Annotated in this window: 94 protein-coding genes, 7 tRNA genes, 1 other RNA gene and 1 pseudogene (2 of these 103 only partly in view); 27 read left to right on the top strand and 76 right to left on the bottom strand. The window is 72.3% G+C overall.

Annotated elements, in window-relative coordinates:
- Window positions 1-1,717: the 3' portion of an ABC transporter ATP-binding protein gene (locus ACH0A8_RS02865; RefSeq protein ID WP_406906432.1), read on the top strand. The gene continues 158 nt to the left of window position 1, outside the view; 1,717 of the gene's 1,875 nt are visible here — the last part of the coding sequence; its start codon lies off the left edge, out of view; the stop codon is at window positions 1,715-1,717.
- Between the two features lie 91 nt (window positions 1,718-1,808).
- Here ACH0A8_RS02865 and ACH0A8_RS02860 read toward each other — a convergent pair whose 3' ends face one another.
- The 4 genes from ACH0A8_RS02860 to ACH0A8_RS02845 form a co-directional block, all read right to left on the bottom strand.
- Window positions 1,809-3,230 carry an NAD-dependent succinate-semialdehyde dehydrogenase gene (locus ACH0A8_RS02860; RefSeq protein WP_066658430.1) on the bottom strand — a complete coding sequence of 474 codons (1,422 nt, stop codon included), beginning with the start codon at window positions 3,228-3,230 and terminating at the stop codon, window positions 1,809-1,811.
- Window positions 3,231-3,331: 101 nt separating this feature from the next.
- Window positions 3,332-3,952 (bottom strand): isochorismatase family protein, encoded by a 621-nt coding sequence (locus tag ACH0A8_RS02855; protein WP_066655131.1) that lies wholly within the window; start codon window positions 3,950-3,952, stop codon window positions 3,332-3,334.
- Window positions 3,953-3,992: 40 nt separating this feature from the next.
- On the bottom strand, window positions 3,993-5,489 hold the full coding sequence (gene dacB / locus ACH0A8_RS02850) for a D-alanyl-D-alanine carboxypeptidase/D-alanyl-D-alanine-endopeptidase (RefSeq protein WP_406906430.1): 1,497 nt from the start codon (window positions 5,487-5,489) through the stop codon (window positions 3,993-3,995).
- Between the two features lie 73 nt (window positions 5,490-5,562).
- Window positions 5,563-6,570, bottom strand: a complete 1,008-nt coding sequence (locus ACH0A8_RS02845; protein WP_251159552.1) for a Gfo/Idh/MocA family protein — start codon at window positions 6,568-6,570, stop codon at window positions 5,563-5,565.
- A 144-nt stretch (window positions 6,571-6,714) separates the two neighbouring features.
- On the opposite strand from ACH0A8_RS02845, the gene ACH0A8_RS02840 reads away from it, so the two are divergent.
- Window positions 6,715-8,373, top strand: a complete 1,659-nt coding sequence (locus ACH0A8_RS02840) for an HAD family acid phosphatase (protein WP_406906427.1) — start codon at window positions 6,715-6,717, stop codon at window positions 8,371-8,373.
- A 64-nt stretch (window positions 8,374-8,437) separates the two neighbouring features.
- Here the strand turns inward: ACH0A8_RS02840 and ACH0A8_RS02835 are convergent.
- From ACH0A8_RS02835 to ACH0A8_RS02795, 9 genes are all read right to left on the bottom strand, one after another.
- Window positions 8,438-8,510: transfer RNA gene (locus ACH0A8_RS02835), tRNA-Thr, on the bottom strand.
- Window positions 8,511-8,554: 44 nt separating this feature from the next.
- Window positions 8,555-9,190 (bottom strand): TetR/AcrR family transcriptional regulator, encoded by a 636-nt coding sequence (locus tag ACH0A8_RS02830; protein WP_066655137.1) that lies wholly within the window; start codon window positions 9,188-9,190, stop codon window positions 8,555-8,557.
- A 234-nt stretch (window positions 9,191-9,424) separates the two neighbouring features.
- Window positions 9,425-10,567, bottom strand: coding sequence for a DNA polymerase III subunit delta' (locus ACH0A8_RS02825; protein ID WP_066655138.1), 1,143 nt, complete (start codon window positions 10,565-10,567; stop codon window positions 9,425-9,427).
- A 25-nt stretch (window positions 10,568-10,592) separates the two neighbouring features.
- A complete protein-coding gene (gene tmk / locus ACH0A8_RS02820; protein WP_066655139.1) occupies window positions 10,593-11,240 on the bottom strand; it encodes a dTMP kinase in 648 nt (215 codons plus the stop codon).
- A complete protein-coding gene (topA, locus tag ACH0A8_RS02815) occupies window positions 11,237-14,014 on the bottom strand; it encodes a type I DNA topoisomerase (protein ID WP_209685275.1) in 2,778 nt (925 codons plus the stop codon). Before topA ends, tmk begins: the two co-directional genes overlap by 4 nt.
- A 503-nt stretch (window positions 14,015-14,517) precedes the next feature.
- Window positions 14,518-14,859 (bottom strand): hypothetical protein, encoded by a 342-nt coding sequence (locus ACH0A8_RS02810; RefSeq protein WP_406906425.1) that lies wholly within the window; start codon window positions 14,857-14,859, stop codon window positions 14,518-14,520.
- A complete protein-coding gene (locus ACH0A8_RS02805; protein WP_251154663.1) occupies window positions 14,856-15,050 on the bottom strand; it encodes a DUF4244 domain-containing protein in 195 nt (64 codons plus the stop codon). The genes ACH0A8_RS02810 and ACH0A8_RS02805 overlap by 4 nt, the downstream gene beginning before the upstream one ends.
- A gap of 176 nt (window positions 15,051-15,226) precedes the next feature.
- Window positions 15,227-16,069: a hypothetical protein gene (locus tag ACH0A8_RS02800; protein ID WP_406906423.1), complete on the bottom strand. Its 843-nt coding sequence runs from the start codon at window positions 16,067-16,069 to the stop codon at window positions 15,227-15,229.
- Window positions 16,066-17,124, bottom strand: a complete 1,059-nt coding sequence (locus ACH0A8_RS02795) for a CpaF family protein (protein ID WP_209685102.1) — start codon at window positions 17,122-17,124, stop codon at window positions 16,066-16,068. The genes ACH0A8_RS02800 and ACH0A8_RS02795 overlap by 4 nt, the downstream gene beginning before the upstream one ends.
- A 543-nt stretch (window positions 17,125-17,667) precedes the next feature.
- Here ACH0A8_RS02795 and acs point away from each other — a divergent pair.
- Window positions 17,668-19,620: an acetate--CoA ligase gene (gene acs / locus ACH0A8_RS02790; protein ID WP_406906421.1), complete on the top strand. Its 1,953-nt coding sequence runs from the start codon at window positions 17,668-17,670 to the stop codon at window positions 19,618-19,620.
- A gap of 74 nt (window positions 19,621-19,694) precedes the next feature.
- On the opposite strand, the gene ACH0A8_RS02785 is transcribed toward acs, so the two are convergent.
- Both ACH0A8_RS02785 and ACH0A8_RS02780 read right to left on the bottom strand, forming a co-directional pair.
- Window positions 19,695-20,156 carry a RidA family protein gene (locus ACH0A8_RS02785; RefSeq protein ID WP_406906419.1) on the bottom strand — a complete coding sequence of 154 codons (462 nt, stop codon included), beginning with the start codon at window positions 20,154-20,156 and terminating at the stop codon, window positions 19,695-19,697.
- Window positions 20,153-20,311, bottom strand: a complete 159-nt coding sequence (locus tag ACH0A8_RS02780; protein WP_251159557.1) for a DUF4177 domain-containing protein — start codon at window positions 20,309-20,311, stop codon at window positions 20,153-20,155. The genes ACH0A8_RS02785 and ACH0A8_RS02780 overlap by 4 nt, the downstream gene beginning before the upstream one ends.
- A gap of 50 nt (window positions 20,312-20,361) precedes the next feature.
- Between ACH0A8_RS02780 and ACH0A8_RS02775 the strand changes: the two genes are divergently transcribed.
- From ACH0A8_RS02775 to ACH0A8_RS02755, 5 genes are all read left to right on the top strand, one after another.
- Complete coding sequence (locus ACH0A8_RS02775; RefSeq protein ID WP_406906417.1) at window positions 20,362-22,923, top strand: transglycosylase domain-containing protein; 2,562 nt, start codon at window positions 20,362-20,364, stop codon at window positions 22,921-22,923.
- On the top strand, window positions 22,920-23,876 hold the full coding sequence (locus tag ACH0A8_RS02770; RefSeq protein WP_406906415.1) for a metallophosphoesterase: 957 nt from the start codon (window positions 22,920-22,922) through the stop codon (window positions 23,874-23,876). The genes ACH0A8_RS02775 and ACH0A8_RS02770 overlap by 4 nt, the downstream gene beginning before the upstream one ends.
- 103 nt (window positions 23,877-23,979) lie before the next feature.
- Window positions 23,980-24,053, top strand: a tRNA-Pro gene (locus tag ACH0A8_RS02765).
- 155 nt (window positions 24,054-24,208) lie between these two features.
- The gene (locus tag ACH0A8_RS02760) at window positions 24,209-25,237 is read left to right on the top strand and encodes a sensor histidine kinase (protein ID WP_251154642.1); all 1,029 of its coding nucleotides are present in this window, start codon (window positions 24,209-24,211) and stop codon (window positions 25,235-25,237) included.
- Complete coding sequence (locus ACH0A8_RS02755; RefSeq protein ID WP_209685095.1) at window positions 25,234-25,854, top strand: response regulator transcription factor; 621 nt, start codon at window positions 25,234-25,236, stop codon at window positions 25,852-25,854. The genes ACH0A8_RS02760 and ACH0A8_RS02755 overlap by 4 nt, the downstream gene beginning before the upstream one ends.
- Window positions 25,855-25,894: 40 nt before the next feature.
- Here ACH0A8_RS02755 and ACH0A8_RS02750 read toward each other — a convergent pair whose 3' ends face one another.
- From ACH0A8_RS02750 to ACH0A8_RS02720, 7 genes and pseudogenes are all read right to left on the bottom strand, one after another.
- Window positions 25,895-26,932, bottom strand: a complete 1,038-nt coding sequence (locus tag ACH0A8_RS02750; RefSeq protein ID WP_066655165.1) for an LLM class flavin-dependent oxidoreductase — start codon at window positions 26,930-26,932, stop codon at window positions 25,895-25,897.
- Window positions 26,933-27,053: 121 nt separating this feature from the next.
- The gene (locus tag ACH0A8_RS02745; RefSeq protein WP_066655166.1) at window positions 27,054-27,689 is read right to left on the bottom strand and encodes a thymidine kinase; all 636 of its coding nucleotides are present in this window, start codon (window positions 27,687-27,689) and stop codon (window positions 27,054-27,056) included.
- The gene (locus ACH0A8_RS02740) at window positions 27,689-28,390 is read right to left on the bottom strand and encodes a response regulator transcription factor (RefSeq protein WP_235426346.1); all 702 of its coding nucleotides are present in this window, start codon (window positions 28,388-28,390) and stop codon (window positions 27,689-27,691) included. The genes ACH0A8_RS02745 and ACH0A8_RS02740 overlap by 1 nt, the downstream gene beginning before the upstream one ends.
- A complete protein-coding gene (locus tag ACH0A8_RS02735) occupies window positions 28,377-29,555 on the bottom strand; it encodes a hypothetical protein (RefSeq protein WP_311206492.1) in 1,179 nt (392 codons plus the stop codon). The genes ACH0A8_RS02740 and ACH0A8_RS02735 overlap by 14 nt, the downstream gene beginning before the upstream one ends.
- Entirely contained in the window at window positions 29,552-30,844 is a 1,293-nt protein-coding gene (locus tag ACH0A8_RS02730) for a sensor histidine kinase (protein ID WP_406906411.1), read from the bottom strand. The genes ACH0A8_RS02735 and ACH0A8_RS02730 overlap by 4 nt, the downstream gene beginning before the upstream one ends.
- A 350-nt stretch (window positions 30,845-31,194) precedes the next feature.
- Window positions 31,195-32,266, bottom strand: a pseudogene (locus ACH0A8_RS02725) (Rv2578c family radical SAM protein); the annotation flags it as partial.
- A gap of 54 nt (window positions 32,267-32,320) precedes the next feature.
- A complete protein-coding gene (locus ACH0A8_RS02720) occupies window positions 32,321-33,808 on the bottom strand; it encodes a malate:quinone oxidoreductase (protein WP_209685089.1) in 1,488 nt (495 codons plus the stop codon).
- Window positions 33,809-33,963: 155 nt separating this feature from the next.
- On the opposite strand from ACH0A8_RS02720, the gene ACH0A8_RS02715 reads away from it, so the two are divergent.
- Entirely contained in the window at window positions 33,964-35,088 is a 1,125-nt protein-coding gene (locus ACH0A8_RS02715; protein WP_406906408.1) for a hypothetical protein, read from the top strand.
- 84 nt (window positions 35,089-35,172) lie between these two features.
- Here the strand turns inward: ACH0A8_RS02715 and ACH0A8_RS02710 are convergent, their stop codons facing one another.
- The 6 genes from ACH0A8_RS02710 to ffs form a co-directional block, all read right to left on the bottom strand.
- Window positions 35,173-36,222: an aspartate-semialdehyde dehydrogenase gene (locus tag ACH0A8_RS02710; protein ID WP_251154635.1), complete on the bottom strand. Its 1,050-nt coding sequence runs from the start codon at window positions 36,220-36,222 to the stop codon at window positions 35,173-35,175.
- 37 nt (window positions 36,223-36,259) lie between these two features.
- Window positions 36,260-37,525: an aspartate kinase gene (locus ACH0A8_RS02705; protein ID WP_066655175.1), complete on the bottom strand. Its 1,266-nt coding sequence runs from the start codon at window positions 37,523-37,525 to the stop codon at window positions 36,260-36,262.
- A gap of 121 nt (window positions 37,526-37,646) precedes the next feature.
- The gene (gene recR / locus ACH0A8_RS02700; protein ID WP_066655176.1) at window positions 37,647-38,246 is read right to left on the bottom strand and encodes a recombination mediator RecR; all 600 of its coding nucleotides are present in this window, start codon (window positions 38,244-38,246) and stop codon (window positions 37,647-37,649) included.
- On the bottom strand, window positions 38,246-41,227 hold the full coding sequence (locus tag ACH0A8_RS02695) for a DNA polymerase III subunit gamma and tau (protein ID WP_406906406.1): 2,982 nt from the start codon (window positions 41,225-41,227) through the stop codon (window positions 38,246-38,248). Before ACH0A8_RS02695 ends, recR begins: the two co-directional genes overlap by 1 nt.
- A gap of 145 nt (window positions 41,228-41,372) precedes the next feature.
- Window positions 41,373-49,247 (bottom strand): choice-of-anchor G family protein, encoded by a 7,875-nt coding sequence (locus tag ACH0A8_RS02690; RefSeq protein ID WP_406906404.1) that lies wholly within the window; start codon window positions 49,245-49,247, stop codon window positions 41,373-41,375.
- Between the two features lie 401 nt (window positions 49,248-49,648).
- An RNA gene (ffs, locus tag ACH0A8_RS02685) (signal recognition particle sRNA small type) lies at window positions 49,649-49,745 on the bottom strand.
- 36 nt (window positions 49,746-49,781) lie between these two features.
- On the opposite strand from ffs, the gene ACH0A8_RS02680 reads away from it, so the two are divergent.
- Window positions 49,782-50,456 carry an SDR family oxidoreductase gene (locus ACH0A8_RS02680; protein ID WP_066655180.1) on the top strand — a complete coding sequence of 225 codons (675 nt, stop codon included), beginning with the start codon at window positions 49,782-49,784 and terminating at the stop codon, window positions 50,454-50,456.
- 213 nt (window positions 50,457-50,669) lie between these two features.
- Here the strand turns inward: ACH0A8_RS02680 and ACH0A8_RS02675 are convergent, their stop codons facing one another.
- Both ACH0A8_RS02675 and pta read right to left on the bottom strand, forming a co-directional pair.
- Entirely contained in the window at window positions 50,670-51,866 is a 1,197-nt protein-coding gene (locus ACH0A8_RS02675) for an acetate/propionate family kinase (protein ID WP_406906402.1), read from the bottom strand.
- 75 nt (window positions 51,867-51,941) lie between these two features.
- Complete coding sequence (gene pta, locus ACH0A8_RS02670; protein WP_209685079.1) at window positions 51,942-54,050, bottom strand: phosphate acetyltransferase; 2,109 nt, start codon at window positions 54,048-54,050, stop codon at window positions 51,942-51,944.
- 122 nt (window positions 54,051-54,172) lie between these two features.
- Here pta and ACH0A8_RS02665 point away from each other — a divergent pair.
- Together ACH0A8_RS02665 and ACH0A8_RS02660 are read left to right on the top strand one after the other, a co-directional pair.
- Window positions 54,173-54,260: transfer RNA gene (locus tag ACH0A8_RS02665), tRNA-Ser, on the top strand.
- Between the two features lie 346 nt (window positions 54,261-54,606).
- Window positions 54,607-55,251, top strand: a complete 645-nt coding sequence (locus ACH0A8_RS02660) for a hypothetical protein (RefSeq protein ID WP_066655187.1) — start codon at window positions 54,607-54,609, stop codon at window positions 55,249-55,251.
- A 40-nt stretch (window positions 55,252-55,291) separates the two neighbouring features.
- Here the strand turns inward: ACH0A8_RS02660 and ACH0A8_RS02655 are convergent, their stop codons facing one another.
- On the bottom strand, window positions 55,292-57,283 hold the full coding sequence (locus tag ACH0A8_RS02655) for a helicase HerA-like domain-containing protein (protein WP_406906400.1): 1,992 nt from the start codon (window positions 57,281-57,283) through the stop codon (window positions 55,292-55,294).
- A gap of 68 nt (window positions 57,284-57,351) precedes the next feature.
- Window positions 57,352-58,608 carry a multidrug effflux MFS transporter gene (locus tag ACH0A8_RS02650; protein ID WP_200884101.1) on the bottom strand — a complete coding sequence of 419 codons (1,257 nt, stop codon included), beginning with the start codon at window positions 58,606-58,608 and terminating at the stop codon, window positions 57,352-57,354.
- A gap of 283 nt (window positions 58,609-58,891) precedes the next feature.
- Between ACH0A8_RS02650 and ACH0A8_RS02645 the strand changes: the two genes are divergently transcribed.
- On the top strand, window positions 58,892-59,473 hold the full coding sequence (locus ACH0A8_RS02645) for a TetR/AcrR family transcriptional regulator (protein WP_251154626.1): 582 nt from the start codon (window positions 58,892-58,894) through the stop codon (window positions 59,471-59,473).
- Between the two features lie 87 nt (window positions 59,474-59,560).
- On the opposite strand, the gene ACH0A8_RS02640 is transcribed toward ACH0A8_RS02645, so the two are convergent.
- The 5 genes from ACH0A8_RS02640 to ACH0A8_RS02620 form a co-directional block, all read right to left on the bottom strand.
- Complete coding sequence (locus ACH0A8_RS02640; RefSeq protein ID WP_311206189.1) at window positions 59,561-60,130, bottom strand: substrate-binding domain-containing protein; 570 nt, start codon at window positions 60,128-60,130, stop codon at window positions 59,561-59,563.
- A gap of 47 nt (window positions 60,131-60,177) precedes the next feature.
- Entirely contained in the window at window positions 60,178-61,563 is a 1,386-nt protein-coding gene (locus ACH0A8_RS02635) for an MFS transporter (RefSeq protein WP_406906398.1), read from the bottom strand.
- A gap of 117 nt (window positions 61,564-61,680) precedes the next feature.
- A complete protein-coding gene (locus tag ACH0A8_RS02630; protein WP_066655198.1) occupies window positions 61,681-62,826 on the bottom strand; it encodes a cystathionine gamma-synthase in 1,146 nt (381 codons plus the stop codon).
- Between the two features lie 95 nt (window positions 62,827-62,921).
- Window positions 62,922-64,286 carry a cystathionine beta-synthase gene (locus tag ACH0A8_RS02625; protein WP_209685071.1) on the bottom strand — a complete coding sequence of 455 codons (1,365 nt, stop codon included), beginning with the start codon at window positions 64,284-64,286 and terminating at the stop codon, window positions 62,922-62,924.
- 10 nt (window positions 64,287-64,296) lie between these two features.
- The gene (locus ACH0A8_RS02620; protein ID WP_406906520.1) at window positions 64,297-66,198 is read right to left on the bottom strand and encodes an ABC transporter ATP-binding protein; all 1,902 of its coding nucleotides are present in this window, start codon (window positions 66,196-66,198) and stop codon (window positions 64,297-64,299) included.
- Window positions 66,199-66,325: 127 nt separating this feature from the next.
- Here ACH0A8_RS02620 and ACH0A8_RS02615 point away from each other — a divergent pair, with 127 nt between their 5' ends.
- Entirely contained in the window at window positions 66,326-67,750 is a 1,425-nt protein-coding gene (locus tag ACH0A8_RS02615) for an APC family permease (RefSeq protein WP_209685069.1), read from the top strand.
- Between the two features lie 216 nt (window positions 67,751-67,966).
- Entirely contained in the window at window positions 67,967-68,890 is a 924-nt protein-coding gene (locus tag ACH0A8_RS02610) for a hypothetical protein (protein WP_406906395.1), read from the top strand.
- Window positions 68,891-69,084: 194 nt separating this feature from the next.
- Here ACH0A8_RS02610 and rplL read toward each other — a convergent pair whose 3' ends face one another.
- The 4 genes from rplL to ACH0A8_RS02590 all read right to left on the bottom strand — a co-directional run bounded on the left by rplL (window position 69,085) and on the right by ACH0A8_RS02590 (window position 72,487).
- Complete coding sequence (gene rplL, locus ACH0A8_RS02605; protein WP_066655204.1) at window positions 69,085-69,468, bottom strand: 50S ribosomal protein L7/L12; 384 nt, start codon at window positions 69,466-69,468, stop codon at window positions 69,085-69,087.
- A 51-nt stretch (window positions 69,469-69,519) separates the two neighbouring features.
- Window positions 69,520-70,035 (bottom strand): 50S ribosomal protein L10, encoded by a 516-nt coding sequence (gene rplJ, locus ACH0A8_RS02600; protein ID WP_058727460.1) that lies wholly within the window; start codon window positions 70,033-70,035, stop codon window positions 69,520-69,522.
- Window positions 70,036-70,301: 266 nt separating this feature from the next.
- On the bottom strand, window positions 70,302-71,750 hold the full coding sequence (locus ACH0A8_RS02595; RefSeq protein ID WP_066655205.1) for a cell wall metabolism sensor histidine kinase WalK: 1,449 nt from the start codon (window positions 71,748-71,750) through the stop codon (window positions 70,302-70,304).
- Entirely contained in the window at window positions 71,747-72,487 is a 741-nt protein-coding gene (locus tag ACH0A8_RS02590; RefSeq protein ID WP_406906392.1) for a response regulator transcription factor, read from the bottom strand. Before ACH0A8_RS02590 ends, ACH0A8_RS02595 begins: the two co-directional genes overlap by 4 nt.
- 167 nt (window positions 72,488-72,654) lie before the next feature.
- Between ACH0A8_RS02590 and ACH0A8_RS02585 the strand changes: the two genes are divergently transcribed.
- The 3 genes from ACH0A8_RS02585 to ACH0A8_RS02575 are packed head-to-tail and all read left to right on the top strand — an operon-like array spanning window position 72,655 to window position 75,739.
- Complete coding sequence (locus tag ACH0A8_RS02585; RefSeq protein WP_406906390.1) at window positions 72,655-73,665, top strand: acyl-CoA dehydrogenase; 1,011 nt, start codon at window positions 72,655-72,657, stop codon at window positions 73,663-73,665.
- Complete coding sequence (locus ACH0A8_RS02580; protein WP_406906389.1) at window positions 73,659-75,011, top strand: PIG-L family deacetylase; 1,353 nt, start codon at window positions 73,659-73,661, stop codon at window positions 75,009-75,011. Before ACH0A8_RS02585 ends, ACH0A8_RS02580 begins: the two co-directional genes overlap by 7 nt.
- Window positions 75,008-75,739 (top strand): glycosyltransferase family 2 protein, encoded by a 732-nt coding sequence (locus ACH0A8_RS02575; RefSeq protein WP_271825259.1) that lies wholly within the window; start codon window positions 75,008-75,010, stop codon window positions 75,737-75,739. The genes ACH0A8_RS02580 and ACH0A8_RS02575 overlap by 4 nt, the downstream gene beginning before the upstream one ends.
- A gap of 145 nt (window positions 75,740-75,884) precedes the next feature.
- On the opposite strand, the gene ACH0A8_RS02570 is transcribed toward ACH0A8_RS02575, so the two are convergent.
- From ACH0A8_RS02570 to ACH0A8_RS02545, 6 genes are all read right to left on the bottom strand, one after another.
- Complete coding sequence (locus tag ACH0A8_RS02570) at window positions 75,885-76,901, bottom strand: biopolymer transporter Tol (protein ID WP_406906387.1); 1,017 nt, start codon at window positions 76,899-76,901, stop codon at window positions 75,885-75,887.
- Window positions 76,902-77,010: 109 nt separating this feature from the next.
- On the bottom strand, window positions 77,011-77,838 hold the full coding sequence (locus tag ACH0A8_RS02565; RefSeq protein WP_235426348.1) for a carbohydrate ABC transporter permease: 828 nt from the start codon (window positions 77,836-77,838) through the stop codon (window positions 77,011-77,013).
- Between the two features lie 4 nt (window positions 77,839-77,842).
- Entirely contained in the window at window positions 77,843-78,838 is a 996-nt protein-coding gene (locus tag ACH0A8_RS02560; RefSeq protein ID WP_200884102.1) for a carbohydrate ABC transporter permease, read from the bottom strand.
- Between the two features lie 170 nt (window positions 78,839-79,008).
- Window positions 79,009-80,310, bottom strand: a complete 1,302-nt coding sequence (locus ACH0A8_RS02555) for a sugar ABC transporter substrate-binding protein (protein ID WP_209685059.1) — start codon at window positions 80,308-80,310, stop codon at window positions 79,009-79,011.
- 159 nt (window positions 80,311-80,469) lie between these two features.
- A complete protein-coding gene (locus ACH0A8_RS02550; protein ID WP_066655228.1) occupies window positions 80,470-81,627 on the bottom strand; it encodes a Gfo/Idh/MocA family protein in 1,158 nt (385 codons plus the stop codon).
- Entirely contained in the window at window positions 81,624-82,370 is a 747-nt protein-coding gene (locus tag ACH0A8_RS02545; protein WP_066655229.1) for a sugar phosphate isomerase/epimerase, read from the bottom strand. The genes ACH0A8_RS02550 and ACH0A8_RS02545 overlap by 4 nt, the downstream gene beginning before the upstream one ends.
- A gap of 143 nt (window positions 82,371-82,513) precedes the next feature.
- Here ACH0A8_RS02545 and ACH0A8_RS02540 point away from each other — a divergent pair, with 143 nt between their 5' ends.
- Complete coding sequence (locus tag ACH0A8_RS02540; protein ID WP_066655230.1) at window positions 82,514-83,725, top strand: ROK family transcriptional regulator; 1,212 nt, start codon at window positions 82,514-82,516, stop codon at window positions 83,723-83,725.
- A 59-nt stretch (window positions 83,726-83,784) separates the two neighbouring features.
- On the top strand, window positions 83,785-84,540 hold the full coding sequence (locus ACH0A8_RS02535) for a YqaJ viral recombinase family protein (protein WP_066655232.1): 756 nt from the start codon (window positions 83,785-83,787) through the stop codon (window positions 84,538-84,540).
- Here ACH0A8_RS02535 and ACH0A8_RS02530 read toward each other — a convergent pair.
- From ACH0A8_RS02530 to ACH0A8_RS02505, 6 genes are all read right to left on the bottom strand, one after another.
- Window positions 84,537-85,145, bottom strand: a complete 609-nt coding sequence (locus tag ACH0A8_RS02530; protein ID WP_066655235.1) for a Pr6Pr family membrane protein — start codon at window positions 85,143-85,145, stop codon at window positions 84,537-84,539. The genes ACH0A8_RS02535 and ACH0A8_RS02530 overlap by 4 nt on opposite strands.
- An 84-nt stretch (window positions 85,146-85,229) precedes the next feature.
- Window positions 85,230-85,919, bottom strand: a complete 690-nt coding sequence (gene rplA, locus ACH0A8_RS02525; protein ID WP_066655236.1) for a 50S ribosomal protein L1 — start codon at window positions 85,917-85,919, stop codon at window positions 85,230-85,232.
- A gap of 84 nt (window positions 85,920-86,003) precedes the next feature.
- Entirely contained in the window at window positions 86,004-86,435 is a 432-nt protein-coding gene (gene rplK / locus ACH0A8_RS02520; RefSeq protein ID WP_017888638.1) for a 50S ribosomal protein L11, read from the bottom strand.
- 122 nt (window positions 86,436-86,557) lie between these two features.
- The gene (gene nusG / locus ACH0A8_RS02515) at window positions 86,558-87,610 is read right to left on the bottom strand and encodes a transcription termination/antitermination protein NusG (protein ID WP_209685055.1); all 1,053 of its coding nucleotides are present in this window, start codon (window positions 87,608-87,610) and stop codon (window positions 86,558-86,560) included.
- A gap of 146 nt (window positions 87,611-87,756) precedes the next feature.
- On the bottom strand, window positions 87,757-88,035 hold the full coding sequence (secE, locus tag ACH0A8_RS02510) for a preprotein translocase subunit SecE (RefSeq protein ID WP_066658449.1): 279 nt from the start codon (window positions 88,033-88,035) through the stop codon (window positions 87,757-87,759).
- A 20-nt stretch (window positions 88,036-88,055) separates the two neighbouring features.
- Window positions 88,056-88,128 (bottom strand) — tRNA-Trp (locus ACH0A8_RS02505).
- 215 nt (window positions 88,129-88,343) lie between these two features.
- Between ACH0A8_RS02505 and ACH0A8_RS02500 the strand changes: the two genes are divergently transcribed.
- Complete coding sequence (locus ACH0A8_RS02500) at window positions 88,344-89,528, top strand: pyridoxal phosphate-dependent aminotransferase (RefSeq protein WP_066658451.1); 1,185 nt, start codon at window positions 88,344-88,346, stop codon at window positions 89,526-89,528.
- 118 nt (window positions 89,529-89,646) lie between these two features.
- Here ACH0A8_RS02500 and ACH0A8_RS02495 read toward each other — a convergent pair whose 3' ends face one another.
- Genes ACH0A8_RS02495 through ACH0A8_RS02485 form a run of 3 tightly spaced genes read right to left on the bottom strand, consistent with a single transcriptional unit; the run spans window position 89,647 to window position 91,552 of the window.
- Window positions 89,647-90,684, bottom strand: a complete 1,038-nt coding sequence (locus ACH0A8_RS02495) for a UDP-N-acetylmuramate dehydrogenase (RefSeq protein ID WP_066658454.1) — start codon at window positions 90,682-90,684, stop codon at window positions 89,647-89,649.
- Window positions 90,681-91,106, bottom strand: coding sequence for a MaoC/PaaZ C-terminal domain-containing protein (locus ACH0A8_RS02490; RefSeq protein WP_066655238.1), 426 nt, complete (start codon window positions 91,104-91,106; stop codon window positions 90,681-90,683). The genes ACH0A8_RS02495 and ACH0A8_RS02490 overlap by 4 nt, the downstream gene beginning before the upstream one ends.
- Window positions 91,103-91,552, bottom strand: coding sequence for a MaoC family dehydratase N-terminal domain-containing protein (locus ACH0A8_RS02485; RefSeq protein ID WP_081984962.1), 450 nt, complete (start codon window positions 91,550-91,552; stop codon window positions 91,103-91,105). Before ACH0A8_RS02485 ends, ACH0A8_RS02490 begins: the two co-directional genes overlap by 4 nt.
- A 119-nt stretch (window positions 91,553-91,671) precedes the next feature.
- Here ACH0A8_RS02485 and ACH0A8_RS02480 point away from each other — a divergent pair, with 119 nt between their 5' ends.
- Entirely contained in the window at window positions 91,672-92,049 is a 378-nt protein-coding gene (locus ACH0A8_RS02480; protein ID WP_251159577.1) for a hypothetical protein, read from the top strand.
- A 307-nt stretch (window positions 92,050-92,356) separates the two neighbouring features.
- Here the strand turns inward: ACH0A8_RS02480 and ACH0A8_RS02475 are convergent.
- The 5 genes from ACH0A8_RS02475 to ACH0A8_RS02455 form a co-directional block, all read right to left on the bottom strand.
- Window positions 92,357-92,433, bottom strand: a tRNA-Met gene (locus tag ACH0A8_RS02475).
- A gap of 32 nt (window positions 92,434-92,465) precedes the next feature.
- A tRNA-Thr gene (locus ACH0A8_RS02470) sits at window positions 92,466-92,537 on the bottom strand.
- Between the two features lie 92 nt (window positions 92,538-92,629).
- Complete coding sequence (locus tag ACH0A8_RS02465; RefSeq protein WP_406906382.1) at window positions 92,630-93,841, bottom strand: peptidoglycan DD-metalloendopeptidase family protein; 1,212 nt, start codon at window positions 93,839-93,841, stop codon at window positions 92,630-92,632.
- Window positions 93,842-94,020: 179 nt separating this feature from the next.
- Complete coding sequence (locus ACH0A8_RS02460; protein WP_406906381.1) at window positions 94,021-94,842, bottom strand: inositol monophosphatase family protein; 822 nt, start codon at window positions 94,840-94,842, stop codon at window positions 94,021-94,023.
- An 87-nt stretch (window positions 94,843-94,929) separates the two neighbouring features.
- Window positions 94,930-95,011, bottom strand: a tRNA-Tyr gene (locus ACH0A8_RS02455).
- A 118-nt stretch (window positions 95,012-95,129) separates the two neighbouring features.
- Between ACH0A8_RS02455 and ACH0A8_RS02450 the strand changes: the two genes are divergently transcribed.
- Window positions 95,130-95,618 (top strand): YajQ family cyclic di-GMP-binding protein, encoded by a 489-nt coding sequence (locus tag ACH0A8_RS02450; RefSeq protein ID WP_066655250.1) that lies wholly within the window; start codon window positions 95,130-95,132, stop codon window positions 95,616-95,618.
- Between the two features lie 11 nt (window positions 95,619-95,629).
- The gene (cls, locus tag ACH0A8_RS02445; protein ID WP_406906379.1) at window positions 95,630-97,090 is read left to right on the top strand and encodes a cardiolipin synthase; all 1,461 of its coding nucleotides are present in this window, start codon (window positions 95,630-95,632) and stop codon (window positions 97,088-97,090) included.
- Between the two features lie 42 nt (window positions 97,091-97,132).
- On the opposite strand, the gene ACH0A8_RS02440 is transcribed toward cls, so the two are convergent.
- Genes ACH0A8_RS02440 through ACH0A8_RS02425 form a run of 4 tightly spaced genes read right to left on the bottom strand, consistent with a single transcriptional unit; the run spans window position 97,133 to window position 101,593 of the window.
- A complete protein-coding gene (locus ACH0A8_RS02440) occupies window positions 97,133-98,254 on the bottom strand; it encodes a heparan-alpha-glucosaminide N-acetyltransferase domain-containing protein (protein ID WP_406906377.1) in 1,122 nt (373 codons plus the stop codon).
- 10 nt (window positions 98,255-98,264) lie between these two features.
- Window positions 98,265-99,635: an FAD-dependent oxidoreductase gene (locus ACH0A8_RS02435; RefSeq protein WP_406906375.1), complete on the bottom strand. Its 1,371-nt coding sequence runs from the start codon at window positions 99,633-99,635 to the stop codon at window positions 98,265-98,267.
- A 57-nt stretch (window positions 99,636-99,692) separates the two neighbouring features.
- Window positions 99,693-100,769, bottom strand: coding sequence for a polyprenyl synthetase family protein (locus tag ACH0A8_RS02430; protein WP_066655261.1), 1,077 nt, complete (start codon window positions 100,767-100,769; stop codon window positions 99,693-99,695).
- A gap of 32 nt (window positions 100,770-100,801) precedes the next feature.
- On the bottom strand, window positions 100,802-101,593 hold the full coding sequence (locus tag ACH0A8_RS02425) for a demethylmenaquinone methyltransferase (protein WP_066655267.1): 792 nt from the start codon (window positions 101,591-101,593) through the stop codon (window positions 100,802-100,804).
- Window positions 101,594-101,677: 84 nt separating this feature from the next.
- On the opposite strand from ACH0A8_RS02425, the gene ACH0A8_RS02420 reads away from it, so the two are divergent.
- A complete protein-coding gene (locus ACH0A8_RS02420; protein ID WP_406906372.1) occupies window positions 101,678-102,937 on the top strand; it encodes an isochorismate synthase MenF in 1,260 nt (419 codons plus the stop codon).
- Between the two features lie 37 nt (window positions 102,938-102,974).
- On the opposite strand, the gene menD is transcribed toward ACH0A8_RS02420, so the two are convergent.
- Together menD and ACH0A8_RS02410 are read right to left on the bottom strand one after the other, a co-directional pair.
- Window positions 102,975-104,762 carry a 2-succinyl-5-enolpyruvyl-6-hydroxy-3-cyclohexene-1-carboxylic-acid synthase gene (gene menD / locus ACH0A8_RS02415; RefSeq protein WP_406906370.1) on the bottom strand — a complete coding sequence of 596 codons (1,788 nt, stop codon included), beginning with the start codon at window positions 104,760-104,762 and terminating at the stop codon, window positions 102,975-102,977.
- A complete protein-coding gene (locus ACH0A8_RS02410; protein WP_251154611.1) occupies window positions 104,710-105,087 on the bottom strand; it encodes a PLDc N-terminal domain-containing protein in 378 nt (125 codons plus the stop codon). The genes menD and ACH0A8_RS02410 overlap by 53 nt, the downstream gene beginning before the upstream one ends.
- 78 nt (window positions 105,088-105,165) lie before the next feature.
- Between ACH0A8_RS02410 and ACH0A8_RS02405 the strand changes: the two genes are divergently transcribed.
- Window positions 105,166-105,507 (top strand): DUF4229 domain-containing protein, encoded by a 342-nt coding sequence (locus ACH0A8_RS02405; protein ID WP_406906368.1) that lies wholly within the window; start codon window positions 105,166-105,168, stop codon window positions 105,505-105,507.
- A 64-nt stretch (window positions 105,508-105,571) separates the two neighbouring features.
- Here ACH0A8_RS02405 and ACH0A8_RS02400 read toward each other — a convergent pair whose 3' ends face one another.
- From ACH0A8_RS02400 to ACH0A8_RS02385, 4 genes are all read right to left on the bottom strand, one after another.
- Entirely contained in the window at window positions 105,572-106,567 is a 996-nt protein-coding gene (locus ACH0A8_RS02400) for a 1,4-dihydroxy-2-naphthoate polyprenyltransferase (protein ID WP_235426349.1), read from the bottom strand.
- 24 nt (window positions 106,568-106,591) lie between these two features.
- The gene (locus ACH0A8_RS02395) at window positions 106,592-107,743 is read right to left on the bottom strand and encodes an AMP-binding protein (protein ID WP_406906366.1); all 1,152 of its coding nucleotides are present in this window, start codon (window positions 107,741-107,743) and stop codon (window positions 106,592-106,594) included.
- A gap of 16 nt (window positions 107,744-107,759) precedes the next feature.
- On the bottom strand, window positions 107,760-108,689 hold the full coding sequence (locus ACH0A8_RS02390; protein ID WP_066655279.1) for a 1,4-dihydroxy-2-naphthoyl-CoA synthase: 930 nt from the start codon (window positions 108,687-108,689) through the stop codon (window positions 107,760-107,762).
- Between the two features lie 79 nt (window positions 108,690-108,768).
- Window positions 108,769-109,353, bottom strand: a complete 585-nt coding sequence (locus ACH0A8_RS02385; protein WP_406906365.1) for a hypothetical protein — start codon at window positions 109,351-109,353, stop codon at window positions 108,769-108,771.
- A 198-nt stretch (window positions 109,354-109,551) separates the two neighbouring features.
- Here ACH0A8_RS02385 and ACH0A8_RS02380 point away from each other — a divergent pair, with 198 nt between their 5' ends.
- Window positions 109,552-110,532 (top strand): o-succinylbenzoate synthase, encoded by a 981-nt coding sequence (locus ACH0A8_RS02380; protein WP_406906364.1) that lies wholly within the window; start codon window positions 109,552-109,554, stop codon window positions 110,530-110,532.
- 253 nt (window positions 110,533-110,785) lie between these two features.
- On the opposite strand, the gene ccsB is transcribed toward ACH0A8_RS02380, so the two are convergent.
- From ccsB to ACH0A8_RS02355, 5 genes are all read right to left on the bottom strand, one after another.
- Window positions 110,786-111,766, bottom strand: a complete 981-nt coding sequence (gene ccsB, locus ACH0A8_RS02375) for a c-type cytochrome biogenesis protein CcsB (RefSeq protein ID WP_144411449.1) — start codon at window positions 111,764-111,766, stop codon at window positions 110,786-110,788.
- A gap of 8 nt (window positions 111,767-111,774) precedes the next feature.
- Window positions 111,775-113,403, bottom strand: coding sequence for a cytochrome c biogenesis protein ResB (locus ACH0A8_RS02370; RefSeq protein ID WP_066658460.1), 1,629 nt, complete (start codon window positions 113,401-113,403; stop codon window positions 111,775-111,777).
- Between the two features lie 73 nt (window positions 113,404-113,476).
- Window positions 113,477-114,175 carry a cytochrome c biogenesis CcdA family protein gene (locus tag ACH0A8_RS02365; protein WP_251159651.1) on the bottom strand — a complete coding sequence of 233 codons (699 nt, stop codon included), beginning with the start codon at window positions 114,173-114,175 and terminating at the stop codon, window positions 113,477-113,479.
- 45 nt (window positions 114,176-114,220) lie between these two features.
- Window positions 114,221-114,832: a TlpA disulfide reductase family protein gene (locus ACH0A8_RS02360; RefSeq protein ID WP_066655286.1), complete on the bottom strand. Its 612-nt coding sequence runs from the start codon at window positions 114,830-114,832 to the stop codon at window positions 114,221-114,223.
- On the bottom strand, window positions 114,832-115,343 hold the 3' portion of the coding sequence (locus ACH0A8_RS02355; protein WP_066655287.1) for a histidine phosphatase family protein. It continues 145 nt past the right edge of the window; the window shows 512 of its 657 coding nt (coding positions 146-657); the start codon falls outside the window, past its right edge; the stop codon is at window positions 114,832-114,834. Before ACH0A8_RS02355 ends, ACH0A8_RS02360 begins: the two co-directional genes overlap by 1 nt.

The raw sequence follows: 115,343 nt of genomic DNA, 5'->3' as shown, positions 1-115,343 counted from the left end.
CAACCAGGTCGTCACCGCCGTGCAGCACGGCGAGACGCTCTCGATCCTGGTCTGGGCGCTCGTCGCCCTCGTGCTCGTCTCGGGCGTGCTGAACGGCGTGCAGCACTTCCTGCTCCAGCGCGCCGGCGAGGGCGTGGTGCTCTCCACCCGCCGCAAGCTCATCGCGCGGATCCTCAACCTGCCGATCTCGGAGTTCGACACCCGCCGCACCGGCGACCTCGTGTCCCGCGTCGGCAGCGACACGACGCTCCTGCGCGCCGTGCTCACGCAGGGACTCATCGAGTCGATCGGTGGCGCCCTGACGTTCGTCGGCGCGATCATCGCGATGGCGGTCATCGACCCCGTGCTCCTCGGCATCACCGTCGTCATCGTCCTCGTCGCGATCGTCGTCGTCGGCGGGCTCAGCCGACGCATCCGCCTCGCGTCGAAGCGTGCCCAGGAGAAGGTCGGCGACCTGACCGCGGCGGTCGAGCGGGGCATCGGTGCCGTCCGCACGATCCGTGCCGCCGGGGCCACCGGCCGCGAGGTCGCCGAGGTCGACGGCCACGCCACCGAGGCCTACCGCCGCGGCCTGGACATCGCGAAGATGTCGGCGTTCGTGGTGCCGGTCGCGAGCATCGTGATGCAGGTCGCGTTCATCGCCGTCCTCGGGGTCGGGGGTGCACAGGTCGCCGCGGGGCAGATCACCATCGCCACGCTGATCACCTTCATCCTGCTGCTCTTCATGATGGTCATGCCGCTCGGGCAGGCCCTCGGCGCAGCCGTCGCGGTCGCGCAGGCACTCGGCGCCCTCGGCCGCATCGAGGAGATCCTGCACCTGCCGACGGAGGACCAGGACGACGGTGCCGTCCGGGTCGCCGCGGCGACGGAGACCGACGACGCGATCGCGTTCGAGCACGTGACGTTCCGGTACGCGCGGGCTGCGGATGCGTCGGGCGCGGACGGCGCGTCGGGCGCGGGCGGCGCGTCGGGCGCGAGGGGCGCGACGGACCGGTCGGGAGGCTCGGGTGCGGCCGACGCCGCGCCCTCCGCCGAGGACGTGGTGCTGGACGACGTGTCGTTCCGCGTGCCCCGCGGCGCGCGGGTGGCGCTGGTCGGCCCCTCCGGGGCCGGCAAGTCCACGACGCTCGCGCTCATCGAGCGCTTCTACGACCCGACCTCGGGCGTGATCCGGCTCGGCGGCGTCGACGTCCGCGGGCTCGACCGCGCCGAGCTCCGCGCGCAGATCGGGTACGTCGAGCAGGACGCCCCCGTGCTCGCCGGCACCATCCGGGCGAACCTGCTGCTCGGCTCCCCCGACGCGTCCGAGGCCGAGTGCGTCCGGGTGCTCGAGGCCGTCAACCTCGGCGACGTGCTGCACCGCGACCCCCGCGGGCTCGACGCCCAGGTCGGTGAGGACGGCGTCATGCTGTCCGGCGGTGAGCGGCAACGGCTCGCGATCGCCCGGGCGCTGCTCGCCGCGCCCCCGATCCTGCTGCTCGACGAGTCGACGTCCTCGCTCGACGGGGTGAACGAGCAGAAGATGCGGCTCGCGATCGACGCCGTCGCGGCCGACCGGACGCTGCTCGTCATCGCGCACCGGCTGTCGACCGTCGTCGACTCCGACGTCATCGTCGTGCTCGAGCACGGCCGTGTCGTCGGTACAGGCACGCACTCGGAGCTCGTGCGGTCCACCCCGCTCTACCGCGACCTCGCGAAGCACCAGCTGCTCGTCTGACGTCGATCCCGCGGAACGCAACGTCGGCGGTTCCTCGCAGGGCTGTACCGCTGCGGGGAACCGCCGACGTTGCGTCGTGCGGAGGGGGGGGTCAGGCGGCGAAGGGGTCCGGCGTGAGGACGTAGACCGACTCCAGGTACTCCTCGAGGCCCTCGTGCGAACCCTCGCGGCCGAGCCCCGAGGACTTGACCCCGCCGAACGGGAACGCCGCGTTCGACACGACGCCCGTGTTCAGCCCGAGCATGCCCGTCTCGAGACGCTCGGCGAGCCGCTGACCGCGCCGGAGGTCGGTCGTGAACGCGTACGCGACGAGCCCGTACTCGGTGTCGTTCGCGAGGCGGATGCCCTCCTCCTCGGTGGCGAAGCGCGTGATCGACACGACCGGCCCGAAGATCTCTGTGGTGAGGATGTCCGACCCCGGCGGGACCTCGTCGAGCACCGTCGGTGCGTAGAACGTGCCCGGACGGTCGACCCGCTCCCCGCCGGTCACGAGTCGGGCACCCCGCTGCACGGCGTCGTCGACGAGCCCGGCGGCCTTGTCCACGGCACGGTCGTCGATGAGCGGACCGATGGTGGTCCCGTCCTCGGTGCCCCGGCCGATCCGCAGTCCGTCGACCTTCGCGGTGAGCGCCGCGGTGAAGGCCTCGGCGATGCCCTCCTGCACGAAGAAGCGGTTCGCCGCCGTGCAGGCCTCGCCGACGTTGCGGAACTTCGCCTGCATCGCCGCCGTGACCGCCTCGTCGAGGTCGGCGTCGTCGAAGACGAGGAGCGGAGCGTTGCCGCCGAGCTCCATGCTCGTCTTGAGGACGTTGTCGGCGGCCTGCTTGAGGAGTGCCGACCCGACCGGCGTCGAACCGGTGAAGGTGAGCTTGCGCAGTCGGCGGTCGGCGATGATCGGCTCCGACAGCGCCTTCGCATCGCGCGAGGGCACCACGTTGAGCACCCCGTCGGGCAGCCCGGCGCGGCGGAACAACTCGACCAGGAAGAGCGTCGTGAGCGGCGTGAGGTCCGCCGGCTTCAGCACGACCGTGCAGCCGGCCGCGAGCGCCGGGCCGATCTTCCGCGTCGCCATCGCGAGGGGGAAGTTCCACGGCGTGATCGCGTAGACGGGACCGACGGGGCGTCGGAGCACGATGCCGCGTCCGGTGCCCTCCGGGTTGGTGCGGTAGTCACCCGAGATGCGGACGGCCTCCTCCGAGAACCACCGGAGGAACTCGCTGCCGTAGGCGACCTCGCCCCGGGACTCGGCGAGGGGCTTGCCCATCTCGAGCGTCATCAGGGCGGCGAGGTCGTCCTCGTGCTCGTGGGCCAGGTCGAACGCCCGGCGGAGGATGTCCGACCGTCGCCGCGGCGCGGTCGAGGCCCAGGCCTCCTGCGCGGCCACGGCGGCGTCGAGGGCGGCGATGCCGTCCTCGGGCGTCGCGTCGGCGACCTCGGCGAGGACCTCGCCCGTGCTGGGGTCGCGGACGGGGAAGGTCGCGCCGCCGCTCGCGGCGCGCCAGGAGCCGCCGATGAGGAGTCCGGTGGGGACGTCGGCGACGGTGACGTGGTCGTCCGAGACGGTGGTGGTCGGGCCGGCCGGGGTGGGTCCGCTGGTCGTGGTGGTGGGTGCGGTCACAGTACTGCTCCTCCGGGGTTCGCGAGCCCCTCGTCCATGTCGCTGTGGTCGACGTGCCCGCCGACCGCGCTGATCTCGTCCAGGGCCCGTGCGCTGCGGTCCGGGTCCACCCCGGCCACGAGGTCGTCGTAGACGGCGACGTCGTACCCGGCGGCCCGCGCGTCGAGCGCCGTGGCGCGCACGCAGTGGTCGGTGGCGATGCCGACGATGTCCACCGTCGTCACCCGACGGTCGGCGAGGAGGTCCGGCAGCGCGGTGCCGTCGTCCGTGCTCGCCTGGAACGCCGAGTAGTCCGGCCGGCCCCGCCCCTTGAACACGTCGACGTCGATGACGCTCGTGTCGAGGTCCGGGTGGTACGCCGCACCGGGCGTGCCACCGACGCAGTGCACCGGCCACGTGTCCACGAAGTCCGGCCCCTCGGGTCCGGCGAAGTGTCCGCCGTTGTCGTCGTCGCCGTGGTGCCAGTCGCGGGAGCCGACGATGAGGTCGTACTCGTCCGCGTGCCGACGGAGGAACGCGCTGATGCGCTCCGCGACGGCCGCGCCCCCGGTCACACCGAGCGCGCCGCCCTCCGTGAAGTCGTTCTGGACGTCGACGACGAGCAGTGCCCTGGCCATGTACCCATCCTGCACCCGGCACCCTGCGGCTGCGTGGACGTCAGGACGAGGTCAGGCTCCCACCGCACCGGTACGTCGCCGCGGTGACGGCGTCGAGCGCCGGCAGTGCCGCGGCACGCGGAGACCCGATCGCGTAGAACGCGAAGGTGAGGCGTCGGCCGTCCGCCGCGTCGATGTACCCGCCGAGCGTGTTCGCGCTGTCGATCCACCCGGTCTTCGCGTGCACCTTGCCGCGCGCCACCGCGTTCTCCCCCGTGAACCGGCTCGACAGGGTGCCGGACACGCCGGCGACGGGGAGCGCCCCGGACAGCACGCCGAGGCCCTTATCCCCCGCGGCGACCGCGACCATGAGGTGGGCGACGAAGGACGGCGACACCGCGTTCGCCGCGCTCTCCCCCGAGCCGTCCTTGATCGTGATGCCCGCGGGATCGACGCCGTAGCCGGCGAGTGCCTCCTGGTAGACGCCGGTCAGCGACGCCGCCGACCCGCCTGCACCGGACTCCTTCGACGAGACGCGCGCCAGCATCTCGGCCAGGGTGTTGTCGGAGTTCGGGATCATCTGCCCGATCAACGTCGACACCGGCTGCGAGGAGACCGAGGCGATCTGGTCCGTGCTCGTGGTCGCGCGCTGCACCACCTGCGCGTTCCCGGCTCCTGCGACGCCCGCGTTCGCCAGTGCCGTGCGGAAGGCTGCTCCGGCGCGACCGACCGGGTCGGTGGAGCGGGGCGAGGTCGCAGCGGCCGGGTTCGCCCGGTCGCCGTCGACCATGAGCGCGGTGACCCGGGGCTGGTACCCGATGGTGCGCTCGCTCTCCGGCCAGGTCGGGTCCCACGCGTCGGCGTCGTCCCAGTAGCTGTCGTCGGCGACGATCGTCGTCACCGGGGCGTCACCGAGGGCCGCCTTCACCTGCTGTGCGAGCTGCGCGAGGGTCGGCGCGCCCGGGTACACCGTGCCGTTGCCGGCCGAGAGCGTCGCATCGCCGTGACCGACGAGCGCGACGGTGCCGTCGGCCTCCTTCGTCACCGTGGTCGGGATGCGGTGGTCGCCGCCGAGGACCGCGAGGGCCGTGGCGCTCGTCAGCGTCTTCATCACGCTGCCGGTCTGTGCCGCCTCCTCCCCGTTCCGCGAGAACAGCGTCTCCCCGGACTCCGCGTCCATGACGAAGCCCTCGAAGGACCCGAGGCCGGCTGCCGAGGCCGCGGCGTCGATCGTGCAGGTCCGCAGGGCCGACGGGCCGGCGGCGTCGTCCGGCACCGAGCGGGACTCGTCCGTGGGCGTCGCACTCGGCGTCGCGGAGCTCCGGGGCGTGTCCGACGGCGCGGTCGTCGCGGCGGCCGACCGGGGCGCCGCGGACGGGCGGGACGACATCGTCGCGGCAGCCACGGCGACCGAGGCGCCCGAGCCCAGCAGGAGGACACCGACGAGACCACCGGCGATCCACGGGACCGGTCGGCGAGCCGCGGAGCGGCGCAGGGACCCGACGGCGCCGCGGAGGCGTGCCGGGACGGACTTCGACGTGGGCTGCTGGTCGGACATCGCGACCGATCCTACGGAACCGCGGGAGGAGCCTCCAGACCGGATCGGTCACCGGCGCACCCGCCGGCGGACGTCAGTCGGCCGACGGCGCGTCCGATCCGTCGTCGTCGGCCGCGTAGCGGACGCCCACCTGCCGGCGGGCCTCGTCCATGACGGCCGTGATCGCGATCGTCTCCTCGGGGTCCATCGGGCCGCCCTCGTGCGTCCCGGAGGTGACCATCGCCTCGAACGCACGCGCCTCGTGGGCGTAGCCGGCGAGCTCCTCGCGCGAGTCGAACTCCTCGAGGACCGTGCCGTCGCGGTCACGGAGCCGCCACGTGGTGGGCGTGTACCAGGTGTCGTCGAGGTCGATGCGCCCGTCCTCGCCGATGATCGACGCGGTGTTCGGGCTCCGCAGGTCCAGGCTGAAGTGGATCATCGACTGGGCACCGCCCTCGTGGGTGAGCACCAGGCCCATCTGGGTGTCGACGCCCTGGTCGCTCAGCGTGCCCGCGGCCGTGACCGCGGTCGGCACACCGAGCACGTCCACCGCGAACGAGATCGGGTACACGCCGAGGTCGAGGATCGCGCCGCCGCCGAGCGCCGGGTCGTTCAGCCGGTGGCGGGGATCGCTGGGCAGGGCCTGGTGGTGGGTGGCCTCGACCAGGCGCGGGCGTCCGATGCGCCCCTCGGCCACGAGCTCGCGGATCATCCGCATCTGCGGCAGGAAGCGGGTCCACATCGCCTCGGTCACGGCGACGTCGGCGCGGCGGGCGGCGTCGACCACCCGACGCGCCTCGGCCGCGGTGATGGTGAACGCCTTCTCGACCAGGACGTGCTTGCCGGCGTCGATCGCGAGCAGGGCGTCCTCGGCGTGACGCGAGTGCGGTGTGGCGACGTAGACGGCGTCGACGTCCGGGTCGGCGACCAGGTCCGCGTAGGAGCCGTGCGCGCGGGCGATGCCGTGCTCGGCGGCGAAGGCCTCGGCGGACTCGCGGGTGCGGCTCCCCACCGCGACGAAGTCGATCCCTGCGGCGGTGCAGTCCGCCACGAACGAGTGGGCGATGCCGCCCGTGCCGATGACTCCCCAGCGAACCGTCATGCCACCTGTCTACCAGCCGGTCGCCGGGCGTCGACGCGGCGCGCACCTGAACGGACCCACATGGACCACTCGGCTGATCGACAACTAGCGTGCTGCTGTCCCCCGATCGGGGGCGGTCCCCGACTCGAAGGTCACCAGGTCTCCATGCGCCGATCCCTCCGCACCGCCGTCGCCACGAGCGCGGCACTCCTCGTCGTGTCCACCGTCCTCACCGCGGCGCCGGCCGACGCGCACGGCTGGACGCCGCCCGCTCACGGCCCCGACTCCTCGCTCGCCCCGAGGACGCACTTCACGATGGCCGCGGACGGCTCCTCCGGCGCCACCGAGGGCGGCGAGGGCATCCCGAACATCGACTCCGTCAAGAAGACCATCGCCACCTACTACGGCGACCCCGGCACCGGACTCGCGAACCGAACCGACTCCCCCTACGTCCGCGAGGTGCGGTCGATCGTCGACCGCGAGACGCGCCAGCTCCGCCGCATCCACGACCGCGCCGTCCGGCACGGGCAGCGCCCGGCGATCGTCCTCGACGCCGACGACACCACGCTGTGGACCTACGACATGGAGGTCGCGGACATGCACTTCGTCTTCGACCCCGCGCGCCAGGACGAGTGGGTGCAGGACCAACGCTTCCCCGCGACCCCGTCCATGGTCGGCTTCGTGAACCGCGCGCAGGCGATGGGCTTCACCGTGTTCGGCCTGACCGGCCGCAACGACGACCAGAAGACGGCGACCGTGCAGAACCTGGCGAAGGTCGGCTACACGGCCTTCTCCGAGGACCACTTCTTCACCAAGTGGACCGGGACCGGCGCGTCCCAGCAGCCGTCCTGGATCACCTGCGCAGCCGCGAAGTGCACCACCGTCGAGTACAAGGCACTCACCCGGAAGCACATCGAGCAGGACCTCGGCTACGACATCGCACTGAACGTCGGCGACCAGTGGAGCGACCTGCAGGGCGGGTACGCCGACCGCACGCTGAAGCTGCCGAACCCCACGTACTCCCTGCCCTCGGCGGATCTGCCCGGCGTGCGCGAACCGCGCCTCGCCCCGAGGACCCACTTCACGATGGCCGCCGACGGCTCCTCCGGCGCCACGCAGGGCGGCGAGGGCATCCCGAACATCGACTCCGTCAAGAAGACCATCGCCACCTACTACGGCGACCCCGGCACCGGACTCGCGAACCGCACCGACTCCCCCTACGTCCGCGAGACGGCCCGGCTCGTGGCACGGCAGGCCCCCGCGATCGCCCGGCAGTGCTCCGTCGCCCGGCAGCAGCACCGCAACCCGGCGATCGTCCTGGACGCCGACGACACGACGCTGTGGACCTACGACATGGAGGTCGCCGCGATGCACTTCGTGTTCGATCCAGCACTGCAGGACGAGTGGGTGCAGGACCAGCGCTTCCCCGCGACGCCGGGCATGCCGACGCTCGTCGCCGCAGCGCAGCAGGCGGGCTGCACCGTCATCGGCGTGACCGGTCGGAACGAGGCGCAGCAGGACGCCACCATCGCGAACCTGCACGCCGTCGGCTACCCGCAGTTCGCCGCGACCACCGACAGGAACCGGACCTACTACACGAAGTGGACCGGCGCCGGCAGCTCCCAGCAGCCGTCGTACGTCACCTGCGCCGCCGCGAAGTGCACGACGGTCGAGTACAAGGCGCAGACCCGGGCGCACATCGAGTCCCCCGCCGGCGGCGGGTACGACGTGGTCGCGAACCTCGGCGACCAGTACAGCGACCTGCTCGGCGGGTCGTCGGACCGGAGCATCAAGCTGCCGAACCCGACCTACTACCTGCCCTAGCCGGACCGCTCGGCAACGACGGAACCCCCGGTCGGACACTGTCCGACCGGGGGTTCCGGTGTCGAGCCGCCTGTCGGAATCGAACCGACGACCTATTCATTACGAGTGAATCGCTCTGCCGACTGAGCTAAGGCGGCGGACGCTCCGTTCCCGGAGCGGCACGAGCAATGACTATACAGGTTCAGACGAGCGAACGCGAAACGAGCGCGCCGAGCTCGTCGAACGACCGCTGGAGCTCCTCGGTCAGCTGCGTCTCGGTGGCCCCGTCGGACCACTCCCACCAGGCGTGTCGGAGCGCTGCCAGCGCCACCACCGAGGCGAGCCGGGCGCGTCGCCGCAGCGCGTCCGGGTCCGACGCCAGGTCCGGCTCCGTGTCCGCGAGCCGCCCCGCCACGGCCTCCTCGATCTCGGCCTGGAACTCCTTCATCGAGGCCATCCGCCGCGTGAACAGCTCCGGAGCGGCGCGGAGCACCTGCTGCCGTTCCGCGAGCAGCCCGCGTTCCTCCACCAGCTCGCCCGTCGCGTGCACGAGCAGGGTGCCGAGGTCGGACAGGAGCTCGCCGCTCGGTCCCCCGGCGCGGAAGGTGTCGAGCGCCGGTCCCGTCGGCAGCGTCGGGTCGTCCCCGAGGAGCGCCTGTTCCTTGCTCGGGAAGTAGTTGAAGAACGTCCGCGGGGACACGTCCGCTCGTCGGGCGATCTCGTCGACGGTGACGGCGGGCCAGCCGGAGTCGAGTGCGATCCGCAGGGCGGCCTGCTGGATCGCGAGACGGGTGGCGCGGCGCTTGCGCTCACGCAGTCCGGGTGCGGCTTCGGGCATGTCGCGATCTTCTCACGGTGGTCGGGGCGATCGGCTGCGGGGTCGCGCAGGGTCCGGTGGGTGGAGGCTGACCGGCCGGGAGGCACGGCGCACGCCCGCCCCGCGACCCTGGTCGCCAGGGGTCCGGTGTCACGGCGGTCCGGGCCACGCGGGTCAGGGTGGCGCGGGCCGCACGGGTCAGGGTGGCGCGGGCCAGCGGGTCGCGCAGGTCAGCGGGTCAGCGGCCGACGCGGGTCAGCGGGTCGCGCGCGCCACGGTCACGAGCAGCGCCTCGAGCGCGAGCAGTGCCGCGACGTTCGCCGCGATCCGCGAGCGGGCGAGCGACACCGCGTCGAGCACCTCGAGCGCCGCGGACGGCGGCACCACCTCGAGCGCCCGGTCCAGCTGGTCGCGCATCGACAGGTTCACCGGCTCTGCCGGCGCACCGAGGCCGAGCAGGAGCAGGTCGCGGTACAGCGACGAGACGTCGACGAGGATCCGGTCGAGTCCGTCGCGCAGGCTGCGGGTCGCCCGGCGCTTCTGGTCCTCCTCCAGCGCCCGCAGCTGCGACCGCAGTGCCGGTGGCACCGTGCCGCCCGGCTCCACGCCGAGCGATCGCAGGGCTGCGTCACGCTCCTCGCCGTCCCGCTGCTGCGTGATCGCCTTGGCGTCCTCGTCGGCGACCGCCAGGAGCTCGGCGGCGGCCATCACGGCGTCGCCGACCGAGCGCACCCCGAGCACGGTCTCGAGTGTCCGGCGTCGGCGTGCGCGGGCGTCCTCGCTCGTCGCCAGTCGCTGCGCCATCCCGATGTGGCTCTGCGCCTGCCGCGCGGCATCGGTCGCGAGGGCCCGGTCGACCCCGGTCCGGGCCACGATGAGCTCCGCGACGGACGCGACGTCGGGCACCCGGAGCCGCACCGAGCGCACGCGGGACCGGATCGTCGGCAGCAGGTCCGCCTCGCTCGGCGCGCACAGGATCCACACCGTCCGCTCCGGCGGCTCCTCGAGTGCCTTGAGCAGCAGGTTGGAGGTGCGCTCCGTCATGCGGTCGGCGTCCTCGATGATCACCACGCGGTACCGACCGACCGAGGGCGAGTAGTACGACGACGTCACCAGCTGACGGATCTCGTCGATCGTGATGATGACGCGTTGTGTGGTGAGCACCGACACGTCGGGGTGCGTGCGCGCGGTGATCTGCCGCAGGGCGTGGTCGTCGTCCGCTCCGGCACCGACGAGGGCGGCAGCGAAGGCGGTGGCGACGTTCGACCGGCCGGACCCGGGCGGCCCGGTGATCAACCACGAGTGGGTCATGCCACCGGTCCCGTCGGGAGCCTCGGCCGCACTGCGCAGGGCCGCGACGGCGTCGTCCTGTCCGGTCAGGCCGTCCCACACGCTCACGAGGACATCCTGTCAGCAGCCACCGTCACGCCGGACCGTCCTCGTCCGCGATCCCGACGACGGCACCGACCGCGGCGCGGACCGCGCGGTGGACCGTGTCGGCAGGCTGCCCGGCGTCCACGACGAGGAAGCGTTCCGGCTCCGCATCGGCAGCGTCCAGGAAGGCCCGTCGGACGGTCTCGTGGAACGACGCCGCCTCGGACTCCAGGCGGTCGAAGACGTCGCCCCGAGCTGCCGCGACCCGGCTCCGCCCGACCGTGACGTCGAGGTCGAGCAGCACCGTCAGGTCCGGGAGCAGGCCGTCGGCCGCCCAGTCGGACACCGAGCGGATGCGCTCGGCACCCAGACCCCGTGCAACGCCCTGGTACGCCACCGACGAGTCGATGTACCGGTCCTGCAGGACGACCTCCCCCCGGGCGAGCGCGGGGCGGACGACCGTCTCGACGTGGTGCGCCCGGTCCGCGGCGTAGAGGAGGGCCTCGGCGCGCGCCGAGACGTGCCCGCGCTCGTGCAGCACCATCTCGCGGATGCGCTGCCCGAGCTCCGTGCCGCCGGGTTCACGCGTGCGGACGACCGTCCGACCGTGCTCCTCGAGCCATCTGCTGAGGAGCTCGGCCTGGGTGGTCTTGCCCGCGCCGTCGCCGCCCTCGAGCGTGATGAAGCGCCCGGTCACTTCTTCTTGGCCGCGGTCTTCCGCGCCGGCGCCTTCTTCTTCACCGGCCCCTTGGCACGCTTGTCCGCGAGCAGCTGCACGGCACGGGCGTGGTCGACGGTCTCGACGTCCTCGCCGCGCGGGATCGTCGCGTTCGTCTCACCGTCGGTGACGTACGGACCGAAGCGGCCGTCCTTCACCTTGATGGGCTTCCCGGACACGGGGTCCGCCTCGAACTCCTTGAGCGCGGCCGTGGCAGCGCGTCGGCCGCCGTACTTGGGCTGCGCGAAGAGCTCCACCGCACCGGGCAGGTCGATCTCGAAGATCGCGTCCTCGCTCGGCAGCGTGCGGGTGTCCGTGCCCTTCTTGATGTACGGGCCGTAACGACCGTTCTGCGCCGTGATGTCGTCGCCGGACTCCGGGTCCTTGCCGACGACGCGGGGCAGGTCGAGGAGCTTGAGCGCGGTCTCGAGGTCCACGGTCTGCGGGTCCATCGACTTGAAGAGCGACGCGGTGCGTTCCTTCGGCGCCGCGGCCTTCTTCGTCGTCTTCTTCGCGGGGGCCTTCGCGCCCTTCGCGGTGGTGGTCGCCTGGTCCGCGGCTGCGGGTGCTGCATCGGCGGCCGGCTCGGTGACCTCGCCCGTCGACGGGTCGACGGTCGGTTCGGGCTCCGGGGTGCGCTCGGTGACGTACGGCCCGAAGCGACCGTCCTTCGCCAGGACCTCCTTGCCCGTCTCGGGGTTGATGCCCACCACGCGGTCGCCCACGACGGGTGCCTCGACGAGCTCGCGGGCCTTGTCGGTCGTCAGCTCGTCGGGCGCCAGGTCCTCGGGCACGTTGACGCGACGGGGCTTCTCGGGGTCGTCGCTCGGCACCTCGATGTAGGGGCCGTACCGCCCGATCCGCAGGGTCAGACCCGGCGCGAGCTCGACGGAGTTGATGTCGCGCGCGTCGATCTCGCCCAGGTTGTCGATGACGGTCCGGAGCCCGCGGTGGTCATCGCCGCCGAAGTAGAAGCCCTTGAGCCAGTCGGTGCGGTCGGCGTCGCCGCTCGCGATGCGGTCGAGGTCCTCTTCCATGCCGGCGGTGAAGTCGTACTGCACGAGGTCGCCGAAGTGGTCCTCGAGGAGCCGGACCACGCTGAACGCGATCCAGTTCGGGACGAGGGCACTCCCGCGCTGCGTGACGTACCCGCGGTCCATGATCGTCGAGATGATGGCGGCGTAGGTCGACGGACGACCGATGCCGAGTTCCTCGAGCGTCTTCACCAGGCTCGCCTCGGTGTAACGCGGCGGAGCCGACGTGTCGTGGCCCTTGGCCTCGACCTCGGTGACGCCGAGGTGGTCGCCCTCGGCCATCTGTGGGAGCTTGGCATCGCCGTTCTCGCCCCCGCCGTGGCGCTCCTCGTCGCGGCCTTCCTCGTAGGCGTTGAGGAAGCCGCGGAAGGTGATCACGGTGCCCGACGCGGTGAACTCGGCGTCCGTCCCGTTCGCCGTCGAGGCGACCCCTGCGACGCTGTCGGTCGACGTGATGCCGAGGACGACCGACGCGGTCGAACCCTTGGCGTCGGCCATCTGCGAGGCGACCGTCCGCTTCCAGATGAGGTCGTAGAGCTTCCAGTCGTTGCCCCGCAGCACGCCGTTCATCTCGGACGGGGTGCGGAACGTGTCGCCGGCGGGGCGGATGGCCTCGTGGGCCTCCTGCGCGTTCTTGCTCTTGCCGGCGTAGCTGCGTGGCTTGTCGGGGATCGTCTCCGGCCCGTACAGCGCCGAGGCCTGCTTGCGCGCGGCGGTGATCGCCTGCTGCGACAGCGACGAGGAGTCCGTACGCATGTAGGTGATGTGGCCGTTCTCGTACAGCGACTGCGCGACGCTCATCGTCTGCCGAGCGGAGAAGCGGAGCTTGCGAGCCGCCTCCTGCTGCAGGGTCGACGTCGTGAACGGTGCGGCGGGCCGACGGGTGTACGGCTTCGACTCGACGCTGCGGACGACGGCGTCGCCGGCCCGCTCGAGCACGGTGGTGAGCGCCGCGGCCGAGGCCTCGTCCAGGCGGACGGCCTCGCCCTTGAGCGCGCCGCGGTCGTCGAAGTCGCGACCCGAGGCGACACGGGTGCCCTGCAGTCGGGCGAGGCGCGCCGTGAAGGCGGTGTCGCCGACCTTCTCGAACCGAGCCGTCAGGTCCCAGTAGTTCGCCGACACGAACGCCAGGCGCTCGCGCTCCCGGTCGACGACGAGTCGCGTCGCCGCCGACTGCACACGACCGGCGGACAGCCCGGGGCCGACCTTGCGCCACAGCACCGGCGAGACCTCGTACCCGTAGAGACGGTCGAGGATGCGGCGGGTCTCCTGCGCGTCGACCAGGGCGGTGTCGAGCTCACGGGTGGCCTCCTTCGCACGCTGGATGGCCTCCTTGGTGATCTCGTGGAACACCATGCGCTTGACCGGCACCTTCGGCTTGAGCACCTGCAGGAGGTGCCACGCGATCGCCTCGCCCTCGCGGTCCTCATCTGTTGCGAGGAAGAGCTCGTCGGCGTCCTTCAGGGCGCGCTTCAACTCGGTGACGGTCTTCTTCTTCGCGTCGGAGACGACGTAGTAGGGCTCGAAGCCGTTGTCGACGTCGACCGAGAACTTCCCGAGGGAGCCCTTCTTGAGCTCAGCCGGCAGGTTCTTGGGCTCGACGAGGTCGCGGATGTGTCCGACGGACGCCTGGACCTCGTATCCGTCGCCGAGGTATTGCGCGATCGTCTTCGCCTTCGCAGGGCTCTCGACGATCACGAGCTTCTTCGTGCCTGGCACGTGACTCCTTGATCGATGGTGCGCGCCGGCCCAGGACCGCAACGGTGTCCGGGTCGACCGGGACAACGGTGACCGGGGGCCGACGTGCACACCATACACACACTGGTCGGGCAGCCCGCGTGGCGGCCCGGCGACGGCCACTGCGCTCACGGCGAACGGTCCGGAGCCCGCCACCGTCCGGACCCGGGCGGCGGCGCCCGCGGTGGCGCAGGCATCCAGTGCGGCACCGTTGGCGCGTGCCACGCGTCCGGCGACGGCGCAGGGGACGCCGGGGAGACGGTGCACGAGCACCGCAGCGGCGGCGAGCGCTGCGGCGTCGGCGGCGGTGCGCGTCCGTTCGAGCAGCACGCGCGTCCGAGCACCGGCGAGCGCCGCGGAGCCGACGAGCAGGGCGAGCGCCAGCACGGCGACGAGGGCGACGGTCACCGAACCGCGGTCCTGCGCCCTGCGGACCGCGACGGTCCCGGTCGGCCGCACGCGCCGGTCAGGTCCCGACGGCCGCGTCATCCGCCCCCTCCCGCCGCGCAGCCGGTCGCGCGGAGCGGCAGGACCGCGAAGGGACCGGCCGGGGGCCCCTGCACGTCCACGCACACCAGACCGTCCTCGCGGCGGACCCGTGAGGTGGCACCGGGCACGGCGGCGAGTGCCGCGGCGGCCGTCCGCTCGTCGTCGCGCCCGAGCGCCCGTGCCGCCGTGCCGGCGACCGACCCGAGCCGCCCGGCACGGTCGACCAGGACCACGCCGGCGACCAGGGAGACCAGGACGAGGGCGACGACCGGGAGCCCGACGGCGAACTCCACGGTCACACTGCCGCGGTCGGACACGGGCGGACGGAGCCCGGTCACGGGACCAGTGCCCCGCGGACGAGGTCGGTCAGGATCTGCTGGACCTCGCCCGAGCGCATCACGGCGACGAGCACACCGGCGAACGCCACCGCGGCAAGGATGACGACGGCGTACTCGGCGGTGGCCGACCCGTGGTCGTCCCCGGGGCGGCACCGACGACGTCCGGCACCGGGACGAGCGGGGACGTGCACGCTCGCGGCCCACCCCCGGGCCACGCCCGACGCGTGTCCCGGTGACGGCGCCGGTACCCGTGTCGGCTGCGGAGGTGTCGAGTCGGTCATGGGGTTCCCCTCTCTCTCTGTGGTGGTCCCACGTTCGCCCACCGGGGGGCACCGTCCGACGCTCGGCGGGTCGGTCTGTGGACGGTTCAGCGGAGACCACCGACGGTGGAGGAGAGGACCCCGACCACGACCGGCACGACGCCCACCAGGACGAACGCCGGCAGGACGCACACGCCGAGCGGCAGCACGAGCCGGACGGCCAGTCGCTCCGCCGCAGCGAGGCCCGCCGCAGCGGCGTCGTCCCGGGCGTCCTCGGCAGCGGCGCGCAGCAGCTCCGCGGCGGGCACCCCGGCGCGACGACTCAGGACCAGCACCTCGTGCAGCCGCGCCGCCTCGACCCCGTCACCGGCGGTTGCTCCGAGGGCTCCGCGCACGGCTGCTTCCGCCGACTGCCACGACCCACCACCGGTCAGCGCCACCGCCCACGCGTCGAGCAGGACGCCCGGCACGTGCCCGTCCGGCGTCACGGCGTCGACCAGCCGTCGGGTCCAGCGCTGCCCGACGAGCACGAGTCCGGCCGCCGCTGCGCAGCAGATCCACCCGACCGGCCGGGTGAGGAGCACGACGAACGCGTCCGCGCCCCACACCGAACCGAGTCCGAGCCCGAGGAGCGGCAGCGCCAGCACGACCCGAGCACTCGTGCGCGGTCCCGACAGGGCGACCCGGACGGCACGGTCGGACGCGGCCGTCCGGCGCATCGCCGCGGCCAGGGCGCGCAGGGCACCGGCAGAGGGCGCCCCGGTTCGCTCCGCCACCTGCAGGACGAGGCGGACGTCCTGCCAGGCGGGAGCGTCGGCCTCGGGCACGCCACCCACGAGGGCCCAGGCCCGCGGTGGTGGCACCCCCGCACCGACGAGCACCGCGACCCGGTCCAGCACGCGCGCAGCTCCGGCAGCGTCCGGACCGACCCGACCGCGGCGGCGACTCACGGGCCGGCGCGTCCGACCGGGCGGACCTCGAGCCGCCCGTCGCGGTCGATCCCGCACGTCCCGACCGCCGTGATCCCCCGCCACGACGACCGCCGCTCGACGTGCACGACGAGGTCGACCGCGCTGACGACCTGTCGCGCGAGCGCCTGCGGGCCGAGACCGGCCAGTGCCCCGAGGGCCTCGAGCCGCGCTCCGACGTCGGCGAGACCGTTCGCGTGCAGGGTGCCGGCCCCGCCGTCGTGCCCGGTGTTCAGGGCCCCGAGGAGCTCACGGACCTCGGCACCCCGGCACTCCCCCACCACCAACCGGTCCGGGCGCATCCGGAGTGCCTCGCGCACGAGCCGGTCGAGCCCGAGCGCACCGGTGCCCTCGGCGGTCGCCTGTCTCGCCTCGAGCGTGACGACGTGCGGGTGCTCGACCCGGAGCTCCGCGGTGTCCTCGACCGTGACGATCCGCTCGTCGTGCGGCACCGCGCCGAGCATCGCCGCGAGCACGGTCGTCTTCCCGCTGCCGGTGGCGCCCGTGACCAGGACGTTGCGCCTCCGGGCGACCGCGTCCTCGAGCACGGCCCGGGGCACGACCCGGAAGGCACCGAGGCGTTCCAGGCCGGCGAGCGTCGGGCGCTCCGGTCGCGGCAGCCGGACGGACAGCGCGGTGCCGCCGACGGACACCGGCGCGAGGACGACGTGCACGCGCACCCCGTCGCCGTGCCGCACGTCGGCGCACGGCGTGGTCTCGTCGACGTGGCGGCCGCCGAGGGCGACGAGCTCGGCGGCGAGCGCGCGCGCACGCCGCTCCGGGAGCTCGGGGCGGACGCGTTCGAGGCCGCGACCCCGGTCGATCCAGGTGCCCTGCCCGCCGACGACGAGCACGTCGGTCGTCTCCGCGTCCGCGACCAGGGCCGCGAGCTCCTCGAACACCGACGGATCGAGGGTCCGGCGCCGCCGAGCACGCGCGGCGCCCGGCAGGAACGGCACGCCGCCCGGCTCAGCAGGGACGCCGGGACCGGTGGCGTCGTGATCGGCCCCGGGGGCGTCGGCTCGGTGGCGGTGCATGCGGTCGACGCTAGGTCGGTCGGCGGCGGCCACGGCAGGAATCGGTATGTCGTGTGGACGGCTCCCGCTCGACACCCTCGAGGTGCCGTGTTGTACCCCGTTACGCAAAGCCGTACCCCGTTCGGTGTCCGCAGGCGACCGTGCGGAACCGACGGCACCGGGCCGGGCGGCCGGTCGCCCGGGCACCCTCCGAGCGGACGCCGTCGCGAGCGGCCCTGCAACGAGGACGTGGACAAGTCTGTCCACTCTTCGGCACCAGGACGCCGATCGAGCCGTGCCACCCGGACACGCTGCGCAACAGGCGTCGGGGAAAAAGAAGAGGCGGCACCTGTTGGGGGGAACCGGTGCCGCCTTGACATCGGTGGATTGGGGGGAATCCGGCCCGGTGCCACCGGAAACGAGTCCGGCAGGAACCACTGTACCCCATGACGACCCGTGCTCGGCAACCCCTCGGCCGGAATGTCCGCGGGGCCCCGCAGCACGGTCCCGCACCGGGGGTAGTCTCCGACTGCACCCCAGCCGCAACGATGCGAGAGGACACCGATGTCCACACCGACCCAGGCCGACGAACGCCACGAGGACGGCCCGACCTTCGCTCCGCCGGCGGACTTCGTCGCGGACGCCGTCGCGCGGGAGGACCTGCACGAGGCGGCCGCCGCTGATCGCGAGGCGTTCTGGGCGGACCAGGCCCGGACCCTGCTCGACTGGCGCACACCGTTCACCCGGACACTCGACTGGTCGGGCGCGCCGTTCGCGAAGTGGTTCGACGACGGCACCCTCAACGTGGCCGAGAACTGTCTCGACCGGCACGTCCGCGCGGGCAACGGCGACCGGGTCGCGATCCACTTCGAGGGTGCACCCGGCGACACGCGCCGGATCACCTACGCGGAACTCACCGCCGAGGTGCAACGCGCCGCGAACATGCTCACCGACCTCGGCGTCGCGCAGGGCGACCGCGTGGTCGTCTACATGCCGCTGATCCCGGAGGCGGTCGTCACGATGCTCGCCGTCGCCCGGATCGGCGCCGTCCACTCGGTCGTCTTCGGCGGCTTCAGCGCCGAGAGCCTGCGCGCCCGCATCGAGGACGCCGGCGCGAAGCTCGTCGTCACCGCCGACGGCGGCTGGCGGCGCGGCGCGGTCTCCCCGCTGAAGCCCGCGGTGGACGAGGCACTGGCCGGCGAGGGCACCGACTCCGTCGAGCACGTGCTCGTGGTCAGGCGCGGCGGCAACGACATCGCCTGGAACGACCGCGACCTGTGGTGGCACGACGAGCTCGCGAAGGCAGCCCCCGAGCACGAGGCGCGGGCGTTCCCCGCCGAGACGCCCCTGTTCGTCCTCTACACCTCGGGCACCACCGGGAAGCCGAAGGGGATCGTGCACACCTCCGGCGGCTACCTGACACAGGCCGCCTACACGCACCGGAACGTCTTCGACATGCACCCGGAGAAGGACGTCTACTGGTGCACCGCCGACATCGGCTGGATCACCGGGCACTCCTACGTCGTCTACGGCCCGCTCGCGAACGGCGTCACGCAGGTGCTCTACGAGGGCACCCCGGACGAGCCGCAGCCCGGCCGCTGGTGGGACATCGTCGACAGCTACGGCGTCACCGTCCTCTACACCGCGCCGACCGCCGTCCGCGCCGCGATGAAGGCCGGCCGGCAGATCCCCGAGGCGCGGAGCCTCGAGTCCCTCCGCCTGCTCGGCAGCGTCGGGGAGCCGATCAACCCCGAGGCGTGGCAGTGGTACCGGCAGGTCATCGGCCACGACCGGACGCCGATCGTCGACACCTGGTGGCAGACCGAGACCGGCGCGATCATGATCTCGGCGCTGCCCGGCGTGACGAAGCTGAAGCCCGGAGCCGCACAGACCCCGCTGCCGGGCATCGTCGCCGAGATCGTCGACGAGGAGGGCCACCGCACCGACCCCGGCGAGAGCGGCTACCTGACGATCACGGAGCCGTGGCCGTCGATGGCCCGTGGCATCTGGAACGACCCCGACCGCTTCGTCGAGACCTACTGGAGCCGCTTCCCCGGCCGCTACTTCGCCGGCGACGGCGCGCGGCTGGACGGGCAGGGCGACATCTGGGTGCAGGGTCGCGTCGACGACGTCATGAACGTCTCCGGCCACCGGCTCTCCACCGCCGAGATCGAGTCGGCCCTGGTCGGGCACGAGGGCGTCGCCGAGGCCGCCGTCGTCGGTGCCGCGGACGAGACGACCGGCCAGGCCGTCGTCGCGTTCGTCATCCTGACCGCCGAGGCGGCCGAGGGTGCCGACCGCGACGCGGTCGCGAAGGAACTCCGCGACTGGGTCGGCAAGCGCATCGGTGCGATCGCGAAGCCCCGGCAGGTCGTCGTGGTCCCGGAGCTGCCGAAGACCCGCTCGGGCAAGATCATGCGTCGCCTGCTGCGCGACGCGGCCGAGGGCCGTCGCATCGGCGACACGACGACGCTCGCCGACCCGACGATCATGGCGACCATCGCAGAGCTCATGTAGCCGGAACGACGCGAGCCGCGCCTCCCGACCGGTCTGGAGGCGCGGCTCGCGTCAGCTGCGTCGCTGACGGTCCGTCAGCCGGTGAGCTCCACCACCAGCTCGACCTCGACCGGTGCGTCCAGCGGGAGCACGGCCACGCCCACCGCGCTGCGCGCGTGGACGCCGGCGTCCCCGAACACCTCGCCGACGAGCGTCGACGCGCCGTTGGCGACCGCGGGCTGCCCGGTGAAGGACGGGTCCGACGCGACGAACACCGTCACCTTGACGACCCGGGCGACCCGGTCCAGCGAGCCCGCGACCGACTGCACCGCGGCGAGGGCGTTGAGCGCGGCCACGCGCGCCTGGGCGGTGGCGGTGTCCGCGTCGACCGCGGCACCGACCTTGCCCGTCACCGACAGCGCCCCGTCGACGAAGGGCAGCTGCCCGGCCGTGTACACGTACTGCCCGGTGAGGACGGCCGGCACGTAGGCGGCGACGGGCGCAGCCACCTCCGGGATCGTCAGGCCGAGTTCCGCCAGGCGGTCGGCGGTGCTCACGCGCCGGCCTTCGGGCGCTTCAGGTAGGCGACGAGCCCGCCCTCGGGGCCGCTGACGACCTGGACCAGCTCCCACCCCTCGGAACCGAAGTTGTTGAGGATCGCGGCCGTGTTGTGGATGAACAACGGAGCGGTGAAGTACTCCCACTGAGTCATGCGGTTCCTTGCCAGCCTTTCAGTCGTGGGCGTCGTTTAGGCTGCATCCTATGTCTGCCCAGAAGTCTGCCTCGCGGACCAAGCCCGTCTCCGCGATCGGCGCCTTCGTCGGTTTCGTCGGTTTCAGTGCGCTCGCTGGTCTGCTGGTCACGATCGGGGTCACCCCGGCGATCGCCGTCGCCGGCGTCACGACGACCTCGACCATCGGCGTGTTCGAGTCCCTGCCGGAGTACATCGAGATCGGTGACCTCCCGCAGCGCAACGAGATCTACGCCTACGCGAACGGGCAACCGGTCAAGCTCGCGACGGTCTACGACCAGAACCGCGAGGAGCTCAAGTACGACCAGATCAGCGACCAGCTGAAGAACGCCGCGATCGACGGCGAGGACAAGCGCTTCTGGGACCACGGTGGCGTCGACATGACCTCGCTCGTCCGCGCCGGCGTCGGCAGCATCGCCGGCGGCCTCGGCGAGTCCGGCGGTGGCTCGACCCTGACGATGCAGCTCGTCCGCAACATCAAGATGCAGCAGGCCCTCGAGCTCCCGTCCGAGGAAGAGCGCCAGAAGGCGTACAACGACGCCGTCGAGCAGACCATCCCCCGCAAGCTCGAGGAGATGAAGCTCGCCATCGGCCTGGCGAAGAAGTACTCGCACAAGGAGATCCTGACCGGGTACCTCAACATCGCCTACTTCGGCGACCAGACGTACGGCGTGCAGGCCGCCGCACAGCACTACTTCAACAAGTCGGCGACCGACCTCACGCCGGCCGAGGCGGCCTCGATCCTCGCGATCGTGCAGTCCCCGAACACGCGCAACCTGGCGAACGAGAAGAACTACGAGGCGAACAAGGCTCGCCGCGACGTCATCCTCAAGTCGATGTACGCGCAGAAGCACCTGACCAAGGACGAGTTCGACCAGGCGATCGCCTCGAACCCCGCGGACTACGTGCACCTGACCGAGCCGAACCAGGGCTGCCAGTCGGCGGCCGGCAACGGCGCGCAGTTCTTCTGCGACTACGCGGTCAAGGTCGTCAAGCAGATGTCGCAGCTGGGCGGGACCCAGAAGGAGCGCGACCAGGCGTGGCGCAACGGCGGGTACAAGATCCAGACGTCGCTCGACATCAACCTGAACGGGCAGCAGAAGGACCTGCTGAACACCTACGACCCGAACACCGAGTCGCGGCTGCAGCTCGGCAGCGCGCTCAACTCGGTCGAGGCATCGACGGGCCGCATCCTCACGATGGCGCAGAACAAGGACTACGACCAGTCCCTGCAGTCCCCGCCGACGGCGACGTCGATCAACTACAGCGTCGACAAGGAGTACGGCGGTTCGATCGGCTTCCAGGTCGGCTCGACCTACAAGGTGTTCACGCTGCTCGACTGGCTCAAGGCCGGGCACGGCCTGAACGAGAGCGTCAACGGCACCCCGCACAACACGTCCCAGTGGACGCAGTGCGGCTCGACGATCACGTCCCCGTGGGCTCCGAAGAACGACTCGGCGGGTGAGCGGGGCCAGTTCACCGTCGCCCGTGCGACCGCCCTGTCCGTGAACGCCGCGTTCGCGTCGATGGCCGCGAAGCTCGACCTGTGCGACATCCGGCAGACGGCTCAGGACCTCGGTGTGCACTCCGCCGACGAGAAGACGGAGCTGAACGCGTACCCGTCGTCCATCCTCGGGACCAACAACATCGCCCCGCTGACGATGGCTTCGGCCTACGCGACCATCGCCAACGGCGGGACCTACTGCGCCCCGATCGCGATCGACCAGGTCACCGACGCCTCCGGCGAGGAGCTCGGCGGCCAGCCGAAGCAGTGCAAGCAGGTGCTCGACCCGAGCGTCGCCGCGACCGCTGCGTTCGCGATGCGTGGCACGATCCAGTACGGCACAGCCCAGGGCGCCCAGACCCCGGACGGCACGCAGCTGTTCGCGAAGACGGGTACCACCGACGACGCCGACCAGATCTGGCTCGTCGGCGCGAGCTCGAAGGTCGCGACCGCCTACTGGCAGGGCAACACCGACGGCGCGAAGAACAACCTGCGTCACTACTACAGCCCGGGTGGCTACGGCTCGTACGCGTCGCAGCGTGCGCACGTGTGGCAGCAGGCGATGATGCCGATCAACCAGCTGCACCCGGCCGACCCGTTCCCGACGCCGTCGCAGACGGCGCTGCGTGGGAACAGCGTCAACGTGCCGGACGTCCGTGGCAAGACCGCGGACGCGGCCCGCGCGACGCTCGCCGGGGCCGGCTTCACCTACGTGGACGGCGGCGCGCAGCCGGGCGGTGGCACGCCGGGCACGGTCTCGTCGACCTCTCCGGGTCCGGGGTCGCTCCTGTCGACCGGATCCAGCGTGACCGTGTACACGACCGACGGCAGCCAGACGACGGTGCCCCAGGTCACCGGCAAGAGCGTCGGGGATGCCCGCAACGTCCTGCAGGAGTCCGGCTTCACGAAGGTCGCCCTGTCCGGCGAGTACGCGAAGGGCGACGACGGCAACAAGTGCACCGTCGCGGCGGTCGACCCGGGCGAGGGCACCGCGGTCGGGAAGGACGCGACCGTCACCCTGCAGCTGTTCGGCAACAAGGACGGCAAGGCACCGAAGGACTGCAAGTGAGTCGCGGTCGCGCCGCGCTGGGAGTGATCGCAGCGGGCGCGGCCGTCGGAGCGGCGACGGCGGCGTGGGGTTCCCTCGTCGAACGTCGCCGCTTCGGCATCCGCTGGGAGACGGTCCCGGTGCTGCCGCCGGGGTCCCGGGACGTCACCGTCCTGCACCTCTCCGACATCCACATGGCGCCCTGGCAGGCCGACAAGCAGCAGTGGCTCCGCGACCTGAGCCTGGTCGAGCCCGACTTCGTCGTGAACACGGGCGACAACCTCGGGCACCCCACGGCCAACACCGCGGTCGAGTACGCACTCGAACCGTTCCGCGGTGTCCCGGGCGCCTTCGCGCACGGCTCGAACGACTTCTACGGCCCCTCGCCGCGGAACCCGTTCAAGTACTTCACCGGCCCGAGCAGCCACCCCACCGGTCGCCGTCCGGTCGAGCTCGACATCGATCGGCAGACCGCGTTCTTCGAGTCGCTCGGGTGGCTCGACGTCAACGACCAGGCCCACGCGATCGAGCTCCGCGGGTCGCGCTTCGAACTGTTCGGCACCTCGGACGCCCACCGCGACTGGGACCGTCTCGACCTGCTGCCGACCAACGTCGACGAGATGCGCAGCGCCGTGCCGTGGACCGAGGACGAGGACGGCCCCTCCCCCGTCGCGATCGGCATCACCCACGCCCCGTACCGGCGCGTCCTCGACGCCTTCGTCGACCAGGGTGCGGACATCGTCTTCGCCGGGCACACGCACGGTGGTCAGGTGCAGGCGCCCGGGGTCGGTGCACTCGTCACGAACTCCGACCTGCCCCGGCAGTACGTCAGCGGTCTGCACCGGTGGCAGCACCGTGGGCACTGGTCGTGGCTCGAGGTCTCGGCGGGCATCGGCACGTCGATCTACGCTCCGGTGCGGTTCTCCTGCCGCCCCGAGGCCGTGGTCGTGACCCTCACCGCGAAGACCTCCTGACCCGAGCGGCCGCGACGCGCCCGGGTGTACCGCGAATGGTCGTGAGCACCCTCGAACGTCCGGTAGACTTTCCTGGTCGCTCCGGTTCGGAGCAACCACACCGCGGGGTGTGGCGCAGCTTGGTAGCGCGCCTCGTTCGGGACGAGGAGGTCGCAGGTTCAAATCCTGTCACCCCGACACTGTGTTGAGACAGTAGAACAGCAGGGCCCTGATCCACTCGGATCGGGGCCCTGTTGCTTTCCCGGGACGCTCCTCCCCGCCTGTGTCCGACGACACAACGCCCGGCCGTCGAGCACGTCGACGAGACCGGGGCCGCTACGCTCGCAACCGTCATGACGATCCCCGCCCCGCTCGCCACCGTCCTCGCGGAGATCGGCGCGCACTTCCCCGAGCTCGCCGACGACCCGGTCCTCGCGCAGAGCCTCCTGGACAACGTGACGTCCATGATCAGCGAGGCCCACGAGCGTTACGCGACCGGCGACGGGGCCGCGAGCGTCGTGAGCGACCGGTACCTCGACCCCGAGCACCTCGCGACCGGCGTCCTGCACGCCGAGCGTGCACAGCACCCCGCCGGGGCCATGCTGGCGGCCGAGATGCTGTTCGACGCCTACCTGCCGGTCTTCGTCGACGAGGTCGGAGCACGCACCACGGACGAGGTCCTCCGCGCCACCCGGGCACTGCACGCGGGCGTCTGGAGTCGGTTCCCCGCAGGGGCGATCGCGTACACGGAGGCACTCCGGCAACGGGTGACCTCGACGAACCTCGACTCGCGGGAGCAGATCGCCCGCGACCTGCACGACCGTGTCGCACACGGGGTGCTCGCGGGACTGCAGCGCCTCGACCTGGTGCTGCTCACCGACCCCGCGGAGGCAGAGCGGACCGCGCAGCTCGAGTCCGCGGCGCGGCTGCTCCGAGGAGCACTGACCGACGTGCAGGACCTCGCGCTCTCCCTGCACGCCAGGGTCGGCCAGGACCGGCTGGACGACGCCCTGCGGCGGCACGTGGACGACCTGTTCCCGGGGGACGACCGCCTGGTGATCACGACGACGGGCGTCGCCGGCACCCTGCCGAACTGGAAGGCCGAGGAGGCGCTGACGATCCTCCTCGAAGCGCTGACCAACCGACGGAAGCACGCGCCCGGTTCCGCGGCGTCCGTCGAGTTCGCGTGGTCGCCGGGGACGGTGGTCGTGACGGTGCGGGACGACGGCCCCGGGTTCGCTCCCGACGCCGTCGCCGAGGGCCGCCTCGGGCAGCGCACCATGCGTGAGCGGGCCGGTGTGCTCGGCGCCCGACTGGACGTCGAGAGCGCCCCGGGCTCGGGCACCGTCGTCCGGCTGACCGTCCCGAGGGGAGCCATGTGACCGCCGTCACCCACGTCGCGATCGTCGACGACCACCGACTCTTCCGCGAGGGGCTCGCCACGATCCTGGCAGCGGTCCCGACGATCCGGGTCGTCGCGCACGGGGAGCGCCCGTCCGACGTGCTGGACTCCCCCGAGGCGGCCGCGATCGACGTGCTCCTGCTCGACGTCGAGCTCGACGGGCCACCGGCGCGGACCACCATCGCCACCGTCCGCCGCCGACACCCGCACATCAGCGTCGTCGTCCTGACGATGCACCGTGACGCCGTCCTCCGGCGCGCGCTGCTCGACGCCGGAGCCGTGGACTTCGTGACGAAGGACACCCCGAGCCGGGAGCTCGTCGGCCGGATCGTCCGAGCGACCCGCAGGGGTGCAGGTCCCGTGACGTTCCCGGTCGACCTGGTCACCGACGCCCGCGCCGGGTCACCGCTCAGCGACCGCGAGCTCGAGGTGCTCCGTCTCGTCGCAGATGCGCGGTCCAACGCCGAGATCGCCACCGAACTCGGGCTCGCCGTCGGCACGGTGAAGCGGCACGTCTACAACGTCTACCGGAAGCTCGACGTCGGGACGCGCGTCGCCGCGATCACCGCCGCGACGCGCCTCGGGCTGCTGGCCTGACGGCTCCCACGGCCGGACGGCCGCAGCGGGCGTCCGTCCGCTAGACCGTCGCCCCCGCCGGCACCAGGCGGCCCTCGGCCTGCAGGGACGCCACCACGTCGAGCGCCTGGTGCCGGTAGCGCGCCTGGGCAGCACCGGGCGCGACGATCACCCCGTCGGCACCGGTGGACGCGACGAGCTCGTTGATCTTCGTGGCGACGTGCTCGCGGTCGCCGTAGGCCTGCCGCTCCGTCCGCGCGGCGATGAACCGGCGCTCGAGGTCCGAGAACTCGTACGCGCGGGCCTCGTCCATGGACACCGGCTCGGGCTTGGCACCCTGTCGCATCCGGATGAACGAGATCATCCCCGGAGCGCTCTGCTCCTCGACGATCGCAGGGTCCTCGTCGGTGACGACCTGCACACCGATGAGGGCGTTCGGGGTCTGCCGGAAGCGCGACGGGCGGAACGAGTCGCGGTACAGCGCGAGCGCCGCCTCCGTGTTGTCCGACGCGAAGTGGTGCGCGAAGGCGAACGACACCCCGAGCGCGCCGGCGACCTGGGCGCTGTAGCCCGAGGAGCCGAGCAGCCAGAACTCCGGCACGTCGCCGTAGCCCGGGACCGCGCGGATCCGCGACAGCGGGTTCGACGCGTCCATGCCGGTGAAGAACCCGATCAGGTCGGCGAGCTGCTGGGGGAAGTCGTCGACGTCGAGCCGGTCGGTGCGGCGCAGCGCCATCGCCGTCGCGCCGTCGGTCCCCGGGGCGCGCCCGATGCCGAGGTCGACGCGGTCGCCGTACAGTGCGCGCAACGTGCCGAACTGCTCGGCGATCACGAGCGGCGCGTGGTTCGGGAGCATCACCCCGCCGGAACCGATCCGGATGCGTGACGTCGCGGCGCCGACGGCACTGAGCAGCACGGCGGGCGCGGACGAGGTGATGCCCGGCATGCCGTGGTGCTCGGCGACCCAGACACGCTCGTAGCCGAGCTGCTCGGCGTGCACGGCCATGTCGATCGACCCCTGCAGGGCCTCGGTGTTCGACTGGCCGTACTCGCGGGTGGCCAGGTCGAGGACGGACAGGTGCACGGTGGCGTCGCTCATGGGGACGACAACCGTCGCCGGCGTGCGCGCATTCCGCGCCGCGGGCCGCCCTGGAGGCGCGTGGCCGCGCCGCACCGTGCCTCCCGTCCGTCGGTGGCCCATCTGGCGGACGTGGGTCGGATCAGTGGGCGAGCTCGCCGTCGAGCCGCCCGCCCGACTCGCTGAGGTAGCAGTTCGCGCAGAGCGACTCGTAGGTGACGTCGACCCCGTCGATCGCGACCTGGGACCCGTCGAAGACGAAGCGGCCGTCGACCTTGCGCGCGTTGAACACGGCCTTGCGACCGCACCGGCAGATGGTCTTGAGCTCCTCGAGCGAGTGCGCGACCTCGAGCAGTCGCGCGCTGCCGGGGAACGCCTCGGTGCGGAAGTCCGTGCGGATGCCGTAGGCGAGCACGGGGACCTCGTCGAGCACGGCGACGCGGAGCAGGTCGTCGACCTGGCGCGGGGTGAGGAACTGCGCCTCGTCGACGAGCACGCAGCTCACCGGACGCACCATGCCGTCGAGCCGGTCCGACTCGGGGTCGGTGGCACCGGCGTCGGCGACCGCGTGCCGGACGTCGTCGTGGGGCGCGAAGACGACGTCCACGGAGCGTGTGACGCCGAGTCGGGACACGATCTCACGGTCGCCCTTGGTGTCCACCGACGGCTTCGCCAGCAGCACGCGTTGCCCGCGTTCCTCGTAGTTGTACGCGGCCTGCAGCAGCCCGGTGCTCTTGCCGCTGTTCATCGCGCCGTACCGGAAGTAGAGCTTCGCCACTACGCGAGGAACCCGTCCTCGGCGGCACGACGGATGAGGTCCGACTTCTTCGACGCGGGACGGCCGACCTTGCTGTACTTCTCGCGGACGCGGCGGAGGTAGGTCTTGGCGGTCTCGTACTGCACGTTCATCTGCGCGGCGACCTCGTTCGTCGAGTAGCCGGACACGTACAGGCGCAGTGCCTCTTCCTCGCCCGCGCTGAGCTTCGGGCGCTGGTGCGCGCTCGCGCCGGTCGGCAGCGGGCGCCAGTCGCGCTGCGCCGGGGTCTCCCGCGAGACACCCATGACCTCGCGCGCGACGTCCATGACCTCGCGCATCGGCAGCGACTTCGACAGGAACGCGGCCGCACCGGCAGCCAGGGCACGGTCGCGGGACTCGCGGCTGTCGACGCTCGAGAGCACGATGACCTTCGCCCCGGCAGCACGACAGGTGCGCACGCGGGCCTCGATCGACACCGGCTCCTTGAGCTGGAAGTCGAGGAAGACGAGGTCCGTCGGGAAGTTCTCGCTGTGCACCATCTCGAGCCACGTGTGGGCGGTGAGGGCGAGGTCGAAGTCGAAGGCGTTCACGGCGATCCAGCTCGACAGGCTGTCGAGCAGCACCTCGTGGTCGTCGAGGATCGCCAGCCGCACGCGTCGGGTTCCGGGCTGCGGGAGCGGTGGCACGCCCTCCGTGGTCCGGTTCGGGTCAGTGCTGGTCATAGGAGAACCTTAGTGCGAGGGACGATGGTCGGACGGCGACGTCGAGGTCGGGGAAGGTCACGCGGAGCACCGCGAAGTAGGGGTCGAACGTGCGGTGGATGCCGACGTCCGAGTCGTCGACCGCGAGCTCCGTGCGGACCTCGACGCGGTCGGGTGGAGCACCGGGCTCGCGCGAACGGCGGACCGTGGCACGGAACCGCGCGGGGTCCACCGTCGCTGCGCCGAGCGCCGCACGGAGGAACGTCCGGACCACGGTCCGCTGGTCGGTGTCGAGCGTCGCGATGAGGCCGTCCGGGTCGTCCACCGACTCGGCGGACCCGCCCTCGACGGCGACCGCGTACTCGAGCCACGTCCGGTCGGCGTCCGCGACCATGGCCTGCCGGATGCCGTCCGCGATGGAACGGGCGCGTGCGCGGTCGGCGTCGGTGATCACCTCACGCGTCCGGAGTTCGGCGAAGAACGGGGCGACGTCGCGCGCGAGGATGACGGAGCGGTCCTGCTGCACGCGCGCGGCGATGCCGTCCCGCTCGGCGCGCGCCACCGAGTACGAACCCGCGCGGATCTGCACGCGCTCCGCCAGGCCGCCGAAGGTCCACGCGAACACGACGGACGCCGCGGTGAGGACCAGCGTCGGCGCGGCGGCGAGGAAGGCGGCGACGGTCACCGGCACCTGGTGCGGGAACACCGCGGCGGCGGCACCCCACGCGGCTGCGTCGACCGCCGCCAGGACGAGCCCGCCGACCGCCAGGTCCCGCCACGGCCGGTAGGGCGCGACCGTCACGATCCCGGTGGCGGTGAGCAGGCACATGAAGTCGTTGAGCGCGTTGCGGTCCGGCCCCCACTGCGCCGCGACGCTCGCGGCCGACGCTGCGCCGAGCAGCACGACGTGGAGCACGTACGCCCAGCGCGGGAACGGCGCCCGGAAGGGCGACGACGACGCGATCACGACCGCGCCCGACGCGCCCAGGAGCAGCACCGTGAGGGCGCTGAGCGTCGGGCTGCCGACCACGTCGCGGTCGAACACCGACACGAGCAGCGCCCACAGCACGCCGGCCGCACCGAGCAGGACGGCGAGGGGGCGGGAACCCATCGCGCCGAGCGGGTCCCACTGCTGTGCGGTCCGAGCGCCCCGGACGGCGGCCCGCACCGCGTCGACGCGACTCACCGGGCGGCTCCGCGGTCGGACTCACCCGTGACGGCGTACGACGCCGCGCCGCCGGTCCGTGCGCCACCGGTGTGCGCGCCGCCGGTGTGTGCTCCGTCGACGCGGGCCGCGTCCTCGCTCGTGTAGGGCACGGTCATCATGACGCTCGTCCCGGATCCCGGCGACGACCACACCTGGACGTCACCGCCGACCCGGCCGATGCGTTCCCGGACCGAGCCGCGCAGCCCCATCCGGTCGCTGCCGGTCTCCTGCTCGTCGAACCCGCGGCCGTCGTCGACCACCATCACCGTGCACGACGAGCCGTCGTCGAAGACGCTGACCTCGGCCTCGTCGGTCCCCGCGTGCTTGCGGACGTTCGCCAGGCACTGCCCGACGGCCCGGAGCAGTGCCGTCGCCGCCGACGGGTCGAGCCGCGCCAGGGCAGCCGGATCACCGGTGACCGCGACCGCGAGCCCCTCCGCCCGGTGCTCGTCCACCATCGCGTCGAACGCGGCACCGGCGAGGGCCGGGTCCGGCTCGGACGTCGGGTCGGACGACGCGAGCCACTGCTTCCCGGTCAGCATCGCGACGTCGGCTTCGACCGTGCGCGCCAGCTGCGGGTCCATGGGGCCGTCGGGAGCGAGCGCGATGGCACCGAGGTGGTTGAGCACCGTGTCGTGCAGGATCGCCGCGGCCTCGGCCTCGACCCCGGCCCGGTAGGCGGACACGTGCTCCTCGCGAGCGGACCGGAGCAGCTCGGGCTGGACGCGCTCGGACCGCGCGGTGTTCCGGCTGGTGAAGAGCACGAGGGCGACCACGAAGCCCAGGGTGACCCAGGCGAGGAGGAGCGGTCGGGGCGGCCCGTCCGCCTGCAGCACCGCGATCCCGGTCGCGAGCCGACCGACCAGGAACCCGCCGAACGACCAGACGACGACGCGACTCGCGACCGCACCGGCCCCGCCCACGAGCACGAGCGGGATCACCGCGAGCGACACCAGGTAGCTCGTCACCCAGCCGGCGGGCACCTCGCGCTGCACGATCGTGGTGAACCACCACGTGCAGACCCCGCCGGTGACGAGGAAGGCCACGGCCGAGCGCCAGGTGCCGAACTGCACGTGCACGCCGATCATCGCGAGCATGGGGAGGAGCGCGAGCACGGCCCCGGCGACCCGCACGTCGGGCTCGGCCAGTCGGTACAGCAGCAGGGTCACGGCGGCGGCGACGACCGATCCGATCGCCGCTGCGTGGAAGGCGCGCACGGTCGACCACGCGTTCACTCGCGGAGCGAGGTGCGTGGGGATGCCGAGCACGGGTCGATGGTCCTTCCGAGAGTCGTCCGGTCGCCGTGTGACGCGACCGTCCCGGGGGCCGGTCGTGTACCCCGAAACGAGCACGATCCGGCGACCCGCTCGATGCTACCGCCGATCACCGACACAGGGTGTCCCCCGAACGCGGAAGGTGGACGCTCCTCAGAACAGGGTCGGTCCGGACGGGCCTCCGATCACGGTCGTCCCGGCACCGCGTCGGTCGAAGTCGGGGTCGGCACGCTTGAGCGGCGACGAGGTCGGGCGGGACTGCTCGTCGAGCGACACCGGGACGCGGTACCCGTTCGTGATGCCCCCGTTCGTGATGACCGACCCGACGAGGGCGCGCGGTCCGGTGTCGCCCGACCCCGGACGCGGTGCACGCGGAGCGGTCGCCGCCGCGGCCCGCTCGCCGGGTACGAGGTGCGCCTGCCGGTCGCTGAACCCCATCGAACCGGTCGCCGGGTCCATTCTGCCGAGTCCGAGACCGTATGCGGCCAGGATCGGACGCACCCGGTCCGCGAGCCACCGGCGGTAGTCCGCGGGCGCGTAGGTGTTGTCGAGGTACATCGAGCGGTAGCGCGCGACGAGGTCTGGACGGGTCCGCTGCAGCCAGGCCGCCCACCACGGCTTCACGCCAGGACGCAGGTGCAGTGCGGAGTACATGACGCTCGAGGCACCGGCCTCGGCCGCGCGACCGATCGCTTCGTCGAGGTGCGCGCGCGTGTCCGTGATGAACGGGAGCACCGGCATGAGGAACACCGAGCACTCGAGCCCCGCGTCGCGGATCGCCCGGACGGTCGCCAGCCGGGCGGCGGTCGTCGGGGTCCCGGGCTCGACCTGCTGCTGCAGCTCGTCGTCGTACACGGCGATCGACATCGCCAGGTCGACCGGGACGCTCCGTGCCGCCTCGACCAACGTGGGCAGGTCACGCCGCAGCAGCGTCCCCTTCGTCAGGATGCTGAACGGGGTGCCCGACTCGGCCAGCGCGCGGATGACCCCGGGCATCAACCGGTAGCGCCCCTCGGCACGCTGGTACGGGTCGGTGTTGGTGCCGAGCGCGACGGGGTGCCGGTCCCACGTCGGCTTCCGGAGCTCACGGCGCAGGACGTCCGCGACGTTGGTCTTCACGACGATCTGCTGGTCGAAGTCGGCGCCCCCGTCGAACTCCAGGTACGTGTGCGTGGGCCGCGCGAAGCAGTAGACGCACGCGTGACTGCAGCCGCGGTACGGGTTGATCGTCCACCCGTAGGTGCCGCTGCCGTCGGCAGCCGGCACACGGTTCAGGGCACTCTTCGCCAGGACCTCGTGGAAGGTGACCCCGGCGAACTCCGGCGTGGTGACGCTGCGCACCAACCCGCTGTTCGACTCGAGCCCCGGCAGGGCGTCACCGCGCTCCGCTCCGATCGACTGCCCGCTCCACCGCATGCCCTCATTCGAACACACGTTCGAACCAGGGGCAAGTCGCCCGAGCGGCGGGGCTCAGTGGTGCAGACCGAGGACCTTCGCGGTGTGCTCGAGGGTCTCGTCGGCGAGCTGCGGGTCGGCGCCGAGGTCCTTGCCGTACGTGGGCACCATCGTCCGCACCATCGGGGCCCAGGCGTCCCACCGGTCCGGGAAGCACCGCTGCAGCATCGTCAGCATGATCGGCACCGCGGTGGACGCACCGGGGCTCGCGCCGAGCAGGCCGGCGATCGAGCCGTCGGCCGAGGTGATGACCTCGGTGCCGAACTGCAGCACCCCGCCCTTCTCCGGGTCCGGCTTGATGACCTGCACGCGCTGCCCGGCCGTGATGCGGTGCCAGTTCTCCGGTTCGGCGGTCGGCATGAAGTCGCGGAGGGCGTCGAACTTCGTCTGCTTCGACGCCAGGAGCTGCCCGACCAGGTAGCGGACCAGGTCGAAGTTCGAGAACGCCACGCTCAGCATCGGTCGCAGGTTGTGCGGTCGGATCGACCGGAACAGGTCGAGCAGCGAGCCCTGCTTGAGGAACTTCGGGCTGAACCCGGCGTAGGGGCCGAACATCAGCGACGCCCTGCCCTCGACGATCCGGGTGTCGAGGTGCGGCACCGACATCGGCGGAGCGCCGACGCTCGCCTTGCCGTACACCTTCGCCGCGTGCTTCTGCACGACCTCGGGGTCGTCGGTGCGCAGGAACTCGCCGGACACGGGGAACCCGCCGTACCCGCGGATCTCCGGGATGCCCGACTTCTGCAGCAGGCGCAGGGCCCCGCCGCCGGCGCCGACGAAGACGAACTTCGCCGCGATGCGCTGCGTCGACCGACCGATCTCGTTGCGGACGTCGAGCGCCCACCCCTCGGAGACCTTCGACCGCGTGATCTTCTGCACCTGGTGCGACGGCTCGAACTCGACACCGGCGATCTCGAGCTCGTCGAAGAGCTGCTGCGTCAACGAACCGAAGTCGACGTCCGAGCCGGCGGCCGAGTACGTCGCAGCGACCGGCTGGTCCTTCTTGCGCCCCGGGATGAGCGCGGGCGCCCACCTGCGGATCTGCGCCGGGTCGTCCGAGTACTCGATGCCCGCGAAGAGCGGGTGGCCCTTGAGCGCCTCGTACCGCTTGCGCATGTACTCGACGTTGTCCTCGCCCCACACGAAGGAGATGTGCGGGGTCGGGTTGATGAAGTTGGACGGCTGCGGGAGCGCGCCGGTCTCGACCAGGTGCGCCCAGAACTGCCGCGAGACCTGGAACTGCTCGTTGACGGTCACGGCCTTGGCGATGTCGACGTGTCCGTCCGGCATCTCCGGCGTGTAGTTCAGCTCGCACAGCGCGGAGTGACCGGTCCCGGCGTTGTTCCACGGGTTCGAGGACTCCTGCGCGACCGAGCCGAGCCGCTCGTACACGCGGATCTTCCACGTGGGTTCGAGGCGGTGGATGATGGCGCCGAGCGTGGCGCTCATGATCCCTCCCCCGATCAGGACGACGTCGATCGGGTCCACCTGCTTCACTGCCACACGACGATCCTACCCACTGCCGCTGGGTCGCCCGGGGGCATCGTCCGGGTGCGGGGCGCTGGTCGTACCCATCGCACTTGCTAGTGAAGTACGACATTCCGAATGTGGCACCATTTCACGGTCCCGATCGACCGTCCCCTCCCGGAGGCCCCACCGTGAACCACCCCCTGCGCGCCCGTCTCGCGCTCCCGCTCCTGCCCGCGGCCGCGATCGCCCCGCTCCTGCTCGGCCCTGCCGCCATGGCCGACACGCTCCCCTCGCCGCAGCCCGAGCCACGGGCTGCGCCCGCTGCGACGCTGGAGGGCACCTTCCACGTCGTCGGCACCACCGGCTTCGTCGCCGTCGCCGACCGCGACGGCCAGCCCGTGCTCGACACCCGCCCGGTCGCCGCCGACACCGCGCACTACCCCGCGCCCGGCACCACCGGTCCGCTCGTCGTCGGGTCGATGTGCCTGTCCGCCCTCAACGGCCCCGGGCTGCCCTTCGCCGTGCTGGCCGACGCCGCCGTCCCCTCCGGCTGCCTCCAGGTCCGCACCACGAGCCCCGCGCCCCACGTCGTCCGGTTCACCGCCGACGACCCGTCCTCACCGGCGAACGGCCTCGAGCTCGGCCTGCAGGCGGACGGCGCGCTCCTGGCGCTCGGCACCGCGGGGTCCGACATCGAACTCGTCACCGAGGGCCCCGTCGTCGCACCGACGCTCGACCACACCGACCTGGCACCCGGTTCCGCCCTCTCGGGCACCGCCACGCCCGGCGCGCACGTCGTCGTCGTCCGTGACGGGACGGTGGTCTGTGAGACCGATGCCGCCGATCGAGGTGCGGACGACGCCGGACACTGGTCCTGTTCGCCGATCGATGCGCTCACCGAGGGCACGTACACCCTCGAACTGTTCGCCTCGACCCCCGCCGGGCAGCTCGCGCCGCCGGTCCCCGTCGAGGTCGTCGTGTCCGCAGGGACCGGCGCCGGCGACGGTCCGGACCCCGACCCCGGTGACGGCGAGGGCACCGATCCGGGTGACGCACCGTCCCCGGGGGACGGTGCCGGAGGCACGGGCGGCACCGGGACCCCCGGTGAGGCCGACCAGACCGGCGAGCCCGGCGCGGACGGACCGTCGCCAGGACCGGCGACGACCGCCCGGACCGTCGACGCCGCGCCGCAGGGGCGCCTCGCCTGGACCGGCACCGAGGTGACCGGACCCCTCGCCGTCGCGCTCGCGCTCCTCACCGCCGGGACCGGCGCGCTGCTGCACCGACGACGTCGCGCTCGGTCCCGTTCCTGACGGTCGGGACGACGGACGGGAGGCCCGTGGCGGTGTCGCCACGGGCCTCCCGTCCGTCACGTGTCGCGTCGGCGACGGTGCTCGCTAGGCGGCGACCGCGCGCCGTTCGAGGATCGTCTCGGCGATCTGCACCGCGTTGAGCGCAGCGCCCTTCCGCAGGTTGTCGTTGCTGACGAAGAGGACCAGGCCGTGGCCGTCGGGCGCGGACTGGTCCGCGCGGATGCGGCCGACGAAGGACGGGTCCTGACCGGCTGCCTGCAGCGGAGTCGGGACGTCCGCGAGCTCGACGCCCGGGGCCGTGGCGAGGAGCTCCGTCGCCCGCTCGGGCGAGAGCGGCTGCGCGAACTCGGCGTGCACGGAGATCGAGTGCCCGGTGAACACGGGGACGCGCACGCAGGTCCCGGCGACGAGCAGGTCGGGCAGCTCGAGGATCTTGCGGCTCTCGTTGCGGAGCTTCTGCTCCTCGTCGGTCTCCCCCATGCCGTCCTCGACGATGCTGCCCGCGAGCGGGACGACGTCGAAGGCGATCGGTCGGACGTACTTGACCGGCTCCGGGAAGGTCACCGCCGAGCCGTCGTGGGTGAGCGCCGCGGTGTCCTGCTCGAGCGCCGCGCGCGCCTGGCCGAGGAGCTCCTCGACTCCGGCGAGGCCCGACCCGGACACGGCCTGGTAGGTGGTCGCGACGAGACGGCGCAGCCCGGCTTCGGTGTCCAGCACCTTGAGGACCGGCATGATCGCCATCGTCGTGCAGTTCGGGTTGGCGACGATGCCCTTCGGGGCGTCGTCGATGGCGTGCGGGTTGACCTCGCTCACGACCAACGGCACCTCGGGGTCCATCCGCCAGGCACTCGAGTTGTCGACGACCACCGCACCCGCCGCCGCGAACTTCGGCGCGAGGGCGCGTGACGCCGTGGCACCGGCCGAGAACAGCGCGATGTCGATGCCCGACGGATCGGCGGTCTCGGAGTCCTCGACGACGATCTCCTCGCCCCGGAACGACAGCGTCGAACCGGCGGACCGGGCACTCGCGAAGAACCGGACGTGGTCGGCCGGGAACGCGCGCTCCTCGAGGAGGCGACGCATCACGGCGCCGACCTGGCCGGTGGCGCCGACGACGGCGACGGTGGTGCTCATGTGGTGCTCCTGCTCGTGGGTCGTGTCGGCGCGGGGCTCAGCGCCCGGTGCCGGCGTAGACGACGGCTTCCTGGTCCGCGTCCAGCCCGAAGGCCTGGTGCACGACGCGCATGGCCTCGTTCAGGGTGTCGGCGCGCGTGACGACCGAGATGCGGATCTCCGAGGTGGAGATCATCTCGATGTTGATGGACGCCTCGTGCAGGGCGCGGAAGAGCGCCGCCGAGACACCGGCGTTGGTCCGCATGCCGGCACCGACCAGGGCGAGCTTGCCGATCTGGTCGTCGTACTGGATGCCCGAGTAGCCGATGTCGGCCTTGGCGACCTCGAGCGCGGTCAGGACGCCCTGGCCCTGGTCCTTCGGCAGCGTGAACGAGATGTCCGTGCGACCCGTGACCGCCTCGGACACGTTCTGCACGATCATGTCGATGTTGGCGCCGGCGCGGGCCACGATCGTGAAGATCTCGGCGGCCTTGCCGGGGGTGTCGGGCACGCCGACGACGGTGATCTTCCCCTCGGAGAGGTCTCCGGCGATGCCGGTGATGATCGGTTCTTCCACGGTTTCCCCCTCTGCAGGGTTGTAGACGATGGTGCCCTCGGCGTTGCTGAACGAGGAGCGGACGTGCAGGGTGACGCCGTGCCGACGGGCGTACTCGACGGCACGGATGTACAGGACCTTGGCGCCGGAGGCGGCGAGCTCGAGCATCTCCTCGCTCGTGATCCGGTCGACCTTCTTGGCCTTCGGCACCACGCGGGGGTCCGCGGTGAAGATGCCGTCGACGTCGGTGTAGATCTCGCAGACGTCGGCGTCGAGCGCGGCGGCGAGCGCGACGGCGGTGGTGTCCGACCCACCGCGACCGAGCGTGGTGATCTCGCCCGTCGTGCGGTTGAACCCCTGGAACCCGGCCACGATCGCGACGTGCCCGGCGTCGAGCGCCTCGCGCACGCGCTTCGGGGTGACGTCGACGATGCGGGCCTTGCCGTGCTGGGCGTCCGTGAGCATGCCGGCCTGGCTGCCCGTGTACGACGATGCCTCGACCCCGAGGCTCTTGATCGCCATCGCGAGCAGCGCCATCGAGATGCGCTCCCCCGCGGTGAGCAGCATGTCGAGCTCACGACCGGCGGGGATCGGCGTCACGGAGTGCGCGAGGTCGACGAGCTCGTCGGTGGTGTCGCCCATCGCCGAGACGGCCACGACGACGTCGTTGCCCGCCTTCTTCGTCTGGACGATCCGCTTCGCCACGCGCTTGATGCTCTCGGCGTCCGCGACGGACGATCCACCGAACTTCTGCACGATCAGGGCCACTGGCTGGTACTCCCGGGGACGACGGTTCCGCGACGGTCGCGCGGTCTGTCAATCGTAGAGGGTGTTCCGCGGATGTTGCGTGCGAGGCGGGCTCGACGCAACGATCCTGCGCGCACGTCCGTCAGTGACCGACCACGCGTCGGCCCTCGAAGGCGCGGCCGAGGGTCACCTCGTCGGCGTACTCGAGGTCACCACCCACCGGCAGCCCGGACGCGAGTCGCGTGGTGCGGATGCCCATCGGGACGAGCAGTCGGCTGAGGTAGGTCGCCGTCGCCTCGCCCTCGAGGTTCGGGTCGGTGGCGATGATGACCTCGTCCACGGTGCCGTCGGCCAGCCGCGTCATCAGCTGCTGGATCCGCAGGTCGTCCGGACCGACACCGTCGATCGGGCTGATCGCTCCGCCGAGCACGTGGTAGAGCCCACGGAACTCGCGGGTGCGCTCGATGGCGGCGACGTCCTTCGCCTCCTCCACGACGCAGATCACCGACGGCGACCGACGGGGGTCACGGCAGATGCTGCACCGCACGTTCTCGGTGACGTTGCCGCAGACCTCGCAGAAGCGCACCTTCTCCTTGACCTCGGCCAGGAGCTCGGACAGTCGCGCCGGGTCGAACGACTCGGTCTGCAGGATGTGGAACGCGATGCGCTGTGCCGACTTCGGGCCGATGCCCGGCAGCCGACCGAACTCGTCGATCAGGTCCTGGACGATCCCGTCGTACATCAGGCGCCTTCCTCGTGCAGGGCGGTCTCCTCGATGAACTGCGCGCCGAGGATCTCACGGACGACCGCCTCGCCGTACCGACCAGCGACCGGCGTCCGACGGACCTGGGGTGCAGCGGTCCGTGCCGGAGTTGGCTGCGCAGCCGCCTCCTGGGTCGGTGCTGCCTGCGCAGGTGCTGCCTGCTCGGGTGCTGCCTGCTCGGGCGCGGCCTGTGCTGAGCCGGTTTGCGCCGGTGCTGCCTGCGGTGCTGGTGCCCGCGTCGGTCGCTGGCTCGGAACACCCGAGGACGCGTGCGCTCCCGGATCGGGGAAGGGAGCACCGTCGTCGTAGGGCTCGTCGTCGAGCGGGTAGTCGTCGACCGGGACGTCCGGCCCACCGGAGGGTGCGGCGGCCGCGGTACCCGGCGCAGCGGGCGCTGCCGGTGCGGGCGCTACGGCTGCGGCTGGTGCGGGCGCTGCGGCTGCGGCCGGTGCCGGTGCCGGCGCTCCCGCTGCGTCGGGTGTCGGGTCGCTCGGTGCAGCAGCACGGGCCGGCGCTGTTCCGGCACCGCCGAGCGCGGAGGCCGGACGGAGCTGTGCAGCGAGGGCCGCGTCGGCGGCGGGGTCGGAGACCGGTGCGACGGGCACGACCGGTTCCCCGGTGTCGGTCGTCCCGAACGGTGCCGACCAGCCCGGCTCGAGGTGCTCGGGCACGGCGCCGGCGGTCGGGTCGGTCGCCGGGATCGTGGCGACGGCCCAGTCGGTCACCGGAGCGCTGGGCGTGGCCGGCTGCTGCCGTGTGGTCGGCTGCTGAGATACGCCCTGCTGTTGGTTCGCCTGCTGCGGGCTCGCCTGCTGCGGGCTTGCCTGCTGCTGCTGGCTCGCCTGCTGCTGCTGGCTCGGCTGCTGCTGCTGCGTCGGCCCTTCGGCAGTCGTTGGCTGCGGCGGTGCGGACTGCTGGCGCGCGGCCTGCTGCTGGCTGGTGTCCTCCGACGTCACGTGCGGTCGCGTCGGCTGCTGCTGCGACGTCTGCCGACCCGGCTCCGACGCGGGAGCACCGGCCGAGCGCTGCTGTCCCGGCCCACGGGCGACGAACTTCACCCGCAGGCCGAGGACGTCGATGATCGCCGAGCGGAGCAGTTCGCTGACGCTCGTCGCGGGGTCGGACATCTCCTTGAACGACGCCACGTCCTGCTGGCTGGGGAAGGTGAGCGTCAGCACGTCCTCGCGCAGGGCCGTCACCTGGGCCGTGACCACCACGGACCAGGCCGAACGCCGAGCGCGCTGGACGTGCTCGACGACCTGGGGCCAGGCGTCGCGGAGCTGCTGGAAGCCGACGGCGGCGACCGGTCGGACGACCGCCTCGTCGCCGACGGCCGTCCCCTGCCCGGTGGACGACGCGTTCGCGGTGCCCGACGGATCGTGCTGGTGCTGCTCGGTCGGGTGTGCCGTCGTCGTCGCACTCGACGCGCTCTGCTCCGCCGGTCGGCCCGCAGACCGATCGGTCGGGCCGCCGGCCGGACCTTGGCTCGGGGGCGTCGCCACGGCCGCCCAGGAGGCAGCGGCATCGCGCACGGTCGCGCCGGGGTCCCGCGGCTCGGCGTCACGCGCGGTCGTCGGAGCCTGATCGGCGGGCTCCTGGTCCGGTCGGGTCGGCGCCGCTGCTCGGGTCGGGGTCGCGGTCGACGCAGCGGGCTGCGCAGCCGGGGTCGCCGGCGAGGAGCCGGCCTGCGCCGGGGCGCTGCCCGCTCCCGTGCGCGGAACCGGAGCGCCCGCGGAGGACTGCTGTGCAGCCTGCGGTCGTTCGACCGCGGCGGGAGCCTGGTGTCCGCCGGCGTCGCCGACACCGACGCGACGCTCCAGCCGCTCGACGCGGGCGAGTGCACCGCGCTGGGTGTCGTCGACCTCGGGCACGAGCATGCGCGCCGTCATCAGCTCGAGGTGCAGTCGGGGGGACGTCGCACCGGTCATCTCGGTGAGCGCGCGGTTGGCGATGTCGGCGGACCGCGACAGCGCCGTCGCGCCGAAGACGCCGGCCTGCCGGGTCATGGTGTCGAGTTCCTCGGGAGAGATCCCGCGCAGCACGGCTGCGGCGCTCTCGTTCGTCGCCGCGACGACGATCAGGTCGCGGAGCCGCTCGAGCAGGTCCTCGACGAAGCGACGCGGGTCCTGCCCGGTCTGCACCACGCGGTCGACCGCGGCGAAGGCCGAGGCGGGGTCGGCCACCGCCAGCGCGTCCACGACGTCGTCGAGCAACGCAGCGTCGGTGTAGCCGAGCAGGGCGACCGCGCGTTCGTAGGCGATCGCGCCGTCCTCGCTGCCGGCCATGAGCTGGTCGAGCAGGGACAGCGTGTCTCGCACCGACCCCCCACCGGCACGGACGACGAGCGGGAGGACACCCGGTGCGACGGAGACCGACTCCTGCTCGCACAGCTGCTCGACGTACTCGAGCATCGTGGCCGGCGGGACGAGCCGGAACGGGTAGTGGTGGGTCCGGGAGCGGATGGTGCCGATGACCTTCTCCGGCTCGGTGGTCGCGAAGATGAACTTCACGTGCTCCGGCGGTTCCTCGACCAGCTTGAGCAGGGCGTTGAAGCCCTGCGGCGTCACCATGTGTGCTTCGTCGAGGATGAAGATCTTGTAGCGGTCGCGCGCCGGTGCGAACACGGCGCGGTCGCGCAGGTCGCGCGCGTCGTCGACGCCGTTGTGGCTCGCTGCGTCGATCTCGATGACGTCGAGCGATCCCCCGCCACCCCGGGCGAGCTCCACGCAGCTCGGGCAGACGCCGCACGGTGTGTCCGTCGGGCCCTGCTCGCAGTTCAGGCACCGGGCGAGGATGCGCGCCGAGGTCGTCTTGCCGCACCCGCGCGGCCCGCTGAACAGGTAGGCGTGGTTCACACGGTTCGTCCGCAGGGCGGTCCGCAGCGGGTCGGTGACCTGCGACTGACCGATCAGCTCGGCGAAGTTCTCGGGCCGGTAACGGCGATACAGGGCGGTGACCACGGACCAAGGGTAGCCGGGACGGCCGACACCGCGACGCCCTCGGCGACCACCGGTGGAGGGGGCGAGGAGAGGCGGGACGACACCGCGCCTCCCGGCCGTCGTGACGACGGACGAGAGGCGCGGTGCGGTCGGTGTGGGCGGACGGTCAGGCGCGCCCGCGGCGGATGCGGCGTGCCAGTCGGGAGAGACCGAGCAGCAGGAACCCGAGGACCACCAGGCCGCCGGCGGCACCCGCGAGCGGGGCGACGTCCGCGCCGGTGAAGGCGAGGTCGCGACCGGAACCGTTGCCGGATCCGGATCCCGTGCCGGTGCCGGTGCCGGTGCCGGTGCCGTTGCCGTTGCCGGATCCGTTGCCGAGGGAACCGTTGCCGGCAGCGAGACCCGATCCGTTGCCGGCAGCGAGACCCGATCCGTTGCCGGTACCGATCACTCCGGTACCGGTGCCGGCTCCGTTCCCGGAGCCACCCGGCAGGCCCGGCTGGCCCGGTTCACCGGGCTGACCCGGCTCTCCAGGCTCCCCGGGCTGACCAGGCTGACCAGGCTCTCCAGGCTCCCCGGGCTGACCAGGCTCCCCGGGCTCACCGGGCTCCCCGGGCTGACCAGGCTGACCAGGCTCACCGGGCTCACCGGGCTCACCGGGCTCACCGGGCTCACCAGGCTCACCAGGCTGACCAGGCTCTCCAGGCTCTCCGGGCTCACCAGGTTCACCGGGCTGCCCAGGCTCACCCGGCTCACCGGGCCGACCCGGCTCCCCAGGCTCTCCAGGCTCACCAGGCTGACCAGGCTGACCCGGCTCTCCAGGCTCACCGGGCTGCCCCGGCTCTCCAGGCTCACCGGGCTGCCCCGGCTCCCCAGGCTCCCCCGGCTGCCCGGGCTCACCGGGCTCACCGGGCTGCCCCGGCTCACCCGGCTGCCCCGGCTCACCCGGCTGGGCGGCGACCACCACCACGGGCACGGTCTGGGCGGCGGACGTGGCACCCTCGACGGTCTGGGTCACCGTGAAGGTGTGCGAGCCGACCCCGAGCTCCACGGACACCGACCAGGAGCCGTCGGCAGCCGCAGTCGTCACGACGGGGTCTCCCGCGTCGCTGCGGACCGTGACGGTCGCACCCGGGTCCGCCGTCCCGGTGACCTGCCAGGTGGCGGTGCCGTCGGCACCGGCCGTCTGCCGGGCCCCGGGCAGGGGCGAGGTGACCGTCAGGGGGTCCGCGACCCGGACGACGATCGGCACGACCTGCGAGTCGGAGGTGCCCCCGTCCACGGTCTGCGTCGCCTGCAGCGTCCAGTCACCGGCCGGGACCTCCTCGAAGGTGACGCTCCAGCGACCGTCGCCGCCGGCCGTCGTCGTCCGGACCTGCCCGGTCGAGAGCCGGACCTCGACCGCGGCGTCGGCTGCGGCAGTCCCGGAGACGGGCACGGTGGTCGTGCTGTCGAGCCCGGGGGCCTCGAAGAGGCGACCCGGGGTCGGGTCCGTGATGACGACGTCGTCCTCCTGCGCGGCGACCACGCTGATGCCGCTGGTCACCGGGGCCGAGGTGGCCCCGCCGACCGTCTGCGTCGCCGACACGGTGTGGTCGCCGACCGGGACGTCCGGCACGGTCACCGTCCAGGAGCCGTCGGCACCGGCCGTCGTCGACACCGTGGTGCCGTCGATGTCGACCGTCACGGTGGCGCCCGGCTCGGCGGTCCCGCTGACCGGCACGGAGACCGTGTCCTGGTCCGTCGGGAACACCTGGCCGTCCACGGGGGCGGTCACCTGCAGCGGGGCCACGGCGGCGACGGTGAAGGCGACGTCGGGTGCTGCAGTGGTCCGGCCGTCCACGGTCTGCGTGGCGGAGGCGGTGTGGCCGCCGAGCGCGACGTCCGGCACGGTGACCGTCCAGTCGCCCTCGTCGTCGGCCGTGGTCGCGACGGCGGTGCCGTCGTCGATCGTGACCGACACCGTTGCGCCGGGCGCTGCCGTGCCCACGACCCGGACCGGCGTGGTGTCACCGACGATCCGGACGGTGCTGCCGGCCGCCGGCGTCGTGATGACGACGGCGTCCTCGTCGGCGACGTCCACGGTCACGTCCACCACGACGGGGTCGGAGGTGGTGCCACCGACCTCCTGGCCGACGGTCACCGTGTGGTCGCCGGGACCGACGCCCGGTACGACCGTGTCCCAGGTGCCGTCGTCACGGACGGGCACCTCGATCGGGTCGCCGTCGTCGACCACCACGGTGACCGTGCCACCGGGCTCGCCGGTGCCCGCCACGGGCAGGTCGAGCGTCGGGTCGGACGCCGGCACCGTGACGACCTGGTCGTCGGTCGGCGTGGTGACCGTCAGGGGCGCACCGGCCTCGACCGTGAAGGTGTTCGCGACCTGACCCGAGGTGGACCCGTCGACCGTCTGCGTCGCCCGGACGGTGTGCTCGCCCGTCGCGACGCCGTCGAACCGGACGCTCCAGGTGCCGGCGTCGGTCGCCGTCACGGTCTGCTCGTCGCCGTCGTCCAGGGTCACGCGGACCTCGGCACCGGGCTCGGCCGCCCCGTTCGCGACGATCGTCGCGAGGGAGTCGTCCTGTGCGACCGTGACGGTGGATCCGTCGGCCGGGGTGGCGATCGTCAGCGGTGCCGCGACCACGACCTCGATGGCCACCGTGACCGGCTGCGACGTGGTGCCGCCGACCTGCTGGGTGACGCTGACGGTCGTGGTGCCCGCGGGGACCCCGGGGACGTCGACCGCCCAGTCGCCGTCCTCGTCGGCCTCGGTCGTGGCATCACGCCCGCCGCCGAGGTCGACCACCACGGTGGCGCCGGGCTCCGCGGTGCCGCGCACCGTGACCGTCGTCGTGGCGTCCTCGTCGGCGACCCGCACCTCGTCCCCGTCCGCGGGGTCGGTGATGACGACCGGCGCTGCCGCGACGACCTCGAAGGGACGCTCGACCGGCGTGGTCGAGGTCGAGCCGGCGACGGTCTGCGTCGCCGACACGACGTGCTCGCCGACCGCGACGTCGTCGACGTCGACGCTCCACGTGCCGTCGTCGCCCACCGTCACGTCGACCGGGTCTCGGTCGTCGACGGTCACCGTCACGGTGGCGCCGGGCTCGGCGTCACCGGCGACCGTGACGGTCGTCGTGGCGGCGACGTCCGCGACGGTGACGGTGCCCTCCGGCTGCCGGACGACGAGCTCCGCCGCGGCGACGACCGAGACCGGTCGCGTGACGGGGGCGCTCGTGGTGCCGTTCACCGACTGCGTGACCGCCGCCGTCCAGGACCCCACCGGGACGTCCTCGACGGTGGTCGCCCAGGTGCCGTCGTCGCCGACGACCGTCTCGGCGGTGCCGCCGTCACCGAGGTCGACGGTGACCGTCGCCCCCGGCGCGCCGGTGCCGGCGAAGTCCACGTCGGTGGTGGCGTCGTCGTCCGCGACCGTGACGGCCGTGGCGCCGGCCGGCGTGGTGACGGTCAGCGGCGCCCCGGCGCGCACCGACACTCCGGCGCTGACGGGTGCCGAGGTGATCCCGCCGACGACCTGCGTCGCCCGGACGGTGTGGTCACCGGTCGGCACGTCGGTGAACGTGTGGGTCCACCGTCCGTCGTCGTCCGCCTCGACGGTCGCCTGTTCCCCGGTGGAGAGCGTGACGGTCACCGGAGCGCCCGGCTCGGCCGTACCGGCCGCCACGACGTCGGCCGTACCGGTCGCGTCGGCGACCGTGATGACGTCACCGTCGTCGGGGCTGGTGAGCGCGAGCGGTCGGCCTGCGCGCACCGTGAGCGTCTGCTCCGCACTGGAGGCGGTGGTGCCGCCGACCGTCTGCGTCGCCGTGACCGTCTGCTCGCCCACGCCGACGCCGCCGACGGTGACCGTCCAGTCGCCGTCGTCGTCCGCGGTCGTGGAGGCCTCGGCGTCGCCGACACGGACCGTCACCGGTGCGTTCGGCTCTGCCGTGCCGGACACCGTCACGTCGCGTGTGGTGTCCTCGTCCGGGACGAGCAGGACCGCGCCGTCCTCGGGCGACGTGATGAGCACGTCGTCCGCGGCGACGAGCGTGACGTCGCGGGTCACGGGGTCGGACGTCGCCGGGCTGGAGACCCCGCCGGGCAGCGTCTGCGTGACCGACACCGGGTGCGTCCCGACGCCGACGTCCTCGAAGGTGACGGACCAGCTCCCGTCGGCGGCGACCGTGGTCGTCGCTCCGGGCTCCTCGCCGTCGATCGTCGCGACGATCGTCGCGCCGGGCTGCCCGGTGCCGGTGACCGTCACGTCACGGGTCACGTCGTCGCCGGCGACCGTCATCGCCGCCGTGCCTGGAGCCGTGATGGTGAGGGGCGCCGCAGCGTCGACCAGGAAGCCCACGGGCAGGGCGTCCGTGCTCGCGCCGTTCAGCGACTGTGCCGCGTCGATCGTGTAGTCACCGGGGGCGAGCCCGGCTGCGTCGACCGACCAGGTGCCGTCGTCGTCGGCTGCGGTGGTCGAGAGCTCGAGGTCACCGACCGTCACCGTCACGGCTGCGCCGGGTTCGGCGACACCGCTGATCGTCACCGTGGCGGTGGCGTCCCCGTCGACCACGACGAAGCGCGAGCCGGCGGCCGGGCTGTCGATGGTGACGGCGGTGCCCGGGACGACGGTGAAGTCCCGCGTCTCGGTGGGACCGGTCGTGCCGTTCACGGTCTGCACGGCCTCGACGGTGTGCTGGCCGGTCCCGAGCTGCACCGGGTCGAGGACCCAGTTGCCCGCGGGGCCGGTCACGACGGCGACGGGTGCTGCCCCGTCGATGCTGACGGAGACGGTCGCACCCGGCTCCGCGGTCCCGCGGACCACGACCGACGCGTCGCCGGTGCTCGTGGCGGGGATCTCCTGCCCCTCGGTGGGAGCGGTGATCTCGAGGTCGTCGCCGACCTCGATCGAGATGTCCCGCTCGATCGCCGGCGAGGTCTGTCCACCGACGGTCTGGGTGACCGTCACGGTGTGACCGCCGGTCCCGACGTCCGGCAGGGCCACCGACCAGGTGCCGTCGTCGTCCACCGTGGTCGTGACGGGTGCTCGCTCGTCGAGCACGACGTCGATCTCGGCACCGGGCTGCGCCGTCCCGGTCACGTCGACGTCGACCGTGTCGTCGTCGTTCGCGACCACGGTCGTCGCGCCCTGCACCGGTGCGGTCACCTGCAGCGCTGCCGCGGGGACGACCGAGACGATCCGCTGCTGGGCCGGCGACGTCGTGCCGTTCACGGTCTGCGTCGCGGTCAGGGTGTACCGACCGACGGGCACGTCCTCGACCGTCGTCCTCCAGTCACCGTCTCCGTCGGCCGTCGTCGTGGCCGTGAGGCCGCCGCCGAGCGACACCGACACCCGGGCCCGGGGCTCGGCGGTCCCGGTGACGTCGAGGTCGGCGGTCGAGTCGGCGTCGAGGACGGGCACGGTGGCGCCGTCCGCAGGGGTCGCGATCGTCAGCGGGGCACCGACGGCGATCTCGAAGGCCGAGGTGACGGGCGCCGAGGTGGTGCCGGCGACCGTCTGCGTCGCGGTGATCGTGCGCTCACCGACCGGGACCCCCGGGAAGGTGGCGGTCCAGTCGCCGTCGTCGTCCGCCTCGGTGATCGCCGTGAAGGAGCCGCCGAGGTCGACCGCGACGGACGCGTTCGGCGCAGCGGTGCCGGTCACCGTGACCGGGGTGGTCGACGTGGCGTCGGCGACCGTCAGGACGGCTCCGTCGGTCGGCTCCTCGATGGTGATGCCGGGAACGGCGGTGACCGAGAAGTCACGGGTCACCGGAGCGCTCGTCGTGCCGTCGACGGTCTGGGTCGCCGTGGCCGTGTAGTCGCCCGCGGGGACGTCCTCGACCGTGGCGGTCCAGGTGCCGTTCGTGTTCGCCGTGGTGGTGGCGGTCAGACCGTCGCCGAGCGTCACGTCGACGCGGGCACCGCCCTCGGCAGCACCGGTGAGCACGACGGCGCGGGTGTCCCCGACGAGCGGCAGGACCGCATCGGGGGCCGGAGTGTCGATGGTCAGCGTCCGAGCGGCGACGACCTCGAAGTCCCGCGTCACCGCGGCCGAGGTGGTGTCGCCGACGGTCTGCGTCACGCTGGCCGTCTGCAGCCCGACCGGGACCGCGTCGACAGGGACGCTCCAGACGCCGTTGCCGTCCGCCGTGCCGCTCGCCGTGACGTCGTCGCCGATCGTCACGTCGATCCGCGCGTTCGCGGTGGACGTGCCGGTGAGGGTCACCGGGGTCATGGTCCCGGTCGTGGTGAACTGCTGCCCGGCAGTGGGCGTGTCGATGACCAGCGGACGCTGCGCGACGACCGAGAAGGCCTGCGTCGCGGTGCCCGCGGCGGCGCCGCCGACCGTCTGCGTCGCGGTGACGGTCCGGTCCCCGACCGGGACGTCCGCGAGTGTGGCGGTCCAGGTGCCGTCGGGGGCGACCGTCGCGGGGGCGGTCAGGCCACCGCCCGCGGCGAGCGCGATGCCGGCACCGGGTTCACCGGTCCCGCGCACCGTCACCGAGCGGGTGGAGGTGTCGGTCGGGACGCTGAACTGCTGCCCTGCCGTGGGTGCGGTGATCGTCGGGGCCAGGAACGCCGTGGCGCGCACCGTGGAGGTGGCGAGGTCGACCGTCGCGGCGTTCAGTCCCGGCAGCACCGTGAGGCGCAGGGCGGTCACGCTCTGCGCCCCTGGGTCGTACCCGCGAGGGTCGCGGAAGCGGGGGTCGTCCTGCGCGTTCACCGTCAGGTCGACCACCTGACGGAGCAGGAGCACGACGGGCGAGAGCGCCGTCGCGACGGCGGTCGTGGTGGTGGTGAGCGTGGTGCTGAGCTGGGTGAGGGCGGCGGAGTTCGCCAGCGGCCGCACCGCGGTCTGGAGGGCCGGGACGACGGTGCCGCTGACGAGCGTCCCGAGCACGGGGGCGACGTTGATCCCGAGGATCGTTCCCGTCGACACGGAGACCTGCGGCGTGGCCGCGCCCGACACGGCGAGCGCACCGATGGTCGAGTCGACGGTCACGTTGATCGGCAGGTTGACCGCCCCGGCCGCGCGGAGCGTGGCACTGACCTGGACGCGCACCCGTGCGGCGTCGACCGCGTTCGTGACGGCGGTGCTCAGGGTGGCAGGGAGCCGTGTCCCGAGGATGTTCGTGATGCTGCTGTTGATCGCGGCGACCGCCGCATCGGTGAGCACGGGGGTGTTCGCCGGCTGGTCGTTGAGCCGCGTCAACGTGTCGAGGTCGACGGTGATCGAACCGGTCGACGGGGTGATGGTCACCGCACCGTCCGTGATCGGCTGCGCGAGGACCCCGTCGATGGTCGGCCCGAGATCGAGGTTCGCGGTCGTCTGGACGCTCGTGTTCCGAACGGACACCAGCGGCGAGAGCAGCGATCCCAACGCCCCCGTGACCGCGTCGGTCGTCACCGCTCCGCTCAGCGCGGTGTTCACCGAGGCGGACAGCGGCGCGACGTTCGCCCGCAGGGTCGTCGCGAGTCGGGACACCGCGGGGCTGGTGAGCTGCAGGTTCGCGCCGGCGATGCGGTAGTCGCTCGCGGTGCTCACCGTCGCACCACGTGTGGCGCTGATCGTCGAGGCGAGCGCGCCCACCTGCAGCTGCGCGTTCGACAGCACGGTCGAGTCCGCGCGGACCCGGGTCAGCAGCGGGTTCAGGTTCAGCGTCGACGCACCGGCCCCGGTGCCGCTCCCGACGCCGATCGCCCCGTCGTTGCCGACGAGGCCGGAGGAACCGCGGGCGCCCGTCTGCGAGGTCGTCGCGAACTGCCCGTCGACACCGAGCGTCAGGATGCCGTTCGCGCCGAGCAGGTCGACGTTGTTCGACAGTCGGACGCCCAAGCTGTTCAGCGCGGTGAGGTCGAGCGGCTGGTTCGTCGTCCCGCCGACCGTGCTCGCGCTGCTCGCGGAGTAGGCACCGCGGAGCTGGGCGAGCGCGTCGACGTCGACGATGCCGGAACCGCTGAGCAGGAAGCCCTCGGCCTCGGCGACGTCCGTCTGCGCCGCTGCAGCCGGTTGGATCGCCACGGTGGCGGCGAGCAATGCCGTCACCGTGGCGACGACACCGCCGCGCAGGAGGAGGCTCCGGTCACCGGGAGCTCGTCGTCGAGCCCGGTTCCCGTCGCCGGTGATCCATCGTGTCCAGTTGACCGCTCCTGCGGGCACAGGGGTACCCCGGAGCGACACGTGCCTGCGCATGCGTGTCCCGTTTCCTGGCAGGCTCGCCTGCCACCTGATCCTCGGACTCCCCCGCTGGTGAGACGGGAGAGGGTCGGAACCCTGGTTGGGGGTTCCTGAAGGTGATCTTTACACATGAACAGGAACCGCGCACGAGGTTGCGCGAGATTCCGTCGGCGAGTCCGCTCGGCACAACGGATCCCGATCGCGGGTCCGCCGGAGAACGAAGAAGACTGCTCACGCACGGGACGGCACAGCCCCGGAACGAAGAAGACTCCTCACGCACCCGCCAGAGCCCGGTTACCCTTGCTGCGTTTCCGCCCTGGGGGAGTTGGCCTGGATGGCGTCACGTGAGGAGCCTCCGGAAGTCTACCGGATGCTCCGGGCAGTATCGGACACATGAAGATCGCCATCGCCGGAGGACACGGCCAGATCGCACTGCTCCTCGCCCGCCTGATCACCGACGCGGGCCACGACGCCGTCGCGATCATCCGCAACCCTGCCCACGTGACCGACGTCGAGCAGCAGGGCGCGACGGCCCTGGTCGTCGACCTGGAGCAGGTGGACGACGACGAGCTGGCGCTGCGCCTCCGTGGCGTCGACGCCGTGGTCTTCGCCGCGGGTGCCGGGCCGAACAGCGGCGCCGACCGCAAGGAATCCGTCGACCGCGACGCGGCGATCACCCTGGCGGACGCGGCGGAGCGGATCGGGATCCAGCGGTACGTGATGGTGTCGGCGATGGGTGCCGACGCCTACGACCGCGAGCGTGCCGTGGTCCCTGCCCGGACGGAGGCGGACGTCTTCCAGGTGTACCTCCGGGCGAAGTCGGAGGCCGATGCGAACATCCGGATGCGGAACCTGGCCTGGACGATCATCCGGCCTGGAGCACTGCTCGACACCCCGCCGCAGGGCACGGTGCACGTCGGCCGGACGGTCCCCCGCGGGTCGATCCCCCGTGCGGACGTCGCCGCCCTCGTCCTGCACGCACTGCTCGACGACACCGCCGTCGGGGTGCAGTTCGAGGTGACGAGCGGCAACACCCCGATCCCGGCCGCCCTCCACGCCCTGAGCTGACGCGGGCGGGACGCTGGCGTCAGCTCGAGACGCCGGCGTCAGCGCGAGACGCCGTCCACCGAGCGAGACGCCGTCGGAAGTGGCGGCGTCTCGACGAAGTGGCGGCGTCTCGAGTGGCTGGCGGCGCCTCGACGACGGCGCAGCACCAGGCGCAGGCCCAGGCACCGCGGCACGCCGCACCAGGCGCCCCGCCGCGCCACCAGCCCGACGGCCCTACAGCGCGACCGCCGCCGACTGCCGGGCGATCTCGAGCTCCTCGTTCGTCGGCACGACGAGCACCGCGACCCGCGACGCGTCGGTCGAGATCAGCCGGGCCTCCTTCGAGTGCAGCTCGTTCCGGTCGGCGTCGACCTCGATGCCCAGGTGCTCGAGCCCGGCGAGCACGCGCCGCCGCAGCAGCGCGTTGTTCTCCCCCACCCCGGCGGTGAACACGACGGCGTCCAGCCCGCCGAGCTGCGCCGTGTAGGCCCCGACGTAGCGGCGGATCCGGTGCCGGTACACGGCGAGCGCCGCCTCGGCCTCGTCGTCGCCACCGAGCGCCGCGTCCTGCACGTCGCGCATGTCGCCGTTGCCGGTGAGGCCGAGCAGCCCGGACTGCTTGTTGAGCATCGTGTCGAGGTCGTCGAAGGACATGCCGGCCTCGCGGTGCAGGTGGATGAGCACCGCCGGGTCGAGGTCGCCGGAGCGTGTGCCCATCACGAGGCCCTCGAGCGGCGTGAGCCCCATCGACGTCTCGATCGACCGCCCGCCGTCGATCGCCGCGACCGACGCCCCGTTGCCGAGGTGCAGCACGATCGTCTTCAGCGCGGCCAGCGGGCGGCCGAGGAACTCCGCGGTCTGCTCGGACACGTACTTGTGGCTCGTCCCGTGCATGCCGTACCGGCGGATCCGGTACCGCTCGGCGAGGTCGGCCGGGATCGCGTACGTGTAGGCGTGCGGCGGCATGGTCTGGTGGAACGCGGTGTCGAAGACGGCGACGTGCGGCACGTCCGAGAACACCTGCTTCGCCGCGCGGATGCCCTCGAGGTTCGCGGGGTTGTGCAGCGGCGCGAGGCTGTTCAGGTCCTCGATCTGCTGCTCGACCTCGTCGGTGACGACGCTGGCCGCGTCGAAGGTGGTCCCCCCGTGCACGACGCGGTGTCCGACGACCGCCGGCGGGTGCTCGTCGAACGACGGCCCGACCTTGGCGAAGGCGTCGATCATCGCCTGGAAGCCGGCCGCGTGGTCGGGCACGGACGCCGCGTCGTTCGACGACGACTCCCCCGTCAGCGCGTTGGTGTGCTTCCACGCCCCCGACGACTCCCCGATGCGCTCGACGAGCCCGGAGGCGAGCGTGCGCTCGCCCTCGAGCTCGATGAGCTGGTACTTGAACGAACTCGATCCGGAGTTGACGACGAGGGCTGCGGTCACGGTGGGGTGCCTTTCTCGGGACGGTCTGGAGGCGCGGTGCGGGCGGGTGGGCTGGTCGCGGTCGGCGATGGTCGGTCAGGCCGCGTCGGTCGCGGTGCCGGCCTGGATGGCCGTGATGGCGACCGTGTTCACGATGTCGCTGACGAGCGCACCGCGGGACAGGTCGTTGATCGGCTTGCGCAGGCCCTGGAGGACGGGTCCGATCGCGACCGCACCAGCCGAGCGCTGCACGGCCTTGTAGGTGTTGTTGCCGGTGTTGAGGTCGGGGAAGATGAACACCGTCGCCCGGCCCGCCACGGGCGAGTCCGGCATCTTCGTGCGGGCGACCGTCGGATCGGCGGCGGCGTCGTACTGGATGGGTCCCTCGACGAGCAGGTCCGGGCGGCGCTCCCGGACGAAGGCCGTCCCGGCGCGCACCTTGTCGACGTCCGCACCGGTGCCGCTGTCGCCGGTCGAGTAGCTCAGCATCGCGACGCGCGGGTCGATGCCGAACTGCGTGGCCGTCTCCGCCGACGAGATCGCGATGTCGGCGAGCTGCTCGCTGCTCGGGTCGGGGATGACCGCGCAGTCACCGTAGACGAGCACGCGGTCGGCGAGCGCCATGAGGAACACGCTCGAGACGATCGAGGTGTCCGGCCGGGTCTTGATGATTTCGAAGGACGGTCGGATGGTGTGCGCGGTGGTGTGCTTCGCCCCGGACACCATGCCGTCGGCGAGTCCGAGCTGCACCATGAGCGTGCCGAAGTAGGACACGTCGGTGACGGTGTCGCGCGCGAGCTCCATCGACATGCCCTTGTGCGCTCGGAGCCGCGTGTACTCCTCGGCGAAGCGCTCGCGCAGCTCGGGGTCGAACGGGCTGACGAGCTGCGCACCGTCGAGGTCGAGGCCGAGCTCGGTGGCGCGTGCCCGGATCGACGTCGGCTCGCCGAGGATCGTGAGCTCGCACACCTGTCGCGCGAGCAGCGTCGACGCCGCGTGCAGGATGCGGTCGTCGTCGCCCTCGGGCAGCACGATCCGCTTGCCGTACCCACGCGCGCGGTCGAGCAGCCCGTGCTCGAACATGAGCGGCGTGACGACCCCGGACGGGGTGAGCTGCAGGCGGTCGCGCAGTGCGTCGGCGTCGACGTGCTGCTCGAAGAGCGCCAGTGCCAGGTCGGCCTTGCGGGGTGAGTCCGCGGCGAGGCGCCCCCGGGTGTGGGTGATGCGGAGCGCGGTGTCGTACGTGCCGAGGTCGTTCCGGGCGATCGGCAGCGAGCTCGACAGGCCCTCGAGCAGCCGGGTGATCTGCGGCGAGGTCTCGAACCCGCCGTTGAGGATCACGCCCGCCAGGCTCGGGAAGGTCTCGGACTGGTTCGCGAGCACGGTCGCGAGGAGCACGTCACTGCGGTCCCCCGGCACGACGACGATCCCGCCCTCGATGAGCCGCGGCAGCACGTTCTCCATGCTCATGCCGGCGACCACCGTGCCGAGGGCCTCCCGGTCGAGCAGCGCCTCGTCACCGCGGACGAGCGTGGCGCCCGTCGCCTCGAGCAGGGCGCGCACCGTCGGCGCCACGAGCACCCGGTCCTCCGGGATGGCCCACACGGGGGTGTCCGGGTGGTCGTCGCGCACGGCGTGCTCCACGCTCTGGACGATCGCGGCCAGGGCGTCCGGGTCCGCACGGTTCACGACGACGCCGAGCAGCTGGGCGTGCGCCGCCCGGAGTTCGCTCGTGGTGACGTCCGCGACCTGCGCCATCGCCTCGGGCGTGCGGACGCCACGCTCCGAGGAGTCCCGACCGCCGAGCACGAGCAGCACGGGCGCGCCGAGGTTCGCCGCGACCTTGGCGTTGAACGACAGCTCGGTCGGGCTGCCGACGTCGGTGTAGTCGGACCCGAGCACCACGACGGCGTCGCACTGCCGCTCGACCTGGGCGAACCGGTTCAGGATCGTGCCGAGGGCGGCGTCCGGGTCGGCGTGCACGTCGTCGTACGTCACGCCGACGGCCTCGTCGTAGGAGAGCCCCACCGCGCTGTGCTGCAGCAGGAGCTCGAGCACGTAGTCCGGCTCGGCCACCGACCGTGCGACAGGTCGGAACACGCCGACGCGTCCGACGGAGCGTGCGAGGGTCTCGAGGACACCGAGCGCGACGGTGCTCTTGCCCGTGTGTCCTTCTGCTGACGTGATGTAGATGCGGGTCGACACCCCTCCAGGCTAGTCGCGGGCACACCGTGCGCTCTGGGAGCCGACGGGGCCGTGGACGGACGTGGTCGTGACCACCCCCGCGAACCTGTACCATGGGGTGTCGTCACCGCGAGGTGGCACGAGGAGAATTCGCCTAGTGGCCTATGGCGCACGCTTGGAAAGCGTGTTGGGTGCAAGCCCTCGGGGGTTCGAATCCCCCATTCTCCGCCAGCAGTACCGAAGGGCGCGTCCAGCAGGACGCGCCCTTCGTCGTTCCCGGGTGGCGCACGTCCCCGTCGGCACGGCTCCCGACCGGCACGGCTCCCGACCGGCGCGGCCCCGGCTGCGGCCCGTGGAGTCCCCCACTCGCGGGACACGATCGCACCCCGCTCGGCCCGTCCTGGCCGGGAAACGCCCAACGGGGGTGGAACGGGCTGTCCTCCGCCCCCGCTTCGCCCTATCCTGTGCAGACGGACGACCCCGGGACGGGTCGGACACGGTGCAGCGGGCGGCAGGGGCGTCGCCCGCGGGGTGGCAGATCGGCCTGCCCGTGCGCCCGAGGGGTGAGGAGACCCAGGTGGGGGAAGCGACGGTGTCAGCTGCCGGGCGTCTGCGGACGCCGGTCCACGACGTGGTCCTCCGCCCGCGGCGCTCCCTCGTCCGGTCGACCGTCCTCAGCGTGGTCTGCTCCGCCGTCCCCCTCGCCGTCGCGCTCGTCTGGGCCTCGCTGCCGGAGCGCTGGTGGGTCCTCGTCGCCGGGCTCGTCGTCGCCGTCGCCGTGCTGGTCGTGGTCCTCTTCGTCCGACTCGGTCAGGCCTTCCTCGGCATCGACGCCGACGTCGTCGCCCTGAACGCGGTCCTCACCCCGAACCGTCGCATCGCCCGCGAGCGGATCGACCGGCTGGTCGTCACCCCGACGTACGGCGCGTCGCCCGACCGCACCACGCGTGAGCTCCTCGCGTTCGACGCCGACGGCACGCACCTCTTCCGGCTGCGCGGCGACGTCTGGGGCGACGACGCCCTCGACCGCGTGGTCGAGGTGCTGGGCGTGCCGGTCGAGCACGAGCGCCGACCGGTCCACGTCCGCGAGGCCACCCGCCGCTGGCCCACGAGCCGCACCTGGTACGAGCGCCGCGGGGGCGTGCTCGCGGTGGGCGCGGCGACCGCGTGCATCGTCGCCGGCCTGCTCGCCGTCGAGACCGTCGGCCTCCTGACCCGCTGAGACCGGCCGGGGCGACGCGCGGCACCGCGCCGGCAGCAGTTCAGCGGCGGCGGCGGAGCGTCGAGAAGATGCCCCGGACGACCTCCTTCGCGATGGTCTGCCCGAGGCCGTTCCCGAGCAGTCCGCCGAGCGGGTCGTCCGCAGTGCGCCCGGCCGAGCGCGACGTCCGTGTCGACGTCGATCGCGACCGGCGACCCGCCGCTGCCCGCTCCGCGCGTTCGAACTCGCGTTGCGTCCGCTCGTACTCCGCCTGTGCGGCCTTCTGCTCGCGCTCGTCCCGCGCAGCCTGCGCGGCCGCCTCCTTCGCCGCCGCGGTGGCGGCGCGGGCAGCCTCCTGCTCGGCGTCCGCCTGCGCCTGCGCTGCGGCGGCGTCCGCGGCGGCGGACTCCATGCGGGCGGCCAGGAGCTCACGCGCCGACTCGGGGTCGACGGTGGTGCCGTACCGGGCGAGGAGCGGGGACGAGGCGACCAGCGCCTCCAGGACGTCCGACGGCAGCGCGTCCATCGATCCCTGCGGCGCGCGCAGACGGGTCCACGCCACCGGCGTGGGTGCGCCGTCCTCGTTCATCACCGTCACGACCGCCTCGCCGGTCGCCAGCGAGGTCAGGACCTCCCCCAGGTCGTAGTCACTCGTCGGGTACGTCGACACGGTCGCCCGCAGTGCCTTCGCGTCGTCCGGCGTGTGGGCACGGAGCTGGTGCTGCACCCGCGAGCCGAGCTGTGCGAGCACGTCGTCGGGCAGGTCCTTCGGCGTCTGCGTGACGAACACGATGCCGACACCCTTCGAACGGATGAGCCGCACGGAGCGGACGACCTGCTCGCGGAAGTCCTTCGACGACCCCGAGAAGAGCAGGTGTGCCTCGTCGAAGAAGAACACGAGCGCCGGCCGGTCGGTGTCGCCGACCTCGGGGAGTTCGTTGAACAGGTCGGCGAGCAGCCACATCAGGAACGTCGAGAACACCTCGGGCCGGTCCTGCACGCCCGGCACCTCGAGCAGGCTCACGATCCCGCGGCCGTCCGGGGCGGTGCGCAGGAACGCACGGGTGTCGATCTCGGGTGCCCCGAAGAAGCGGTCCGCACCCTGGTCGGCGAAGGTCACCAGCTCGCGCAGGATCACACCGGCGGTCTGCTTCGACAACCCGCCGAGCTCCGCGAGCTCCGCCTTGCCCTGGTCGCTCACCAGGTGGGTCAGCACGGCGCGCAGGTCCGACAGGTCGACGAGCGGCAGTCCGGCGCGTTCGGCGTGGTGGAACACCAGCCCGAGCGAGGACTCCTGCGTCGCGTTGAGGCCGAGCACCTTGGCCAGCAGGAGCGGGCCGAACCCGGAGACGGTCGCCCGGATCGGCACACCGGTGCCCTGCCCGCCGAGGGAGTAGAACTCCACCGCACTCGCGACGCCGCGCCAGTCCTGACCGATCGCCTCGGTGCGGGCGAGGAGCTTCTCGTCCGGCTGCCCGGCCACGGCGAGTCCGGACAGGTCGCCCTTGACGTCGGCCGCGAACACCGGGACGCCGTTCGCGGCGATCTGCTCCGCGAGCAACTGGAGCGTGCGGGTCTTGCCCGTGCCGGTGGCACCGGCCACGAGGCCGTGCCGGTTGAGCATGCCGAGCGGGATCCGGACCTGGACGTCGGGCAGCGGGCGGCCGTTGACGAGGGCACCGAGCTCCAGGGCGGTGCCCTCGACGGCGTACCCGGTGCGGATCGCGTCGACGGCCTCCGGCCCGAGGGGGCCGGACTGCGGTGCGCTCGGCGGTGTGGTCGACGCGATCGTCGCCTCCGGCGTGGTGGTCGCGTCGAGCGGCGCGCGGCCGGGAGGCTCGGTGGCCGTCCCCGGCGTCGTCCCGCGTGCGGCCGTGCTCGCGTCGGGCGCCCCGGTCGCCTCCGGTACCGCGCTCGCGTCGGCCGCGCGGCTGAGCGCCGCCGCGAGCTCCTCGGCCCGACGAGCCGCCTCGTCCGCCAGCCGCCGTGCCTCCTCGGCCGCCGCCTGCGCCGCTGCTGCCGCTGCCCGTGCCTGCTCCACCGCGTCGGTCATGTCCGCAGCCTACGGACGCGTCGACCCTCCGGTCCGCTCGTCGTGACGACGTCCGGCTGTGCGACGTGTCAGTGCGAGAGCGCCGGCACGGTCCGCGGCCGGACGACCACCCAGAGCACGACGACGGCGACCGCCGCCGTGCATGCCATCACGCTCGCCATGGGTGTCGCCGCGGTGATGCCGAGCCACCCGACGATCGGCGAGACGAGCCCGGCGACCCCGAAGTTCAGTGCGCCGAGGAGCGACGCGGCGGTGCCGGCCTCCTTCCCGTGCGCGGCGAGACCGATCACCTGGACGAGCGGGAACGTGAACCCGCAGGCCGCGATGAAGAACCACAGCGGTACGAGGACCCCGACCAGGCCCGCACCGAGCTGGTCGAGCACGACGATCGCGACGGCGGACACGAACAGCGTCGCCGTCGAGCAGGCGAGGATCCACTGCGGGCCGACCCGCTGCGCCAGGCGCGAGGACACCTGCACGCCGACGACGACGCCGATCGAGTTCACGGCGAAGAGCAGGCCGTACTGCTGCGCGTCGAGGCCGTAGACCGTCTGGAACAGGAACGGCGACGCCGACAGGTACGAGAAGAGCCCGCTGAAGACCATCGCCCCGATGAGCGCGACGCCGACGAAGATCCGGTCGGAGAGCAGGGCCTTGTAGCGCTGCCCGATCGTCGAGTGGCCGGCCTCCTTCCGCCGAGCCGGCGGCAGGGTCTCGACGATGAGCAGGGACGACGCGATGACGACGGCCGCGCCGTAGCACGCGAGGAACACGAAGACGCCGCGCCAGCTGACGAACTGCAGCATCTGCGAGCCGATCAGCGGCGCGAGGATCGGTGCGAGGCCGTTCACCATCGCCAGGCGCGAGAGCATCCGGACGAGGGGCTTGCCGCCGAACAGGTCGCGCACGGTGGCCATCGCGACGACACCGCCGGCCGCGGCCCCCATGCCCTGCAGGACGCGGAAGAGCGCGAGCACCTCGACGTTCGGCGCGAGCGCTGCGCCGACCGACGCCGCGACGTGCACCGAGGTGGCGATGATGAGCGGCAGACGCCGGCCGACCTTGTCGCTCCAGGGCCCGACGAGCAGCTGCCCGACCGCGAACCCGAGCGTGGTCGCGGTGAGCGTGAGCTGCACCGCACCCTCGCTGATGCCGAACTCGCGCTCGAGCGACGGGAACGCCGGCAGGTACAGGTCGATGGTGAACGGCCCGAGCGCGGTGAGCGCGCCGAGCACGAAGACGTAGACGAGGCGCTGCCGCCGGGTGAGCGAGTCACCGGGGTGCAGCACGACGCGGAGCGAACCGGTGGTTGCGGGCGCGGTCACGAGCGGTCCTTCACAGGGGGTCGGGTGCAGGAGAGACGGGATCGGGGCCGGTCGCCGTCGACGTGGTGGACGTCAGGACCGACCGAGCAGGACCGGGGCGGATCGACTCGAATCGATTCGGCCCCGGAACCATCCTACGGGCTGCGTGAGCGCTCTCGCGACGCCCCGACCGCAACGCGCCCGTCACACTGCGCTCCTCGTCCAGTCCGCGCGGTCGCCGTGCGGTAACGTCGGACTGCTCGACAGCCGCCTCGTGCGGACGGAACGAAGAGGGGGTGGTGTCGTGGTCGACGCCCGGATCGTGCACACCACGGCAGCACTGCGCGAGGCGGTCCTCCGACTCGCAGCCGACCGCCCGGTCTCCGCCATCACGGTCGCCGACGTCACGCGCGCAGCCGGCATCAACCGCGCCACGTTCTACTCGCACGCCGTCTCCCCCGGATCGCTCCTGGCCGACGTGCTGACGCCCGAGCTCGACCGCATCCGCGAGGAGGACGTCGAGGCCCGCCGGGCCGCCTCTGCCCGTGGGGCCGGCGAGGACGAGCTCGCCGCCATCACGCGCCGGGGCATCGACGCCGTCGTCGAGCACGTCGTGGCCCACCGCGACATCTACGCCCGCGGGTTGCCGGACACCGAGGACGCCTCCCTCCACCGCCTGCTGGTGCAGCACTTCACGGTGTCGAGCGCGCAGCACATCCGCGAACTCGACCCCGCGTCACGCCCGCCCCTGCTCGACGACGTCGCAGCCGGGTTCGTGGCGCAGGGCTTCGTCGGCGCGATCGAGGCGTGGCTGGCCGGACCCCGACGCTCCCGGAGGTCCCTGGTCGAGACGATCACCCTGTCGTTCCCGGCCTGGTGGCACTGAGCCGAGCCGGCACACGGCCCCGCTCCCGAGCCCGGCCCCTCGCCCGGTCACGCTGATCGCGACGGTCCGCCGGCCCGGGTCCCGACGTCAGTCCCCGGCGCCGCTGCGCCCGCGGCGGTCCCCCGTGTCCGGCTGCTCGCCGCGCTGCAGCGACCGGACGACCTCGACCGCCGCCCGGGCGGTCGTCCCGGCATCCGCTGCCGCCGGCACGCGGTGGTCGGCGGAGACACCGTCACCGCCGGTCCCGCTCGCCGGGACCGACGCGCCGACCGACACCACGACCACACCGGCGTCGTGCGCCGTCTGCACCGCCTCCGCGAGCGCGTCGGCGTCGACGGCGTGCACGAGCAGCGCCTTCGCTCCCGCGCGGACGAGCGTGTCGACGGCACGGGCCTGCTCGGCCGCGGCACCGGAGGACGGCACCACCCGGACGTCCGGCGAGAACCCGGCACGGTCGAGCCCGCGCTCGAGGTCCGCGGCGAGCGCGTCGTCCCCGGGCGCGAGCACCGCGCCGACCACGGCGTCGTCGGCGAACCCGCCGTCGGAGCTGGTGAGGTCGGTGCTGCGGACCGGGGTCGGCGCAGCGGTCGTCGGCCCCTGGCACCCGGTCAGGGCGAGGGACGCCGCCACGAGGACGGCGACGACGACGGTGCGCACCCGGTGACCTCCGCTCGATCCGGTGCCCCACGCTACCGCGGGACGGGTCACTCGGCGCCGGGGGTCGGCGGTGCGGGCACGGGACCGAGGCGCCGGACCGCGACGATCCCGACGAGTGCGATCGCGGTCATCGCGACGAAGACGAGCGGGAACGACCAGTCGCCGTCGGCTCCCCCGCTGCCGACGAAGAGCAGGCCCGTGACGGCGAGGCCGACCACGCTGCCCGAGGCGTCGGCGATCGTCAGGGCCGAGCTCGCGAACCCGTCGTCGCCCTCGCCCGAGAAGCGGAGCGTCAGCATCGACAGCCGCGGGTACATCGCGCCCATGCCCGCGCCGCCGACGAACCACCCGGCCACGAGCAGCCACCACGGCAACCCCCACACCGCGACGGCGAGCGCGACGAGCAGGCTGACGAGGACGAGCGTGAGTCCGGCGCCGAAGGTCCGCGCCGCGGTGAGCCGCTGCTCCCCGAGCCGACCGTGCAGCCAGCTCGCCCCGGCCCAGCTCAGGGCGGCCACGGTGAGCGCGAGCCCCGCCGCCGAGGCGCTGAGGCCGTGCCGTGCCTGCAGCAGGAAGGGCACGTAGGCCTCGCTGCCGAAGAACGCCGCCGCGACCAGGCCGCGCAACAGCACCACGGACGGCAGGCCCGCGGCCGCCCGGAAGGTCCCGGCCGGCAGGAGGGGCCGCAGCGCCGCCCAGGCGCCGACGACGCCGATGACGACGGCCACGACCCGTGCCCACGGACCGAGGTCCGGCGCGACGTTGAGCAGCAGGATCGCGAGCGCCGCCGCGACCGACCACGCGATGCGCCCCGCCTGCCACGGGGGTCGGCGCTCGACCGGCGGCGCGTGCAGGCGTGCCAGCGTCGGGACGAGGAGGGCGAACGCGACGACCGCGATGACGAGGGCGCCGGCGAAGACCCAGTGCCACCCCCACACCTCCGTCACGACCCCGGCGAGCGCCGGGCCGACGAGTGCCGGGACGACCCAGGCCGCGGCGAACCCGGCGAAGACCGGACCGTGCAGCTCGGCGGGGAAGATGCGGGCGACGAGCACGTAGAGCACGACGTCGATCGCACCGGCTCCGAAGCCCTCGACCAGGCGACCGGCCAGGAAGACCTCCATCGTCGGCGCGGTCATCACGACGGCCGTCCCGACGGCGAAGAAGAGCGCCGACACCCAGGCGACGACGCGGCCGCCCGCGCGGTCCGTCCAGGTCCCCGCGAGCACCATCCCGGGCACGCCGGCGGCGAGCGGGGCCGCGAACGCGAGCGCGTAGAGCGTCTGCCCGTCGAGGTCGCGGCTGATCTCCGGCATCACCGTCGTCATCGCGAGGTTCTGGAACGCTGCCACCCCGACGATGGCGACCATCCCCAGGGTCGCGAGCGCGTAGCGCCCGCTGAGGATCCCCGACCTCGTCGCCACACTGCTCACCGGGCCAGCCTAGGGGCGCGCACCGACGATCCGTCAGGTCCTGATGACGGACGGGAGGCTCCCCACCGGTCCGGTGGGGAGCCTCCCGTCCGTCACGTCTGCGTCAGCAGGCCGCGGTCACCGGGACAGTGCCTGCAGCACGTCCGCGACCAGGTCGCCCTGGTCCTCGATGCCGACCGACAGGCGGACGACGTTCTCCGGGACGGCGAGCTCGGTGCCCTTGACCGACGCGTGCGTCATCTCGCTCGGGTACCCGATGAGCGACTCGACGCCGCCCAGGGACTCCGCGAGCGTGAAGACCTCGGTGGACTCGACGAAGCGCTTCGCCGCCTCGGGTCCGCCGGACAGGGCGACGGAGAGCATGCCGCCGAAGCCGCGCATCTGCTTCGCGGCGACCTCGTGTCCGGGGTGGTCGGCGAGACCGGGGTAGTACACCCGCTCGACGCCGGGCGCCGAGACGAGCGCCTCCGCCACGGCCTGCGCGTTCGACGAGTGCCGCTCCATACGGACCGGCAGCGTCTTGATCCCCCGGGTCGTCAGGAAGGCGTCGAACGGCGACGCGATCGCGCCCGCGCCGAACTGCAGGAAACCGACCTGGTCCGCGAACTCGCGGTCCCGCAGGACGACCGCGCCGCCGACGACGTCGGAGTGCCCGCCGAGGTACTTCGTGGTCGAGTACGACACGGCGTCGGCGCCGAGCGACAGCGGCTGCTGCAGGTACGGCGACGCGAACGTGTTGTCGACGACGACCAGGGCGCCTGCGGCGTGACCGACCTCGGAGAGGAGCGCGATGTCCGCGATCTTCATGAGCGGGTTGGTCGGGGTCTCCACCCACAGCACCGTCTTCGCCGGGGCGCCCTCGAGCGCTGCACGGACCCGGTCGACGTCGCTCATGTCGACGACCACGAGCTCCACGCCCCACGGCACGTGCAGGCGGTTCACCAGACGGTGCGTCCCGCCGTACACGTCGTTGCCCATCACGACGCGGGCGCCGGGCTCGAGGTACGCGCGGAGCAGGGCGTCCTCGGCCGCCAGGCCCGATGCGAACGAGTACGCCGCGACGCCGCCGTCGAGGTCGGCGAGCAGGGTCTGCAGCGCGTCGCGCGTGGGGTTGCCGCCGCGGGAGTACTCGTAGCCGTTCCGCATGTTCCCGACGCCGTCCTGCACGTAGGTGCTCGTGACGTGGATGGGCGGGATGACGGCACCGGTCGTGGCGTCGGGGTCCTGGCCGGCGTGGACGGCGCGGGTGGCGAACTCGGTCATGCGCTGGGGTTCCTCGTGGGGTCGGGGTGGGGTCGGTGCGGGCGGGCGCTCGGTGTCGGTGCTGGCGGGCGCTCGGTGTGGGCGAGCGCCCGGGGTCACTCGGAGAGCGACGTGAGCAGGTCGTGCCGGGTCAGGACGGTGACGGGCTTGCCGTCGTCGACGACGAGCAGCGCGTCGACCGTCTCGAGCGCCCGGCGGGCTGCGGACAGCGATTCACCGATGCCGATGAGGGGCAGTGGGTCACCGACGAAGCCGCTCACCGCGTCGGTCATCGCGGCGGTGCCCGTGAAGACCTGCTCGAGCAGGTCCTTCTCGGCGACCGCACCGACGACCTCGCCGATCACGACGGGCGGTTCGGCGCTCAGCACGGGCATCTGCGAGACGCCGTACGTGGACATGATCTCCACCACGTCGCGCACGGTGTCGGACGGGTGTGCGTGCACGAGGTCGGGCAGTCGGCCGTCCTTGCCGGCGACGACGGAGCCGACCGTGCGGGCGTCGTCGGTCTCGGCGAAGCCGTAGGAGCGCATCCACCGATCGTTGAAGATCTTGCCGAGGTAGCCACGGCCGCCGTCGGGCAGCAGCACCACGACCACGTCGTCCTCGGTCAGGTCGCGTGCGGCCCGCAGCGCCGCGACGACGGCCATGCCGCTCGACCCGCCGACGAGCAGCCCTTCCTCGCGCGCCAGCCGTCGGGTCATCGCGAAGGACTCGGCGTCGGTGACGGCGAGGATCTCGTCGGGGACGCCGGCGTCGTACGCGCCGGGCCAGAAGTCCTCGCCGACGCCCTCGACCAGGTACGGCCGACCGGTGCCGCCCGAGTAGACGGAGCCCTCGGGGTCGGCGCCGACGATCCGGACGCGTCCGTCGGAGGCCTCCTTCAGGAAGCGGCCGGTGCCCGAGATGGTGCCACCGGTGCCGACGCCGGCGACGAAGTGCGTGAGCCGACCGTCGGTGTCGCGCCAGATCTCCGGACCGGTCGTCTCGTAGTGGCTCCGGGGACCGTTCGGGTTCGCGTACTGGTTCGGCTTGTAGGCGCCGGGGATCTCCCGCACCAGGCGGTCGGACACCGAGTAGTAGGACTCGGGGTGCTCCGGCGGGACCGCCGTCGGCGTCACGACGATCTCGGCGCCGTAGGCCGTGAGCACGTTGCGCTTGTCCTCGCCGACCTTGTCCGGCAGCACGAAGACACAGCGGTACCCGCGCTGCTGGGCGACGAGCGCGAGGCCGACACCGGTGTTGCCGGAGGTCGGCTCGACGATGGTGCCGCCGGGTCGCAGCTCGCCGGAGGCCTCGGCCGCGTCGATGATCCGCGTGGCGATGCGGTCCTTCGACGAGCCGCCCGGGTTGAGGTACTCCACCTTCACCAGGACGGTCGCCCGGATCCCCTCGGTGACACGGTTCAATCGGACGAGCGGGGTGTCACCGACCAGGTCGACGACGGAGTTCGCGTAACGCACGCGGCCGAGTCTAGGTGGCCGGCTCGGCCGTCGGCTGGGTTGCGACGAACGATGTCGACGTCTGGTCCTGCTGGTGGAACAGCGAGGCGTAGACACCGCCGCGCGCGAGCAGTTCGTCGTGGTCGCCCCGCTCGACGATCCGCCCGTGGTCGAGCACGAAGATGACGTCGGCCTCGCGGATCGTGGACAACCGGTGCGCGATGGCGATGGTGGTGCGCCCGGCTGCCGCGGTGTCGAGCGCGGTCTGCACGACGTGCTCGGAGATCGAGTCGAGCGCGCTCGTGGCCTCGTCGAGCACCAGGACGGGTGGGTCCTTCAGCAGCACGCGGGCGATGGCGATGCGCTGCTTCTCGCCGCCGGACAGTCGGTAGCCCCGCTCCCCCACGACGGTGTCGTACCCGTCCGGGAACGAGGCGATGGTCTCGTGGATGTTCGCCGCGCGTGCGGCGCGCTCGAGCTCCTCGTCGGTCGCGTCCGGCTTCGCGTACCGCAGGTTGTCGCCGATGGAGGCGTGGAACAGGTACGTCTCCTGGCTCACGATGCCGGCGTGGCGCATCAGGTCCTCGTGCTCCAGGTCGCGCACGTCGGCTCCGGCGAAGCGCACGGTGCCCGAGGACGCCTCGTACAGTCGTGGCACCAGGTACGAGATGGTCGTCTTCCCCGCACCCGACGGCCCGACGAACGCGGCGAACTGCCCGGGCTCGAGCTCGAACGAGACCCCGCGGAGCGTCGGCTTGTCCGGTTCGCCGTCCGGGTAGGTGAAGGAGACGTCCTCGAACGCGACGTGCCCCACGCGCGACGCGTCGACACGCTGCGCGTCGGGGGCGTCGGTGATCGCCGGGCGCAGGTCGAAGTACTCGAAGATCCGCGCGAACAGCGCGCCGGACGTCTGCAGGTCGAGCACGACGCGGAGCAGTCCGACGGTCGGGAAGAGCAGGCGCGACTGCACCGTGGTGAACGCGACGATCGTGCCGGCCGTGATCGGGACGTCGCCGACGATCAGGAGGGCCGCGACCACGTAAATGACCGCGGGGATGATCGACAGGAAGACCTGGACGATGGCGAAGAACCACTGCCCGGACATCTGCTGCCGGACCTGCAGCTGGATCTGGTTGCGGTTCTCGTCCCCGTAGCGCCGGGTCTCGCTGCGCTGCTGGGTGAAGCTCTTGGCGAGCAGGATGCCGGAGACGCTCAGGGCCTCCTGGGTGATCGCGGTCATGTCCGACAGCGACTCCTGCGTCTGCGCGGCGATCCGGGCGCGGACCTGGCCGACCCGGCGCTGGGCGATGACGAGCAGCGGCAGGAGCACGACCGCCACCAGGGTCATCTGCCAGCTGAGCAGCAGCATCGCCACGACCGCCGCGATGACCGTGACGGTGTTGCCGAGCACCGACGAGATCGTGTTGTTGAGGACGCTCGCGACGCCGCCGACGTCGTTCTGCAGGCGCGACTGGATCACGCCCGTCTTCGTCCTCGTGAAGAACGCGAGCTCCATCCGCTGCAGGTGCTCGAACAACCGCATGCGCATGGCGCCCATGACCTCGTTGCCCACCGTCGCCGTCAGGTACGTCTGCCAGATCCCGACGCCGGCGCTCGCGATCCAGAGCGCGATCATCGCGCCGACGAGCTCGAGGAGCACGGGCAGGTCCGGGCGACCCGAGGGCGGGAAGAGCCCCCGGTCGAACGCCTGCTGGGTGAGGAGCGGCGGGATCACCGAGAGTGCCGCACCGACGAGCACGAGCACGACGGTCACCACGATCGCGCGGCGGTGCGGCACGAACAGCCCCGCGATGCGCCGGAGCAGGTGCGGGATCCGTGGCGCCTCGGCGTTGGCGGCCCGCTGCGCGGCGGCGTCGCCGCTCGAGATCCGCCCGCCACCGCGGGGCCCACCCCCGCGCATCCCGTGGCCCATGCTCATGGCACCAACGTATCCCCGGCGGCGGACACGGGCGGCGGGCTCCGCCGTGGGCGTATTTGACCCCGTTCAGGGGCCGTGCGACCATCGTCCGTCCCCTTCCCCGCGCCGATCACGAGGTCCCATGACGTCCGCGCCCTCCCGCCCCACGTCCCTCCGTCACCAGCTCGCTCGCCGGAAGCCGATCGAGCAGCTGCAGGCCGAGGCCGCGGCGGGCGTCGACGGCGAGCCGCTCCGCCGCTCGCTCGGCGTCTGGCACCTGACGATGATCAGCGTCGGGGCGACGCTCGGCACCGGCATCCTCGTCGTGCTCGGGACGGCCGTGCCGCTCGCCGGTCCGGCCGTCTGGATCTCGTTCGTGCTCGCGGGCGTGGCCGCACTGCTCTCCGCGCTGTCGTACGCCGAGATGGCCGGCGCCGTGCCGACCTCGGGGTCGAGCTACTCGTACACCTACGCCACGATGGGCGAGGGCATCGCGTGGGTCTGCGGCTGGTGCCTCGTGCTCGAGTACGCGGTCTCGGTCGCCGCGGTCGCGGTCGGCGCCAGCGAGTACGTCGACGAAACCCTGCGCGTCTTCGGGCTGCACCTGCCGGCCGCGATCGCCGCTCCCCCCGGCGACGGTGGTGTGGTGAACCTGCCGGCGGCGGTGCTCGTCCTCCTCGCGATGGCCGTGCTGCTGCCCGGTGCCCGCGAGAGCGCCTGGGTGAACACGCTCATGGTCGTGGTGAAGATCGCCCTGCTCGTGTTCTTCGTGGTCGTCGCGTTCACGGCCTTCTCGTCCCAGAACTTCGCGCCCCTCGCGCCGATGGGGGCCGCCGGTGTGACCGCCGCCGCGTCGCGGTTGTTCTTCTCGTACATCGGCTTCGACGCCGCATCGACCGCCGGCGAGGAGGCGAAGGACCCCCGCCGCGACCTGCCCCGCGCGATCATCGGGTCCATCGTGATCGTCACGACGCTGTACATCCTGGTCGCGATCGCCGCGATCGGTGCCCGCCCGTGGACGTCGTTCTCGTCCGACGAGGCCTCGCTCGTCCGCATCGTGGTCGACGTCACCGGGCAGCCGGTCGTCGCGCTCGTCTTCTCGATCGGTGCGGTGATCGCCATCGCGAGCGTGGTGCTCACGGTGCTCTACGGCCAGACCCGCATCCTGCTGACCATGGCGCGCGACGGCATGGTGCCGCCGGTGTTCGGTCGGGTCTCGCCCCGGACGGGCACCCCCGTGCCGAACACGCTCATCGTGGGTGTGGTCGTCGCCGTCGGCGCAGCGCTCGTCCCCCTCGGCGAGCTGGCCGACGCGACGAGCATCGGCACCCTGGTGGCCTTCGCCCTCGTCAACGTCTCCGTGATCGTGCTCCGACGCACCCGCCCGGAGCTCGAGCGGTCGTACCGGGTCCCGCTGTTCCCGGTCGTCCCGGTCCTCGGCACGCTCTGCTGCGTGCTCCTCGCGGTCTTCCTCGGCGCCGGCACCTGGATCGCGTTCGGCCTGTGGATGCTCGCCGGCGCGGTGCTCTACCTGGCCTACGGCCGCCGCCGCAGCACCCTGCGCTGACGCGCCCGCGCCCGCGCCGGCCTGCGCCCGCGCCCGCCCGCGCCCGCGCCCGCGCCCCGAGACTCGGCTCCGCGGACACTTTCGCACCCGATCACCCACGAACGTGTCCGCAGGAGCGAGTCTCACGCTGCATCCACACGTCGCCACGAACGCAGCAGGACCCACAGATCGCCTCCCGCGCCGCTTGTTCCGCAGTGGGAGCCCGACAGTGGAGGTGTGCGACACCACCGAGAACGACCCACCCTGCTGCGCGCCGACGGTGACGACTCACGCGCGCGGACCCTCCGCCGGCAGCACCGCGCTGGCCTCCTCGTCCGGCTCCGCGCCGGCACGTACCTGCCTCGCACGTCCTGGGTCGAGCTCGATGAAGCCGACCGGCACCTCGTCCGCATCTGGGCGGTCGCGCCGGCCGTACCCACCGGAGCTGCGTTCTCGCACGTGTCCGCCGCACTCGTGCACGGCTGGCCCCTGGTCGGCCCGGCACCCGAGCGCGTCCACGTGACGGTACCGGGGGCCGAGCGCACCGTCCACCGGGCCGGCCTCGTCCTCCACGCGTCCGGTGGCACGCAGGTGCGCCTGGCCCCGGCTCGCCTCGACGGCGTCCCGGTCACGGACCTGGTGACCACGGCATCGACGGTCGCGACCTCGCTGCCCGTGCACGTGGCTGCCGTGGCGATCGACGGGGCGGTGCGCGCCGGTGCGCTGACGCCGTCCGAGCTCGCCACGGCACTCCCGGCCGGCCCTGCGCGCGGATCTCGACGAGCGCAGACCGTGCTGCGGGCGCTCGACGCTCGGCACGAGACCGTCGGTGAGTCCTACACGGCCGCCCGGCTGGTCGAGAGCGGCATCGACCGGGTGGTACCGCAGCACGAGTTCCGCCACGACCACGTCGTCGACCGCGTCGACTTCTGGCTCCCGGACAGCGGGATGGTCATCGAGTTCGACGGGAAGGTGAAGTACACCGACCCGACGATGCTCGCGGGCAGGGACCCGGGTGAGGTCGCCTGGGCGGAGAAGCGCCGGGAGGACCGACTCCGGCAGCGGAGCGAGGTGCGGACCGTCATCCGCGTGACGTGGTGGCACCTGGAACGACTGGATCGTTTCCAGGGCCTCCTCCGGGCGCACGGGCTGGTGCTGTGAGACGAGACTCGGTCCCGCGGACAACTTCGCGGCAGGTGAACCACGAATGTGTCCGCGAGGCCGAGTCTCGCGAAGCGGACCGCCGGACCGCCGGACCGCCGGACCGCCGGACCGCCGGGCCGGCAGCGCCCCGCGCACGACGAAGGCCGCCGCCCCGAGGGGCAGCGGCCTTCGCGAAGAGCAGTACGCAGTACTTACGCGAGCTCGATCGTGGCGCCGGCGGCCTCGAGGGCCTCCTTCGCCTTGTCGGCCGTCTCCTTGTTGACACCCTCGAGGATCTTGGCGTCGGCGGTCTCGACGAGCGCCTTGGCCTCGCCCAGGCCGAGCGACGTGAGGCCACGGACCTCCTTGATGACCTGGATCTTCTTGTCACCGGCCGACTTGAGCACGACGTCGAACTCGGTCTTCTCCTCGACCTCCTCGGCGGGGGCAGCAGCGCCACCGGCCGCGGCGACCGCGACGGGGGCAGCAGCGGTGACCTCGAAGACCTCCTCGAACTTCTTCACGAAGTCCGAGAGCTCGATGAGCGTGAGCTCCTTGAAGGCCTCGATGAGCTCGTCCTGCGAAAGCTTCGCCATGATTTTCTCCTACTACTAGCTAGTACGTGTGGTTGATGAACGCGTGCCTGGTCAGGCCGCGGACTCCTGCTTCTCGCGGAGGGCGTCCACGGTGCGGACGGCCTGCGAGAGGGGTGCCTGGAACAGGTACGCAGCACCGAACAGCGAGGCCTTGAAGGCGCCGGCGAGCTTGCCGAGCAGCACTTCGCGGGACTCGAGGTCAGCGAGCTTGTCCACCTCGGTCGCGGTGAGCGGGTTACCGTCGAAGTAACCGCCCTTGACCACGAGCTGAGGGTTCGCCTTGGCGAATGCACGCAGCGACTTCGCGACGGCGACGGTGTCACCGTGGACGAAGGCGAGAGCGGACGGACCGGCGAGCTCGTCGTCGAACGAGGTGATGCCGGAGTTGTTCGCCGCGATCTTGGTCAGCGTGTTCTTCACCACGGCGTACGTGGCGTGCTCACGGATCGAGTTGCGGAGCTCCTTGAGCTGCGCCACCGTGAGACCGCGGTACTCGGTGAGCAGAACGGCGTTCGAGCTCTGGAATGCTTCCGTGAGCTCGGCGACCGCAGCTTCCTTGTTCGCCATGGTTCTCCTTGGGGTTCTTGCCGGCTAGCCCCTGGTCACCACACGAAAAAAGCTCCGGCGCAGAGGCTCGGAGCTGCTCCCCCACGAACGGGAGGAGTGGATCTGAACACCTGCGCTGGCTGCCCCACGAGTGAGGACCTTCGGTCTGTGCGCGAGCGCACAGACGACCGGCGGTCTTTGGCTTCGATGAAGGTACCACAGGATCCGACGGTGACCAAGCGCCGGACGGGAGGCGCGGGGCGGCGCCGCCCCGTTCCTCCAGTCCGTCAAGCGGTCGGCGTCACCGTGCCGGACGCGACCGCCGGCCGCGTGGCCGGCAGGTGCACCGTGAACACCGTGTCGCCGGGTCGGCTCGTGACCGCCACGCTGCCGCCGTGCGCCTGCACGACCGCGTCGACGATGGCCAGGCCGAGGCCCGTCGACCCGGCGCTCCGCGACCGTGAGCTGTCCGCCCGGGCGAACCGTTCGAAGAGCTTCGGCAGGAACTCCGGGTCGATGCCCTGCCCGTCGTCGCGCACGGTCAGGTCGACGCCGTCGGCGCCGGGTGCGAGTCCGACCGTGATGCGGGTCCCCTCCGGGGTGTGCGTCCGCGCGTTCGTCACGAGGTTCACGACCACCTGGTGGAGTCGGGCGGCGTCGCCGGGCACGACCACCGGTTCGTCCGGCACGTCCACCGCGATGACGTGGTCCGGCGACGCGGCGTGGGCGTCGTTGACCGCGTCGAGCACCAGACCGGTCAGGTCGACGTCGGCGAACTGGACCTCGCGGCCCTCGTCGAGGCGGGCGAGCAGGAGCAGGTCCTCGACCATGCTCGTCATGCGCTCCGACTCCGACTCGATCCGGCTCATGGCGTACACGACGTCCGGCGGCAGGTCGGCGCCCATCCGTCGGGTCAGCTCGGCGTACCCGCGGACCGACGCGAGCGGGGTGCGGAGCTCGTGCGAGGCGTCGGCGACGAACTGCCGGACCTTCTGCTCCGAGCGCTCCCGGGCCTGCATGGCGCCCGCGATGTGTCCGAGCATGCGGTTGAAGGCGGTCCCGACCCGGCCGACCTCCGTCCGTGGGTCGGTGTCGGGGACGCGGACGCCGTCGAGTGCGTCGCTCCGTTCGAGCGGCATCCGGGCGACGGACGACGCGGTCTCGGCCACGCGCTCGAGCGGGCGGAGCGAGCGGCGCACCACGACCGCGGCGACCCCGGTCGCTGCGAGCAGGGCGAGGGCGGTGACCACGAGCACCACGCCGAAGAGCTTCCAGACGCTCTCGTACACGGGCGCCATCGGCAGGCCGACGACGAGGACCGCGGACCCGAGCGACACCGCGGTGACCCGGTAGCGGCCGAGGTCGGTGCCCAGGTCGACGGTCTGGGCCGAGCCGTCGACGGTGACGTCCCCGAGCGGCCGCACGGCGGAGGACGCCAGCCGGTCGACGTCGCCGGCGTTGTCGAGCACGCTGCCGACGACGGCGTTGCCGTTCAGGAAGTAGGCCGTCAACGTGCCGGCCGACTGCCCGCTCGGTCGACCGATCTCGAGCCCGGGGCCGCCCGGTCCCTGCTGCTCGACCGACCGCTGGGCGCGCGTCGTCGCGAACGAGAGCTGCTCGTCGATCGCCGCCCGCTGGATCGAGAACAGCGCGATGATGCTGCCCGCCCCGATCACCGTGCTGAGCGCGACGACGATCGCGACGATGCTCAGGACGAGTCGTCGTCGGAGCGTCACGAGGTCGGCTTGATGACGTACCCGACGCCGCGCACCGTGTGGATCATCGGGGTCTCGCCGGCGTCGATCTTCTTGCGCAGGTAGGAGATGTAGATCTCCACGACGGAGCTCTTGCCGCCGAAGTCGTACGACCACACCCGGTCCAGGATCTGCGCCTTGGAGAGCACCCGCCGAGGGTTGCGCATGAGGAAGCGGAGCAGCTCGAACTCGGTCGCCGTGAGCTCGATGGACCGACCGGCGCGGGACACCTCGTACGACTCCTCGTCGAGCACCAGGTCGCCGACGACGATGCGGGAGTCACCGGCCTCCGACACCGAGATCTGCGAGCGACGGATGAGCCCCCGGAGGCGCGCCACGACCTCCTCGAGGGAGAACGGCTTGGTCACGTAGTCGTCGCCGCCGGCGGTCAACCCGGTGACCCGGTCCTCGACGGAGTCCTTCGCGGTGAGGAACAGCACCGGGGTGTCGTCGTTGTTCTGCCGGAGCCGACCGAGCACCTGCAACCCGTCGAGGTCGGGCATCATCACGTCGAGCACCATCGCGTCGGGCTGCCACTCACGGGCCGTGGTGAGGGCCTGCTGACCGCCGTTCGCGCTCCTGACGTCCCAGCCCTCGTAGCGCAGCGCCATCGACAGCAGGTCGGTGAGGCTGGCCTCGTCGTCCACGACGAGGATGCGCAACGGCGTGCCGTCGGCGCGGGTGAGGCGGGGGGCTGCTGCGGGCTGGGAGATCGTCACGTCAACGAGGATCGGTGTGGTTCCTATGAGCCGTCTGTGGGGCAGCCCTCCTCGTCCTGTGGATCGTCCGACCGGTCCCGGGGCTCGTCGACGCTTCCCGAGCAGCCGCCCGGGGAGTCGCCCGTAGCGTCGGCACCATGCTGCGATCCCCGGCCTGGCCTCCGTCCGTGACGGACGTCGACACCGCGGACGTCGAGGCGGCGGCCGGGAGGACCGGCTCGTCCCCGCAGGACCGGCTCGCCTTCGCACGGTGGCTGGCCGACACCGCTCCGCCCCTGTCCGCAGGATCCGCCGGCGGCGCGTTCGCGGCCCTCGCCGCGGTCGCCGCCGCCGACGTCGCGCTCGCCCGCACCGTCGAACCGCACCTCGACGCGCTCGGCATCCTCGCCCAGGCCGGTTCGGCTGCCCCGGAGGGCTCGACCTGGGGCGTCTTCGCGGCCGAGGCGCCGGGGACGACGCTCACCGCGACCCCTGACCCCGCCGCCGGTCCCGACGCCGTCCGGCTCGACGGGACGAAGCCCTGGTGCTCGCTCGCGTCGACGCTCTCGCACGCGCTCGTCACCGCGCACGTCGGTGACGACCGGCAGCTGTTCGCGGTCGACCTGCGACAGGACGGTGTCACGGCGCACGACGATGCCTGGGTCGCGCGCGGGATGCCCGACGTCCCGAGCGGCCCGGTCGACTGCACCGGCGTCCGGGCGACCGCGGTCGGCGCACCCGGCTGGTACCTCACCCGCCCGGGCTTCGCCTGGGGCGGCATCGGCGTCGCGGCCTGCTGGTGGGGCGGAGCCGTCGGCCTCGCCCGGCTGCTGCGGTCCGCCGCGGCGGCCCGACCCGACGCCGAACTGCTCCGGGCAGCGCTCGGCGCGACGGTCCTCGACCTCGCCGACGCCGAGGACGCCCTGGCGACCGCCGCCGCCCGGATCGACGCAGCCGGGTCGGACGACGACACCGACTGGTCGCTCGTGGCGCAGGTCACGCGGTCGCGGGTCCGTCGCGCGGTCGACGCCGTGTCGCAGCGCGTCGTCGCGACGCTCGGCCCCGCCCCGCTGACGAGCGACCCCGCGGTCGCCGCACGGGTCGCCGACCTCGGGCTCTACGTGCTGCAGGACCACGGGGAGCGCGACCTCGCCCGGGTCGGACGCATCGTCACCGAACGCGGCGGTGTCGCGTGGTGAGCTTCGACCACCGCGAACCCGGGACCGATCCCGCGGCGTGGACGGCGTTCCTCCGCTCGGTGCCCGCGGTGCCGGTCGACCTGCGCGGTGTCGGCTCGGTGGTCGTCGTCGCGCCGCACCCCGACGACGAGACCCTCGGCGCCGGTGGCCTGATCGCGACGGCCGCGGACGCCGGCATCCCCGTCCACGTGCTGCTCGTCACCCGCGGCGAGCGCTCGCACCCGGACTCCCCCACGGTGACACCCGCCGAGCTCGCGCCCCGTCGCGCCGCCGAGTTCCGGGCCGCGCTGCGCGTGCTGCACCCGACGGCCGGCGCGACCGAGCTCGACGTGCCCGACGGCGCGGTGCGGGAACACGTCGACGTGCTGCGCGCCGCACTCGAGCACCGTCTCGCCGGGGCGCCGCGTCCGACGCTCGTCGTCGCGCCCTGGCGCGGGGACGGACACCGCGACCACCGGATCGCCGGCGAGGTCGCGGAGCAGGTGGTCGACGCGACGCCGGGCACCGACCTGCTCGCGTACCCGGTGTGGGCCTGGCACTGGGACGACCCGGCTGCTCCGACCGCACCGTGGGACCGGGCCCGCACGCTCACCCTCGACGCGGACGTCCGTGACCGGAAGGCCCGGGCGCTGGCCGCCTACCCGTCGCAGACGCTGCCGTTGTCGGCAGCACCCGGGGACGAGGCGATCGTCGACGACCGTCACGCGGCGCACCACCTGCGGGTCGAGGAGTGGCTGTTCGCGCCGGTGCGGTCGCGCTCCGGGGACTCCTTCGACGCGCACTACGCGCGGAAGCCCGAGGGGTGGGACTTCGACGGCTCCTGGTACGAGCAACGGAAGCGCGCCGTCACCCTGGCCGCACTCCCCCGCCCCCGCTTCCGGTCGGCGCTCGAGCTCGGCTGCGCGACCGGCGTGCTCACCGCGGCCCTCACCGAGCGCGCGGACGCGGTCCTCGGCACGGACGTCGCTGCCGCCGCGATCGAGCGGGCGGAGCGACGGGCACCGGGCGCCCGGTTCGAGACCGCCGCGTTCCCCGCCGAGTGGCCGGACGGCCGGTGGGACCTGGTGGTGCTCTCGGAGGTCGGCTACTACCTGTCGCCGGACGACCTCGACCGCACCCTCGACCGGGTGCTCGAGACGCTCGACGACGACGGCGTGCTCGTCGCCTGCCACTGGCGCCACCCGGACGACGACGCGGTGACCGACGGCGACACCGTGGACGCGCGGCTGGCCACCCGCTGGCCGCGGCCCGCACTCGTCCGGCACGTCGAGGAGGACTTCGTGCTCAGTGTGCTGCCGGGACCCGCCGTCACCTCGGTCGCCCGGGCCGAGGGGCTCGTCCGGTGAGCGCCACCCGCATCGACGTCGTCGTCCCGGTGCACGACGAGGAGACCTCCGTCCGCTCCGCCCTCGACGCACTGGCGACCGCCGTCACGTCACTCCACGACGCGCACCCGTCGACCCGGGCCGCCGTGACGCTCGTCCTCGACGGCTGCACGGACGGCACGGCCGACATCGTCGAGACGGCGCGGCAGGCGGACCCCGTGTGGCGGACGGGTCGCCTGCACGTCAGGACCTCGGCGCGCGTCGGCGTGGGTCGCGCACGGGCACTCGGCACCGCGCACGCGAGGACCCTCGCCCGGGCGACCCCGCCCGGCCGGCACTGGTTCGCGCACACCGACGCCGACTCGCGCGTCCACCCGGACTGGCTCGTGCAGCAGGTGGACGCCCTGCTCGCCGGAGCGCACCTGCTCGTCGGCGCGGTCGTCCCCGACCCGGACGACCTCGACCCCGCGGTGCTCGACCGCTGGCGGGCGGCACACCCGCCCGGAGCGACCATCGGGCACGTGCACGGCGCGAACCTCGGCGTGCGGGCGGACGCCGACACCGCGTTGGGCGGCTTCGACCCCGTGCCCGAGCACGAGGACGTCCGACTGGTGGACCGGGCACGGGCACTCGGGCTCGACGTCCGGGCGACGACCGAGCTCCCGGTGGTCACGAGCGGACGCTTCGCCGGCCGGACCCCCGGTGGGTACGCGGAGCACCTCCGTCGCACCTACGGCGACGCCGGCTGACCCGCCCCTCCGGCCCCCGCCCGCCCCTTCCGCGGAACGCAACGTCGGCGGCTGCCCGCACGGCGACACCGCTGCGAGCAGTCGCCGACGTTGCGTCGTGCGGTGCGGGTCCACGCGCAGACTCCCGCGGAGCGGCTCGACGCGCTCAGGTGACGGGGTAGTCGCAGTACGCGAACCAGCGCGAGTCGGGCGACCACGGCGGGACGTTGACCGTCCCCTGGCCGCCGTCGAGCGCGACGAGGGTCTCGGGCACGACGGCGATCCGCGCGCCCCGGGCCAGGACCCCGGGCAGCAACCGCAGCTCGACCCGGTGGTCGGCGGGGTGCCCCTGCACGCCGGGGCCGTACGACAGGTAGAGCAGGTGCGCGCCGTCCGGGGACAGGTGCGGGAACCAGTTCACGCGGTCGTCGGCGGTGATCTGCACGGGACCGCCCGCACCGCCGTCGCCCACACCGCCGTCGCCCGCAGCGCCGTCGCCCGCTGCGCCGTCGCCCGCTGCGCCGTCGCGGGCCCCGAGCCGGAGCGACGCGAGCTGCGCGGTGCCCGGTGTGAAGCGCTCGGTGTTGAACAGGACGGTGGCACCGTTCGGCGTGATCGCGCACCCGTCGTCCGGGTGGGGGTCCCGCGTGAGGAAGGTCGTGTCGCCGGACGCTGCGTCGACGAGGGCGACGTCGGTCGTCCAGACCCCCTCCGGCGTGCGCTCCCCCACGATCGCCGCGAGGGCCGAGCCGTCGGGGGCGATGCCGTGCAGGTAGTACTTCCGGACGATCGGCAGCACCGCGGCGGTGTCGGTGATGCGGGCCGCCGACCCGCCCTCGGGCAGCGGGACCCGGTACAGCTCGCCATCGCGGGCGCTCACCACCACGGAGTCGCCACCGGGGTCGAGCACGTGGTCGTTGTTGATCTCGTCCACGCCCGGCATCGGCACGCGGACGAGAGCGGTCTCATCGAGCACCGTGTCGCTGCCCGTCGCCGGCGGGGTCAGGAGCCAGAGGTCCCCGTCCCCGTTCAGCACGAGCGTGCCGTCGTCGCGCACGTTCGGCGCCTCGACGAGCACCCGGTCCGACGAGAACACGAGCCTCGACGTCCGGGTCTCGACGTCGTACACGTGCACCCGGCTGCTCTGCCCCGGCAGCAGCTGCCGTCCTCGCGTCCCCGTCATCTGTCCATCCTGTCGCATCGGACCACGCACCGATGAGACTCGGCCCGGGTAGGCCAGCCGGGCCGGGCCAGCCGGGCCAGCCGAGCCCGGCCGGGCCGGCCGGGAGCGCCTACTTCACCGCACCCGCGGTCAGACCGGCCACGAACTGGCGCTGCACGATGAGGAACGCCACCACGACCGGGATCGAGACGACGAGCGACGCCGCCATGATCTGGTTCCAGTACACGTTCGTCTGCGTGGAGTACTGCTGCAGACCGTTCGCGAGCAGCTGCCCGTCGCCGTTCGTCATCACCGAGGCGAAGAGGACCTCGCCCCACGCGGTCATGAACGAGTAGATGCCGACCGCGACGAGCCCGGGTCGCGCCGAGGGCAGGATGACCCGGAACAGCGCGCCCATCGGGCCGGAGCCGTCGACCATCGCGGCCTCGTCGAGCTCCCGCGGGATCGTCTCGAAGTACCCGGACAGCATCCAGATCGAGAACGGCAGCGTGAACGTCAGGTAGGTGATGATCAGGCCGAGCCACGACCCGACGAGCTGGATGCCGAGCGCGTTGCCGAGGTTCGTGAAGATGAGGAACAGCGGCAGCAGGAACAGCACGCCCGGGAACATCTGGGTGGAGAGCACCGCCGTGGTGAAGGTGCTCTTGCCCTTGAAGTTCCAGCGCGAGACACCGTACGCGGCGAACGTGGCGATGATCAGCGAGAACAGCGTCGCGATCGTGCAGACCACGAGCGAGTTCACGAAGTACTTCGCCAGCGGCACCGTCGACCACATGTCGATGAACGGCTGGAGGGTGATGTTGGTCGGGATCCACGTGAAGTTGTCCTGCACGTCGCCGAGCGGCTTCATCGCCGTGGTGATCATCACGTAGAGCGGGACGACCGTGAACAACGTCAACAGGACGATCGTGACGACCTTGAAGGACTTGGCGCCCATTGTTTCACGCACGGACGGACCTCCGGTTGGTCACGGCCAGGTAGATGCCCGTGACGATGAGCAGGAAGATGAGGAGCAGCACGCTCATCGCGGCGCCGGAACCGAAGTTCCAGGTGATGAACGACGCGTTGTAGATGTGGAAGCTGAGCAGGTCGGCGGCCGGCGGCTGCGCGGTCGAGCCGAACAGCACGTACGGCGTGTTGAAGTCGTTGAACGTCCAGAGGAACATCACGAGCACGAGCGTCACGTTGACCGGGCGGACCATCGGCAGCGTGATGGAGCGCCACTGGCGGAAGGGCTTCGCACCGTCCACCGACGCGGCCTCGTACACGTCGTTCGGCACCGACTGCAGGCCCGCCATGAGCATGAGGAACGCGAACGGCCAGGTCTTCCAGATCGCGACGACGACGACCGAGACGAACGCGTTCGAGCCGATCAGCCAGAACGGTCCCTGCCCACCGAAGAGTCCGAGCTGGTCGACGAGGACGTGGTTCACGGCACCCGAGTCCCGCTGGAACATGAACTTCCAGGTGATGATGCCGGCGTACATCGGCAGCGCGTACGGCACGAGGAAGAGCGTGCGGAAGAGCCCGCGGCCCTTGAAGGGCTTCTGCAGCGCGACCGCCGCAGCCATGCCGAAGGTCCACGCCAGCGCGACGACGATGACCGTGTAGCCGCAGGTGATGAGGAACGAGTTGAGGACGCCCTTGCCGATGGCCTGGTCGAAGTCGATGGCGACCGAGTAGTTCCGCAGCCCGGCGAAGGGCGCGGCTCCCCAGTTCGCGATGAAGTACTTGGTGAGCTGGACGAACGAGATCCAGATGCCGGTGAGCATCGGCACGATGTGGATGAGCAGCTCGAAGAGGACCGCCGGCGCGACGAGCGCGTACGGCAGCCAGTGGCGCTTCGGCTTCCGGCCCGGCTGCGGCCCCGACAGGGTCGGTGCCTTCGTGTGGGTCAGGTCGATGCGCTCGGAGTCGGGCAGGACCGAGGTGGTCATGGGTGGGGGCCTTCCGGCAGGAGGGGGATCGGTGCTTCGCGCGGGTCCGTGGCAGCGGACGGGAGGCGCGGCGTGCGTGAGCCGATGCGCTCACCCCCGGCGCGGGGCCGGGTGTGGAGGGGCGAGGCCCGGGGCGCGTCCTGCGGACGCACCCCGGGCCTCCCGGCCGACTAGCCGACCGACTGCGAGACCTGGTCCTGCGCGGTCTGCAGGGCCGTCTTGATGTCGCTGTCGGACACCGTGCCGCCGGTGGCGATCTTGGCGAACATGTCGTTCATCGCCTTGCCGACGGTCGACTCGAACTGGTCCTCGGCGGGCACCAGCGGGAGCGGCTTCGCCTTGTTGTTGTAGATGTCGAGGAACGTCTTCGTCTGCTCGTCGGAGACCGAGTCGGCAGCCGAGGCGAGCACCGGCAGGGCCGAGTACGGCTTGTCGAGCGTCGTCTGGGTGTCCTCGCTCGTCATGTACTTGACGAACTTCAGCGCACCGTCCTTGTTCTTCGTGTTCTTGAAGATCGACAGGTTGATGCCGGCGGGGAAGGAGGCGATGTCCTTCGCGCCCTCGGGTGCCGGGAAGGGCACCACGCCGAAGTCGTCGGCGGACATGCCGTTCGACGTGATCGTGGCGTTGGCGTTGTTCTGCGTCAGCATCATCGCGGCCTTCTTGTTCGCGAAGTCCGACACCGCCTGCGTGCCGTTGTCGTACTGCGCGTTCGAGGTGTTGACCGCCTTGTCGGACTGCATCAGGTCGAGGTAGCGCTTGATGCCGTCGACGTTCGCCTTCTGGGTGAAGGTCGGGTTGCCGTCCTCGTCGAACCACTCGCCGCCGTTCTGCGCCGAGTTGATGAAGGCGAAGTGCGCGTTCTCGGTGTACGAGCCACCGGCGATGGTGAAGCCGTACTTGCCGTCGGTGGTGAGCTTCTTCGCGTCGGCGGTCAGCTCCTCCCACGTGGTGGGTGCCTCGAGGCCGGCGTCCTTGAACATCTGCTTGTTGTAGTACAGGCCGTAGGCGAGGCCGTAGAGCGGGACGCTCGTGACGGTCTTGCCCGGAGCACCACCGGTGGACAGCGCGACCTTGCCGAACTTGTCGGCACCGCCGATCGCCTCCATCTCCGAGTCACCGAACTCCTGGAAGGCGCCGGTGGCCTGGAGCGACGTCGCCCAGGTGTTGCCGATGTTGACCACGTCCGGGCCCTGGCCCGAGGTGACGGCGGTGGTGATCTTCGTCTGCAGGTCGTTCCAGCCGATGACCTGGAGGTCCACCTTGATCCCGGTCTCCTTGGTGAACTTCTCGAGGACGGGGGTGAGCACCTCCTTGTCGTTCTGCAGGGACGTGCCCTGGTTGGACGCCCAGTACGTGAGCGTCTTCGAGTCGCCGGAGGAACCGGACGACCCGGAGGAGCAGGCCGCCAGGCCGGTCACGGTGAGTGCCGCGGCCGCGGTGATGGCCAGTGCGCGGATGGCAGTGCGCATGACTCTCTACTTTCTCGTCGTTGAGATGGTGCGAAGGGGTGTACATGTCGGGTGCTGCTGTGTGCGTGCCGGTCGACGTCGCCGTCACCGGCGTGCGGGGTCGTCCCGATGCCCTGCCCGGGTGTGCCGTCGTCCGCGGACGGACGCCGGCGCGTCCGGTCAGGACAGGGTCGACTCCGCGGGGTCCCAGCCCTCGGGGAGGGTCGGGGAGGGTGCGACGGTGCTCTCCACGAGCACCGTCTCACCACGTTCTGCCGCCTCGGCGATGGAGACCATCACGTCGAGGACGTGGAAGGCGAGGTCGCCGGGGACCCGGTTCTCCTCACCCGCACGGAGGGAGCGGGCCAGGTCGACCACGCCCGTCCCCCGCGAGTAGGTGGACCCGACGGCGGGGATCGTCTCGGGCTCGTCGGCGCCGAGCACGTACAGCTCGGTGTCGCCGTCGAAGTCGTTCGGGTCCGGGAACACGACGGTCCCCGTCTCCCCCGCGATCTCGACGAAGCCGGTGCGGCCACGGTCGGACTCGAACGAGAACACGCTCTGCGCGCTCCCGCCGTCCTCGAACTGGATCAGCGCCGAGTGGTTCGTCGGCACGTCGACGGGGAACTCCGTCCCGGCCTTCGGACCCGAGCCGATCGTGCGGGTGGCACGGGACTTCGAGGCGGTGGCGGTGACCTTCGCGACGGGTCCGAACGCCTGCACCAGGGTGGTGATGTAGTACGGGCCGATGTCGAACAGCGGGCCGGCGCCGTCCGCGAACAGGAACTCGGGGCTCGGGTGCCACGACTCCGGGCCGGGGCTCTGGAAGAGCGTCAGACCGTTCAGCGGCGTGCCGATCCGACCGTCGCGGATCGTCCGGAGGGCGGTCTGCAGTCCGGCGCCGAGGAACGTGTCCGGCGCGACGCTGACGGTCCTGCCGGCGGCGCGCGCCGCGTCCCGGAGCTCGGCCGCGCTGGAACGGTCGAGCGCGTAGGGCTTCTCGCCCCAGACGTGCTTGCCCGCGGCGAGGGCGCGGAGGGCGACCTCGACGTGCGCGGCCGGGATGGTCAGGTTCACGACGATCTCGACGTCGTCGTCGGCGAGGAGCTCCTCCACCGATCCCGATCCGGCGACGCCCCACTTCTCGGCCTGGGCGGCGGCACGTGCCTCGTCGATGTCGGCGATGAACCGGACCTCGACGTCGGGGAAGACCGTGAGGTTCGACAGGTACTGGTCGGAGATGACCCCGGCCCCGATGACGCCGACCCCGACCGGGCCGGTGCGGCGCGCGGCGTCGTCGGACTGCTGCGCGCCCGCCGCGGTCGTCGTGTCGGTCATGCGCGGACCCCCTGCAGGAACGTGTACGAGTCGGCGACGGCCTGGAACACGTCGCCCTCGTGGCCGTCGAGCTCGACGACGTGCTGGGCGTCCGGCGCCGCGGCGACGATGTCGCGGATCGGCATGACGCCGTTGCCCACCGCGACCTGCTTCTCGTCGTCGTGCGAGCCGTCGCCGTCCTTGACGTGCAGGAACTGCACCTTGTCGCCGTACTTGCCGAGGATCGCGACCGGGTCGTCGCCACCGACCGTCACCCAGTAGGTGTCGAGCTCGAGGACGACGTCGTCGGACAGCGCGTCGGCGAAGACCTCGTAGGCGCTCACGCCGTCGATGCGGTTCGAGAACTCGAACGCGTGGTTGTGGTAGCCGAGCACGAGTCCGTGGTCGGCGGCGCGGGGAGCCAGTGCGCTGAGTTCGCGGGCGACGGCCTCGACGTCCTCGCGGGTCGTCCAGCGGGCCTCGTCGATGTGCGGGTCGATGAGCGTCCCCAGCCCGACCGTGACGCTGGCGTGGAGGATGCGCTCGAGGTCCTGCTCCCCGGCGTCCAGCAGACGGGCGTGGCCGCTCGGTGCCTGCAGGCCAGCGGCCGCCAGGGCGTCGCGCAGTTCCTCGGCGCGGTCGACGAAGCCGAAGGCCTCGACGTTCGTGTAGCCGATCGACGCGATGCGCTGGAGCGTGCCCGGCAGGTCCGCCGAGAGGGCGTCCCGCACCGTGTAGAGCTGGACCGACAGGGGTTGTGTCACCAGGGGTTCTCCTCGTCGAGATGGTGGATCGTCAGTGATCGAGCGTCACACTATGGCCGCTTCTGTCGGCGGTCAAGCAGAAGTTGCGAAGTCCTCGACAGTCTTCGTTGCGTGGCGCGTTCGATGTGTGCTTCACTCCCGACATGATCGACTTCACCCGGACGGCAGCGTCGCCGCCGGTCGGAGCGAGCGAACTCTTCCAGATCCTCCGCGACGGTGTGCCGCGGACCCGGGCGGAGCTCGCCGCCCTGACGGGACTCGCACGCTCGACGATCGCCGTGCGCCTGGACGCCCTCGTCGACGTGGGGCTCGTGGGCCCCGTCGAGACCGCCGCGTCGACCGGCGGCCGTCCCCCCGCCCAGGTCGCCCTCGTCCCGCGCGCACGCCTCGTCGTGGCCGCCGACCTCGGTGCCTCGCACGGGCGGGTCGCCGTGACCGACCTCGTCGGGGCCCCGCTCGCGACGCGGGAGGCCGCGATCGACATCGCCGCCGGCCCGGTCCCCACCCTCACGTGGCTGGTCGAGACCGTCGACGAACTGCTCGACGAGGTCGGTCGGCGGCGCGACGACGTCGTCGCGATCGGCATCGGCGTCCCCGGCCCGGTCGAGTTCTCCACCGGGCGCCCGGCGAACCCGCCGATCATGCCAGGCTGGGACGGCTTCGACGTCCCCGGCTGGTTGCGCGGCCACGTCGCCGCGCACGTGCTGGTCGACAACGACGTGAACATCGCCGCGCTCGGCGAACGGGCGTACGGCTGGCCGGACCTGGACCACCTGTTGTTCGTGAAGGTCGCGACCGGCATCGGCTCGGGCATCGTCTCCGACGGGCAGCTCCGCCGGGGCGCGCAGGGCACGGCGGGCGACATCGGTCACGTGCGCGTGTCCCGCGCGGGCGACGTGCCGTGCCACTGCGGCAACACCGGCTGCCTCGAGGCCGTCGCCTCCGGCCCGGCAATCGCCCGCGCCCTGCGGGCGAAGGGCCACGACGTGCACACCAGCGGCGACGTCATCGACCTGGTGAACCGGTCGGAACTCGACGCGATCGGGGCCGTCCGACAGGCCGGCCGGGACATCGGCGAGGTCCTCGCGACCTGTGTCTCGCTCGTCAACCCGTCCGTGATCACGCTCGGCGGCTCCATCACCCGTGCCGGGGAGCACCTGCTCGCCGGTGTCCGCGAGGTCGTCTACGCCCGCTCGATGCCCCTCGCCACCGAGCACCTCGTGATCGCGCAGTCCCGTGCGGGCTCCGTCGCCGCCCTGCAGGGCGCAGCCGTGCTCGCCCTCGACTACGCGCTCTCCCCCGCCGGCGTCGACGAGCTCGTCGCCCCCGCCGAGGGCCGTCAGCTCGTCTCCTGAGGGCGGACGCCGCGCGCGTCGGTTCGCGCCGTGTCGGCCCGCGGGGTGACAATCGTCCGGTGACGATCGTGCAGCCCACCCTGTGGGGCGACCTGGACCCCGGTCTGGAGGCCCTCCCCGCCTCCGCCGCGCCGGCCACGTCCGCCGTGCGGTCGGCTGCACGCGACGCTGCTCCCGTCGGTCGTCCTGCCGCGGGCCCGCGGTCCGCGCCCGGTGGCCACGACGCGTTCACCGCGCTCCGCGGGCACACCGAGCGGATCGTCGCGCACTCGTCCGACCGGGTGGCGTGGCTCCGCGCCCGCGCGATGGGCATCACCGCGACCGACGTCGCACGGCTCGCGTCGCTGCGCGCGGTCGAGACCGTCGTCGCCGAGAAGCGGTACGGCTCCCGGTTCTCGGGCAACGCCTGGACCGAGCACGGCAAGGACCGTGAGCCCGTGATCGCCGCCTGGGTCGCGGCCACGCACGGCATCGAGCCGTCGGCCCACCTCTTCCACGCGAGCACGAACCGCGCGCACCTGGCGACCCCCGACGGCGTCGGCCACGACGCGTCGGACCGACTCGTGCTCGCCGAGATCAAGACCACGGGCAAGGGCTGGCGGAGCATCCCCCGGCACTACCTGCGCCAGGTCTGGTGGCAGCAGTACGTCCTGGGGGCCGACCGCACCCTGTTCGTGTGGGAGCGCCACGACGACTTCGTGCCCGTCGCCGACGAACCCGAGTGCCGGTGGGTCGACCGCGACGACGACCAGATCCGCGGGCTCGTCCAGCTCGCGGACCTCGTGCTCGACAAGCTCCGGACGTTCCGGGTCTAGACCCGCAGCAGACGCAGCCGGCTCATCCCCACCACGAGGATCCCCATGAGCCCGATGAACACCGCGACGCCGAGGCAGTACAGCGCCACGACGCCGTAGCCCTGCGCAGGGTCCAGGAACGGGTACGGGACCCACCCGTCGGTCGCGCCGCGGACGAGCACCACGACGAGCCAGACCGCCGGGTAGACCAGGAACCACCAGACGTGCCGGAGGAGCAGCCGCGCCCGGTCGGAGAACACCAGCCAGTCGAGCACGGCGTACAGCGGGATCACCTTGTGCAGCACGTCGTTCGACCACGGCACCGTGTTCGACACCGAGGCCCCGACGAGCAGCGTGTTGTAGACGACGCCCGTCGTGGCGATGTACACCGTCGCCGCACCCCGGAACCCGGTGAGCAGCAGGTTGCTGCGCTGCCGTCGCGCTGCTGCCACCAGGGTCAGCGCGAAAGCCACCGCGACGATGAGGTTCGACTGGATCGTGAAGTAGCCGAAGAAGTTCCAGAACAGGTAGTCCGGCGTCCGGGAGGTCACGAGCCACTGCGCGAGGACCGCAGCGACGACCGCGATCACGGCGACGAGCCGGAGGGAGTTCACGAGGGTCCGCACGAGGCCACGGTATCCGGTCGGACCCCCGGGAACGCAGGAGGACCCGCACCGATCGGTGCGGGTCCTCTTGGCCTGATCAGTCGATCAGATGGCGTTGACGTCGAGCGGGATGCCCGGTCCGAACGTCGTCGAGACGGCGCCCTTCATGATGTAGCGGCCCTTCGACGCGGACGGCTTGAGGCGGACGATCTCCTCGAGCGCGGCCGAGATGTTCTCGTCGAGCTGCTCCGGCGTGAACGAGGCCTTGCCGACGACGAAGTGCACGTTGGCGTGCTTGTCGACGCGGAACTCGATCTTGCCGCCCTTGATGTCGTTGACGGCCTGCGCCACGTTCGGGGTCACGGTGCCGGTCTTCGGGTTGGGCATGAGGCCACGCGGGCCGAGCACCTTGCCGAGACGACCGACCTTGCCCATGAGCTCCGGCGTCGCGACGGCGGAGTCGAACGCGGTGTAGCCCTCGGCCACCTTCGCGATGAGCTCGTCGCCACCGACCTCGTCGGCACCGGCGGCGATGGCGGCCTCGGCCGCAGCGCCCACGGCGAAGACGATGACGCGGGCGGTCTTGCCCGTGCCGTGCGGCAGGATGACCGTGCCGCGGACCATCTGGTCGGCCTTGCGCGGGTCGACGCCGAGCTTCAGCGCGACCTCGACCGTGGAGTCGGTCTTCGCCGAGCCGGTCTCCTTCGCGAGGGCGACTGCCTCGGTCGGGGTGTAGAACTTGTCGGCCTCGATCTTCGCGGCCGCGGCCTGGTAGGCCTTGGACTTCTTCGCCATGGTGTTCTCCTCAGGAGCTACGTGGTTGACGAGCCGGCGAGGCTCTCCCACGGAAAGGGGTCGGGGTGTGTGGGGCGCTGAGGCTTACGCCTCGACCGTGATGCCCATCGAACGAGCGGTGCCGGCGATGATCTTCGCGGCCTGCTCGATGTCGTTGGCGTTCAGGTCGGCCTGCTTGGTCTCGGCGATCTGACGGACCTGGTCCATCGAGATCTTCGCGACCTTGACCGTGTGCGGGGTCGAGGACCCCTTCTGCACACCCGCGGCCTTCTTGATCAGCTCTGCGGCCGGCGGGGTCTTGAGGACGAACGTGAACGAACGGTCCTCGTAGACGGTGATCTCGACCGGCACGACGTTCCCGCGCTGCGACTCGGTCGCGGCGTTGTACGCCTTGCAGAACTCCATGATGTTCACGCCGTGCTGACCGAGCGCAGGACCGATCGGCGGGGCCGGGTTGGCGGCGCCCGCGTTGATCTGCAGCTTGATGAGGCCCGTGACCTTCTTCTTCGGTGCCATGTTGTGCTTCCTCCTGGAATCGAACGCACGGGGATCCGTGCACTCTCCCGCTGGCCCGGCGGATCCGGACCGCGGTGAAGCCCCGCATGCCACAGCACGCGGGGCCAAACCTCAGTAGCTTACTACAGCTTGGTGACCTGGTCGAAGCTGAGCTCGACCGGGGTCTCGCGCTCGAACAGCGAGACGAGGACGGTGAGCTTGCCGCTCTCCGGCTTGATCTCGGAGATCGAACCCGGCAGGCCCGCGAACGAGCCTTCCTTGATGGTGATCGTCTCGCCGATCTCGAAGTCGACCTCGGCCTGCGGCTGCGCCTGTGCGGCACCGCCGGACTTCGCGCCACCCTTGGTCGGTGCGGCCTCGGCGACCTGCACGAGCGACTTCAGCATGCCGAACGCCTCGTCGAAGCGGAGCGGCGTCGGGTTGTGGGCGTTGCCGACGAAGCCGGTGACACCGGGGGTGTGGCGGACGACCGACCACGAGTCCTCGTTGAGGTCCATGCGGACGAGCACGTACGAGGGGATCCGGACGCGGGTGACCAGCTTGCGCTGCCCGTTCTTGATCTCGACGACGTCCTCCATCGGGACCTCGACCTGGTAGATCGAGTCCTCCATCGACATCGAGATCATGCGGTTCTCGATGTTCGACTTCACGCGGCGCTCGAAGCCCGCGTAGGAGTGGATGACGTACCACTTGCCCGGCTTCATCCGCAGTTCGGCCTTGAAGGCGTCGTACGGGTCGACCTCGGCGGGCTCGTCGTCGACCTCGTCGGCGTCGAGGGCCTCGTCCGCGGCGAGCGTCTCGTTCGCCTCGGCTGCGGAGGCGTCCTCGAGCTCGGTCTCCTCCTCGTCCTCGACCGCCTCGACGGCGGCCTCGGCCTCGTCGGCGGAGTCGATGTCGAGCGCGTCGTCGACGACGGCGTCGGCCTCGGGGTCGCGGGACTCGGCCAGCGCCGTGAGCGCCTCGTCGATGGAGGTGTCCACCGTGCCGTCGTCCGGCTCGTCGCTCGTCCCGAGGGACTCGGCGTCCTCGTCCTCGACGGAGATCGCACGCTCCTCGGCGGACTCGACCGAACGGCCCTCGGCGGTCTCGACGTCGCCTTCCTGGTTCTCCTCGACCTCGGAGGACTGCTCGGCAGCCGTGGCGAGGTCGATGTCGTCGCGGGAGTAGTCAGACACTGCGGTTCTTTCCGTTCGGTGGTGCGGATCGGGTGAGTGGCCGGAGCGGTTCGCGTCCGTCGCCGTCTCGGGCGACCGTACTCCTGTCGGGGTCCGGCCAGGTGAACGGACGCAGCAGACCAGCCGTCAGGCCGGTCGGCGACGGGTCAGGCCGTGGGACCGTTGCCGAAGACGTAACCGACGCCGAGACCGAAGACGAAGTCGAGGATCGACACCAGGATCATCATCACGACGACGAAGACGAGCACGACGCCGGTGTAGCTGAAGAGCTCCTTGCGGGTCGGCGTGACGACCTTGCGGAGTTCGCCGATGACCTGGCGAATGAAGAGGACGACGGCAGCGATCGGGCCACCACGCTGAGCACGGTCGGCCTTGGCCTTCGCGACGACGTCGTCCGCCGTCGTCTCCATGTCCTTGCTCGCCACCTTCACACCTTCCAGACTTGCAGGGCGGACAGGACTCGAACCTGCAACCTGCGGTTTTGGAGACCGCTGCTCTACCAATTGAGCCACCGCCCTGTAGGGGTCGGAACCCCCTGGGGCACGTCCCGTCACCGTTCCGTGCGCCGGTGGTCGAGTGTACGGGAGTCCGTCACACGCTGTCCACTCGGCCGCTCCCCCCGGCGTGCCGCGCCGGTAGGCTGGCGGCCGTGAGCACCGCAGCCCCCGGCCCCGAGTCCACCGCCCCCGAGACCGCGACGGACTCCGTCGCCGCGACCTCCGACCGTCCGCGCATCGCGTCGCGCATCGCCGCGATCGCCGAGTCCGCGACGCTCAAGGTCGATGCGAAGGCCAAGGCGCTCAAGGCCGCCGGTCGTCCGGTGATCTCGTTCGCGGCGGGCGAGCCGGACTTCGCGACGCCGCAGCACGTGGTCGACGCCGCCGTCCTGGCCGTCCAGGACCCCGCGAACCACCGCTACACGCCGGCGACGGGCCTGCCCGAGCTCAAGCGGGCGATCGCCGAGAAGACCGCTCGCGAGTCCGGCGTCACCGTCGACCCGTCGCAGGTCATCGTCACCAACGGCGGGAAGCAGGCCGTCTACCAGGCGTTCCAGACCATCGTGGACGAGGGCGACGAGGTCCTGCTGCCCGCTCCCTACTGGACCACCTACCCCGAGGCGATCCGCCTGGCCGGCGGCGTCCCGGTCGAGGTCTTCGCGGGCAGCGACCAGGACTACCTCGTCACGGTCGAGCAGCTCGAGGCAGCGCGCACGCCGAGGACCAAGGCGCTGCTGTTCTGCTCGCCGTCGAACCCCACCGGCTCGGTGTACTCGGCCGAGCAGACGAAGGCCATCGGCGAGTGGGCGCTCGAGCACGGCATCTGGGTGGTCAGCGACGAGATCTACCAGGACCTGGTCTACGACGACGTCGCCTTCACGGGCATCCTCGACGCGGTGCCGGCCCTCGCCGACACCACGATCCTCGTCAACGGCGTCGCGAAGACGTACGCCATGACCGGGTGGCGCGTCGGGTGGTCCATCGGCCCGGCCGACGCCGTGAAGGCCGCGTCCAACCTGCAGTCGCACCTGTCGTCGAACGTGGCGAACGTGTCGCAGCGTGCCGCGATCGCAGCCCTCACCGGCCCGCAGGAGCCCGTCGCGGCGATGCGCGAGGCGTTCGACCGCCGCCGTCGCGCCATCGTCGAGGGGCTCAACGCGATCCCGGGCTTCGTCACCCCGACCCCGAAGGGCGCCTTCTACGTCTACCCCGACGTCACGGCGCTCCTCGGCCGCGAGTGGGCGGGGTCGACCCCGACGACCACGCTCGAGCTCGCGGACCTGATCCTCGAGCACGCCGAGGTCGCGGTCGTCCCGGGCGAGGCCTTCGGTCCCTCCGGCTACATCCGGATGTCCTACGCGCTCGGCGACGACGACATCGCCGAGGGCGTCCGGCGGCTGGCGGCGTTCTTCTCCGCGTAGCCCCCTCCGCAGCACGCAACGTGGGCGGTTCCGCGCAGCGCTTGACCGCTGCGCGGAGCCGCCCACGTTGCGTCTCGCGAGACTGCGACGGCCGGGAGGCGCGGCGACCGTCCGGTGGTCAGCTCGCGCCGAGCAGGTCCCCCACCACGACCGGCTCCGGGACCAGCGAGACGCCGAAGCGGTTCAGGACGGTCACCTGGACGTACCGCGCGAGCTCGGCGACCTGGGCTGCGGTGGCACCCCCACGGTTGGTCAGCGCCAGGGTGTGCTTCGACGAGATCGCGGCGTGCGACCCGGGGACCGTGTACCCGCGGTGCACCCCCGCGTGCTCGATGAGCCACGCGGCGCTGAGCTTCACGTCGTCGCCGGCCGGCCAACGAGGGGCCTCCGGCGGCAGCGTCTCGGCGAACCCGGCCGACACGATCGGGTTCGTGAAGAACGAGCCGGCGCTCCACGTGTCCGGGTCGGCGTCGTCGAGCACCATCCCCTTGGACGACCGCAGGCGCAGCACCGTCGTCCGGATGGTCATCGGGTCCACCGGGGTGCCGAGCTCGACGCCGAGCGAGCCGGCCAGCTGGGCGTAGCGGACGGGCACGCCCTCGACCACGGTGGCGCCGAGCCGGAACTCGACCGTCAGCACCACGCCTCGTCGCCCGTGCTTGAGCGTCGAGGTGCGGTAGCCGAGCGCCAGCTCGGCCGCGTCCACCCACGCGCGTTCCCCCGTCGACGCGTCGAGGAACTCGATGCGGGAGAGCACGTCGGAGAGCTCGACCCCGTAGGCGCCGATGTTCTGCACGGGGGCGGCACCGACCGTGCCCGGGATGCCGCTGAGTGCCTCCAGGCCGGTCCAACCGTTCTCGACGGTCGTCGCGACGAACCGGTCCCACGGTTCACCGGCCGCGACGCGGACGGTGACGCCGTCCTCGTCGGGCTCGGCGTCGACACCGCGCGTCCGGACGAGCACGACGGTGCCGGCGAAGCCGTCGTCGGCGACGAGCAGGTTGCTGCCGCCACCGACGACGAGCCACTCGTCGTCCTGCCACGCGGTGTGCGCGTGCGCGACGAGCTCGTCGGTCGTGTCCGCGACCAGGAGCGTCGCCGCAGGACCTCCGACGCGGAACGTGGTGAGGTCGGCGAGTCGCGTCGACACGGTCAGCGGAACACCACCGTGACCTGCGCCTTGCCGAGCACGGTCTGCCCGGCGGCGGTCACGGTGAGGTCGATGCGCTGCGGACGCCCCTGGTCGTCGACGGTGCCGACCTTCGCGACGACGCCGACGGTCGCGCCCTGCTCGGGGTCGACGACGACGGGGCGGGTGAAACGGACGCCGTAGCGCTGGACCCAGCCGCGGTCGCCGAGCCACTCGGCAACGGGCTGGACGGCGAGCCCCATCGTCAGCATGCCGTGCGCGAGCACGCCGGGGAGCCCGACGGAGGCGGCGACGTCGTCGCGGTAGTGGATCGGGTTGAAGTCGCCCGAGGCGCCGGCGTAGCGGACGAGCGCGTCGCGGGTGAGGTGGACCTCGCGCTCGGCGACGACGGTGCCGACCTCGAGCGCGGTGGCGGGTGCGGTGGTCATGCGTCGTCTCCTCGGACCACGAGGGTGGAGGTCGCGGTGACGACGTGCTCCCCCGAGGCGTCCTGCATCGTGCTCTCGGCGGTCACCATGGCGTTGCCGCCGAGGGTCTTCACGCTGGTGACGGTGAGCGTGGCGGTCAGCTCGTCGCCCGCGACGATCGGCCGGTCGTAGGTGAAGGACTGCTCACCGTGCACGACACGGGAGAAGTCGATGCCGGCGTCCGGCTCGGCCAGGAGCTGGGCGAGCGTCGCCTCCTGCACGACGACGGCGAAGGTCGGCGGGGCGACCACGTCGGTGTAGCCGGCGGCACGGGCGGCGTCGGGCTCGTGGTGGATCGGGTTCGTCGCGAACACGGCACGCGAGAACTCGCGCACCTTCTCACGACCGACCAGGTAGGGCTGGGCCGGCGGGAACGTCCTGCCGACGAGCTCGGGGTTCACTGACACGCGTGGGAGTCTACCGAGCACGCTCGACACACGCCCTCTCCCTGAGCATGCATCGGCTATGCTCGCCGCACGGTGTCCGGGGGGACGCCGGGTACGACTCCGGGGACGGGGAGGGACTCATGGAGCACACGACGCAGTACGCGGTCCACACGGGCGACCGGTGCACCGCCATGGAGGTCGCCGGCGCGGCACTCCGACAGACCGGGCACCGGGTCGAGTCGACCGGGGGCACGATCACCGCGACGATCGGCAACCGGCTGCTGACGATCCTGCTCGGCGCCCTCGTGCACCCGGCGCGGGAGTTCCGGCGGTACGAGCTCTCGACGACCGTCACGGGGACGTCGACCACGATCACGCTCCGGCACGCCCAGCACGCCACGGCGGTGTCCGGGGGCGGCATCGGCGCGGGGCGTCGGCGGAGCGCCCGGCAGCAGGTGGAGGCGACGCTCGAACGGGCCCTCCGGGGGGCGGGCGTGCTGACCACTCCCCCGCGCTGAGCCGCGACCGCGGAACGTCACAGCGCGGCAGGGGCGGGCACACCCGGCGAGAACGGGCGCGCCTGATGAGGACAGTCGTACCTGGCGAGAACGGGCGTACCTGGTCTGCCAGGAACCCTCGGCATGCTCGATCCCACTCGGTACAGCGCCCGCGATGGGAAGGATCGGGCGGAGCGACGGGCCTCGGATCAGACCGATGACGCCCCGAGCCGACGCGCCCCGAGCCGACGTGCCTCGAGACCGACGCAGCCCGGGAACGACGCGCCCCGGGAACGACGAAAGCCCGGCGAACTGGCCGCCGGGCCTGTGGTAGCGAGGACGGGACTTGAACCCGTGACCCCACGATTATGAGTCGTGTGCTCTAACCAACTGAGCTACCCCGCCGGAGATCCGGAGCGACAACAGCTCCGGGTCGGAGCCCCGAGTCAGGATTGAACTGACGACCCCTTCCTTACCATGGAAGTGCTCTACCACTGAGCTATCGGGGCGAGTGCCGCTCGGCGGCACCAGACGAGCGTAGCAGACGTGCGACGGTGGTCGGGAACCGGACGTGTCGCCCGGGCGTGCCGCCGCTCCTCCGCTAGTTCGCGTTGGCGCGGAGCCAGGTCAGCGGGTCCACCGGGACGCCACCGACGTGGATCTCCAGGTGCAGGTGCGGGCCGGTCGAGTTGCCGGTCGACCCGACCTCGCCGAGTTCGTCGCCGACGGCGACCTCCTGCCCGGTGACGACCTTGAACGTGCCGTCCTTCATGTGGCCGTACACGCTGACGAACTGCTTGCCGTCGACGTCGTGCTGCACCCACACGTCGTTGCCGAAGCCGCCGTCGTGCGCCTGCACCTTGATGACCGTGCCCGCGGCGACGGAGCGGATCGGGGTCCCCTCACCCGGGGCGAAGTCGACGCCCATGTGGTTCGTCGAGCAGAACGAGCAGCCCTCGACCTGACGACCGCCGAAGCCCGACGTGATCGGCACCCCGGTCAGGAACGGCCACTGGATCGAGCCGTTCGGGTCGTTCGAGAAGGACGACGCGTCGACGTTCTTGTACTGCGTGGCGGACGTCACCGAGTACTGGTCGCGGGTGGTCTCGGCGTCCACGGCACCGTTGCCCACGCTGAGGGACTGTGCTCCGCCGGTGGCGGTGGCGCGAGCCGTGGTCGTGTCCGCCGGCGGCACCCAGAGCGCCTGCGCCGGCAGCGACGTCGACACGACCAGCCCGGCGGCGAACAGCAGTGCGCCGACGGCGGTGACCCGCGAGGCGTTCCGGCGGAAGGCGTCACCGCGCGTGCTGCCCGTGGACACCGACGACGCCGAGGCGCTGCTGATGTGTCGGGTCGCACGGTCGACGCGGACGGCCGTGGCGGTGCGCCGTGCACGGCCGCGGCCGGCCTCCGGAGCCCTGCCGCCGGACGTCGGGGCGGTCGCGGGACGTCGCGCTCCCGACGGACGGACCGCATCGACGACCGGGGTCGGGGCGCGCGAGGCGTCCGCCGCCGGTGCGACGTCGGGCGAGACCGGCGCGGGCGGCGTGACCGCTCCGGCGGACGGTGCCGGCCGGACCGGTGAGGCCGGCGCGAGGTCGATCGGTGAGACCGGGGCTGCGGGCGTCGTCGGGGCGACGAGCTCGTCGAACGACGGCGCGTCGACCGGGGACTGCGGAGCCGCTGCGGAGCGCGGGGTGCTGGTCGCAGCCGCTCGACGCTCGGCCTCGATGCGTGCGCGTCGCGTCAGGTGCACGACCGGCTCGGTCTCGGTGCGGGTGGGCGTCTGCGCAGTCGTGGAGGCGTGGGGCATGTGTTCGAGGCTGATCCTGATCGGGGCACGGGGCGCTCGTGTGTAACGAGCAGATAACGGGACTGGAGCACGCTAGCAGGGGCCGTCGCGCACCGCCAGTCGTCTGCACGACCGTGCACCGTCCGCGAGCGGTGCCCCACCGGACCCTGCCGACGCCCGGCGAGTGCGCCTCCGGGCCGTCAGTCGGCGAGCACCTCGGACTCGAGCCGACGGACCAGGGACTCCAGCTGGTCGGCGACGGCGGGGGCCGCGAACAGGAAGGAGCGCGTGCCGCCGGCCTCCCAGATCCGGACGCTCGCTCCGGCCTCGGCGGCGACGAGCGACCCCGCCGCCATGTCCCACGGGTTGATGCCGCGCTCGTAGTACGCGTCGACGGTGCCGGCCCCGACCGCGCAGCAGTCGAGCGACGCCGCTCCCGCGCGACGGACGTCCCGCACCTCGCCGATCAGGCCGGCCAGCACCGCGACCTGCTCACGCCGACGGTCGGCGGTGTAGCCGAAGCCCGTCGCGACGAGCGTCTCCGCGAGGGACGACGGGGTCGACACGCGGAGCGGGACGCCGTCGCGTGTCGCACCCTCGCCGGACACCGCCCGGAACACGGTGCCGGTCGCCGGCGCCACGACGATCCCCGCGAGCGCCTCCCACTGCGTCGGGTCCGCGCTCCCCCGCACGACGCCGATGCTCACCCCGTACTGCTCACTGCCGTAGAGGTAGTTGACCGTGCCGTCGATCGGGTCGACCACCCAGGTGATCCCCGTGGACCCGGCACCGGAGCCGGACTCCTCGCCGTGGAAGGCGTCGTCGGGACGCGCCTCGGCGATCCGCGTGCGGATGAGGTCCTCGACCTCGCGGTCGGCAGCCGTGACGACGTCGACGATGCTCGACTTCCGGTCGGCGACCTCGACCCCCTCCGCTCGTCGGCGGGCCGCGAGCGCTGCTGCCTCACGGGCGATCGACTCGGCGAGGTCGGCGAACTGGGCGGGAGCGAGACTGTCGGGCATGGCACCAGCCTGCCGGATCACGCCCCGGAAGGACGCCAGGCCGGGAACGGCAACAGCCCCGTCCGGATCGGACGGGGCTGCTCGCTGTGGCAAGTGAGGGATTCGAACCCCCGAAGGCTACGCCGGCTGATTTACAGTCAGATCCCTTTGGCCGCTTGGGTAACTTGCCGTGTGCGCACCCGACCGGTGTGGTCACCAACCGAAGGCGCGCTGAAGAGCATACCGGACGTCGGAGGGTGCTCGTGACCACCGAACCGGGATCCCGTCGCGCCGTTAGGCTGTCCCGCATGGCAGACAGTTCCTTCGACGTGGTCAGCAAGGTCGACAAGATGGAGGCGGAGAACGCCCTCAACCAGGCCGCCAAGGAGATCGAGCAGCGGTACGACTTCAAGGGCGCCGACGCCTCGATCGCGTTCAGCGGCGAGGACGTCCTCATCAAGGCGAACTCCGAGGAGCGCGCCAAGGCCGTCCTCGACGTGCTGCAGACCAAGGCGATCAAGCGGAACATCTCGTTGAAGAGCCTGGACGCCGGAGACCCGTACCCCTCGGGCAAGGAGTACCGCATCGAGGTGAAGTTCAAGAACGGCATCGAGCAGGACGTCGCCAAGAAGATCGGCGCGTTCCTCCGCGCGAACGCCCCGAAGAGCGTGAAGAGCCAGATCCAGGGCGACGAGCTCCGCGTCTCCTCCAAGAGCCGCGACGACCTGCAGAACACGATCCAGCTCCTCAAGGGTGAAGAGTTCGACGTGCCGCTGCAGTTCATCAACTTCCGCTAGCGCCGCGCCCCGTGGAGCACTGGCTCGGCGTCGCGGTCACCGTCCTCCTGGTCCTGCTGGACCTGGCGATCCGCGTCTTCTCGATCATCTACGTCCCCTACAACCGGAAGCCCCAGACCGCGACGGCCTGGTTGCTCGCGATCTTCCTGATCCCCTACATCGGGTTCATCGTCTTCATGGTCATCGGGTCGACGAAGCTGCCGAAGGCACGGCGCGAGAAGCAGACCGAGATCAACGCGTACATCCTCGAGCAGACCGAGGGCATCGAGCGTGTGCGCCGCGACCACCCGTGGCCGCTGTGGCTCGAGTCCGTGACGAAGCTGAACCGCGAGCTGGGCGCCATGCCCCTGGTCGGCGGCAACTCCGCCGAGCTCTACCCCGACTCGTACGAGTCGGTGCAGGAGATGACGCGGGCGATCGACCAGTCGCGGCGCTTCGTGCACGTCGAGTTCTACATCGCGACGCTCGACGACACCACCCGGCCGTACTTCGAGGCGCTGGCCCGCGCCCAGGCACGCGGTGTCACCGTGCGGTTCCTGCTCGACCACTGGGCGAGTCGCGGGTACCCGGGCTACAAGGACACGCTCGCGTTCCTCGACCGGGCGAACATCGAGTGGCACCTCATGCTGCCGCTGCAGCCGCTGCAGGGGAAGTTCCAGCGGCCCGACCTGCGCAACCACCGGAAGATCATGGTCATCGACGGCTCGGTGGCGTTCACGGGCTCCCAGAACCTCATCGACCCGTCGTACGACCTGCAGTCGCACATCGAGAAGGGCATGGTCTACAAGGACCTGTTCGCCCGGTTCGAGGGTCCCGTCGTCGCGGGGCTCAACGCCCTGTTCGTGACGGACTGGTACAGCGAGACCGACGAGCTCCTGCTCCGCGAGAGCGACCCCGTCCAGCGCGCCGACCGCGGCGACGCGCTCGACTGCCAGGTCGTGCCGTCCGGGCCCGGCTTCGACGGCGAGAACAACCTGCGCCTGTTCAACGCGCTGCTGTACTCCGCACAGGAGAAGGTGTCCATCACCTCGCCCTACTTCGTCCCCGACGACTCGATGCTCTACGCCATCACCACGACCGCCCAGCGCGGGGTCGAGGTCGAGCTCTTCGTCGGCGAGATGGGTGACCACGCGATGACGTGGCACGCACAGCGCTCCTACTACGAGGAGCTCCTGCGCGCCGGTGTCCGGATCTGGCTCTACCGGGCGCCGACGATCCTGCACGCGAAGCACTTCACCATCGACGACGACGTCTCCGTCATCGGGTCGAGCAACATGGACATGCGGTCGTTCAGCCTCAACCTCGAGGTCTCGGTGATGGTGCGCGGCAGCCGGTTCGTCGATGCGCTCCGCGATGTGCAGACCGCGTACAAGGACGCGTCGTTCGAGCTCACCCTGGACGCGTGGCTCGAGCGCCCGCGCCGGTCCCAGGTCCTCGACAACGTCGCGCGGCTCACCGCCGCCCTGCAGTAGGGACCCACGGCCGGGAGGATCGGGGACCGCCCGCCTCCCCGGTCAGGGCGCTGCCGGCACCAGACGGGTGAGGCGAGCGACGACGCGCTCGAGCGGTCCGCTCCCGAGGAACGTGCGCCACAGCATCGCGAACAGCACCGATCCGATCGCGAACCCCGCCCACACCGTGCCCGACTCCGGGTACTCCGGCAGCAGCGCGATCACGACGAGGTGCCCGGCGTAGACCGTCAGCGGCATCGACCCCACCGCGGCGAGCGGGAACGCGATCCGCGAGACCGTCCGGCCGCGGCCGTCGAACACCAGGCTGCACAGGGCGAGCACCGCCACCGCGACCCCGGCGGTCCCGACGACGTCGACGACCGACGACGAGTGGTCGCGCGGGGACAGCAGCAGCTGCGCGAGCGCCACGGCTCCCCCGCTGCCGTCCGGCGCCCACGGGACACCCGGGAACGCTTCGACCCCGGCGTCGACCGGGACCGGCGCCAGGACGTTGCCGACCACGTAGGCCGCGACGGCGACCAGCAGCCCGGACGCGAGGAGCGCGACCTGCGCACGCCGCGCCTCCGGTCCGACCCTGGCGACCGCGAGACCGACCAGGACGTACGCCAGGAAGGTGACCACCGGGTAGACGAGCCCGAGTTGCACCTCCCACATGCCGGCGCCGGCGTAGGACGGTGCCGACGCGAGCGCGACCACGGGCGACAGCAGCGCGCACACCGCCGCGGCGACGAGCAACCAGCCCGGTCGCCACCGGAGCGCCGGCAGCACCAGCAGGAAGAGCGCGCCGTACGTGGGCAGGATGACGTAGACGGGTGTGCCGAGCGCCATGAGCAGGAGCCCGACCGCGACCACCGCCACGGCCCGGATCGCCAGCCGTGCTCGGATCCGCCCGATGACCGGTGGTCCTGGCGGATCCGTCCGTCCGCTCGTCAGACCGATCGAGACGCCCGCGAGCACCGCGAACAGGGTGGAGGGCCGTCCGTGCGCCACGGCGGACCACGTGCCGGGGTCACCCCAGTCCACGGCCTCGGCGATGCCGCCGACGTGGGCCGCCATCATGCCGAGGAGCGCGAGCGCCCGCGCCACGTCGACGCCCTGCAGACGACCGGGCGCGACGAGCACGCCCCGCATCGCGGCGGGCGGTGCGGGGCGTGACGCGGTCATCGTGCTGCGGTCAGCTCGTGGGCGAGGGCATGCGTCGGAGCGAGACGTCGACCATCTCGTCGCGCGGGACGACCTTGATGCGCTCGCGACCCTCCGCGGCGCCCAGGGCCTGCTCGTGCTCGTCGAGGGCGTGCCAGCCGTCGAGGTCGGTGTAGTCCACGCCGCGCTCGCGGAGCAGTGCCGGGACCGCCTCGGGCGACGGGTCGGCCGGCGTCCACCACGAGGCCTGGTCGTTGACGATGTGCTGGACGGTCTCCATCGCGTCGGACTTGGTGTGCCCGATCAGGCCGACCGGGCCACGCTTGATCCACCCGGTCGCGTAGACGCCCGGGAGCGGCGAGCCGTCCTCGTCGAGCACCTGGCCCTCGCGGTTCGGGATGACGCCGGTCTTCTCGTCGAAGGGCACACCGGGCAGCGGGGAGCCGAAGTAGCCCACCGCTCGGTACACGGCCTGCACGGGGAGCTCGCGGACCTCGCCGGTGCCCTCGACGCCGCCCTCGCCGTTCGGCCGGGTGCGCTCGTACCGCAGTGCCGTGACGTGGCCGTCCTCGCCGAGGATCTCGACGGGCTTCGCCCAGAAGTGCAGGTGGAGCCGGCGACTGGCCTGCCCGACCTCACGCGTGCGCCACTGCTCCAGGACACGGTTCATCACCATGACCTGCTTGTTGGTCTGGATCGCGGTGAGCGATGCCTCGTCGTGGTCGAAGTCCTCGTCGTACACGACCATGTCGACGTCGCGGAGCTCACCGAGCTCGCGGAGCTCCAGCGGCGTGAACTTCACCTGCGCCGGACCGCGTCGTCCGAACACGTGCACGTCGGTGACCGGGCTCGCCTGCAGCCCCTCGTACACGTTCGCCGGGATCTCAGTGGGCAGCAGGTCGTCGGCGTGCTTCGCGAGGATGCGGGACACGTCGAGCGCGACGTTGCCGTTGCCGATCACCGCGACGCTCGACGCCGTGAGCGGCCACGTGCGCGGCACGTCCGGGTGCCCGTCGAACCAGCTGACGAAGTCCGCGGCACCGTGGGAGCCGTCGAGGTCGACCCCGGGGACGTCGAGCTCGGCGTCCTTGATCGCGCCGGTCGAGAACAGCACGGCGTTGTAGTGCTGCTTGAGGTCGTCGAGGGTGATGTCCTCCCCGAAGCGCACGTTGCCGAAGAGTCGGACGACTCCGCGGTCGAGGACGTCCCGCAGGGCGTTGACGATGCCCTTGATGCGCGGGTGGTCCGGTGCGACGCCGTAGCGGACCAGGCCGTAGGGCGCGGGGAGCTGCTCGAAGAGGTCGATCGACACGTCGGTGCCGTGCGCCTCGCGCAGCAGGATGTCCGCGGCGTAGATGCCGGCGGGACCGGCGCCGACGATGGCGATTCGCAGGGTGGGCACTGATGTCTCCAGTTCGTTCGGGCGGGTGCTCCCGGTGGGCCTCGGCGGGCCCTCGTGTCAGCGGCTGCGTTCGACGACGGACTCGGCGAAGCGGGTCAGCGCGCGCTTCACGGTGCCGTCGGGCAGCGGTTCCAGGGCCTCGACCGCCTCCTCCGCCCAACGGACGGCGACGGCGCGGGTGGCGGTGGTGGCTTCGTGCTCGCGCAGCGCGGCGACGGCCGACCGGTACGGCGCGGAGTCCACGGCGTCGTCGGGGGCGTCCTTCACGTCGTGCTCGATCCGGGCGAGCAGGTCGGCCGCGCCGTCGTCGGCGGCGGCCAGGCGACGCAGCTGCAGCAGCGGCAGGGTGTCCACGCCGGCGCGCAGGTCGTTGCCGGCGATCTTGCCGGTGCGGTCCTTCGCCGGGGCGAGGTCGATGACGTCGTCGACGAGCTGGAAGGCGACGCCGACCTTCTCGCCGAAGGTCCCGACGGCGTGCAGGTAGGCGCGGTCGGCTCCGGAGAACATCACGCCGGCGCGGGCCGCGGTGGCGATCAGCGAGCCCGTCTTGTCGCTGAGCACCTGGATGTAGTGCTCGACCGGGTCATCCCCGGGCTGCGGGCCCGTCGTCTCGTGCAGCTGCCCCATGCAGAGGCGCTGGAAGGTCTCCGCCTGCATCCGGATGCCCTCGGTCCCGAGGTCGGCGGTGATCAGGCTGGCACGTGCGAAGAGCAGGTCGCCGGTCAGGATCGCGACGTTGTTGCCGTAGGTCACGTGCGCCGCCGGGACCCCCCGGCGGACCGGGGCCTCGTCCATGACGTCGTCGTGGTACAGCGACGCCAGGTGGGTGGTCTCGATGCTCACCGCGGCCTTGACCACCGCGTCGGTCACCCCGTTGCCCAGCTGCGCGATGAGCAGCGTCAGCGTCGGCCGGATGCGCTTGCCGCCCGCCGAGAGCAGGTAGCGGCTCGTGGTGTCCGCCAGGGTGTCGGTCGAGCGCATGGCCTCCTCGAGGCCCTGCTCGACGAGCTCGAGCCCGTCGTCGACCGCGCTGATGAAGCGGCGCTCGGACGGGGTCGCGAACAACCGCTCGCCGATGCCCAGCGAGGCGCGGAGGCTCGGTGCGCGGCGTGCGACCGGGACGCTCGGGTTCAAGTGCTGCTCCGTGTTCGGGGTCGGGTGACCGGTCAGGCGTCGCCGGGTTCGACGCTCGGCTGCTCGCCGGTGTGCTGGTGCTCGCGACGGGCCTTCGCCCGGCGGGCGACGGACTCGCGGACCGTGCCCGCGACGGGCTTGCGGCCGCGGTGCAGCGCCACGATGCCCGCGGTCAGGTTGCGGTGGGCGACCATCGTGAAGCCGACGCCGCGCAGCCACTGGCTGAGGACCTGCTGGTCGGGCCACGCCTCGATCGACTCGGCCAGGTAGCGGTAGGCCGCCGGGTTGCTGCTCGACAGCCGCGCGATGCCCGGGAGCACGCGCTTGAGGTACGCGCCGTAGCCGAAGCGCAGGAGCGCCACGGGCGGCGTGGAGAACTCGCAGATGACCAGTCGGCCCCCGGGCTTGAGCACCCGGAGCATCTCGGTGATCGCCTGCATCGGGTCGTTGACGTTGCGCAGGCCGAAGGAGATCGTCACCGCGTCGAACGAGTCGTCGTCGAACGGCAGGTGCTCTGCGTCACCCTCGACGAACGTGATCTCCGGGTGCCGCTCGCGCCCGACCGCGATCATGCCCGCCGACAGGTCGAGCGCCGTGACGTCGGCGCCCTTCTTCGCGAACGCCGCTGCGCTCGTGCCCGTCCCGGCGGCGATGTCGAGCACCCGCTCGCCCGGCTGGGGGTCGACCGCACGGACCGTCGCGACGCGCCACAGCGGGGCGTTGCCCGCCGAGAGGATGTCGTTCGTGAGGTCGTACTTCGCGGCGACGTCGTCGAACATGGCCGCCACCTCGTCCGGCCGCTTGCTCAGGTCCGCTCTGCTCACCGCACCATCCTAGAGGTCGCGGCCCCGGGCTGCCCGGACGCCCGGCCGGGGTCCGGCGGGTCGCCGCACGCGTACGATCGGTCCGTGACCCGAACCACCACGGCGGCCCCCTCGCTCACGGTCTCGACCCGGATCCTCGACGACCCGGGGGACGTCCTGCGCCACACCCTGCGGGACGCGCCGCTGGCGTTCGTCCGGAGCGGTGACGGCATCGTCGGGATCGGCGAAGCGCTCCGGTTCACGTTCTCCGGAGCCGACCGCATGCGGCAGGCGTCGGCGGTGTGGCGGGACCTGGTGCAGGGCGCCACGGTGGACGACCCCGTGCAGCTGCGCGGCACCGGCCTGGTCGCGTTCGGGTCCTTCGCGTTCGCCGACGACTCCGCCGAGCAGAGCGTGCTCGTCGTGCCGCGCGTGGTGATCGGCAAGCGCCGCGGCAAGGCCTGGCTCACCGCCGTCGACACGACACCGGACCCGCAGCCCCTCGCGTTCTCGCGGACCTCGGTGCCGGTGCCGGCCGTCGGCGGGCACGTCTCGGTCGCCTTCGGCCCCGGCCGGGTCGACGAGGACGCCTACGCCGCGTCCGTCGCGGACGCCGTCCGTCGGATCGCCGCAGGCGAGGCCGAGAAGGTCGTCCTGGCGCGCGACCTGGTCGGCACGCTGCCCGCCGGTGCTGACCGACGGGCGGTCCTGCTCGACCTGGCGGCGGCCTACCCGCAGTGCGTCACCTTCGCCGTCGACGGACTCGTCGGAGCGACCCCGGAGACCCTTGCCCGGACCGACGGCACGGAGCTCTCGGCGCGGGTGCTCGCCGGGAGCGCCGCGCGCGGCGACGACCCGGTGTCCGACCGGGCCGCGGCCGAGGCCCTCGCGTCGAGCGCGAAGGACGTCGAGGAGCACGGCTTCGCGATCACCAGCCTGCTGCAGGCGCTCCGGACCGTCGCCACCGACGTCCGCGCGGACCCCGAGCCGTTCCGGCTCCAGCTGCCGAACCTGTGGCACCTGGCCACCGACGTCCGCGCGACCCTGCCGGTCGGCACCACCTCGCTCGACGTCGCCGACGCCCTGCACCCGACCGCGGCCGTGGCGGGCACCCCCACCGACGTCGCCGTCCGACTGGTCGCCGAGCTCGAGGGCGTCGACCGCGGTCGCTACGCGGGGCCGGTCGGCTGGCTCGGCGCGAACGGCGACGGCGAGTGGATGCTCGCGCTGCGCAGCGCCCGGATCGACGACGACGGGACCGTGCGCGCGTGGGCCGGCGCGGGGATCGTCGCGGGGTCGGACCCGGCGCGCGAGGTCGCCGAGACCGCCCTGAAGTTCCGCCCGATCCGCGACGCGCTCGCCTGACCCCCGACCCCTGACCCCTGACCCCTGACCCCGGTGGTCAGTCGGTCAGCGGCACCTCGACCACCAGGCGCTGGGCCGGATCGGTGAGTGCACCCTCGAGGTCGCCCCACGTCCCGGCCCGTCGGTAGGACCAGCCGAGACCGGTCACGACACGCTCGACGTCGACGTGCTGCGGCGTCGTCATCATGCGGCGCATGTCCTGCTCCGGGGTGGTCGCGGCGACCTCCAGCCCGCGGAAGATCGCACCGCCACCGTCGTTGCCGACGACGACCTGGACGCGGTGCGTCGGCTCCTCGGTCCCGGTGACGAACGCCCCGAGGTCGTGCAGGAAGGTCAGGTCGCCGACGAGCACCCGCGTGGTGCCGACGGAGTCGGGCGTCCGTTCGAGCGCGGCCGCGATGCCGAGTGCGGTCGAGACCGTGCCGTCGATGCCGGCGAGACCGCGGTTGGCGTGCACCCGGACCTTCTTGCCCGGGACGTGCGCGTCGGCGACACGGATGAGCTGCGAGGCACCGAGGACGAGCCGGTCGTGCGGCCAGGTGGCGCCCCAGACGGCGTCGACCAGCATGGTGCGGTCGACGGGCCGGCGACGCAGGGCGACTTCGTCGCGCAGGTACCGGTTGCGCTCGGCGCGGTCCCCCGAGCGCTTCGCGTCGAGGTCCGGACCGGCGTCACCGTCCCCGAGGAGCGCGCGACTGGTCGTCACCCACCGCCCGACCCATGCGCGGTGTCCCGGGGTGGTGCGGCCCGTCACGCGCACGTCGGACACGAAGGTGGTCGCGGCGTCCGGCCGGGAGGCACGGGCCGGGTCGAACGGGTCGGCCCCGGGTCCGCGGACCACGATCGTCTCGACGTCGGCCCGCTGCAGCAGGGCCGGGACCTCGCGACTGAGCGTCGGGTGCCCGAGGACGACGGCTCGACGGACCGCTCCGCCGAGCTCGGGGTCGCGCAGCAGCTCGCGGTAGGCGACGACCAGGTTGCGCCCGAACCGCGCGCCGCTCGACACCTCGGCCAGCAGCGGCGCACCGAGCTCCCAGGCGATCCGTTCGGCGTCCTCGCCGGCGTCGTGTCCGGCGATGACGACCGTCGCGGGTGCGTCGTCCGGCGCGAGTTCGACGACCGGCAGTCCGGCGTGCACCCGACGACGGGCGTGGTCGGTGTCGACCTCGTCGTGGAGCACGGCGGCGACGTCCTCGGCACGCAGCCCGGCGGAGAGCGGTTCGCGGAACGCGACGTTCAGCTGGACGGGACCGGGCTGCCCGGTGTGCCCGGCGGCGACGGCGACGGCCTCCCGGGCGAGCGTCCGGACGGCGTCCGCGTCGACAGCGCCGTCCGCGGTGGGCGCCTGCACGTCGCGCACGAAGGACACGGCAGGGCCGAACATGCCCGGCTGGACCGTGGTCTGGTTGCTGCCGATGCCCCGCAGCTCGTCCGGCCGGTCGGCGGAGAGGACGACCATCGGCACGCCGGAGTGGTGCGCCTCGAGCACGGCCGGGTGCAGGTTGGCGACGGCGGTGCCCGAGGTCGTGACGACCGCGGCCGGACGGCCGGACTCGACGGCGAGCCCGAGGGCGAAGAACCCGGCGGTCCGCTCGTCGAGCCGGACGTGCACCGTCGTGCCGCCCGCGCGCTCGAGCGCGACCGCCGCGAGGGCGAGCGCCTGCGACCGGGAGCCCGGGCTGACGACGACGTCGGTCACCCCGGCACGGGCGAGTTCCCGCAGGAGTGCCAGGGCGAAGTCGGTGGCAGCGCTGCCGGACCCCGCGGACCCGTCAGCGATCGGCGGGGCGGTCGTCGTCTCGTTCGTCGCGGTCGCGTCGTTCATCGCGGAACTGGTCCTCGAGGTCTCGGAGGGTTTCGTCGTCCTGGTCCGTTCCGGTGCGGAGTGTCCCGGGGCCGCGCGGGCCGCCGAGGAAGTCGGGGTCGTCTTCGGGTCCACGGTACCGGGGCGTCGGCCCCGGGGTGGCGGGCGCCCGGCCGAGCACGAACCACAGCAGGCCACCGAGCACCGGGAGGACGAGCACGAGGAGGATCCACCACCCACGCCGCAGGGAGCGGATGCGCTGCCGCGGCATGGTCGCGCAGTCGATGACCGCGTAGACCGTGAAGGCCACGGCGGCGACGGCGATGATCAACCACAGACGGACCATGCGACGACTCTAGGCAGCGCGCCTGGGACCGGGCTGCCCGTCAGCCGGTGCACGAACGACGCCGCGTAGGATCATCGGGTGAAAGCGTGGCTCGTCTACACCCTTGCCCGACTCGGCATCTTCGCCGCGGCGCTGGCGGTCCTGTTCGTCATCGGCCTGCGGTGGTACTGGGCGGCGATCGGCGCCGCGCTGATCGGTCTGCTCGTGTCGTACATCGCGCTGCCCGGGCTCCGCGGTCGGGTGACCTCGGACATCGCCGCTCGCCGGGGTCGACCGGAGCGGGACGCCGACTCGGACTTCGAGGACGACTTCGTCGACGCCGCCGACACCGACGCGGCCGACACCGATGCGCCCGCCGCCGACCGAGCGGTCTCGGACGCCGACCGGCACCGCGCGCGTCGCGAGCACGACGAGGACTAGTCCCGATCCTCGTCGGTCGGTCGGCCGAGCGGCCGCTCGACCTCGGTCGCCGCGTCCGACGCTGCTACGGCAGGAGGACCAGGGTCAGGCCGAGCACCACGCCGTAGGCGAGCGACGCGAACGACGACAGCTGCAGCGCCGTGATGAGCTCGCGGGGCTTGCGGGACGAGACGCCGATCGCGAGCGCGGGGAGCGCGAGCAGGAGCGAGAAGTACGCGAAGCCGGTGCGGAAGTACAGCAGCACGAACCAGAGCAGCACCACGTACGGCAGCATCAGGAACAGGCCGAACAGGACCCGTGCGACGGGGCGGCCGACGACGACGGCGAGCGTGCGCTTGCCGGCCTGTCGGTCCTCGTCCACGTCGCGGATGTTGTTGACCATGAGCACGGCGCAGGCGAAGAACCCGGCGGCGACCGCAGCCGCCCAGCCGCTCGTGGTGACCGCCTGGATCTGCACGTACTGGGTGCCGAGCACGGCGACCAACCCGAAGAACACGAAGACGAAGACCTCGCCGAGGGCGTTGTAGCCGTAGGGCTTCTTCCCGCCCGTGTAGTACCAGGCCGCGACGATCGCCGCCGCCCCGACGAGGAGCAGCCACCACGTGCCGGTGAGCAGCACGATCACCAGTCCGGCGACCGCAGCCAGTCCGAAGAACGTGAGCGCGACCGTGAGCACGGTGCGCGGCTTCGCCAGCCCCGCACCCGTGAGCCGGGCCGGGCCGACGCGGAACTCGTCGGTGCCCCGGACGCCGTCCGAGTAGTCGTTGCTGTAGTTCACGCCGATCTGCAGGAACAGCGCGACCGCGAGCGCGAGCAGGGCGACCGCCAGGTGGTGGTCGCGGCCGAGGTACGACCCGAAGTCGCCCGGTTCACCGGAGTCGACGAACGCGACGCCGGTGCCGAGCACGACCGGCACGACACCGAGCGTGAGGGTCCGGAGCCGGGCGCCGCCGATCCAGTCGCTCGCGGTCGCCCGCTGCTTCGTGCGCTGCGGTGCCGCGGCCTTCGCCGGGTTGCCGCTGCGGCCCTTGACCGGGGTCCTGTTCTTCGTACGTGCCACGGCCGACCATCGTATCCGTGACCGCTAGGGGGTCGGTGCGCCCCCGCGGTCCGCGAGTGCCCGGACGGCCCGGCGGTCGGGCTTGCCGGACGCGAGCATCGGCACCGCGTCGACGACCAGGACCTCCGCGGGACGGGCCGCACGGCCCAGGGTCTCCGCAACGTGGGCGCGGACCTCGTCGAGGTCGAGCGGACGTTCCGTGACGACGACGGGCACCTCGCCCCACTCCCCGGACGCGCGCCGCGTGACGACCGCGGCGTCCTGGCCCGCGAGCTCGCGCACGCGCCGTTCCACCGCCCCGAGCGGGACCTTCTCGCCACCGGACACGATGACGTCGTCGAGCCGCCCGAGCACCCGCAGCCGTCCGTCGTCGTCGGTGGTCGCAGCGTCGCCGGTCCGGTACCAGCGGTGGCCGTCGCGCTCGGCGAAGGTCCGGGCCGTGCGCTCGGGGTCGTCGAGGTACCCCTCGGCGAGCATCGGGCCGGCCAGTTCGAGGGCGCCGTCGACGAGTTCCGCGCGGACCGTCCCGAACGGCGTGCCGTCGTACACGCAGCCACCGCTCGTCTCGCTCGCGCCGTACGTCGTGACGACCCGGACACCGGCGTCGAGGGCACGCTGCCGGAGCGGTGCGGGCGTGGCCTGGCCCCCGACGAGCACGGCGGCGAAGCGGGTCGCGGCGGCGGTGGCGCGGGGGTCGTCGAGCACGCGGGCGAGCTGCACCGGGACGAGCGAGGTGTAGCGCCGCGGCGCCTCGGGACCGACGTCGAGCCGGTCCACCGCGTCGGCGAACGCCCGGCCGTCGAAGTGTCCCGGCGGGAGGACGACGGGCGTCGTGCCCGCCGTGACCGATCGGGTCAGCACGTTGAGCCCGGCGATGTAGTGCGTCGGCAGCGCGAGCAGCCACCGGCCGGGCCCGCCGAGCGTCGCGTCGGCGGACGCGGCGCCCGCGAGCAGCGCCTCCGACGACAGTGCCACGCGCTTGCCGGTCCCGGTGGAACCGCTCGTCTCGACCACCAGGGCGACCCGGCGGGCGACGTGCGACGGCGGGCGCGTGGGCAGCGCCGGGCCGTCCTCGGCGACGGGGAGCAGCGCGGGTCCGCCGGTGAGGGCAGCCTCCAGGCCGCGCAGCACCGCCGACGGGTCGGACGCGCCGACGGCGACCAGCGCGCGGTTCACCGGTGGGCCCGCGGGGTCAGTAGTGCCACGGGAAGGACGTCCACTCCGGCGGGCGCTTCTCGAGGAAGGCATCCCGGCCCTCGACCGCCTCGTCGGAGGCGTAGGCGAGGCGCGTCGCCTCGCCCGCGAAGACCTGCTGGCCGACCATGCCGTCGTCCACGGCGTTGAACGCGTACTTGAGCATGCGGATGGCTGTCGGGGACTTGCCGAGGATCGTCTCGCCCCACCGGATCGCCTCGCGTTCGAGGTCCTCGTGCCGGACCACCCTGTTCACCGCGCCCATCTCGTACGCGCGCTGCGCCGAGTACTCCTCCGCGAGGAAGAAGACCTCGCGCGCGAGCTTCTGGCCGATCTGGCGGGCGTAGTAGGCGCTGCCGTACCCGCCGTCGAAGGACCCCACGTCGGCGTCGGTCTGCTTGAACCGGCCGTGCTCCGCGCTCGCGATCGTCAGGTCCGCGACGGCGTGCAGCGAGTGCCCGCCGCCGGCGGCCCACCCGGGCACGACGGCGATGACGACCTTCGGCATCATGCGGATGAGGCGCTGGACCTCGAGGATGTGGAGCCGCCCCATCGACGCCTGGGCGGCAGCGGGGTCGACGCCCTCCGGCGGGGCGCCCTCGTCGCCGACGTACTGGTAGCCGCTGCGGCCGCGGATGCGCTGGTCACCGCCGGAGCAGAAGGCCCAGCCCCCGTCCTTCGGGCTCGGGCCGTTGCCCGTGAGCAGGACGACACCGACGCGGGGGTCCTGTCGCGCGTCGTCGAGGGCGCGGTACAGCTCGTCGACGGTGCGCGGGCGGAAGGCGTTGCGGACCTCGGGCCGGTCGAACGCGACGCGGACGATGCCCTGCGAGACGTGCTTGTGGTACGTGATGTCGGTGAAGTGCTCAGCGACCGGAGCGGCGGTCCAGACGTCGGGGTCGAACAGGTCGGAGACGGGAGCAGCCATGTGCCCACCGTATCGCCGGCGCCCGGCGCCCGGCGCCGGCCCGCGCCCGAAGCCAGCCGTGGAGCCGTCCCGTCCCGCGCTAGGTGCCCGAGAGGGCCTCGGGCACGAGGACGACGAGCAGCACGATGAGGATGACCGGGTTCGCGAAGAAGGCGAGCACGACCCCGATCGCGCCGTACCAACGGCCGAACGACCCGACCGCGGCGATGAAACCGAGCACCGCAGCGATGAGGGTGAGGAAGACCACCACGAAGCAGATGCCGAACGCGAAGGTGGTGTCGCCGCCCATGAAGACCGCGAACGCACTCGCGTCGACCGCGGCGGAGACGACGGCGAGCCCGAGCGCGATCTTACCGACGATCGGGTTCCGACGCCGCCGGGCGGACCGTTCGAGGGCCCGGGCGTCGACGGTGTTCCGCTGCATCAGCCGCTCGAAGTCGCCGGTGTCACCGGACCGGCTCCCGGCGCTCGCTGTCGGCTGTGTCGTCCCGGGGGCGGCGGCGCGCTGCGGCGCCGCCGGTCGCGGGGCACCGGAGCGCTGCACTGCCGAGCGCTGGGCTGCGGCACGTTGGGCCGCCGCGCGCTGGGCCGCGGTCGGCTGCGCGGCCGCACGCTGCGCTGCTGCACGCTGCGCGGCTGCGCGCTGCTGCGGATCCGACGCCACCGGCCCTCCCTCTCCTCGGTCCCCTCACGGACGCGCCACGGTGGTCCGTGACGACGCCGGCGCTGGGCCGACCGGTGCATGCTAGTGCCCGGCCCTGGCGGTCGGCTCCGAGGAACCGGCGGGAGCGCTGGACGCGCGACCAGCCCCTGCCGCCCACCGCGTCCGGGCACCGCACCTGCCCGTGCGCGAGGATGGGGTGTGCTCCCCGATCTCGCCGACCTGACCGCCGACGCCCACGTCGTCGCACTCCCGATGCGCGTCCGCTTCCGCGGCATCACCGTCCGCGAGGCCCTGGTGCTCCGCGGACCCACCGGGTGGACCGAGTTCTCGCCCTTCGTCGAGTACGACGACCGGGAGGCGACCGCGTGGCTCCGGAGCACGATCGACTTCGGGTGGACCGAGCACGACCCCGCCGCTGACGCCGTGCCCGTCAACGCCACGGTGCCCGCCGTCGGACCGGACGCGGTCGCCGACCTCCTGGCCCGCTACCCCGGCTGCACGACCGCGAAGGTCAAGGTCGCCGAGCCCGGCACGAGCACCGACGACGACGTCGCCCGCGTCGCCGAGGTCCGTCGGGTGATGGGGCCGGGAGCGGCCGTCCGGGTGGACGCCAACGGGCTCTGGTCCGTCGACCAGGCCGTCGAGGCCCTCGAACGACTCGCGCCGTACGGACTCCAGTACGCCGAACAGCCGTGCCGGTCGGTGCCGGAACTCGCTGAGCTCCGACGCCGGATCGCGGGACTCGACGTGCCCGTGGCCGCGGACGAGAGCGTGCGCCGGGCCTCGGACCCGCTCGCCGTCGCCCGTGCGGGGGCGGCGGACGTGCTCGTCGTGAAGGCCCAGCCCCTCGGCGGGGTCACCGCGGCACGGGCGATCGTGGCCGAGGCGGGGCTGCCGTGCGTCGTGTCGAGTGCGCTCGACACGTCCGTGGGGCTCGGGACCGGGGCGTTCCTCGCGGCGGCGGCGATGAGCCCCGGCTACGCCGCCGGGCTCGGGACGGCGGCCATGTTCGAGACGGACGTCACCGACACGCCCCTGCTGCCGGTCGGCGGTCGGGTGCCGGTCCGCCGTGCGGAGGTGTCGCGGGAGCTGCTGGAGCGGAACGCGGCATCGCCGGAGCGGACGGCGTGGTGGCTCGCGCGGCTGGAGCGCGTCCACGCCCTGCTCGCCGCCGCGTAGACCGGGCTGCCGCGGGCGACGACGAGGGAGCAACCGACCGAACGGTGTCCGGGCGGCGACGAGCGCGCAGGACGTGCCGCTCACGTCCGCCGGACGGGCGAGACTCGTCGGCCTCGACCGCCGAGCATGACAGATCGTGCGCATTCACGCGAGGCAGGAACGCCCGGACACGACGGACGGGAGGCGCGGTGCCCGATGGCACCGCGCCTCCCGTCCGTCCCGGGGTCGCCGCCGCAGCGACGCCCGGTCGGCCTCACAGGCCGGAGTAGCTGTGCAGGCCCTTGAAGAAGACGTTGACGACCGAGAAGTTGAACATCACCGCGGCGAACCCGATGAGCGCCAGCCACGACGACCGCGCACCGCGCCACCCGCGGGTCGCACGCGCGTGGATGTACCCGGCGTAGACCACCCAGATGATGAAGGTCCAGACCTCCTTGGTGTCCCACCCCCAGTACCGGCCCCAGGCGCGCTCGGCCCAGACCGCACCCGCGATGAGCGTGAAGGTCCACAGCACGAAGCCGACGAGCAGCACGCGGTAGGTCAGGACCTCGAGCCGTTCGGCGTCGGGGAGCGTCTCCATGAAGCGGAGCTGCTTCGACGCGGGACGACCCTGGCGGTACGTCTGCACGAGCTGCGCCACGGCGAGCCCGGCGCCGAGGGCGAAGAAGCCCGTCCCGGCGATCGCGACGAAGACGTGGATGACCAACCAGTACGACTGCAGCGCGGGCTGGAGCGGCACGACGGGCACCCAGTAGTTCACGGTCGCGATGCCGAGCAGGATGATCGTCAGACCGGTGATGAACACACCGAGGAACTTCAGGTTCTGCCAGAGCTGCACGAGCAGGAAGATCAGCGTGATGAGCGCCGTGCCCGTGAGCGAGAACTCGAACATGTTGCCCCACGGGACACGGTCGGCCGCGATGCCGCGCAGGACCGTGGCACCGACGTGCAGCACGAGCGCGAGGATCGTCATCGCCATGCCGACCCGCTCGAACTTCGTCCCGCCGCCGCCGGGGCGACCCCGGTCGGCCTCGACCTTCTCGAGCACGACCGTCCCGCCCTGCACCGTCGCGACGGTGCGCGCGGCGGGCGCTGTCGGCGCAGCAGCCGAGGCGGACGCCACCTGACCCGACCGCTTCGCCATGTCGAGCGCGAACGAGATGAACGCGATGACGTAGACCGCCATCGCGGAGTACGTCAGGACGACCGAGTAGGTCGCGAGGTTGGTCGTCATGTCCGGGTTCACGCAGGGATCCTAACTCCGAGGTCCGACAGGTGCCTCTTGGCGATGTCGTCGACGGCGCGCTCGAGGTTGGGGTCCTCGCCGCGCGCCAGACCGGCGTACTCGAGGTCGTACTCGCCGTGCTCGGCTCCCCGGCGCGGGACCGCCTTCACCCACACGCGGCGGCGGGGCACGAACAGCGAGGTGAGCAGGCCGAGCACCGCGAGCACCGCGAACCCGGCGACGAACGCCTGCGAGGGGTCGTGGTGCACGTCGAGCGAGACGTAGCGCTTCACGCCGTCGAAGGTGATCGAGCCGGTACCGTCCGGCAGGGTCTTCGTCTGACCGGGCTTCAGCTCGATGCTCGGGGTCGTCGACTGCCGCCCGGCGATCTGCTCGAGACCGCTGGTGTCGAGCGAGTACACGCTCTGCGGGACGCCGCTGTCGAGACCGAGGTCGCCGCGGTACACCTGCAGGGTCAGGAGCGGGTTCTGCGCGTCCGGGTAGGCACTGGCGAACGCGCCGGTCGACAGCTTCGACGCCGTCGGGTAGAAGAACCCGACGAGCCCGAGCTGCGACGGCGAGGCGTCGGGCACCTTGATGACGCCGGTGGACGTGTAGTTCGCGTCCTCGGGCAGGAACGGCACGACGTCCTGGAACGCCACGTTCCCCTTGCCGTCGCGGATCGTGACCTGCATCGCGTAGCCGTTGCCGAGCAGGTAGACGTTCGTGCCACCGACCGACAGCGGGTCGTTCACGCCGATGCGACCGGTCTTCGGCTCCTGGCCCTTCTCGCGGCTCGTCACCGTCGCCGAGTAGTCCAGTGCCTGGCCGAGGGCGTCGAGGTTCTTCTCCTCGTACGTCGTGGTGAACTTGTCGAGCGTCAGGTTGTAGCCCTGCAGGTCGGTCTGCCGGAACCAGCGGCCGGGGTTGAACGAGTCGTAGGAGCCGAGGACGTTCGAGAACGTCTGCCCCTCGACCAGGAGTCGCTGCCCGGTGTAGCTGAAGCCACCGCCGAGGCCGACCGCCACGAGCACGCCGACGAGCGCCGCGTGGAAGACGAGGTTGCCGGTCTCGCGCAGGTACCCGCGCTCCGCGCTCACGGAGTCGCCGAACCGCTCGACCCGGTAGCCGGACCGCTTGAGCAGTGCCGCCGCGCGCGTCACGGCCTCGTCGACGGACGGGAGGCTCGTGGTCGCGTCCGCCTCGACCGGGACGGACCGGTAGCCGGCGAGTCGGCCGAGACGCACCGGCGTCCTCGGCGGTCGCGTCCGGAGCGCCTGCCAGTGGTGCTTCGTGCGCGGGACGATGCACCCGATGAGCGAGACGAACAGCAGCAGGTAGATCGCCGAGAACCACACCGAGGTGTAGGTGTCGAAGACCTGCAGTGTGTCGAGCACGGGGAAGAGCTGCGGGTGGTCCGCCTTGTACTGCACGACGCCGTTCGGGTCGGCGGTGCGCTGCGGCACGAGGGATCCCGGGATCGCCGCGAGCGCCAGGAGCATGAGCAGGAAGAGCGCCGTGCGCATGCTCGTCAGCTGCCGCCAGAAGAAGCGGACGTAGCCGACGAACCCGAGCTTCGGCTGCGTCGGGCCGTCGTCCGCTCCGGGGGCCGGTGCGGCACTGTCGACGTGGTCGGACGGCCGCATCGGGTCGGCGCCCGCGGACACGTCGTCCGCGGACCCCGGTCCGCTACCCGACTGCTCGGGGGTGGTGTCGCGCTCAGACCGCGGGGACAAAGCTCTGGATCACCGCCCCGAGGCTCGACATGACGGCCGACCAGATGCCGGTGACCATGAGCAGACCGATGACGATCAGGATCGCTCCTCCGATGATGTTGACGGTGCGCATGTGACGCTTCACGATGCGGATCGCGCCGGTCGCCCACCCGGCGCCGAGCGCGACGAGGACGAACGGGATGCCGAGCCCGAGGCAGTACGCGACGCCGAGCCACATGCCCTGCCACGCGCTGCCGGACTGCACGCTGAGCAGGTTGATCGCTGCGAGCGTCGGCCCGAGGCACGGGGTCCAGCCGAGGCCGAACACGATGCCGAGCAGCGGCGCCCCGACCAGGCCCGTCGCGGGGGTCCACGACGGCTTGATCGAGCGCTGCAGGAAGGTGAAGCGTCCGATGAACACCAGGCCCATCGCGATCACGACGACACCGAGGACCTGCGTGATGAGGTCACGCCACCGGACGAGCCAGAAGCCGAGCGCACCGAAGACCGTCGTGTAGGCGACGAACACCGCGGTGAAGCCGAGCACGAAGAGCACGACGCCGAGCACGACCCGACCGCGGCGCTGCCCACCCTCGGCGATCCCGCCGACGTACCCGAGGTAGCCCGGTACGAGCGGGAGCACGCACGGGGAGAGGAACGACACGAGTCCGGCCAGTGCTGCCACGGGCAACGCGACCAGCATCTGGCCGCTCAGGATCGCGTCCGCGAAGGGGTTGCCGGGCACGGGTCAGGACGCCTTGCCGTCGAGCTCGTCGCTGACCAGGGTCTGCAGGATGCTCTTGCCGTCGATCGCGCCGAGGACGCGGGCGGCGACGCGGCCCTGCTTGTCGAGGACGATCGTGGCGGGCACGGCGTTCGGAGCGATCTGCCCGGACAGCGCGAGCTGCACGGTGCCGTCGCGGGCGTCGAGGACGGTCGGGTAGTCGACGCCGAAGGTGCGCTCGAACGCCGCCGCCGTGCCCTCCTCGTCACGCACGTTGACGCCCACGAAGACCACGTCGTCGTCGGCGTACTGGTCGTGCACCTGGTTGAGGTACTTCGCCTCGGCCCGGCACGGCGGGCAGCCGGCGTACCAGAAGTTGAGCACGACGACCTTGCCGCGGAGCTCCTCCGCCGAGACGGTGTCGCCGTCGGTGTCCTTCGTCGTGAAGTCGACCGGGGCGCTCCGCTCGTCCGTCGCGACCTCGGTCACCGCACCGGTGCCGGAGATGTAGTTCTGGGTGGTGCCGCTGCCGTACTGGCGGGACAGGTCGTCGTTCGACGACGAGCACCCGGCGAGCGCCAGGGCTGCGATCACCGCCGAGGCCGCGACGGCGGCGATCCGGCTGCGTGCGGACATCAGACTGCTCCTTCGTCGACCGCGGACGCACGCAGGGACTGCGCGGGGTCCGCGTACCCGACCTCGGTGAAGCGACCGGACGAGGTGGCGGGCACACGCTCGAGGGTCGTGATGCTGGACAGGTCGCACCGACGCTTGCGCGGGTCGTGCCAGAGCGGCTCCCCCGCGAGCTTGCGGTGCACGGTCCAGATGGGGAGCTGGTGGCTGACGAGGACGACGTCGCCGCCGTCGACGCTCTCCCAGGCGGAGGCGACCGCGGCGAGCATGCGGTTCGCGATGGACTCGTAGGCCTCGCCCCAGCTCGGCCGGAACGGGTTCGCGATCCAGGGCCACTCCGCAGGGCGTCCGATGGAGCGCTTCGTGAAGCCGGGGCGCTGGCCCTCGTAGCGGTTCGTGGGCTCGATCAGGCGCTCGTCGAGCGAGACCTCGAGCCCGTAGGCGGCGGCCCAGGGCGCGGCGGACTCCTGCGTGCGCTGCAACGGCGACGCGACGATCCGTCGGACGTCGACCC

Origin of the sequence: Curtobacterium sp. 179-B 9B NHS, from assembly GCF_045370965.1 — a bacterium.
In the GTDB taxonomy this organism is placed as follows: Bacteria; Actinomycetota; Actinomycetes; order Actinomycetales; family Microbacteriaceae; genus Curtobacterium.
The sequence above is the reverse complement of the archived record's forward strand: the minus strand, read 5'-3'. Positions and strand labels throughout refer to the sequence as shown.

Bases quoted from the DNA above. Each gene is read 5' to 3' on its own strand.
- ACH0A8_RS02855 (WP_066655131.1), bottom strand. From the start codon at position 3,952: ATGGCCAGGGCACTGCTCGTCGTCGACGTCCAGAACGACTTCACGGAG.
- dacB (WP_406906430.1), bottom strand. From the start codon at position 5,489: ATGTCCGACCAGCAGCCCACGTCGAAGTCCGTCCCGGCACGCCTCCGC.
- ACH0A8_RS02845 (WP_251159552.1), bottom strand. From the start codon at position 6,570: ATGACGGTTCGCTGGGGAGTCATCGGCACGGGCGGCATCGCCCACTCG.
- ACH0A8_RS02840 (WP_406906427.1), top strand. From the start codon at position 6,715: ATGCGCCGATCCCTCCGCACCGCCGTCGCCACGAGCGCGGCACTCCTC.
- ACH0A8_RS02830 (WP_066655137.1), bottom strand. From the start codon at position 9,190: ATGCCCGAAGCCGCACCCGGACTGCGTGAGCGCAAGCGCCGCGCCACC.
- ACH0A8_RS02795 (WP_209685102.1), bottom strand. From the start codon at position 17,124: ATGCACCGCCACCGAGCCGACGCCCCCGGGGCCGATCACGACGCCACC.
- acs (WP_406906421.1), top strand. From the start codon at position 17,668: ATGTCCACACCGACCCAGGCCGACGAACGCCACGAGGACGGCCCGACC.
- ACH0A8_RS02780 (WP_251159557.1), bottom strand. From the start codon at position 20,311: ATGACTCAGTGGGAGTACTTCACCGCTCCGTTGTTCATCCACAACACG.
- ACH0A8_RS02775 (WP_406906417.1), top strand. From the start codon at position 20,362: ATGTCTGCCCAGAAGTCTGCCTCGCGGACCAAGCCCGTCTCCGCGATC.
- ACH0A8_RS02760 (WP_251154642.1), top strand. From the start codon at position 24,209: ATGACGATCCCCGCCCCGCTCGCCACCGTCCTCGCGGAGATCGGCGCG.
- ACH0A8_RS02750 (WP_066655165.1), bottom strand. From the start codon at position 26,932: ATGAGCGACGCCACCGTGCACCTGTCCGTCCTCGACCTGGCCACCCGC.
- ACH0A8_RS02740 (WP_235426346.1), bottom strand. From the start codon at position 28,390: ATGACCAGCACTGACCCGAACCGGACCACGGAGGGCGTGCCACCGCTC.
- ACH0A8_RS02710 (WP_251154635.1), bottom strand. From the start codon at position 36,222: ATGAGCACCACCGTCGCCGTCGTCGGCGCCACCGGCCAGGTCGGCGCC.
- recR (WP_066655176.1), bottom strand. From the start codon at position 38,246: ATGTACGACGGGATCGTCCAGGACCTGATCGACGAGTTCGGTCGGCTG.
- ACH0A8_RS02680 (WP_066655180.1), top strand. From the start codon at position 49,782: ATGAAGATCGCCATCGCCGGAGGACACGGCCAGATCGCACTGCTCCTC.
- ACH0A8_RS02655 (WP_406906400.1), bottom strand. From the start codon at position 57,283: ATGACCGACGCGGTGGAGCAGGCACGGGCAGCGGCAGCAGCGGCGCAG.
- ACH0A8_RS02630 (WP_066655198.1), bottom strand. From the start codon at position 62,826: ATGACCGAGTTCGCCACCCGCGCCGTCCACGCCGGCCAGGACCCCGAC.
- ACH0A8_RS02620 (WP_406906520.1), bottom strand. From the start codon at position 66,198: ATGGGCCACGGGATGCGCGGGGGTGGGCCCCGCGGTGGCGGGCGGATC.
- ACH0A8_RS02615 (WP_209685069.1), top strand. From the start codon at position 66,326: ATGACGTCCGCGCCCTCCCGCCCCACGTCCCTCCGTCACCAGCTCGCT.
- rplL (WP_066655204.1), bottom strand. From the start codon at position 69,468: ATGGCGAAGCTTTCGCAGGACGAGCTCATCGAGGCCTTCAAGGAGCTC.
- rplJ (WP_058727460.1), bottom strand. From the start codon at position 70,035: ATGGCGAACAAGGAAGCTGCGGTCGCCGAGCTCACGGAAGCATTCCAG.
- ACH0A8_RS02570 (WP_406906387.1), bottom strand. From the start codon at position 76,901: ATGACGGGGACGCGAGGACGGCAGCTGCTGCCGGGGCAGAGCAGCCGG.
- ACH0A8_RS02565 (WP_235426348.1), bottom strand. From the start codon at position 77,838: ATGGGCGCCAAGTCCTTCAAGGTCGTCACGATCGTCCTGTTGACGTTG.
- ACH0A8_RS02560 (WP_200884102.1), bottom strand. From the start codon at position 78,838: ATGACCACCTCGGTCCTGCCCGACTCCGAGCGCATCGACCTGACCCAC.
- ACH0A8_RS02555 (WP_209685059.1), bottom strand. From the start codon at position 80,310: ATGCGCACTGCCATCCGCGCACTGGCCATCACCGCGGCCGCGGCACTC.
- ACH0A8_RS02550 (WP_066655228.1), bottom strand. From the start codon at position 81,627: ATGACCGACACGACGACCGCGGCGGGCGCGCAGCAGTCCGACGACGCC.
- ACH0A8_RS02540 (WP_066655230.1), top strand. From the start codon at position 82,514: ATGATCGACTTCACCCGGACGGCAGCGTCGCCGCCGGTCGGAGCGAGC.
- rplA (WP_066655236.1), bottom strand. From the start codon at position 85,919: ATGGCGAAGAAGTCCAAGGCCTACCAGGCCGCGGCCGCGAAGATCGAG.
- rplK (WP_017888638.1), bottom strand. From the start codon at position 86,435: ATGGCACCGAAGAAGAAGGTCACGGGCCTCATCAAGCTGCAGATCAAC.
- ACH0A8_RS02490 (WP_066655238.1), bottom strand. From the start codon at position 91,106: ATGACCACCGCACCCGCCACCGCGCTCGAGGTCGGCACCGTCGTCGCC.
- ACH0A8_RS02480 (WP_251159577.1), top strand. From the start codon at position 91,672: ATGGAGCACACGACGCAGTACGCGGTCCACACGGGCGACCGGTGCACC.
- ACH0A8_RS02465 (WP_406906382.1), bottom strand. From the start codon at position 93,841: ATGCCCCACGCCTCCACGACTGCGCAGACGCCCACCCGCACCGAGACC.
- ACH0A8_RS02460 (WP_406906381.1), bottom strand. From the start codon at position 94,842: ATGCCCGACAGTCTCGCTCCCGCCCAGTTCGCCGACCTCGCCGAGTCG.
- ACH0A8_RS02450 (WP_066655250.1), top strand. From the start codon at position 95,130: ATGGCAGACAGTTCCTTCGACGTGGTCAGCAAGGTCGACAAGATGGAG.
- ACH0A8_RS02440 (WP_406906377.1), bottom strand. From the start codon at position 98,254: ATGACCGCGTCACGCCCCGCACCGCCCGCCGCGATGCGGGGCGTGCTC.
- menD (WP_406906370.1), bottom strand. From the start codon at position 104,762: ATGAACGACGCGACCGCGACGAACGAGACGACGACCGCCCCGCCGATC.
- ACH0A8_RS02410 (WP_251154611.1), bottom strand. From the start codon at position 105,087: ATGGTCCGTCTGTGGTTGATCATCGCCGTCGCCGCCGTGGCCTTCACG.
- ACH0A8_RS02390 (WP_066655279.1), bottom strand. From the start codon at position 108,689: ATGGCTGCTCCCGTCTCCGACCTGTTCGACCCCGACGTCTGGACCGCC.
- ccsB (WP_144411449.1), bottom strand. From the start codon at position 111,766: ATGACGACCAACCTCGCGACCTACTCGGTCGTCCTGACGTACTCCGCG.
- ACH0A8_RS02370 (WP_066658460.1), bottom strand. From the start codon at position 113,403: ATGCGGCCGTCCGACCACGTCGACAGTGCCGCACCGGCCCCCGGAGCG.
- ACH0A8_RS02365 (WP_251159651.1), bottom strand. From the start codon at position 114,175: ATGCTGGTCGCGTTGCCCGTGGCAGCACTGGCCGGACTCGTGTCGTTC.
- ACH0A8_RS02360 (WP_066655286.1), bottom strand. From the start codon at position 114,832: ATGTCCGCACGCAGCCGGATCGCCGCCGTCGCGGCCTCGGCGGTGATC.